This is a genomic window from Komagataeibacter saccharivorans (genome assembly GCF_004348195.1).
Lineage (GTDB): Bacteria > Pseudomonadota > Alphaproteobacteria > Acetobacterales > Acetobacteraceae > Komagataeibacter > Komagataeibacter saccharivorans.
Genome location: NZ_CP036404.1, coordinates 1263319 through 1377772 on the forward strand (window position 1 = coordinate 1263319; position 114454 = coordinate 1377772).

The following is a 114454-nucleotide window of genomic DNA, read 5'->3' on the forward strand; positions in this document are numbered from 1 at the left end:
CGATGGGTGTAGGGAAATGCGCCATGATCTGGCGGGTGGCTTCCAGCCCGTCCATGCCCGGCAGGCAGATATCCATCGAAATCACGTCCGGCCGCAGGAGCGGGACAAGCCGCAGCGCCTCCTCCGCCGTTTCCACAGCTTCGAGCAGTTCAAGCCGGGGATCGCCCGCGACCACGCGCGTCAGCAGGTGGCGCAGCACCGCCGAATCCTCGACAACCAGCACCCGGCGGGGGCGCTGGTCCGTGATGGTGCTCACAACAGGCCCCTGATGGTGTCGATCAGTTCGCCCTGATCGAATTTCTGCTTGGTCAGATAGGCCCGCGCGCCCCCTTCCATGCCACGGCGCACGTCATCGCCATCGTCGCGCGATGTCATCAGCACCACCGGAATGCCCGCCAGATGCGGATCGGCCTGCATGGCCGCCAGTAGCCCAAACCCGTCCATGCGCGGCATTTCAACATCGGTCACCACCACATCGACATGCCGCGAGGACTGCTGGAGCAGGGCAAGCGCCTCCTCCCCGTCGACAGCCAGACAGACATCGTAACCGTGGGACTGAAGGATCGTTTTCTGCAATGTCCGGGTCGTGATCGAATCATCCACCACCATCACCAGCGGCGCATGACGCACGGGCACGATGGGGGCGGCGCTGTCCACATCGCTGAAGCGTACGACACCGGCATTGCCGCGCAGCCGCCAGCGCGCGAAAAGCCGGTCGGGACTGAGGACGAAAACCGGCTGGTCGTCGCGTGCCCACGCAATACCGGGCACCAGTTCACTGTCCAGCCCCACGGCGGTCGCATCGGATACCAGCAGGGTGCGCACATCCAGCATCCGTTCCACCGCGAACCCGCAGCGCACGCCATCGACTTCCATCACCGCCACGCTGACCGCGCCGTCACGGACCGGCAGGGCGGCATCCTCATCCCCACAAAGGCGTGGGGGGGGACCAGCGCCACCAGTTCCTCCTCCGGGGGGGCGATCTCGGGCGGGTTCCATCGGGGATGGGGCACCACGCCGAACGGCATGCCGTTGAGCATGCGGATTTCCTCGCGCCTTATGCGCAGCAGGTGCCGTATGACCCGACCGGGCAGACCCAGCGTCTGGCCCGCGTTTTCCACCAGCAGCACGGTGCGCTGCCGCTGGGATACCGGCACGGTCAGGGTTACGGTCGTGCCCGCGGGCTGGCGCTGTTCCATACGCACGGTGCCGTGCAGCGCGCGCGCCGCCTCGGCCACGACCGACAGGCCGACCCCGCGCCCGGCCAGACTGTCCGCCTGTCCGCGCGTGGAAAATCCCGGCTCGAACACGCGCGCCAGCAACTGCCGCGCATCCAGCGGCGCATCGGCATGGACCAGCCCCTGCCCCGCCGCCCGCGCGGCAATGGCGCGCAGGTCCGGGCCGCGCCCGTCATCACTGACCGCAACCTGCAGCCGCACCCCGGTCAGGGTGACGGAAATGGTGATGTTGAGCCGTTCCGACTTGCCCGCCTTCAGCCGCTGGGCACGGGTTTCATGCCCGTGGACAATGGCGTTGCGCACCAGGTGGATGACCGGATCGCGCAGCGCCTGCATCACCCGGCGTTCGGTCTGCACCCCCATGCCCGACATGTGCACTTCCACACCGGCTTCCGGGCCGCCATGTTCGCGCGCGATACGCCGCGCCATGGCCGCAAGCGAACCGAACACGCTTTCGGCGGGCACGAGGGTTACCGCATGCACTTCCTCCCCCAGCCGCAGCAGCGCGCGGTCGATCTGCCCGGCCATGAGTTCGCGCTCGCGCCCCACCGCCATGAGCCTGCGGGTCATGCGGGCGAATTCGGCCACCGGGTCGGCGCGCATGTGTTCGGGCGCGTGCATCACCGCGCGCTGGTCCGCCAGCAGGTCCATGACCTGCCCCCACAACCGTTCATGCCGGTCCGCCACCGACATGAGATCATGCACGGCAGATGCCAGCGCATCGAGCCGCGCCACCGGCACCTGCACATAGGCCGGATTGTCCACCTGCACGGAAACATCCTCCACCACATCCGTATCCGGCGGGGCGGAGGTCATGAGCAGGTCGATTTCGTCCAGCGTGTCGGTTATGGCCTTCAGGTCGGCAGCATCCGGCAGCGATCCCGCCGCCAGCAATGTTGAAAGACGGTTTTCAAGCGTATGGGCCACGCCTTCGACAACCGGCAGTTCCACCGCGCGGGCCGCCCCCTTGAGGGAGTGGACACGACGGAAGATTTCCGCAACCGCCCGCGCATCTGGGCAGCCCGCCGCCACAATGCCCCGTATGGCGCGGAGGTGGTCGCGGTATTCCGCATCGAATACCGCCAGCAGTTCGTCCCTGAGATTGTCCACGGCCCGGCCGTCAGGTCCGGTAGCGCGCGGAAATGGTCAGGAGCTGCTTGGACAGCTTGCCAAGGTTGCTGGCCGACACTTCCAGATTACGGGTGCCCGCCGATGTCTGCTGGCTGGCCTGACGGATGCTCTGCAGCGCGGTCATGACCTGCTCGATACCGATCTGCTGCTGGTTGGTTGACGCCACGATCTGCTGGAAGGCGTGGACCCCTTCCTCGATCCCGCCGGTCATGCGCTCGATGGTGCGGTAGGCGATGTCGGTCCGCTCCTTGCCCGCCGAGACGCGCTTGACCGCTTCTTCCGTCAGCATGACCGATGTGTTGATGCCGCGCTGGATGTCGCCCAGTATGGCGCGCACGTTCTGCGTTGCATCGCGCGACTGGTCGGCGAGGATCTTCATCTCGGCCGCCACCACGGCGAAGGAGCGGCCATGCTCGCCCGCCGCAGCCGCCTCGATCGCGGCATTGAGTGCGAGCAGGTGCGAACGCTCCGACAGGTCATTGACGGTGGCGATGATCTCACTGATCGCCTCGGTGCGTTCGGACAGCGCCACGATGTTCGACGCCACCGCTTCGGCCCCGTCATGGGTGTGGGCCATGGCGCGGGCGGTTTCCTCCACCGCTTCCAGACCGCTGGCGGAACTGTGGACGATCACCTCCGCCGAGGAAATCACTTCCCGCGCGCGCTTGCTGATCTGGGCGCCGGAATGGGTGATCTCATCCACGGTTGCGGCGGTTTCCTGCACGGCGGCGAACTGTTCTTCCACGCTCGCGGCCTGCTGCTGGGTGGATGCACGGATCTCCGCCACGGCGGCATCAAGGTTCTGGGTGACTTCCCCGCTCTGCCGGGCGATTTCGCGCAGCCCGTCGATCATCCGGTTCAGTCCCGCCGCAAGGCGCGCGACCTCGTCACGTTCCTCGCCCATGCCGCCAACCTTGGCGCGGGTGGCAAGGTCGCCCTGCCCCACACGTTCCATTACATGCATGATGGATGATATCGGCTCCATGATCGACCGGCGGGTCCAGAAGGTGACGATCAGCGCCACCACAACCGCGACCCCCATGCCAATGGCAAGCGAACGGCGGCTGTAATCATAGGATGCCGCCCCCTGCGTTTCCGCCACCTGCACCCCGTGATCCAGCAGGGACGCCGCCCGCCCGACCAGCATGTCGATCGACTGTTCGCGGCTGTCGATGCGCGATGCCTGCTCGCGCACGCTGTCATCATTCGTCGCCCGCATGGCCTGGAACAGCAGCCCCGCGCCATGGGTATCCATCTGGAACTGGCTGGAAATATCACGTAGCTGGCTGGCTACGGTGTTGAACATCTCGCGCTGGTCATCGCTGCGGGCAAGGCGTCCGGCCTCTTCCGCGCGTGACAGCACGCCTGCCAGCAGCCCTTCTTCCTCGCGCGCCTTTTCGTCCCAGCTTGCAATGGCATCTTCCAGCACGGCAGGCGCGGTCTGGAAATCACGCGCGTAATAATGCGCCAGAATGGCGAGACGCCGGGCGACAAGATCGTTTTCGTTCGCACGGATATGGGTCAGTTCACGATAGACCGACAGGTCGCGCGTGACGATGATGGTCATTTCATCGCGCACCTCCCGGATCTGCCCCAGCGCGTAGATACCCAGCGATACCAGCAGCAGGACACCGACCATGAAGCCGAACAGCAGGCGATTGGCGATTGTCACGGGATTTCACACTCCGACATAACGGGAAGAAAACAGGCGCGCGGGGTCGATGACCGTCAGGCTGCGCCCGTCGGGCAGGCCAACCTGCGGAAAGCCGGACGGGGTCAGCGGCGCGGGCGTTCCGGCCACGTCCACCGTACCGGCCGCCGATGTGGCCAGAAGGGCGATGCGACCGAGCGGGATACTGGAAACCGAGCGCAGCAGCAGCATCACGCCCGGCTTTTCCAGCCGCGCCCCACCCAGCAGCACCGACAGGTCGAACACGGTATACAGATCACCCTGATAACCATGCACGCCCCGCACGCCGGGGGGGCAGTCAGGACGGCGGGGCATATCGCTCCATACCGGGTCGGTCACGCGCAGCACGGCATGCAGGTCCACCCCGCACGCCTGCCCCGCCAGATCAAGCATGACAAGCGGTCGGGCCGCCATGGCATGCCGGTCATCCCCGCCCCGCGCCGCCATGCTGCGCGCGCGGGCACGCATGACGCGGCGGGCAAAATCGTCCCGGCCGATGGGCTGCGTCTCCCCGTCATTCCCCATCATGAGGAGACCCGCGCATCCCGCGCCACCGGCATGTCACCGACCTGCTGCGCCAGCCGGAGCAGGCCGCCTGCGGTCAGTCCGCCCCCATCGGGCAGGATCGTGTCGGGCGGGCAGCGGCGCACCAGTGCGATCATCTGCTCGCGCAGCCTGCGCGCCTGCGCCCGCCCACCGGCCTCTTCCAGCAGGCGGGCAAGGTAGCAATGCGCCATGACATGGTTGCGGCACAGATAGATGACCCGGCGGAACGATTCCTCCGCCTGCAGGCAGGAGCCTTCGCCCCATGCCAGCACGGCGAACAGGAAGTGAATGCTGGCATCGACGGGATTGCGCGCCAGATAGTCACGGCACATCTGCATGCCGCGCCGGACATGACCGCTATCGGCCACACGCCTGATCTCGGCGGCGATGCCGGCGCTGTCCACGCTTTGTGCGGGCGGCGCATCATGCACCGGCCTGCGCCGGGGAACGGCGGGAGGCGCTGGCGGCATCGGGGCCGGTTCACACACTGGCGGCACGCGGAAAGCCAGCGTGCCGGGCAGACGCACGGTTTCGAGAAGCGGCGCGAAATCGCATAGCGGTTCGGAATGCCCCTGCAGAAGCCAGCCTTCGGGCGCAAGCCGACCGGCCATGGCTTTTACCAGGGCCGCCACCTGCGCCTGTTCAAAATAGATCAGCACATTGCGGCACAGGATCAGATCGAAGGGACCGGCAGGCCCGCAATCGGGCTGCAGCAGGTCAAGGATGTTGCTGTAGCGGAAGCGGACCATGCGGCGGTAACGCTCATGCAGCCGCCATGTGCGCGGGGTTACGGGGGTAAACCAGCCCTGACGCCGGGCGGGGGGAATGTCGCGCAGGGTCCATGCACTGAATTCCGCCTGCCGGGCCTGTTCCAGCGCACGGCTGCTTATGTCGGTGCCAAGGATCTCGATATGCCAGTCGCATGGCTCCATCCCCGCTTCTTCCAGAAGGCGGGTCAGCAGGATGGCGATGGAATAGGGTTCCGCCCCGTTGGAGCAGCCGACACTCCATATCCGAAGATGGCGGGTTGCGGCAGCCCTGCGGATCAGTTGCGGCAGGATGGTATGTTCAAGCGCCTGAAACTGCTCGGCATAACGGAAGAAGAATGTTTCCCCGATCGTGATGGCGGATTCCAGTTCCTGCCATTCGGCATCCCCGCGCGCACCATCGGACAGGAGCGCGAGATAGTCATGACACGTGGCACAGCCATGCAGAAGCATACGCGCGCCCACCGCCTGTTTCAGCAGGTCGGTCTTGTCCACGTAGTAATGCAGCCCGGTGCGCTGGGTCACAGCACTGACCAGCCGCCGGAAACCCGCAGGCGGAAAGGCCACCGATCCGGTCATGGCCTGCATTCCCCTTCCCCTTCGTCAGCCGCCCATAATGCGGCGCGGGCACGCGTGCGTTCCATCAGGTCATCAAGGCGCATGCGCTCATCCCGGCTCAGGATGTCGGACATATGCAGCATAAATGCAATACTGCCATCCTTCAGTTCCAGTTCCTGCCCCGTGGCATGTGCGCCCTGCGGGCCGCCGTCCAACATGCCAGGCGACACGGTTGCAGGGTGCGCGACCTCGCACGCCATGTCCACCAGCAGCGCCACCTGCCCGCCACCGGGCAGGCTGCACAGAAGCAGCGGGCGGTAGAGCAGGTCCACCGGCTGGCTGAGCGCCTGCGTCCGCTCCCCCAGCAGGACGCACAGATCCAGCACCACGACCATTGCCGCCCCCAGCCGGAACCAGCCCGATACATGCGGCGGCATGACTGCCATGGGCAGCAGTTCGGGCACCGGCATGCATTCACGCACCACCAGCCCCGCAGGCAGCCCATACTGCCGCGCGCCCACCCGAAAGATCATGACGGGCGCTGCATTGGCGCGGGCATGTTCCTGCCCGCTGCCGTTATGTGTTCTGGCGTGATCCATGCCGGTGCCGCAACCTGCTGTTTCCCATATGCACAAGGCAGAAGTTTGCATTTAATACAAGCCGTCGCTACCTCGGTCAGGAATGCGTTTCCTACAATCCGGGGAAGCTGCCCCGTGGCCGGAGTCTTGTTTTGATGGACAGTTCCTTTTCCAACCGTTCCCAGGACCGTGCGCTGCCACCCGAAACCGGTAGCGGAAAAGGGTGGGGCGTGGCGCGTATCGTGCGGGTCGCGGTGTGGTCCGTTTTCTACTTCCTGTTCTATCTGGTGCAGCAGGTATCCGAACTGGTGGCCCCGCTTGTCCTGATCCTTGGCATTGGATGGAGCGCGCTGCCCCATATCGTGAGCATCGTCAGCAGCGCCGCGGGTGGCGACCCGCAGACCCGCGACATGATCGCGCGCGTGGCGCATTCCATTCCCGACCATGTGGAGTTCGGATCGCACCTGCTGACACCGTCATCGCTGGTATTCGACGGGCTGCTGCTCATGGCCGCCGCCGCCCTGTGCGCCACATTGTCGACCATTGCCGCGCGTACCATGTAAGCCCATCAGGGACACATCCCCATGTTCCGCCTGCACGATGTCAGTTACGCCTATGGTGGCAGCCGCACGGCGCAAGCCGCGCTGTCGCATATCAGTCTGGATGTGCCGCAGGGTGAATTCCGCTGGCTGCTGGGGCCATCGGGGGCGGGAAAATCGTCCCTTCTGTCCATTCTGGCGCTGGAGGCGCAGGCCAGTGCGGGCATGGTGGAAATACTGGGCGTGCCCGTCATGCAGGCGCGACGCGGTGCGCTTGCGCGGCTGCGGCGGCGCATTGGCGCCGTGTATCAGGATTTCCGCCTGCTGCCCGACCTGAACGTATTTGACAATGTGGCCCTGCCGCTGCGACTGCAGCACCGCGCGGAAGCCGAAATCAGCCACGAGGTACATGCCATCATGAAATGGGTGGGGCTGGAAACCCGGCTGGACGCCCTGCCGCCGCAGCTTTCGGGCGGGGAGCAGCAGCGCGTGGCGATCGCGCGCGCGGTGATCTACCGCCCTGCCCTGCTGGTGGCGGATGAACCGACCAACGCGCTTGACGACCGTCAGGCCGCGCGCCTGCTTGCGATGTTCCACCGGCTGGCGGAACTGGGCACCACCATCGTGGTTGCGACCCATAACGATTCCATCGTGCGCAAATACCCTGCCCCCGCCATCGAACTGGCGCATGGTCATCTGGTGCGGGATTACCGCTAATGGCCCGGCAGCGCTACCATGACGGACTGGCCCTGCATCAGGCGCTGCCGGGGCGTTTCCTGCCCTTCCTTGTCGGGGCCATGACATTTCTTGCGGCCCTTGCGCTGGCGGGCGGCATCGCGGCCCATGCCCTGTCGCAACGCTGGACGCATGGCGCAGGCGCGGTCACGACCGTACAGGTACCAAACCCCGATGACCCTGCGGCCGCGAATGTCGGGGGCGCTTCCCCCGCCGCGACGCGCATCCACGCCGTGCAGGACATCCTTGCCACCACGCCCGCCATTACCGCCGCCCACCGCCTGACGGATGCGGAACTGCGCGCGCTGCTGGCCCCGTGGATCGAACAGACCGGTGATGGCAGCCTGCCGCTTCCCGCCGTGATCGAGGTCCATATCGCCCCCACTCGCAACCCCGACAATGCCCTGCTGGCGCGGTTGCAGGCCAGCGCGCCGGGAACCATGGTGGAGCATGACAGCGTATGGAGTGACAGGCTTGCAGCCCTGGCGGGCAGTCTTCAGGCCTGTGCGCTGCTGGCGGTGCTGATTGTCATGACGGTTGCGGTATGCGTGGTCATGGCCGCCACCCGCGCGGGGCTTCAGACCCGGCGACAGGCCATTGCGCTGATCCATTCGCTGGGTGCGACCGATGGGTACATATCCGGCCGGTTTTCCAGCCGTGTGGGGCTGCTGGCCCTTGGCGGCGGGTTATGCGGGGGTGTCCTCGCCCTGCCCATGCTGCTGGCCATGTCCCATCTCGCAGCGCCCTTCACCGCCACGGCCGATACCCTGCCCACCATGGGCATGGAGTGGCGCAATCCGCGCATGCTGCTCGATCTGCTGCCGCATGCGCTGTTATGGATGTTGCTGGCCCTGCCCCCCGCAGCCGGGCTTACGGGATGGATCACGACGCAACTGACGGTCCGGGCGTGGCTGCGTCGCCTGCCATGAAATCGCGCCTGCGCGTACGCACCCGGCTTCGTCGCACGGTGATCGGGACCGGCCTGCTGGTGGCCATCATCGCATGGGTCATCGGACTGGGGTGGTTCATCCATGACGCGATGCGCGCCCCTGCCCCGCCACCGCATTCGGACGGGATCGTGGCGCTGACAGGTGGACAGGGCCGGATCGAGGAATCCCTGCGCCTGCTGGCCCGGGGCGATGCCGATAGGCTGCTTATTTCGGGCGTGGACCTGCATGCGACACTGGGGGATTTCCTGCGCCACCAGCCGCAACCCGTGCCGCTGCGGCTGTGGTCACGTACCACGCTGGGCCGCCGCGCCACGTCCACGCTGGGCAATGCGGATGAAACGGCTGCGTGGGTGCGTGACCATGACATTCACAGTCTGATCGTCGTCACGGCGGGCTATCATATCCGCCGCGCCATGCTGGAGATTTCGCGCACCGCGCCCGATGTCCGGCTCCACGCCTACCCGATCCGATCCCCCGCACTGCGTCACCTGCTGCACCCCGCCACGCTGCGGCTTATGGTGCTGGAATATGATAAATGGCTGCTGGCCTGTCTGGACATGGCGCGACTGACCCGTCCGGTGCATACCCTGTTCAACCATGGCGATACCCGCCCCGGCATCGGCCCCCATATGGGCTGACAGGGCGGATGGCTTGTCCTGCGGGCGGTTTTCTGGTGTTAGGGTAGCCGCCTTCCGCACTGATGGACCCGTTTGTGATGACCTTACTGCGCGCGCTTGCATTCAACCTGTATTTCATACTGCTGACCATCGTGATGGGGATCATGGCCTTTCCCATCCGGCTGGTCGCACCGGGACGCGCGCTTGCCTATGCCAAGCTGTGGACGGCGCTGACCCTGCGCGGGCTGTGCCGTATCTGCAATATCGACATACAGGTCAGCGGCAGGGAGAACCTGCCCGCCGGTCCGTGCCTGCTGGCATGCCAGCACCAGTCCATGTTTGACACGCTGGTATGGATGAATCTGGTGCCGCGCCCGACCTATGTGATGAAGCGGGAACTGGAGCGCATTCCACTGGTCGGTCCCATGCTGCGGCTGAGCGGCATGATCCCCGTTGACCGCGATGGCAAGGCCAGGGCCCTGCGCGCCCTGCTGGCCGAGGCCGATCGGGCCGTAAGCGACAATCGCCAGATCATCATCTTCCCCGAAGGCACGCGCAGGCCGCCCGGCGCGCCGATTTCCCTTCAGCCTGGAATCGCCGCCCTGTCCGGCCATACCCGCGTGCCGGTCATTCCCGTCGCTACCGATGCGGGATTGCACTGGGGCCCCAATGCGCTGGTCAAACAGCCGGGCACGATCCACATCGTCATTGGCGCGCCGCTGCCCGATGGCCTGCGTCGTGCGCAGCTTCTGCCCGCCATTGGCGCGGCATGGCGGGAACTGTGCGCGGGCCATGCCCTGCCGCTTCCCGCACCCGATACGACGACCTGATTACACGAACACCTTCCGACAGGGTCAGTCGGATGTGCCCGCGCGATCGGTCCCGTTATCCAGCCTGGTCTGAAGGGTTTCAACCTGCTGGCGCAGGTCCATGATTTCCTGCAGCAGGTTTTCCACCGTGCGGTTACCGGTCCGCTCCACCGCGTAAAGCGATGTAAACAGCGACATCGCCTGTCGCACGACGGCGGCATTTTCCTGTCCCAGCCCATCCACCGTGCCGCCCGGCGGTTGCTGGTCCATGAATTCGCCCATCATGCGTTCCAGATAATCGGAAACCTCGCCCTGCCGGCTATGGCCATAGCAGCGTATGAGCTGCCGCAGGAATGCCACGGGCAGCATGGCGCGACCACGCGTTTCCTCCTCCAGCATGACCTGTGCCAGAACGCCGCGCGTTATGTCATCGCCGGTCCGGGCGTCGAGAATGACAAACCCCCGGTCCTGCTTGACCATATCCATAAGGTTCTCAAGCGTAATATATGCAGAAAGCTCGGTATCGTACAGCCGCCGATTTGCATATTTCTTGATTACGACCGGAGCGGGAGATACCGACAAATGCCTTCCTTTCCGCGTGAAACAGGCGCCTGCCGCCCGATTGGCCGTGACACCGGCTTCATGCAATGGATGCCACAGGGAAACCGGCCTTACTGTATCCCATAATACAGGGGCGGACCATGCGGCCTGAAACACTTTAACAGACGGCCCGCACAGGATTGCAGCGCCCTGCCAACACATGCCACGCGATCCGATACGATCAGCACCGGGCATCATGCTGCCCCCGCCCGCCCGGCAGGGCCATTTTTCCCATCACGACATGACAGGCACGAACAGACCGGCAGGGGACTGTTTCAATGCAAAACCTCATCGTGACATATTATTTCAGAAATTATCCTTCTCTTTTCGCAATCGTGCAAGGGTCGGCGCATCCGCGGCACGCAGGAAGGGGTTGGTCGCCCGTTCCACTCCAAGCCGTACCGGCACGGTCGCAAGCCCCCTGCGGCGCAGGTCGGCCACCTGTTGCGCGCGTGCCTGCACGGCCACGTTGTCGGGATCGACATGCAGGGCGAAACGCGCGTTTGACTGCGTGTATTCGTGGCCACAGCATATCAGCGTATCGTCCGGCAGGGTGGCGATGCGCTGAAGGCTTGTAAACATATCCGCAGGCGTGCCCTCAAACAGTCGCCCACAGCCCATGCTGAACAGCGTATCGCCGCAGAACAGGGCGGGACCGGCGGGAAAGTAATACGATACCTCCCCCGATGTATGGCCAGGCGTCGCGATGACCTGCGCCTGCGCCTGCCCCAGCGTGACGACATCGCCGTCCTTCACCGCGACATCAAGGGCGGGCAGACGGCGGGCATCCGCTGCCGCCCCCACGATCCGCGCGCCATAACGCTGGCGCAGGGCAGCGGCGGCGGCGATATGGTCGGCATGGTGATGGGTCAGGAAAATCATGTCCAGCCTGCCGCCCGCCGCGTCAATGGCAGCGACCAGCGGCGCTTCTTCCGCCGGATCTATCATGCCAGCCGCCCCGGTCGCGCCGTCATGCACGAACCACGCATAATTATCCGACAGGATGGGAATCGCCTTGATGGAAAGGTGCCATGTCATGTCTGTCCTCCACGCCTGCGCTACATGATGGGCCCCGGGCCATGGATGATGGTCCCGACCGCCTTGTGTGCTAGTGTGTACCAATGCCATCCAACATGCACATCGCCGCAAGCTTCTATGCGTCCCGCCGGGGGCGGGTGACCGCACGCCTGCTGGCGCAGCGCATGGCTGCCTTCTGGCCTGAAAAGCCGTTCGGGCATACGCTTGGCCTTGGCTATGCCCTGCCCTTCCTCCCGTTATGGGACGGGGCAGAAACCCCGTGCATTTCCGCCCGACTGGACACGCATGTAACGCGCGATGCGCCACCGTGGCATGGACGGGACTGCATCGCCAATGGCACGCACCTGCCGTTTGATGACCTGAAATTCGACCGTATCGTGCTGATCCACGCGCTGGAAGTCAGCGAGGACAAGGGCAGCCTGCTGCGGCAGGTATGGAAGATACTCAAGGATGACGGCAGGCTGCTGCTGGTTGTCCCCAACCGGGCAGGATTGTGGGCGCATGCGGATAACTCCCCCTTCGGGCAGGGCACGCCGTTTTCGCGCCGCCAGATCAGCCGATGGCTGGGGGACGCCTGCTTCCGTGCGGAGCGTCATGAAGATGCGCTGTATATCCCCCCTGCCGGTCCGTGCCCGGCGGCACCCGCGCGCATGATCGAATGGACGGGCCGCAACCTGTTTCCCCGTCTGGGCGGGGTGTGCATGATAGAAGCTGTAAAGGACATCTACGCAGGTATTCCCGCCCGCCCCTTAAGCCTTGTGCCCGCGGGGCTTATGGGGCGGGCGGCGGGTGTCTTTTCCCGGCTTCCCACATCGCGCGCGCCGCCCGGTGATGCGCAGAATACTTGACCAATTTTACCGGAATCTTCATGAACATGGTCCCATGTCGCTGATTCAATCCCTCAAGCTCGTGATCGCCCCGCCGCACCCGGCCGCGCGTCCCTTCCTTCTCGCCTCCGGGGCGGGGGCTGTCATCGGTCGGCTGCTGCCGTTCCGGGCCACGAAATGGCTGGGCACGGCCAGCGGGCTGTTCTTTGGCTTCTGCCTGTATTTCTTCCGTGACCCCGAGCGCGTCACCCCGGCCGAGCCGAACGTGGCCGTCGCCCCGGCGGACGGGCATATCGTCTCGATCGAAAAAGTGGCCCCGCCGCCGGAACTGGAAATGGGCGACACCCCGGTATGGCGCATTGCCACGTTCCTGTCGGTTCTGGACGTGCATGTGAACCGCATGCCGGTCGCGGGCACGGTCACGCGCATTTCCTACCATGCGGGGCAGTTCCTGAACGCCAGCCTCGACAAGGCATCGGAACTCAATGAACGCAACGCCCTGCGCCTGACGCTCAATGACGGGCGGCAGGTTGCGGTGGTGCAGATCGCGGGGCTGATCGCGCGCCGTATCCTGTGTGATGCGGAAGAAGGCATGCAGTATGAAACCGGTGAGCGGTTCGGCCTGATCCGCTTCGGCTCCCGCACCGACCTGTACCTGCCCGCCGATGTGACCCCGCTTGTGGAAGTCGGGCAGACGATGATTGGTGGCGAAACCGTAATGGCGCGGCTCTGACCCGGCATGGCCGCGCCTTCCAACCAGCCTGCACGCCGCATCCGACGGTTGAAGAAACGCCCCCATCCGCGCCCACGCGTGCGGGGGCTTTCATTCAACCGGATGATCCCCAACCTGCTGACGATGCTGGGCCTGTGTGCGGGCCTGACGGGCATGCGATTCGGGCTTGAAGGCCGTTTCGGCAACGCTGCCGCCGCCCTGCTGATCGCCGCGTGCATCGACGGGCTGGACGGGCGCATCGCCCGCCTGCTGCGGGGAACCAGCCGCTTCGGGGCCGAGTTCGACAGCCTGTCCGATTTCCTGTGTTTTGGCGTGGCCCCCGCGTTCGTGCTCTACCTATGGGCGCTGCATGAAGGGGGGCGGTTTGGCTACATCCCGTGCATCATGTTCACGGTGTGCATGGCGCTGCGGCTGGCACGGTTCAACGCCAGTCTGGATGACGACGCCGACAAGCCGAAATACGCCAGCAATTTCTTTACCGGTGTGCCTGCGCCCGCTGGAGCGGGCCTTGCGCTGTTCCCGCTTTTCCTGGGTCTGGAAGCACAGCACCTGCACTGGGACTGGCTGTACAATTTCACCCGTGATCCGCTGCTGCCTGCGCTGACGTTAAGCGGCACGGCGTTCCTGCTGGTTTCCACCCTGCCGGTATGGTCCTTCAAGAACTTCAAGGTCCCATCGCCCATGATCCTGCCCACCATGCTGGGCACGGGGGCCTATGCCGCCATTCTGGTGGCCGAACCATGGGGCGCGCTGGCTGCGGCGGGCATCATCTACATCCTGCTGCTACCGATGAGCCGCATGAGCTTCCACCGCCTGCGCCGTGAAGCCGATGCCCTGCAGGAAAGCGACGAACCGGCACCATCAACGCCAGCCTGAACAGGGCTGCCGCCCTGCGGATACGATAAAACAGACGGGCCGTAAGAAACCGCTATACGGTCCCCGCCTGTTCTCCTGACGTATGCCAGTCCACAAGAGCACGCAGTATTTCAGCAGGCGATGGCGGACAGCCCGGCAGCAGCAGGCTGGTATGGGCATGCCGCGCCACGCCACCCAATACGGCATAATTCGGCGGAAACAGGCCCCCATCCACCGCACAGTCACCCACGGCGGCAAGGCTGCGGGAACCGGGCATGGCCTGCCATGCCTGCTCCACGACCGGAGCCATACTGACCGTAAGACTGCCCGTTACCAGCAGCAGGGCGGCCTGCCGGGGGGTGGGCACAAAACGGATGGCGGCACGTGCCGCGACCAGCGCCCGCGACAGACTGCGCAGTTCCATCGCGCAACCGGTACAGCCCCCCGTTTCCATATGAAAAATATCCAGCGTCACCAGACGTGGCACCGCCACCCCATCGGGGCCGAACAGATGCAGGTATGCCATTTCCGTCCCCCTACAGATCCGCCCCGGCTGCTGACAGGCCGAGGGAGGTCACGATCAGTCCCACATCATCATATGTGGCACCCCGCAGGATGTCAGGCAGCGCCTGTATCCGCGCCAGCGATGGATCGCCACACCACCATGCGGCAATCCGCCCCCCTTCCAGACGGACCGAGTGCCAGACCGGCCCGCTCGGTCCCTCGGCATGGCCTATGCCTTCGCCCGTTCCATCACTGAATGATGGAATGGATGCGGGCATGACGGTTTCATGGGCTGCGGACAGGCGCTGCACGCCCAACCCGATTTCATGCAGGCGGGTGGCAAGCCGGGCGGTAACATCGCCCCTGCCCTCCCCCACATCACCGACCCGATGTGTCCGATAGCCGGGCAGGGAAGGATGTGGTTCGTATTCGATACCGCTGGCCTGCCCCACGCATCCCATGATCCCCCACCGCCGGGCATGATCGGCTGACAGGATGCCAAGATCACGCCCCTGCATCGCAAGCCCGCGCGGACGGCGGAAAAGCCGCCGCAATTCCGCACAGCCGGTCTGTAACGCCCGTATCATTTCCGCTGCCGGGGACAGATCGTGCGGGGGAACCGCCCCGCCCGGCAGCAGCCGGTCAAGCAGCAGGCGGCGGCCATACTGCGCCCGACAGGTCTCACGCACATATTCCAGCAATTCCCCGGCAAGACTGGCGAAACGCACATCCCCCACCCGCTCGGCCGCCTGAATCAGACAGTCCAGATGGGTAGCGATACGTTCCACTTCCCCCAGCACGACGCCCGCAGCACTGAGCCCGTCCATCGCAGTCCCGGTGGCTGCGGCAAGGGCACGGAAAAAAGCCAGTTGATGGGCCATGGTCGCCGTCGCATCAATCCGGGCGGCCAGTTGCGCCGCCTGTGCTGGCGCAAGTCCCCGCATACGCGCGCACAATCCTCGATGGGCATATCCCATGCGGGTCGTAACCTGCGTGATACGTTCCCCCGGCATGCCGAGGCGGAGGTGAAAGGGCGAATCAAAGCCCCCATCTGCCGGTCCATAGCCCAGCACGACACCCCCGGCCTGTTGCAGGGCAATGTCATCGGTAAACTCCACCCCATCCGGCGCGGCAGAAGCAGGCGGTGGACGATCGCGCAGGGGCCATGTAACGGGCCAGCGTCCCTGATCCAGCCAGGGGGCGTCATCATGGCTGCCCATGGCCGCGATTCCCCACAGATCATGGATAATGCGTTCATGCGCCGCTGCCCCGGCCCGCATGGGAGACAGGGCCTGATAACGTCCATCCGTCACCGCCACGCTCGCGATCAGCGACGCTTCCCCATCCATGAACAGGGCATGCACCTGCACGCCATCCGCCCACAACCCCAGTAGCGGCATGGTTGTGCGGGACAGGGCATGGGCCATATCCAACCACCGGTCGGGCGTCAGCACGAAACGTGCGGCACAGGTAGTGCGCCCCCCCGTACGGATCAGGGCTGCTGCATCATCCCCGTTCAAGGCTGGATCATGCCCTGACGCACCACCATGCCCAGTACCACACACCCCATCAGCAGCAGGAAGGGCACCTCCGCCCGCCGGACCGGAACTGACGATCCCTGCCGCGCAAACATGGGCCATAAAGATAGCCCCGCCAGTACGGCAACCCACACGGCATGACCCATTTCCGCCACCAGTACAAGAACCAGCGCCATACCCGGCAGGAATGGTGGCCAGAACAGCATGGTGCCGCGCCTTTCCGCCTCAATCTGTGGTGACGAATCATCGGGAAGCAGGCAGGCCAGTGCAAGCATGCTGGCTGCAAGGGGAATGGAGGATGCCGCGCCCGGCAAGCCAGCGGCCAGCACCGCCCATGCCGTCCAATCCGGCGTAACTGATGCCCTGCCCGGCTGCGGCAGGCAATTCCGCAGCAGGCCGGTCAGCCCCATGAATGTCAGCACCGGCTGTAATACGGGCCATGAAACGGCTGCCTGCGCCAGCACAGGCAGTACCGCGAGGGCATCCACATTCCACCCTGTTCGCCCTGTCCCCGGCCGAAACAGGAAACCACAGGCCATGAGCAGTCCACCCACCAGCAGAACCGCGCCCGCCTGATCCTGCAGCGGCCCCCATGCCGCCTGCAACACGAACAGGCCCCCCTGCGCCATCATCAGTCCACCCAGCACGTTGCGCAGCAGGTGCTGCCCCTGACGATCCAGCCCCCGGATCCCATGAGCCACGGCCAGTCGCAGAATCAATGAAGCCCCGACAAACACCCACAACAGGTCGCACCGCCCGAAAGCAAGGGCCAGCGCCGCATTGCCCGACGTAACGAAAGGCGTCACGGCACCCGACGCATCATGCCGGAAAACATGAATGCACAATGCCAGCGCCGGACATAACGCCATGATCGCGCGTGACAGATCGGGCGCGATCACGCCGCCCACGCCCGCGCATAACCCAAGAAAAAGCACAGCCAGCAGACGCCGCAGGGGCGGTGAAGCACCCGCCCCCAGCAGGGCCGTCGTGGCCAGCGCCATCCATCCGGCCAGCAGGGCGATGTAAAGCCCCGATGTCATGGCTGCCCCCCACCATCACGGAAAAGATCGGCCATGACCCAGTTCAGGCCGGCAGCGACCACCAATGCCTCAATGATGACCGGGATACTGTCTGCCTGCGCGCCCAGCAGCATCATGCCATCCACGGCACAGGCCAGACCCGCGCACAGGGCCACCACCCCGCGTGTCACACACGCTGCCCAGACCCCGCATACAATGGCGGACAGACCGACCAGTCCCATAAGCCGCGCCATCACGTCCGCGGCCCCTTCGGACACGATCACCTGCGCCAGCACCGCAACACATACAAGCCCACCCGCTAGGCGCATACCGCCCCGTCCATCGGGAACGGCGGGGGCATGCCGCATCTGGATGGCCAGCACGCCAACCAGACCGGCGGCAACCAGCGCCAGCGGCACGACCATGCCGCCCTGCCCCCGCATCCAGCATGAAAAGCAGATGCACGCAGCCGTAAGCGCGGCATGCCACAACAGCGCGCCACCACCACCCGCCCCCCCGGAAACAGACAGGATCACAAGCATGCCCAGCAACAGTACCAGCACGTTCAGCCCATCCCCCGCCCGGCGAAAAGCAGTACCCCCGCCATAAGGGCACATAACAGCGCCAGCCCTCCGCGTCGCGCCGCCTGCCGCCTGCCCGATACGATAAAGACCTGCATGGCCGCCACACAGCCACAGGCCACCAGCATATGCAGCATCCACAGCCCCATCGCCGCAGCGATGGACACCACCAGCCATGAGCGGGGCAGAATGTCCGGCTCCATGACACTTTCAGGCCAGACCAGATCACGCGCAAGCATCATCCATACAACCACCAGCAGATCCCGCGCATATTGGGCAACGGCGCGGTCGGGGCCTGCAAGATCCTCCACCATGATGGTAAACGGGCCGGAATCCAGGCCGCTACTCTCCGTCACCCCCACCAGCAGCAGCGCACCGGCAACCAGCGCCAGCGGCACGCGGATGATGTTCATATCCGCCACATGCGCCTGCCGCACCAGACCGGCCAGCGTGCCATCGGGCAGGCACATGCCCAGCACGGCACAGGCAAGCAGCAGCACGGGCTGGATCATGATCCCTCTTACCGCCGTGCGCAGCCCCGCCTGTCCCGGTCGGGCCAGTCCTGCAGCAAGGGATACGACCACCAGCGCCAGAAACCCCATTTCCAGCAGGCCACCGACAGCCAGCAGATCGGACAGGTCCCCGCCGGGCATGCCAAGGGTAAAGGAAGGCACGAGCAGGGCCGCCCCCAGCCCCGCCGCCAGCGCCACCCACGGCGCAACCGCCGTAATCTGCGCCCCGGCAGCCGAACGCACACCCGGCTGCCGCCATGCCCGGCGTAACAGCCGCCAGTAGGATGCAGGGTCCGGCAGGCTGCGTGCGCCATCCATGGTCGCCATCATCCAGCGCAGCAGGCCGATCCATAACGGCACCGTCACCACGACCAGCACCGTATGACAGGCCAGCAGCAGTAGTGACTGCATCCGTGCCAGCAGAACAAGGGAGAGCGTCACCGCCGCCTATCCATGCCACGCAATAAATATCAGCCCACCCATACACAGGGCGAGCATCATCACCGGCCCATAAACTGCACTTTCACGCCACGGTCCCGACAGACGCCGCGTACCCTCGCACACCGTCTGCCGGATGCGCCGCCGCAATCGCGCGTAATCGTACATATACGCCCGCCGCCGTGTCAGCCCCGTCATCATGTCCAGCACGATACGGGCTGGATTACCCGGCCCTGCCTGTGTCAGCGGATCACCAAAGACCATCCATGGCGGCACGGCGGGAGCGCCCTGCTGCCAGCCCGCCACCTGCCGCGCCGGACGGGGGACGGCAAGACGCCGCAATACCGCTACACACCCGCCCCCAGCAGCCACAAGCAGGCATAACCGCCCCGGATGAAGGATGGCGGCCCCATCTGGCGACAGCAGCCCGACCTCCGCCAGAACGGGCCATCCCGATCCATGCGCCGAATGGCCAGCGCCTTCCATCAGTCCCAGCCAGTATTCGGGCCAGATGGAAACCACAATGACCGGCAGCACCGCCAGCACGACCGGCCACATCTCATGCCCGCGCGGATCACTTGCGCCCGCACAGCGCGGCGTACGGGGACGCCCGCACAGCATGACCGCAACCATACGGACAAGGGCGAGCATGCGGACAGCCCACCCCATCCCGAGTGCCAGAAGGGCCAGCAGCAGCGGTATGGTCCCGGCCAGCCCGCCGCCATGCGGCATGGCTGCCAGCAGGCGCAACAGCATCCAGACAACGGAAAAACCGATAAGGGGCGGCAGGCCGCTTTCCGCCAGCAGGCCGATGGCGCACAGCAGCGAAAGACGGGGCATGAGTACGCCCAGCCCCCCCAGACGGAGCAGTACGAGCGGCCCCGCCTCCCGCTCCATAACAGTGACGACCCGCGCCATGAACGCCCATGTCAGCATCATGCCCGCGACCAGCATGAATGTCCGGCTGGCACAGGCCGTCATGGCAGGCAGGTCATCGGCCTGCGCCAGACGCGTAAGACCCGCAATGACAATGACCAGCGCCCCGGTCCCGCCAAGAAGCCCCGCGAGAACCCTGCGCCCGTCGCCTGCGCACAGCGCCCGCCACGAAGCCGTGCCATACAGCAGGCACCCCGCAACGATCAGCATGCCGCCCCAGCGCGTATCCGCCACCATGCCCCCGGCAGGCAGATGCAGCCACAGCGCCATGCCCGCGATCAGGGCCGCCATGTCCATCATGTGAAAAGGACGTATCGCGCGGGCCGCTACACGCGGGGAAAAAGAAAGGCCAAGCAGTCCCCTCGTGCCGATCCAGCACAGGCCGGGCAGCAGGAAGTCCATTCGACCGGCCCATGCCGTCCCCGCCGCAAGAAGCAGCAGGGCAACCCTGTCGGGTGCATGCTGTACCCGCTGTGGTGGGGCATGCGGGCTGTTATCGCACACCCACAGCACCCATCCCGCCCCGATGCACGACGGCACGGGGCCGCCTGTTATCGCAAGTGCCGCCCCGGCGCAGGCGGCAAGGTCATACCGACCACAGGCCATCATCCCCGCCACGGCCAGCGGCACAAGCAGGGCGACCGATCCGGTGCCTGCGAAAAAGCCCGATCCGGGCGCAACCCCACCCGGCAGCGCCACACCCAGACAGACAAGGAGAGCCAGCAGACAGACTGCCGCCCACCCCGCCCGGATGAAGGGGACCATCCCGTCCGCCTGCCGTGACCAGCAGGCCAGAAGGACCGAAGCCAGCCCGACCGGCAGCAGGAGTGCAACAAGCAGAACAGGAATGGTGGCGTCCCCTTGAAACGCCCCGAAACGGGCGGGTCAGATCATGGCCAGCGGCTCCTTGCGGCGCGGCGGCGCGATGGCTTCATCAATCTCCGCCAGATCATCGCGCGTCAAGATGATCTCCTGCGCCGCGATGTTTTCGTGCTGGTGGCGCAGGCTGCCAGCCTTGGGAATGGCCAGTACGTTTTCATCCCGCAGCACCCAGGCCAGCGCGATCTGCGCGGGGGATGCGGGGCCAAGCGATGTTGCATGGCGCTGCGCCACGCGCCTGAGCACCGGCGCACGCAGCAGATCGCCCCCCTGGCCCAGCGGGGAATAGGCCATGGTCACGATCCCGGCCTTGCGGTCGTATTCCAGCAGATCGAATTCCGGGCCACGGTAATCCAGACTGTAAAGCACCTGATTGGCGGCGCACGGCGTGGCGCTATGGACGCTTTTGACTTCGCGCATGGCGTCCGTATCGAAGTTGGACACGCCCCAACTACGGATCATCCCGGCTTCGACCAGATCGTTGAAACCGGCGATGGTCTCCTCCAGCGGTTCGCTCCCTTCCCAATGCAGCAGGTACAGATCCAGACAGTCCGTGCCCAGCCGCTCAAGGGAGGCGGCACAGGCACGCCGCACCCCCTTGCGCGAGGCATTGGACGGCAGGACCTTGCTGACAAGGAAAACCTCGTCCCGCAGGCCACGGATCGCCTCACCCACCAGTTTTTCGGAACGGCCCGAACCATACATTTCCGCCGTGTCCACCACGCGGATACCGGCTTCCACACCCGCGCGGATGCTGCGTATCTCGTCAGCGCGGCGGCTGTCGCTGTCCCCCATGTTCCATGTGCCCATGCCAAGAGCGGGCACCACGCGACCATCGGGGAAAGTAACCGTCTTCATTACAGAACCTGCCTTTCATCACGTCACCCCGCACCATCGGGCCGTGCGGCAGTGACTATTTACGGCGCGTCCAGCCCCTGGACTGCTGTTGCCAGTAGCTCAGATCATGTCCCCCATCGCGCCCCGCGACCCAGCGGCGCCGCGCGGCGGCGACAGCGGTTTCATCATGGCCGTCGAACAGGTCGAACACCCGCTCGAACGGGGAAAGGTCCGTAACCTCCACCCCGTCCAGCAGGAACAGGAACGTGGCCCCGTTGGGCACATCGGCACCATCAGTCAGCCAGATGGGCTGCCAGGGACCATGGCCCAGCGCCTGCGTGCCATGGGGCAGCCATAGCGGGTCGGTCGCCCGCCACAGGCCATCGTCGAGTTCCTGCACCCGTTCGGCCGAGGCGCAGCGGATCACCGCGCGCCGCCGGGCATCGAGCGTGCGGCCCAGCAACGCGGGCAGCACCTCCACCGCCCTTGAACGCGTCAGGTGATAGAAGCCGATCTGCGCCATGGAGTTCCCTGTTCTGTCCTGTCCTGCCACGCGGGGCAGGCATTACCCCTCGTAATACGTGCTGACCAGACGGTCGAGCAGCCGCACGCCAAAGCCGGACGCGCCCTTGGGCGCCTGCGCCGTGCCCTTGGTGGAAAAAGCAACGCCCGCAATGTCCAGATGCGCCCATGGCACGTCGTTTACGAAGCATTCAAGGAACTTGGCCGCCGTGATCGACCCGCCGGGACGCCCGCCGATGTTCTTGAGATCGGCGATGTCCGAGCGCAGCCGTTCCAGATAGACGGCATCCAGCGGCATGCGCCACAGCTTTTCGGCCGTCTTCTCACCTGTTTCGGACAGGTGGGCCGCCAGTTCGTCATTATTGGAGAACAGGCCCGCACGCTCGTTGCCAAGGCTGACCACGATCGCCCCGGTCAGCGTGGCGAGGTCAACCATGAAGCGCGGATTGAAACGCTGCTGGGTGTACCACAGCACATCGGCCAGAACGAGCCGTCCCTCCGCATCGGTGTTCAGGACTTCCACCGTCTGGCCTGCCGCCGTGCGCACCACGTCACCGGGGCGCTGGGCATTGCCCGACAGCATGTTTTCAACCAGCCCCACGACGCCCACGGCGTTGACCTTCGCCTTGCGCCCCGCCAGCGCGGCCATGGTGCCAACCACGGCGGCAGCACCGGCCATGTCGGTTTTCATTTCCTCCATGCCCGCAGCGGGCTTGATGGAGATGCCACCCGAATCAAAGGTCACGCCCTTGCCGACGAAGGCAACCGGGGCATCCGCCTCAGCCCCCCCGTTCCAGCGCATGATGACGGTGCGCGGCGGGGCGTCGCTGCCCTGCGCCACGCCCAGCAGCGCGCCGAAACCCAGCTCCAGCATCGCGTCACGGTCCAGCACCTCGATCTCGACGCCAAGATCGGCCAGCGCGTTGATACGCTGCTCGAATTCGGGCGGACGCAGCATGTTCGCGGGTTCGGACACCAGATCGCGGCACAGATAAATCCCGCGCGCCACGGCGGAAAGGGGCGTCCACGCGGCCTGCGCCGCAGCCGTATCGGCACAGGCGATGGTCAGCGCGGTCAGTTTCGTAGGTTCGCCCGCGCGCGGACGTGTCCGGTACGAATCGAAACGGTAGCTGCCCATCACCGCACCCAGCGCCACATGGGCGGCCAGTGACGGCGCAAGCCCGTCAGCCACGATCACGCCGGTCGATGCCCCGGCGGCGGATGCCAGCGCACTCGCGGCAGTCGCCCCGGCCTGTTCCGCAACAGTCCCGTCCAGTTCATCCGCGCTGCCCAGCCCGACCAGAACAATACGGTCGTAACCCGCACCCGGCGCCAGCACGACGCAGGTCTTTGATGCCTCGAACCCGAATCTGGCGGCCTTCATGGCGCGTTCCAGCGCGCCACCCACGGCGGCGTCGAGCGTGGCGAAAGCGCCCGCAGGTGTCGCGCCGGATACGGCCAGCAGGGCAATGGCGCCACCGGTGGGCGCGGTCGTGTCGGAAAAGGCAATATCGAGCATATGGATCACATGGCTCCGCTACGAGGGTTTGGGACGGACAGGATAAATTTCCGTAACCCCACGGCATCGCCATGACCGGAATATCCGTATCCGAATCCATCAACACCGATAAAGGCATGACGGCGCGGCATGAGTAAGCTAATGCGAACAGCATGAATACACCATCCATCCCAGCATATGAGGACAGATTCCTTCTGGATCTGGCCCTTCGCCTGGCCGATGAGGCCGCCGACCTGATCCGGGAGATCCGTGCACGCGGCTTCGCCACGCAGGTCAAGTCCGACAGTTCCCCCGTGACGGAAGCCGACCACGCGGCGGAAGCCCATATCCTCAAGGGGCTTCGCGCCCATGCCCCCGCCATCCCCGTGGTGGCGGAAGAGGAAATGGCCGCTGGCATCCGCACCGATACCGGCAGCGAGTTCTGGCTGGTCGACCCGCTGGATGGCACGCGTGAATTCGCGGCGGGACGGGATGATTTCACCGTCAATATCGCGCTGGTGCGTGATGGTCGCCCGGTCATCGGCGCGGTGGCGCTGCCGGCCTATCACCAGCTTTATGGCGCGGGTGCCGGACGTGGGGCCTTCCGCATCGATGCGAACGGGGAACAGGCCATTCACGTCCGCACGCCCCCTGCCGAGGGACTGACCGTGCTGGCGTCGCGCCATTATGCGGATGATCCACGGCTGAAGGACTTTCTGGGCGGCCATACCATCGCGCATCTGGGCAATATCGGTTCGGCGGCCAAGTTCATCCGCGTGGCGGAAGGCATCGCCGACCTGTACCCCCGTCTTGGCACCACCATGGAGTGGGACACCGCCGCGCCACAGGCGATCGTGGAAGCGGCCGGGGGCAGCGTAACCACGCCCGATGGCGCGACTCTGGCCTATGGCAAGCCCGGCTGGCGCAATCCACATTTCATCTGTCGTGGCGCACGGTAGTCGCGCCGTATCGATGGATACACGACTGCTGCATAATGACCCGCAGGGCATTGAGGCCGCCGCCACCATCCTGCGCGCGGGCGGTCTTGTCGCCTTCGGGACGGAAACGGTCTACGGGCTGGGCGCGGATGCGCGCAACGACCGGGCCGTGGCCGCAATTTACACCGCCAAGGGCCGACCCGGCATCAACCCGCTGATAAGCCATTTCGTCAGCGCCGATGCCGCATTTGAACAGGTGGTCGCCAGCCCGCTTGCCCGCAGGCTGGCCACACGGTTCTGGCCCGGACCGCTGACGCTTGTCCTGCCCCGTGCGGAAGGATGCGCCATTTCCACCATCGCGACCGCCGGACTGCCAACGGCAGGCGTGCGCGTGCCCGCCGGGGCGACCACACAGGCCCTGCTGGCGGCATGCGGCTTTCCCGTTGTCGCCCCTTCGGCCAATCCATCGGGCCGGGTCAGCCCATCCGATGCGCAGCATGTGCTGGCGGGGCTGGATGGTCGGATTGACGCCGTGCTGGATTGCGGACCGTGCCGGGTGGGAGTGGAAAGCACCATTGTCGACCTGAGCGGGGAGCGCCCCGTCCTGTTGCGCCCAGGTGGCATCACGCTTGAGGCGCTGGAAGACGCCTGCGGCGCGCCACTTGTCACCCCTGCGGGCAGCAATGACATCAATCCCTCCGCCCCCGGGCAGCTTTCGTCGCATTATGCGCCGGGCCTGCCGGTGCGGCTGGATGCCGATACGGTTGCCGGTGACGAGGCGCTGCTGGCATTCGGCAGCGAACTGCCGGGCAGCCCGCTGGTGTGGAATCTGAGCAGAACCGCCGATTTGCATGAAGCGGCGGCACGCCTCTTCGCGGGGCTGCGGTTTCTTGATATGGAGGGACGCCGCCGTGGGCTGGTCAGGATTGCGGTGCAGCATGTACCCGGACATGGTCTGGGCCGTGCCATCCGTGACCGGCTGATCCGTGCTGCCAGTCCGCGTCCGTAATGGTTTTTAACCGCATGATCCGACCCCGGTGCCCGAAATGAGCGACACATTCGATCCCAAGGAACTGAAAATCCTTTCGGATATCCTTGCACTTGTGCTGGAGGAACATGCAGGTCAGTCGGAAAACGCACTGGCCGCCATCCGGGCACGGGCAAAGAAGAATCAGGTTACGGGCGGCGCACTGAAGAACCTTTTTTCAGCCATTGCCCCCAACCCGCCGCCCAAGGCCCCGCCCAAGCCGCGCGCGCCCCGCGCCACAAAAACCGGCACGGCGGCGGCAAAGGAAATACAGGAGTCGCACGCGCGCATTTCCAAGCTGACGGACAGCATCCGCAAGCTGGATCTGGAACTGCGCGACGCGCGCGCCCACAACGCCGCCCTGCGTTCGGAACTGTACCAGACGCAGCAGGCACGGGCCGAAACGCAGGCCGCCCTGTCCATCGTGCAGACCCGTCAGGCCCCGCGCCGGTCGGGTGGGCTGGTGGTTGCGGTGGCCGTGGGCGTGCTGACCGGCTTTGCCCTGACGGAAATGTGGCACACCCTTGTATCGAGCAGCCCCGCGCAGGCCAGCGCCGCCTACCCCCCGGTCCACCATGACGGGGTGGAGAACGGGCAGGCCTTTCTCATGCCGCTCTCCCATCCCCTCTATTCCGGAAGCATGTTGTCATGACCGCATCTCCCTCCCCCGCACTGGCACGTCATGACCTGATCGCCCGCTTCAGCGAAATACTGGGGCCTGCGGGCGTGCTGACGGATACGACGGATATCGCCCCCTTCTGCACCGACTGGCGCAGCCTGTACCATGGCCGCGCGCTGGCCGTGCTGCGCCCCGCCAGCACGGACGAACTGGCCGCCATCGTACGTCTATGTGTGGCGCATGATGTTCCCATGGTGCCGCAGGGCGGCAATACCAGCATGGTGGGCGGTGCAACGCCTGATGATACGGGGCGCGAGGTTGTCATCTGCCTGTCGCGCATGAACCGTATCCGCGGCATCGACCCGCGCGACCTGACCATGGAAATCGAAGCCGGGGTCACGCTGAAAGCGGCACAGGACGCCGCATGGGAAGCCGGTTTCATGCTGCCGCTGTCCATTTCATCCGAAGGGTCGGCCCAGATCGGCGGCGTGCTGGCCACCAATGCCGGGGGCAACAACACGCTGCGCTACGGCAATGCACGCGAACTGACGCTGGGGCTGGAAGCGGTCATGCCCGATGGCAGCGTATTCAACGGGCTGCGCCGCCTGCGCAAGGACAATACCGGCTATGCCCTGCGGCAGTTGCTGGTGGGATCGGAAGGGACGCTGGGATTCATTACCACCGCCATCCTGCAGCTTCATCCCCAGCCGCGCGAAATCGACGCCGCCCTGTGTGCGGTGGAAGACGCCAGCGCCGCGCTGGACCTGCTGGGGCTGCTGCGTTCGCGCGATCCGTCACTGCTGCAGGCGTTCGAGTTCATGTCGGGCACCGGCATGGAACTGGTTACAGACCTTATCCCCGGCGCAGGCCTGCCGCTGGAGGAAACCGCCCCGGCCTATGTACTGCTTGAACTTGCCACCCCCCGCCCCGATGCCGACCTGCGTGAGTTCACGGAATCCGTTCTGGGGGAAGCGCTGGAAGAAGGCATCATTACCGATGCCGTCATAGCCGAGAGCGAAAGCCAGCGCGCCGGGCTGTGGAAACTGCGCGAGGAACATGCCGAAGCCCAGCGCCGCGCGGGCGCCAGCGTCAAGAACGACGTCTCGGTTCCCGTAACCCATGTGCCCGAACTGATTACACGCGCCACCAGCGCGTGCGAGGCGCTGATACCCGGCATCCGCCCCGCCCCGTTCGGCCACATGGGCGATGGCAACATCCACTTCAACCTTGTCCAGCCCGAAGGCATGGCACCGGAAGCCTTCCTTGCGCGCAGCCACGACATCATGGATACGGTGTCCGCGATCGTGAAGGAACTGGATGGTTCCTTCTCCGCCGAGCATGGGGTGGGCCAGCTCAAGCCCTACATGATGCCGTCGTGGCGCGGGGGCGCGGAACTGACGGCCATGCGCCATATCAAGACAGCGCTTGATCCCCGCAACCTGATGAATCCCGGCAAGGTCCTGCCCCCCGCCACGCAGGGGGCCTGACGGAACGGCCCGCGCGACCGCGCGTAACAGACTGTTCCCACACCCATGCCGCAGGGGATCACCCCTTTTGCCCCGGCGGGAACGGGGCTAGACAGGGGCATGCCTGTCGCCCGCCCCGTTCCCGACCGCCTTGCGCTGCGCCTGTCGATTCTGGACCGCTACGTACTGCGTCAGCTCCTGCTGGCGCTGGTGGCCAGCACGGGCGCGCTGGCGGTGCTGATCTGGCTGACGCAGTCGCTGCATTTCGTATCGCTGGTGGTGGGGCGCGGGCTTTCGCTGCGCGTGTTCCTTGAACTGACCAGCCTGCTTATTCCGTCCTTCGTCGCGGTCATCCTGCCGATCACGACCTTCGTGGTGGTGCAGTTCATCTACCAGCGCCTGGGCACCGACCGGGAACTGACCGTCATGCAGGCGGCGGGGCTGTCCCCCGTCATGATGGCGCGGCCGGGACTGCTGTGCGCCAGCATTGCCACGGGGCTGTGCCTGATCCTGAACATATGGATCGTGCCGGTTTCGTACCATGCCTTCCGCCAGTACGAATTCCAGATACGCAACCGCATGGCCGCCTTCCTGATACAGGATGGGGTATTCACGCAGGTATCGGACAACATGACCGTCTATATACGCGCACGCGACAAGGACGGCACGCTGCATGGCATCATGGTGGAAGATGACCGCACGCCGGGAGCGGAAGCGACGATCCTTGCGGAAGACGGCAACCTGCTCGTCACCGGCGATCAGCCCCGCGTGGTGCTGTTCAACGGATCAAGGCAGGAAATCGACAGCCATACCGGGCGGCTGAACGTGCTGACCTTCGCGCGCAACACCATAGACCTGTCCAGTCCGCACGGGTCGCATACGCGCCAGCCGGACGCCAATGAACTTTCGATTGCGGAACTACTTCATCCCGACATGCGCCTGTATTCCCGACGTGACGAAAGCAAGATGTTCATCGAAGCCTGGCGCAGGCTCAGCACGCCGTTCTGCGCCTTTTCCTTCGCCATGATCGGGCTGGTGGGCGCCATGGGCGGCAATTATTCCCGGCAGGCCAGCATCCTGCGCCCTGTGCTGGCCATCCTCGGGGTCGTGGCGGTGCAGGCGCTGACGCTGCTGGTGCAGAACCTCGCCTCGCGCAACCTGCAGCTCATGCCGCTCATGTGGATCTGCACGCTGGGTCCGGGGCTGGTCTGCGCGGCCATCCTGTTCGTGCCGGAATTCCGTTCGGACCGCCCGACTGCCCGGGCCGTGCGTGGCCCGCGCGCATGAAACCCGCCTTCACCCTCTCGTTCTATATCGCGCGGCAGTTCACTTTCGCCACGCTCGCGGTGATCGCCTTCCTGACCGCGCTGATAACGATGTTCGATTTCATCGACCTGCTGCGCCGGGTTTCGACGCGACCCAACGTGCCCACGTCGCTGGTCAGTGAGATCGCCTTCCTGCATGTGCCTTTCGCCTGCCTTGAAATCCTGCCCTTCGGCGTGCTGCTGGGCGGGATCATCTGCTTCTGGCGGCTGGCGCGCACATCGGAACTGGTCGTGGCGCGGGCGGCGGGGATTTCGGCATGGCAGTTCCTGGCGGGGCCCGTCATCTGCGCGGTCCTGATCGGGGCGACGGCCACCACCTGCATCTCGCCCCTGTCATCCGTCATGTACCGGCGGGCGGAAGCGCTGGACCGGCAGTACCTGCGCGACAATAACGGCAAGTCCCTGAACCTGAGCGGTGGCACGCTATGGCTGCGCCAGGGCGATAACGGGCTGGTGGACCATGGCGTGGACATCATTCACGCCCGACGCGTCAAGCTGCACGGCGGCGTGCTGCACCTTGGCGGCGTCACGGTCTTTCGCATGGGGCCTGATGACAGCCTGCTGACCCGGCTGGAGGCCGAAAGCGGCTATCTGGGCCGCGGCCGGTGGATACTGGATTCCACGCGCCAGCTCCGCCCCGATGAAATGCCGCAGGACATGGGCCACATGACGCTGCCCGCCGACCTGACGCTGGCGGGGGTTGAGGAAAGCTTTGCCTCGCCTGATACACTGTCCGTCTGGGCGCTGCCGGGTTTCATCCGCCAGCTTGAGCGTTCGGGCTTTTCCACCATCCGCCACCGGCTGCATTTCCAGACCCTGCTGACGCTGCCCGTACTGTCGGGTACCATGGCGCTGGTCGCGGCGGGATTTTCCATGCGGCCCGCGCGGCGCGGCGGGGTCGTGCGCATGATAAGCTTTGGCGTGGCGGCCGGTTTCGCGCTGTTCGCCATATCCAAGATCGCGGCGCAGTTTGGTGAAACGGGCGCACTTCCCCCCCTTCTCGCCGCCTGGGCACCAACGGGGGCGGGGCTTTGTCTTGCGGTCACGCTACTTCTTCATCTAGAGGACGGTTAATGTCCCGTCCCGCCCCTTCCCCGCGCGCGCCGTTTACCCGGCGGCCCATCGCCGCCATGCGGCGGTTCCCGCGCGGGTTTTTGCTTGCGGCGACGATGCTGGGCGGGATCGTATCCGGGCTGGCCACGGGCAACCCGGCCCGTGCGGACGCGCCCAAGCGCACCCAGCCCATCCATGCCCCCAAAAGCCAGCCACAGGCCCCGGTCAGTTTTTCCGGCACGGTATCCAATAGCGACCCGATGACCTTTCAGGCCGATCATGTGTCGTATGACAGCCGCAACGGCATCGCCACATGGACCGGCAATGTCCAGATCTGGCAGAACGATCAGATCATGCGGGCGGACAAGGTCATATATGACCGCAATACCGGCGTGGCCTCCGCACGCGGCAACGTGGCGATGGTCGAGCCGGACGGAACCGTGCTGTTCACCGATTACGCGGAACTGAGCAACGGCATGCGCGACGGGATCATGACGCGCATGTATGCCCAGATGTTCGATAACGCCCGGCTGGCGGCCAACGGGGTGCGCCGCACCGGCGGCAAGCTCAGCGACCTGACCCGCGTGGTCTATACCGCATGCGAAGTGTGCGCCCGCCATCCCGAACGCGCGCCGTTCTGGCAGCTACGCGCTTATGACGCCACGCATGACATGCAGCACAAGCGGCTGGAATTCCGCGATGCGTTTGTCGATTTCTTCGGCGTGCCGGTGTTCTACCTGCCCACCTTCTCCATGACCGATCCGTCCGTCCGGCGGCAGAGCGGCTTCCTGACACCGGGATTCACGCCGCATAACCGCTACCTGGGCACGTATGTCACCATTCCCTATTACTGGGTGCTGGACAAACAGTCGGACATCACGCTGGAAGGGCTGTTCTCCACCCGCACGGGGCCTGAACTCAGTTCGGTCTACCGCCGCTATTTCCGCAATGCGCGCGTCAACATCAATGCCGGCATCGCCTATGACACGCATCACGACATTGATTACGTCAACACCTTCGGCCAGACGGTCGACAGCAACGACAACCATGGCGTGCAGGGCTACTTCTTCGGCAGTGGACAGGTATCCATCAACAAGACATGGCGCGCGGGGGCGAACATCCGCTGGGCCAGTTCGCCCAACTACATGCGCGACTACCGCGTAAGCGGCTACGGGCAGGATACGCTCAATTCCAATGTCTATCTTGAAGGCTTCGGCACCGGATCGTATTCCCGCATCGACGCCGAAGGCTATCAGGGCCTGAATCAGGGCATCATCCACAATCAGGACCTGCCATGGGTCCTGCCGCGCTACACCTACAGCTATTTTGGCAGGCCGGACGCATGGGGCGGGCGGTTCAGCCTCGATACGACCGATTTTTATGTCTATCGTGACAATGGCACGTCGGATCAGCGCGGGCAGCTTTCGCTTAACTGGGACCGGCCCTTCCACAACTCGCTGGGGCAGATCTGGAACCTGACGCTGCATGTGGAATCCGCGATCCACCGCGCCACGTCGCTTTACCAGCAGCCCAATTACGCCGCCGCCACCCGCGCGCAGGTCGAAGGACAGGTACTGCCCACGGTCGGGCTGAAAATGAACTGGCCCTTCCTGCGCAGTTTCAACCATAATACCGGCACCCAGATACTGGAGCCGATCGTGCAGATCCTTGCCGCGCCCAATACGGGGAACAGTTCTTCGCGCAATATTCCCAACGAGGACAGCCTGACCTACGAATTCACGGATTCGACCCTGTTCTCCATCAACCGCTATCCGGGCACCGACCGGCTGGACGGGGGGCTGCGCGCCAATATCGGGCTGCACAACAACTGGACATGGAATGGCCACCAGATCGACATGCTGATTGGCGAAAGCTTTCAGGAACATGTCGAACATGACCGCATTCCCTATTCCGGCCTGAGCCATCACCTGTCGGATCTGGTGATGGGCACGCATGTCGTGCCCAACCAGTTTTTCGATTTCGACGGCAAGATGCGGCTTGATCCATACGCCGGGAAGGTGGATTTCGCCGATGCGCTGGGCAGCACGGGTTTCCGCCATTTCCGCGTGACGGGTGGCTATCTGTATGAACCGGTGACGTCCTATTACTATTATGCCCAGCGGTCCTACGCCAACACGCCGCCTGCCGTTTATTACACACCGGTCAGCGAACTGACGGTGGGCGCGGCCTCGAACTGGCAGAACTGGCATCTGGCCGCCTATCTGCGCCGCAGCCTGTCGCGCAAGGAAAGCGTGTCGGTGGGTGGGGACGCCGGGTTCCAGAATGACTGCTTCGGGCTGGATGTCATGTATCTCAAGCAGTACACCACCATTGGTGGCCAACAGAGCAATTCGACCGTAATGTTCTCCCTTACGTTCAAAACCATCGGTACATTTGGTATGAATGGCTGACCTGATGCGTGAAAGACCGAGCCGGATGTCCTTCTTCCCCGCCACCCGTGGCGCCGTACCCTCCCCCGCACCGCGACGCAGGCGTGCAGGCCGCGCGCTGACCGCCGGCCTGCTGGCCTGTCTGGCGCTGGCCGGGCATGAACAGGCCGCGGCAGCACGCAGCGCCCGCTCCATCGCGCAGCAGGCACAGGCGGCGGAAGAACAGGACGCCATCATCGCCACCGTCAACGGATCGGTCCTGACCAAGCGTGACGTCGATACGCGCGGGCGGCTGTTCGCACTTTCCTCCGGCCTTGATGTCAGCGATGACGTGATGGAGCGCCTGCGCCCGCAGATCGTGCGGCAGTTGATTGACGAACGGCTGCGCATGCAGGAAATGCTCGACCGCCACATCAACGTGCCCATCAAGCAGATTGCCGACGCCATCGCCGGGATCGAGCAGCGCAACGGCATGCCGGAAAATGCGCTGCGCAACAAACTGGCGGAAGATGGCGTCTCGCTGACGACACTGATTGACCAGATCCGCGTGCAGCTCGGCTGGTCGCAGGTGCTGCGACAGGAAACGGGCGAACGTGGCCGCATCACCGCAGCCGAGATCGAACAGCGGACCGAGGCGCTGAAGCGTGAGGACGGCAAGCCGGAATACATGATCAGCGAGATATTCATTCCCGTTGACGATCCACGCCACACCGAAAACGAACTGAAATTCACCGAAACCATCATTCAGGAACTGCGTGAAGGCGCGCCGTTCCCCATCGTCGCCGCCCAGTTTTCGCAGGGGCAGAGCGCGCTGGAAGGCGGCATGATGGGCTGGACGCAGGAAGACGGGCTGGACCCGCAGGTCGTGGCCGTGGCACGCCAGATGCCCGATGGCGCGATTTCCAACGCCATCCGCGTGGCGGGCGGCTACGTCATCGCCACCATTGCCGAACGCCGCACGGTGGGTCACCAGATGGCGACAATCCTGTCCATGCGTCAGGCTTTCTTCCCCTTCGAAAGCCCGCTTGACCCGGAAAACCCGACAGACCAGCAGAAAAGCATGCTGGATTCGGCCAACGCCTTTGTGGCCAACGCCAAGAACTGCGATCAGGTGGAAGCCCAGAACAAGAAGCTGGGTGAAAAGCATCCTTCCGATCCGGGGGAACTGCTGCTCAACCGCCTCAATCCACGCATGCGTGAAGTGCTTGAGCCCCTGCCCGTCGGCCAGCCCAGCCAGCCGCTGGTGTCGGAAGATGGCATCGCCGTGCTGATGGTATGCAAACGTGAGGAACGCAACATCGCCATCCAGACCCCCAGCGAAATCGCCGACCACCTGCTGAACGAACGTGTGGAACAGACATCACGCCAGCTCAATCGTGACCTCCAGCGCCGCGCGATCATCGATATGCGCTCCAAGTCCTGAACGCGGACATGACTGTATCGGAAGGGCTGAAGGGCCTTGAGCCGCTGCGCCAGACGATCGCGCGGCACGGACTGGATGCACGCAAGGCGCTGGGCCAGCACTTTCTGCTGGACCCGGCCATTACGGCGCGGATCACGTCCCTGGCGGGGGATCTGGCGGGACAGCATATCGTTGAGGTGGGACCCGGCCCCGGTGGCCTGACCCGCGCGCTGCTGGACTCGGATGCCGCCACCATTACGGCGGTGGAAGTCGATACCCGCGCCGTGGCAATCATTACGGAACTGGCGGCCCTTATGCCGGACCGCCTGCAGGTGGTCGAAGCCGACGCCATGCGCCGTGACCTGACCACGCTATGCCCCGCGCCACGCCAGATCATTGCCAACCTGCCCTATAATGTCGGCACGCCGCTTCTGGTTGGCTGGCTGCGGCAGGCCAGCGCATGGTCGCGCCTGACGCTCATGTTCCAGCAGGAAGTGGCGGAGCGCATCTGCGCAACCCCCGGTTCCGACCATTACGGGCGGCTGGGCGTTCTGGCGCAATGGACCTGCCGTTGCGGGATGCTTATGCATATCCCGCCCGGTGCGTTTTCACCGCCACCCAAGGTCCATTCCGCCGTAGTGGGCCTGATCCCCCATGCACAGCAGCCTGACGCCACCCTGTTCCGCGCGATGGAACAGATTACGGCGGCGGCCTTTGGCCAGCGGCGCAAGATGCTGCGCGGGGCGCTGAAATCAGTCGGGGGCGAAGCCCTGCTGACTGAAGCAGGCATTGATGGCAGCCGCCGGGCGGAAACACTGGATATTACGGAATTTGATAGGCTGGCGCGCCTTCATGCCCGCAGGACTGCCGCCCCGGCATAGGATACCGGCTCCATTACGGGGCAGGAAACCTGCTGCTCCACCGGTTCGTGACCCAGCATGTAATCCCGCGCCAGAGGCACGGCATCAATCTCCCGCGTTAGCTGCAACTGGAAATTGAGATGCCCCTGCACGCGGAAGGCGAGTTCGGATACGCACAGGTAGAATTCGAACATCCGGCAGAACCGTTCATCATACATCTGTGCAATGGCGGCACGCTGCGCGGCGAAACGGCTGCGCCAGTGGGCGATGGTGCGGGCATAATGCAGCCGCCATATCTCACAATCCGTCAGCCATAGCCCCGCGCGTTCAACCGCCCCGACCGCCTCGCTTACCGCAGGGGAATACCCGCCGGGGAAAATGTAGCGATCTATCCATGGGTTGGTCACATTTGGCCCCTCCACCCGCCCGATGGAATGCAGCACCATCACACCACGGGGTTTGAGGGCCTGGCGCATGGTGGAAAAAAATGAACCATAATGCGCGACGCCGACATGCTCGAACATGCCGATGGAAATGATGCGGTCGTACTGACGCCTGACCGCACGATAATCCAGCAGTTCAAAACGCACCCGGTCATCCAGCCCGGCCTCACGCGCGCGGCGGCGTGCAATGTGCAACTGTTCCACCGACAGGGTGATGCCCGTCACCTGCGCGCCATAGTCACGCCCCAGCGTAAGCGCCATTCCACCCCAGCCGCAGCCCACATCCAGTACGCTCATGCCCGGTCGTGTCAGGTGCAGCTTGGCTGCAAGGTGGTGTTTCTTGGCGGCCTGCGCCTGTGCCAGCGTTTCATAGCCGGTGGGAAAATAGCCACAGGAATACTGCATGTCCTCATCAAGGAACAATCGGTACAGCCTGCTGTCCAGATCATAATGGTGGGCGACGTTACGCCGCGCGCGCCGCAGGGTGTTGTTCTGCAGCCATTTGCGCGCCATGTAGCGCAGCGAGGAGAAAAAACGTTCTCCCGCCGGGCTGCGCCGCATCACGTTGAGCATGAGCACATGCAGCAGTTCGTACAGCGAACAGTCCACCGGACGCAGGTGACCGGCCATATAGGCTTCCCCAACCTTCAGCGCGGGGTCCAGCAGCAGGGCGCGGCAGGTAGCGGGATCGGCAATCCACATGGCTGCATGGGGGCCGGGCTGACCCGTATAGACCCGCCTGTCGCCACCGGGATAATACACATCCAGCCGCCCAACCGTGATGAAATGCGCAAAGGCCCGGTCCAGCAATACAGACGCCATCGGCTTTCTCCCCGCCTGTCCGTACGGGCGGACCGCACACGTCCCGAAAACGACAAAAGCCCGGAAGAGTTTCCTCTTCCGGGCTTTCGCAACCAGATCCGACACCCCTTGCAGGGCGCCGGAACGGATCAGTTATTCAGCCGGCGCTTCCTCAACGGCGGTTTCTTCCGAAACCCCGCCTTCGGTCAGCGTGTCTTCTTCGACCAGTGCCGGTTCGTCGTCGCGCTCGACGCCGATTTCCTCACCGCGTGCCTGACGTTCCGCTTCTTCTTCGGAACGCGCGACGTTCACGGTCACCTGCATCGCCACTTCCGGGTGCAGGGCGACGCGCACGTCATACAGGCCAAGCTGCTTGATCGGCTCGGGCAGGATCACCTGGTTACGGGTGATGGTCAGACCAGCCTTCGTCGCGGCTTCTGCGATGTCACGGGTGGTGACGGAGCCATACAGGCTGCCGCTGTCGCCAGCCTGACGGATCAGGATGACGGACAGGCCGTGCATACGCTCGGACAGGCGCTCGGCCTCCTCGCGGTTCTTGAGGTTCTGCGCCTCAAGCTGCACGCGCTCACGCTCGAAACGCTCGCGGTTATGTGCGTTGGCGCGGATCGCCTTGCCCTGGGGCAGGAGGAAGTTACGGGCATAGCCCGGCTTCACCGTTACGATCTCGCCCATCTGGCCCAGCTTCTCGACGCGCTGGAGCAGAATGAGTTCTACTGCGGACATGTTCCTGCCTCCCTCAGCTTACAATGTAGGGCAGCAACGCCAGGAAACGCGCACGCTTGATGGCCTGGGCCAGCTCACGCTGCTTCTTGGCGGATACGGCCGTGATACGGCTGGGAACGATCTTGCCACGCTCGGACAGGAAGCGGCTCAGCAGACGCACGTCCTTGTAGTCGATCTTCGGCGCGTTCGGGCCGGAGAACGGGCAGGACTTGCGACGACGGTAGAACGGACGGCGCGCACCAACCGCAACGCGGCGGGCGGCGGGATTGATCTCGGTAGATTCGGACATCAGCTCTTACTCCGCTTCAGCGCTGGCGCTGGCGCGCTGCTGCTCTTCACGCTCGTTACGGGCGCGGAACTCTTCGCGGTCATCGAAATTGCGGCGCGGACGCCCGCTTTCGAACCGGCCTGCGGGCTTGGGCCCACGGAAGCCACGCTCACGCTCATCGCCCTTGCGCGACAGGATGACGGAGGGAGCTTCGTCAATCTCGTCCACACGCAGGGTGAGCACGCGCAGGACGTCCTCGTTCAGGCCGAGCTGACGCTCGATTTCCTTGATGGCGGCAGGAGACGCGTCAAGACCCAGAAGCATGTAATGCCCCTTGCGGTTCTTCTTGATACGGTAAGCCAGCGTACGCAGGCCCCAGTATTCACGCTTCTTTACGGAACCGGATTCCGCTTCTGCCTGGGTCGCGATGCCATCAGCAATGGCTTCGACCTGCTGCTGCGACACGTCATTACGTGCGATCAGCACGATTTCATACAACGGCATTGGTACTCCCTTCGGATCACTTCAACCCCGCATGGACGGACACGGTCCGCCATTTCGCCCCGAGGGGCACGGGTATAGCCGGACGCGATGCCACGCATCCGGCAGGGAAGGAGCGGTTTGAAACACAAACCCCGCCAATAAACAAGGGAAAAGTGCGCCCGCCCCGTCAGGCCACGCGCAGCCGCCGGGGCAGCGGCAGGCCCAGCGCATCGGGAATGTCCCATATTTCGCGCACGGTCCTGACCTTGAGGAACCCCGCGCGAAGATAATTGGGCAGTGCGCGCGGATGATCGGCCGAACACGTATTGACCCGGACCGCAGCCGGATGCGCCTGCCATGCGCGCGCGATCATCTGGTGCAGGAAAATCCGCCCGACCCCGCGCCCTATCCATGCAGGCAGCAGGCCGAAATAGGCGATGTTCACATCGGGGCTGTAGCGGGCGTCCAGTTCGCAAAAACCGGCAACCCTGTCGCCCTCATACAGCACATGCACGCCAATACCCGGATCGGCCAGCAGGTTCGCAAGCTGCGCATCCGACATGAGGCGACGCAGCCACCAGCAGTAATCGCGACCCACCGCGTCGTACATTTCGCGGTACCACCCCACGGTGGGATGCGTGACCGGACGGATCGTATAGCCATCCGGCAGGGCTGGCGGCGATCCCGGCGGCTGCCTGTCCATGCACAGGAAGGTTACATCCACACCGATCCGCGTTCCATCGCCGCCCGGTTCATCACGGGCGGCAGGACATGGAACCTCAGTTATCATCAAGGAAGGACCGCAGCTTGCGGCTGCGGCTGGGGTGCTTGAGCTTGCGCAGCGCCTTCGCCTCGATCTGGCGGATACGTTCACGGGTCACGTTGAACTGCTGGCCGACTTCCTCAAGCGTATGGTCGGTGTTCATGCCGATGCCGAAACGCATGCGCAGCACACGTTCCTCACGCGGGGTGAGCGAGGACAGCACCCGCGTCGTGGCTTCGCGCAGGTTGGTCTGGATCGCGGCGTCAAGCGGGATGACCGCCGTCTTGTCCTCGATGAAGTCACCAAGATGGCTGTCTTCCTCATCCCCGATCGGGGTTTCGAGGGAAATCGGCTCCTTGGCGATCTTGAGGACCTTGCGCACCTTTTCCAGCGGCATGCCCAGCTTTTCAGCCAGTTCTTCCGGCGCCGGCTCGCGCCCGATCTCATGCAGCATCTGGCGCGAGGTACGGACCAGCTTGTTGATCGTCTCGATCATATGGACTGGGATACGGATGGTCCGCGCCTGATCCGCGATCGAACGCGTGATCGCCTGCCTGATCCACCATGTTGCATAGGTGGAGAACTTGTAGCCACGACGGTATTCGAATTTGTCCACCGCCTTCATCAGGCCGATATTGCCTTCCTGAATCAGGTCAAGGAACTGAAGACCGCGATTGGTGTATTTCTTGGCGATCGAGATCACCAGCCGCAGGTTGGCCTCGATCATTTCCTTCTTGGCGCGCGCCGAATCCCGCTCCCCGCGCGACACGGTGGCGTAGACGCGACGGAACTCACCCACCGGCAGGCCGGTTTCCTGTGTCAGTTCGGCCACCTGGTTACGCAGGCGGACCACCGTCTCGCCATGCTTGGCGATGAAGTTCTTCCACGACTTGCCCGGCAGGGCGGACGCCATGTCCATCCAGCCGGGGTCCAGTTCGCGGCCACGATATTTCAGCAGGAAGTCATCGCGCGATACGCGGGTGCTTTCAGCCAGACGCAGCATGCGCCCTTCCAGACCGTTGAGGCGCTGGAAGATTTCCTTGAGGTGTTCGACCAGCACCTCGATCCGCGCATTGTGCAGGTGGACCTGCTGCACCTTGCCCACCAGTTCCATACGAAGCTGTTCGTAGCGGCTTTCGTCCTCGGCGGAGATTTCGCTACCACCTGTGAATTTTTCCAGCCGTTCGGCCTGCACCTTGTGCAGGGCTTCGTACAGCGCCTCGATTTCCTTGAACTGCTCAAGGATTTCGGGCTTCAGCTTTTCTTCCAGCGCGGACAGCGACAGGCCGGCACCTTCGCCCTCACCTTCGCCCTCGGTTTCCTCGGCCTCGTCGTTCTCGCTGCCTTCGTTTTCGGCAAAGGCGTCCTCGCCTTCGGCGGACTCGGCGGGATCGTTGCCGCCGGACTGCATGGCTTCAAGGTCCACGATGTCGCGCAGCAGCATCTCACCGGCCTTGAGCCGTTCATGCCACGAAATGATGGCGCGGAAGGTCAGCGGGCTTTCGCACAGCCCGCCGATCATTTCGTCACGACCGGCCTCGATGCGCTTGGCGATCGCGATTTCGCCTTCACGCGACAGCAGTTCGACCGAACCCATTTCACGCAGGTACATGCGCACGGGATCGTCCGTGCGGCCAAGGCTTTCGGTATCGACGTTGCCGGCAGCGGTTTCCCCGCTTTCGCTTTCCTCTTCCTCGGCGGTGTCGTCGCTCTTGGTTTCGGCGGGGGCGGCGGCTTCACTCTCGTCGCTGTCGTTGTCTTCGTTCTCGACAACCTGCATGCCCATTTCCGACAGGGCAGCCATCACGTCCTCGATCTGTTCGGAGGACATCTGATCCTGCGGCAGGACGGCGTTCAGTTCATCAAACGTGATGTAACCGCGTTCCTTGCCGCGGGCGATCAGTTTCTTGACGGCGCCGGACCGGGTGTCCAGCAGGGTCGTATCGTTGTCCTGATCCCCCGAAGCCGTGTCCGTACCCGTGGCTGTCTTTGTCGCCATGCCCGATCAATCCCCACCCAGCAAATCCGTTTACGCGCGCGCCAACCCAGCCTGCGCGAGGTTGGCCGCTCCTTTCCCGCCCACCGCATATGCCGGAGGACAGGACAGGGCCAATTATACCGTTTTCATCTGCATTTGTCTGGTGCAGGTGGTCGATAACATGGCCGAAGTCAAGGGCACGCCCGGTGCATTTGATGCAAACGGGCAATTTTCCATTCTACTCATCCGCCTCGTTCCCACCGCGACGCAGGCTGTCCAGCGCCAGCAGGCGGGTGCGCAGGCTCTGCCACGCGGCTTCATCCAGATTGCCCGCGCACATGCGTTCGGTATCGGCGCGGACTTCGGCGGCAAAGCGTTCGACGTTGAGCAGCGCGTAGAAATGCCACCATTCACGCCGCGGGTCGGATGCAAAAATATCGCCATCATCCTGTCCGCGCGTACGCCGCCCGCGTGTTGTATGGACACGCGCGCAGACTTCATCCAGCCCGGTGCGCGAAAGGCAGGCGGCCAGTTCATCGGGGGATGGCAGTTCGCCCCGGGCATCATACATATCCAGCAGTTCCTCGCGCAGCGCGGCCAGATCGGCGGGCAGTTCAAGGCGGCAGTAGGCGTCCTGTACCTCATCCAGTATGGCAGGCTGCTCAAGGATGATCGCACTGAGGATGCACTGGCGCTGCAGGTCGGCATCCACCGCAGCCACAGGCGCGGTCGCCACCGGCGCCGGCCTGCCCCCGCCACGCGCCCCGGAGCGGCGGAAGGTCTCGAAAAAACTGTCCAGCAGGGTGGAGCGGTATTCCGATGCCAGCGCCTTGTCAGGAATCAGTGCCGCGACTTCCACCAGCCTGCGCCGCAATGCCGCGCGCTGTTCGGGACCGGGATTGCGCACGCCCTCGCTCAGCAGGCCGAACAGCACCTGTCCCATCGGGCGCGCACCGTCGACAAGGGCGGCCATCGCGGCGGGGCCGTGGCGGCGGACAAGGCTGTCCGGGTCTTCCTTTTCAGGCAGGACGCAGAAGCGCAGCGTGCGATCCACGTTCAGCAGGGGCAGCGCCGTTTCCGCAGCCTTCACCGCCGCGCGCTGGCCTGCCGCGTCACCATCGAAACACAGCACCGGCGCCGGTGCGACCTGCCACAGCGCCTCAAGCTGTTCCGCCGTCAGGGCTGTGCCCAGCGAGGCGACCGCACCGCCGAATCCGGCCTGATGCAGCGCGATGACATCCATGTAGCCCTCAACCACCAGCAGGTCGGCCTGCGCGCCGGTACCCCGCACGGCGCCGCGAGCACGATCCAGGCCGAACAGTACCCGCCGCTTGGAAAAAATCGCCGTTTCGGGACCATTGAGGTATTTGGGCTGCCCGTCGCCCAGAATGCGCCCACCGAAGGAAACCAGCCTGCCGCGCCGGTCGCGGATGGGAAAGGTGACGCGGTTGAAGAACAGTTCACGCTGTGGCGTGCCGCTTTCATCGGCCCGCATCACACCGGCATCGCGCAGCATGGCGGGCGTTATGTCCAGCGCCGCCATTTCCGCCACCAGCGCGCCGCGCCCTTCCCCCGACCAGCCCAGTCCGAAGGCGGCGATGGTTTCATCGCTCAGCCCGCGATCATGCAGATAGGCCAGCCCTTCCCGCCCTTCGGCCAGGTACAGCCTGCGCTGCCATGACTGCTGCACGGCTTCAAGCACATCGCCCAGCGTGCGGGCACGTTCGGCCTGCTGCTGCCGGGCGCGGTCGGGCTGGGGCATTTCCATGCCCGCCGCCGTGGCCAGTTCTTCCACCGCCTCGGGGAAGGAGCGGCCTTCGCTCTGCATGACGAAGGTGATGACATCACCATGCGCCTGACAGCCGAAGCAGTGGTAATGGTCATCATAGATATAGAATGATGGCGTCTTTTCCCCATGGAAGGGGCAGCATGCCTTCCAGTATTTCCCCGAACGCACCAGCTTCGTCCGTCGTCCGATAACCGGGGCGATGGGCGTGCGGGCACGCAGTTCATCAAGGAATGCGGGGTCAAGCGCCATCCGGCTTACCTTTCGCCGTCGATCAGGCCGAAAGCTGCGCGCGCACGACAGCACTTGCGCGCGACGGATCAAGGGCCGCGCCAAACTGTTCCTTCAGCGCCGCCATGACCTTGCCCATATCCTTCATGGAGGTGGCGTCCGTGCGACCGATGGCCTCACGCACCGCGGCCTCGATCGTGGCGTCATCCAGATCGGCGGGCAGGTATTCACGGATGATGGCGATTTCCGCCTCTTCCTTTTCCGCCAGTTCGGGGCGGCCACCCTTGATGTACAGCGCCGCCGACTCCGTCCGCGACTTGACCATGCCACGCAGCATGGAAATCACGGCGTCGTCGCTGACCTCGTCATCCCCCTTGGCGCGTCCCGCGATATCGACATCCTTCAGCTTCGCGGTGATCATGCGGATCGTGCCGACCTTTCCGCTCTGGCCTGCCTTCATGGCTGTTTTCAGGTCATCCTTGAAACGTGCGCGCAGGGACATGACTGTCAACTCCTCTGCCCGGCGGAAGGGCGAAATGCCCCCTCTGGCGCCGGGAATAATTTTCCCACCGTCCTGTTGCGGCGATATGTGGGAATTTTCTTCCCAATCGCGCAGGACGCTGTTAGGCAATACTCCCGGAAGGGACATCATCCAATGCCGATGACGATAGAAAGTATTATCGAACGCCTTGGCGGCGCCGAACAGGCGGCAAAGCTGACCGGCGTCAGCACCGAGGCCATTCGCAAATGGCGACAGGCCCGCGCCATACCGCCCAAGCACTGGACAACCGTGCTGCGCGCGACGGGCCTGTCACTGTCCGACCTGCAACCCGATACAGAATCCGACCGACCGGAGCCCCCGATGAGCACGCCAAACCCGCCCGCACCGGCCGACAGGCCCAAAGCCGCGACAGCAGCCCTGATTCTGGCCGATGGCACCGTCCTGTGGGGGCGTGGTTTCGGTGCGCATGGCACGGATGCCGCCATTGGCGAGATCTGCTTTTCCACCGGTATGACCGGCTATCAGGAAACCCTGACCGATCCGTCCTTCGCAGGGCAGATCATCACCTTCACCTTCCCCCATATCGGCAACACCGGCGCCACCGCCGAAGATGATGAAGCCGATGTCGTGCGTGCCCGCGCGCTGGTGGTGAAGGAGGACCTGACCGCCCCGGCCAACTGGCGCGCGACCGAGTCGCTGGATGCGTGGCTCAGGACACGCGGCATTCCGGGCATCTGCGGTGTCGATACCCGCGCGATCACCCGCCGCATCCGTGAAGGTGGACCGCAGACGGCGGTTGTCGCCTACCCCGCCGATGGAAAGTTCGACCTGCCAGCCCTGCAGGCCCGCGCCCGCCAGTGGCCGGGGCTGGAAGGCATGGACCTTGCACGCGAAGTCACCTGCGCCAGCCCCTATGCTTGGAGCGAGGGCGTATGGCACTGGCCCCACGGCACCGATCCCCTGCCCGAAAAGCGCCGCAAGGTGGTGGCGGTCGATTATGGCGCCAAGCGCAACATCCTGCGCTGCCTTGCATCCGCCGGGTGTGACGTGACCGTCGTACCCGCCACCGCCACGGCGGAAGAAATCCTTGCCCTCAACCCCGATGGGGTTTTCCTGTCCAACGGACCGGGTGACCCGGCGGCGACGGCGGCCTATGCGGTTCCGGCCATCCGGGGCGTGCTGGAGGCGGGCAAGCCGCTGTTCGGCATCTGCCTTGGCCACCAGCTTCTGGCCCTGACCCTTGGGGCCAGCACATACAAGCTGGCGCGCGGCCACCGTGGTGCCAACCAGCCGGTCAAGGATCTGGCGACGGGGCGCGTGGAAATCACCAGCCAGAACCACGGTTTCGCAGTGGATGAAAAATCCCTGCCAGCCGATGTGCGGGCCACCCATGTCAGCCTGTTCGACGGATCGAATGAAGGGATCGCCACCAGCCGCTATCCCGCCTTCTCGGTGCAGTATCACCCCGAAGCCAGCCCCGGCCCGTCCGACAGCCATTACCTGTTCCGTCGTTTTGTCGATCTGATCGACACCACAACCAAGACCGCGTGAAAGCCGACCCGACATGCCAAAACGGACAGACATCAGCTCCATCCTGATTATCGGCGCCGGCCCGATCGTTATCGGTCAGGCGTGCGAATTCGACTATTCCGGCGCACAGGCCTGCAAGGCGCTGCGTGAGGAAGGGTACCGCGTCATTCTGGTCAACTCCAATCCCGCCACGATCATGACCGATCCGGGGCTGGCGGATGCGACCTATATCGAACCGATCACCCCGGAATTCGTCGAACGCATCATCCTGCGTGAAAAACCCGACGCCATCCTGCCCACCATGGGCGGCCAGACCGCGCTGAACACGGCGATGGCGCTGGACAAGTCGGGCTTCCTCAAAAAGCACAATGTCGAACTGATTGGCGCCAATGCCGAAGTGATCGACCGTGCCGAGGACCGGCAGAAATTCCGCGAGGCGATGGACGAAATCGGCATCGAAAGCCCGCGCAGCCTGATCGCCCACACGCTGGACGAAGCGCGTTCGGCGCTGGAAAGCGTGGGCCTGCCCGCCGTCATCCGGCCGTCCTTCACCATGGGCGGTTCCGGCGGCGGCATCGCCTACAACAAGGAGGAGTTCGACCGCATCGTCTCCTCCGGTCTCGACGCCTCGCCCACCACGGAAGTCCTGATCGAGGAATCCGTGCTGGGCTGGAAAGAGTACGAGATGGAAGTCGTGCGCGACACGGCGGATAACTGCATCATCATCTGCTCGATCGAAAACATCGACCCGATGGGCGTGCATACCGGCGACTCCATCACCGTAGCCCCTGCCCTGACGCTGACGGACAAGGAATACCAGCGTCTGCGCGATGCGTCGCTTGCCTGCCTGCGCAAGATCGGCGTGGAAACCGGCGGGTCGAACGTGCAGTTCGGCATCAATCCCGTCGATGGCCGCGTGGTGGTGATCGAGATGAACCCGCGCGTATCGCGTTCGTCCGCCCTTGCATCCAAGGCGACGGGCTTCCCCATCGCCAAGGTCGCAGCCAAGCTTGCGGTCGGCTACACGCTGGATGAACTGACCAACGACATCACCGGCAGCACGCCCGCATCGTTCGAGCCGACGATTGACTACGTCGTGGTCAAGATCCCCCGCTTCACGTTCGAGAAGTTCCCCGGCACCCCTGCCCTGCTGTCCACCAGCATGAAGTCGGTTGGCGAGGCGATGGCCATTGGCCGCTCCTTCCCCGAGGCCCTGCAGAAGGGCCTGCGTTCGATGGAAATCGGGCTGGCGGGTCTGGACCCGGTCGAAGTGCCGGGTGATGGCGGTGCCGATGCATTCCGTGCCGCGCTGTCACAGCCCCGGCCGGAGCGTATCCTGATGACGGCGCAGGCGCTGCGCGCCGGGCTGAGTGTCGAGGACATTCACGACGCCTGCCGCTTCGAGCCGTGGTTCCTGCGCGAAATCGCGAAAATCGTCGAAGCCGAGCACCGGGTGGTGCGCGACGGCCTGCCCGAAGATGCGGACAGCCTGCGCGCGCTCAAGGCGATGGGCTTCTCCGACATCCAGCTTGCCCGCCTGTCCGGCACGCAGGAAACGGAAGTGGCGAAGCTGCGCGAAAGCCGTGGCGTGACCCCGGTCTACAAGCGCATCGACACCTGCGCGGGTGAGTTCGCATCGCCCACGCCGTATATGTATTCCTCCTACGAAGGTGGATACGGCGTGCCGGAATGTGAAAGCCGCCCCACGGACCGCAAGAAGATCGTCATCCTTGGTGGCGGCCCGAACCGGATCGGACAGGGGATCGAGTTCGACTACTGCTGCGTCCATGCCGCCTACGCCCTGCGCGAAGCCGGTTTCGAGACCATCATGGTCAACTGCAACCCGGAAACCGTCTCGACCGATTACGATACCTCCGACCGGCTGTATTTCGAACCGCTGACGGCGGAAGACGTCATCGCCCTGATCCGGCGCGAACAGGAAAACGGCACCGTTCTGGGCTGCATCGTGCAGTATGGCGGCCAGACGCCGCTCAAGCTGTCGCGCGCGCTGGAAGCCGCAGGCATCCCGCTGCTGGGCACGCCCGCGGACGCGATCGACCGTGCGGAAGACCGTGAACGCTTCCAGGCCATGCTGCACAGGCTGGGCCTGCGCCAGCCTGCCAACGGCATCGCGCGCAGCCCGGCGGAAGCCGAAGCGGTGGCCGAGAAGATCGGCTACCCCGTAGTGGTCCGCCCGTCCTACGTTCTGGGCGGGCGCGCGATGGAAATCGTGCATGACCGCGCGAGCCTGCAGCGTTACATGCGCGTGGCGCTACAGCTTGCCGGTGCGGAAGTGGCCAATGGCCCCGTGCTGATCGACCATTACCTGAACGATGCGATCGAGGCGGATGTGGACTGCATCGCCGATGGCAACGAGGTCTACGTCGCGGGCGTCATGGAACATATCGAGGAAGCCGGCATCCATTCCGGTGACAGCGCATGCTCGCTCCCGCCCTATACCCTGTCGCCCGCCATCGTGACCGAACTGAAAAGCCAGACCGAAGCCATGGCCCGCGAGCTTGGCATTGTTGGCCTCATGAACGTTCAGTACGCAATCAAGGGACAGGAAATCTTCGTGCTGGAAGTCAACCCGCGCGCCTCGCGCACCGTGCCGTTCGTGGCCAAGGCCACCGGAGTTCCGGTCGCCAAGATCGGCGCGCGTGTCATGGCGGGTGCGAAGCTGGGTGAATTCCGCCTTGATGACCGTGCCGTCGCCCCGCATGTGGCGGTGAAGGAAGCGGTATTCCCCTTCAACCGCTTCCCGGACGTGGATACGATCCTTGGCCCGGAAATGCGCTCCACGGGTGAAGTGATGGGCCTCGACGCATCGTTCGAGCGCGCATTCGCCAAGTCACAGCTTGCCGCTGGCGTGAAGCTGCCCCTGTCGGGTGCGGTGTTCCTGTCGGTGCGCGACAGTGACAAGGCTGCGGTGAAATCCATCGGCCGCCTGCTGTCGGACATGGGCTTCCGCATCGTGGCGACACGCGGCACGGCAAAGTGCCTGCGTGAAGCGGGCGTAAGCGTGGATGTGGTGAACAAGGTGCTTGAGGGCCGTCCGAACTGTGTGGACGCCATCCGTTCGGGTGATATCCAGATGGTCATCAACACGGCGCAGGGCGCGCAGGCGGTGACCGACAGTTTCGACATCCGCCGTTCCGCGCTGACGCATGGCGTTCCCCACTACACCACCATCGCGGGCGCACGGGCGGCAACGCATGCGATTTCTGCGATGCGTGAGGGGGTTCTTGAAGTCGCGCCCCTTCAATCCTATTTTAAAGGATCATTCTGAGCGTATCGCACCAACGCGGACGTCCTGCCGGTCACCAACAGTGGTCCGGCGGGGTGTCCGCGTGGCCTTGCGTGCGATATGCCCGGTTACGGCAACCAACAGTCAGTTGCGGAAACTGACCTTCACCTCGGGGACAAATCTTGCAGAAATTTCCGATGACAGGCCCCGGCCTGCAACGGCTTGAAGACGAACTGCGCAAGCTCAAGAGTGAAGAACGCCCCGCGATCATACGCGCGATTGCCGAGGCACGCAGCCACGGCGACCTGTCGGAAAACGCGGAATACCACGCCGCGCGTGAACGCCAGTCCTTTACCGAAGGCCGCATTCAGGAACTTGAGGAAATCGTCTCCTCCGCCGAAGTGATCGACCCGGCCAGCCTGTCGGGCGATCAGGTCAAGTTCGGCGCGCGCGTCAAGCTGGTGGATGAGGAAACGGACAAGGAAGTTTCCTACCAGATCGTGGGCGTGTACGAAGCCGACATCAAGCAGGGACTGCTGTCCATTTCCTCGCCGCTGGCCAAATCGCTGATCGGCAAGAGCGTTGGTGACAGCGTGTCCGTTCCCGCCCCCGGTGGCGACCGGACCTATGAAATCCTAGAAGTCATCTACGGCTAGGCGCAAAACCTTGATCACCTTTGAAGATATCCGCGCCGCCGCACAGCGGATCAAGGGGCGCGTGCTGCACACGCCCACCGTCCCGTGCCAGACACTCTCACGGGTTACGGGTGCGGATATCGTCCTCAAGCTCGACAACCTGCAGGCGGTCGGCTCGTTCAAGGAACGCGGGGCCGCCAACAAGCTGGCCCTGCTGACCGAACGCGAACGCGAACGCGGCGTCATTACCGTATCCGCTGGCAATCATGCGCAGGGCGTGGCCCGCCATGCCGCGATGCTGGGCATTGATGCAGTGATCGTCATGCCGCGCTTCACCCCTGTCGCCAAGGTGACGCGCACTGCCGCATGGGGCGCGCGCGTCATTCTGGAAGGCGACAACTTTGCCGAAGCCACGGCACACGCCAACGCCCTGTGCCAGCGTGAAGGCCGCGTTTTCGTCCATCCCTATGACGATCCCGAAGTCATGGCCGGTCAGGGCACGTTCGCGCTGGAACTGCTTGAGGACGCCGGGCCGCTGGACACCTTCGTCTGCCCCATCGGCGGTGGCGGCCTGCTGTCGGGCTGCGCCGTTGCCGCGCGCGCCATGCGCCCGGAGATGGACATCATCGGGGTGCAGGTGGAAAATTTCTCCTCCCTCGCCGGTTTTCCGGGCGATGAGGTCATGCCTTCGGGTGGCGCCACCATTGCCGAGGGCATTGCCGTGCTCCAGATCGGTCGCCAGCCGCTGGAAGTGATCCGCGAACACGTCTCCAACGTGCTGGTCGTACCCGAAAGTGCCATCGAAACCGCGATCACCATGCTGGCCGAAGGGGCAAAGCAGGTCAGTGAAGGGGCCGGGGCCACAGCCCTTGCCGCCGTTCTGACCTATCCCGAACTGTTCCGTGACAGGCGCGTGGCGCTCCCCATCACGGGCGGCAATATCGACAGCCGCATTCTGGCCAATACGCTGCTGCGTTCGCTGCTGCGCGATGGGCGGCTTCTGTGCCTGAAAATGGAAATACCGGACCGTCCCGGCGTGCTGGCCGATATTTCGCGCAAGATCGGCGATGCCGGTGGCAACATCATCGAAGTCTCGCACCAGCGCCTGTTCACCACCCCCAGCGTGCAGGCGGCGGAACTGGAAGTCATGATCGAGGCTCGCGACCCCGAACATGCCCGCATGCTGGAAGCGGAACTGGCCAAGACCTACATCGTGCGCCGCGCCTGACCCCCGGCGGGTTAGGCAGCAACACGGACCACACAGAAAAAACCCGCGAGGTGGCCTGCGCCGCTTCGCGGGTTTTTTTATCCTATTCCGCCTGAGCGCCCATAACCACGCATCTGGTCAAGGGTTCCCTTCGGGTTACATCCCGGCGGCCCCGGGATGCTTTCATGCGTGCTGCGCGTTCATTTCGTACCGAACAGGCGGTCACCCGCATCGCCCAGACCGGGACGGATATAGCCATGTTCGTCCAGCCCCCGGTCGATCGCACAGGTGACGATCCGCACATCGGGATGGGCCTTGCGCAGGCAGGCGATCCCTTCGGACGATGCAAGCAGGCATACGAAAACCATGCGCGTGCAACCCGCCTGCTTCAGCCGGTCGATGGCGGCAACGGCGCTGTGGCCGGTGGCCAGCATGGGGTCCACCACCAGACAGATGCGGTTGCCGACATCATCGGGCAGCTTCAGGTAATATTCGACCGGCTCCAGCGTTTCGGGATCACGGTACAGACCGACATGACCGATCCGTGCGGAAGGGACCAGATCAAGCAGCCCGTCCAGAATGCCATTACCCGCGCGCAGGATGGAAATCAGGCACAGTTTCTTGCCCGCAAGGCGCCTGGCCTGCATGGTTTCGAGCGGGGTTTCGATTTCCACCGCTTCAAGCGGCAGGTCGCGCATGGCTTCGTAGCCGATCAGCAGGCTGAGTTCGCGCGCCAGATGGCGAAAGGCACCGGTTGACGTATCGCGCTCACGCATGAGGGTCAGCTTGTGCTGGACCAGCGGGTGGTTGACGACAATCACGTCTTCATCATGCGGGGCGGCAGGCTCGGTCATATTCACTCCTTCAGGATCGTTGGTTTGCGCTATCAGCTTGCGCCATCACGCGGCACGAATGTCAGGGCCAGCCCATTCATGCAATAGCGCAGGCCGGTCGGCGGTGGCCCATCAGGGAATACATGGCCCAGATGGCCATGGCAGTGCGCGCAGTGGACCTCCGTCCTAGTCATGCCGTGGCTGGTGTCGGTCGTGGTGCCGACCGCGCCGGGAATGGCATCGAAAAAGGAAGGCCATCCGCTGCCGCTCTCATACTTCGTGCCCGAACGGAACAGCGGTGTCCCGCAGCCCGCGCAACGATATTCCCCGGCCCGCTTTTCATTGTTGAGCGGGCTTGAACCGGGGCGTTCGGTACCGTGTTCACGCAGGATGCGCAACTGTTCGGGTGACAGGCAGCCACACTGCTGCGCATTTGTGTTCGGAGTATCGGACATGGCTGTTTTTTCCTCCAGCAGACGGGCATTTCACGCTGACTGCTTTTAGGGCATGATGCCACATAAAATAAAACAGGGAGATAATACCCCATGAGCGACCATGAAGCAGCAAACAGGGTGCCGCGTCCGGTCATGCTTGCCGTTCTGGACGGCTTTGGCTGGCGCGAGGACCCGTCGAACAACGCGGTAAGTGCCGCGCATACCCCGGCCTTCGACCGGCTGTGGCAGGCGGGACCGCGCGCCTTCCTCAAGACCTGTGGGGAGGATGTCGGCCTGCCGCAAGGGCAGATGGGCAATTCGGAGGTCGGGCACCTCAATATCGGTGCCGGGCGCGTCGTGATGCAGGAACTGCCGCGCATCTCCACCGGACTGGCGGACGGATCGGTCGCACAGGGCGCGGTCATGCAGGATTTCATCGCCGCGCTGAAAGCCAGCGGGGGCACGTGTCACCTGCTTGGCCTCGTCTCCCCCGGCGGGGTGCATGCCCATCAGGACCATGCCGTGGCCCTGGCCCGCATCGTGCGCGCGGCAGGCGTGCCTGTCACCTTCCACATCTTTACCGATGGACGGGATACCGCGCCGCAATCGGGGCATGGTTATGTCAGCCAGCTTCTGTCCCAGCTTCCGGCGGGTGTGCGGGTTGGCACGGTCTCGGGCCGCTATTACGCCATGGACCGCGACCGGCGGTGGGACCGGGTGGAAAAAACCTACAACGCCATTGTTGCCGGTCAGGGCGAGCGGGCGGGCGACGCGCTGGAAGTGCTGGACCGGGCCTATGCCGCGGGCACGACGGATGAGTTCGTGCTGCCCACGGTAATCGGGGAATATGGCGGCATGCGCGACGGGGACGGCGTGCTGAGCTTCAATTTCCGCGCCGACCGTATCCGCCAGTTGCTCGATGCGCTGCTGGAGGCGAATTTCGATGGCTTCAAACGAAGCCGTCTGGTCAACCTCGCCGCCGTTACCGGCATGACGCGCTATAGCGACCGGCTGGCTGAACTGATTACCGTGCTGTTCCCGCCGCAGGAACTGCATGACCTGCTGGGGGATGTGGTCTCGGCCGCCGGACGCAGGCAGATCCGCATGGCGGAAACCGAAAAATATCCCCACGTCACCTACTTCCTCAACGGTGGGCGCGAAGGGGAACTGCCGGGGGAAGACCGGATCATGGTCCCGTCGCCCAAGGTCGCGACCTATGACCTCCAGCCGGAAATGTCGGCGCCCGAACTGACCGACCGCGCGGTGGAAGCCATCGACAGCGGCAAATACGACCTGATCGTGCTCAACTTCGCCAATGCGGACATGGTCGGCCATACCGGCGTGCTGTCCGCTGCCATCAAGGCGGTCGAAGCCGTGGATCAGGGGCTGGGCCGGATCGTCGACGCCATTCACCGCGCGGGTGGCGCGCTGCTGGTCACGGCGGATCATGGCAATGCGGAAACCATGTTTGATCCGCAGACCAATGGCCCGCACACGGCCCATACCCTCAATGTGGTGCCGGTGGTGCTGACGGGTGCGGACGGGGTCAGCCTGCATGATGGCCGTCTGGCCGATATCGCGCCCACGCTGCTGCAACTCATGGGCCTGCCCCAGCCCGCCGCCATGACCGGCCATTCCCTGATCGACGGGTCCACGCCATCCTGACATCACGCCAGAACCCGCTGTCCCGCTGGCCCGGCCATCTGGCCGGCGGGCTTATGCTTTTATGGGGCACAATAACATACGCATGGTGCGCGCCCGCGCCCCATGCCACTACTGCGACGGGAGACAGCCACACCCACCATCTGGTGGCTGGCGTGGTCACGAATGATGCCAATGCGCGTAGAATCCGCCAGCAACTGGATGCCGCCCGCACCGCGCATGAAAACCTGCTCGCCCGCGAACAGCAGCAGGCTCATGATCTGGAAGAACGCCGCAAGGTGCAGCAGGCCGCCCGCGAACAGGCCCATATGGACGCGGAAAAAGCGGCCAGCCTGTCCGCCGCCATGGTGGATGCAAGCGCCCGCCTGCAACATACGGAACAGCAGGCAGCCGATCTGGACAGCCGCATTGCCGACCTGCACACCGAACAGGCGACGCTGCGCCAGCAGCTTGACCGGGAAGTCGCGCGCCTGTCCCCCCTGCTGCCACTGGCCGAACGGCTGTCCCTTTACCCGGCAGATACGCTGCTGGCCGTGCCCCTGCCCGCCGACCGGGCCGTAACCGGGCTGCTTGTGGTCCATGGCATGATGGCCGACATCGCCCGCCAGACCCGCGCCATTCACGACCGCCGCACCCGCCTGCTCCAGCTTGACAGCGAACTGGCCCAGCAGCAGCAGCAGATGCGCCTTGTGGTCAGCGCGCGCGAAAGCCAGCGCGATACGGTCAATCGCGCGGCGCGGGCGGCACTTGAGGCCCAGCAGCGCTCCAACGCCGCAGCCGCAAGCGCCACGCAGGCGGTGGAGGAAGCAGCCCGCCGGGCATCAAGCGTGCAGGATGCGATTGCCCGCATCGAAGAAACCGAACAGCAGGCGGAAAAGAACCTTGAACAGGCCGCCCGCGCTGCCGAACGCGCCCATAACATGCAGGAAGCCACCGCCGCCCGCAGGCAGGCGCATGAAATGGCGGCAGGCGCCGGACCCGGCATCACCCCCGCTACCAGCAGTAGCGCGGGCGCGCCCGTGGCGGGCACGGTGCTGACCGCATGGGGCCAGTCGACCGAAACCGGACCGGCGACAGGCGTGACCTACGCCCCCCCGTCGCGCGCGACCGTGCGCGCACCGTGCACCGGACGTATTGATTTTGCCGGCCCGTTCCGCACATACGGACAGATGATGATCCTTGATTGCGGGAAACACTACCGCTTCGTACTGGCGGGACTGGGCGATATCGCGGTCACGGCGGGCCAGCAGGTCAGCCATGGGGCCGCGGTGGGACAGATGCCCCAATGGAATGGAGGCGGCAGCAGGCCCACCCTGTTCGTGCAGTTGCGCCAGGGGGGTAATACCGTCAATCCGGCCCCATATCTGTGATATGGTGCGAGACGGTTTTGCCCGCATGCAAGTTCGGTATATGCTGCCACCCGTGACGGATGGGCAGGATCACGTTACAACGCAACGCGAAGAATACATGCAGGCCAGCCGGGACAAGGCGGCGGGCATCCAGGAGACAACGACGCATGAAGTTCCGTAATGGCTTGCTGATCGGTTGCGCCTTTCTTGCAGGGATCGCAGCAGCCCCGCAGATCGCCCACTATTCAGCCAGCAGGTGGGGCAACCTTGCCCCCATGGCCCATGCGGCTGACATTGTCTCCAAGGATGACAACTCTCCGCGTGAAATCGAACAGCTCATGTTCCTGTTCGGTTACGTTCTGGAAAAGGTGAAGGCCAATTATGTCGAACCCGTTTCCACCCGCGACCTGATCACCAATGCACTGAACGGCATGCTGAGCGGACTGGACCCGCACAGCTCCTACATGACGGAAAAGCAGTTCTCCGACCTGCAGGTCCAGACCAAGGGCACGTTTGGCGGACTGGGACTGGAAGTTCAGGGTGAGGACGGGCATGTCCGCGTGGTCTCCCCCATTGACGATACCCCCGCCGCGCGCGCGGGCATCAAGCCCGGCGATTTCATTGTCGCCATCGACGGCAAGAATATCGACGGCCAGCCGCTGGATCAGGTGGTCACCCGCATGCGCGGCAAGCCCGATACCCGCATCACGCTGACGCTGATCCGCGAAAAGGCGCCCAAGCCCCTTATCCTGACCCTGACGCGCGCGGTCATTCCGCTGCTGGTCATCAAATCCTCGCTGTATGACACGATCGGCTATATCCGAATCGCGCAGTTCAATGAGGAAACGCAGTCCGGCCTGCTCGCGGCCTACAAGAAGCTGCAGGCCCAGACCCATAACAAGATGGCGGGGCTTATCATCGACCTGCGTTCCGATCCGGGCGGGCTGCTGACGCAGGCCATTGATGTGGGTTCGGACTTCATCCGCAATGGCGAGATCGTGTCCACCCGCGCCCGCCACCCGCAGGACAGCCAGCGCTGGGATGCGCATAATACCGACATTACCAACGGCCTGCCGATCGTGGTTCTGATCAATGGCGGCTCCGCCTCCGCCAGCGAGATCGTGGCCGGTGCACTTCAGGATCACCAGCGCGCCGTGCTGCTGGGTGAAAAGACCTTTGGCAAGGGATCGGTGCAGACCATCCTGCCCATTCCGGGCGAAGGGGCGATCCGCCTGACCACGGCGCGCTACTACACGCCGTCCGGCCGTTCGATTCAGGGTCTGGGGATCATACCCGACATTACCGTGCGTGAAGCACATGATGATGCGGGCTACAGCATCCATGAAGCGGATCTGGCGCATATCATCAAGAACCGCGGCGGCAATACGGCGCAGCCCCCTTCGCGCACCGACCTGCCCGCCATTGCCAGGACCATCCCCGCCCAGCCCCCGGCGAACTGGCCGGAATTCGACCCGCTGAAGCCCACGACGGACTTCCAGTTGCAGGAAGGGCTGAAGGTCGTACGGTCCATGGCGGGCCTGCCGGTTGCAGCCGATGCGCCGGTGCATGACGACAAATCCCACAATAATGACAAATCCCAGCCGACACCGCCTGCCACTACATCGGCACCGGCAGACGGGGAACCGAAGGCTCCCGTGCCGACGACGACACCCTCACCCACATCCACCCCGGCGGAAAAGCAAGCACCTGCCACGGCTCCATCGACACCGGCAGCGCCTGCGGCACCCGCTGCGCCTGCCACACCTGCCCATCCCTGATCGTGCCGGAAGCCTGACCCCATGACCGATCCCGCCACCCTGCCCTACCGCCCGAATGTGGGTGCGCTTGTATTCAACCGACAGGGCATGGTGCTGGTCGCACGCCGGACGGACATGCCCGGCGCGGGCGGCCCGCCCGATGAAGGCGTATGGCAGTGCCCGCAGGGCGGCATTGATGAAGGCGAAGCGCCCGAAGCCGCCGTACTGCGTGAAGTGCGCGAAGAAATCGGGACCAGCGCCGTGCAGGTCATCGGCACCTATCCCGAATGGCTCAGTTACGACCTGCCCGCGCACCTGATCGGTCGGGCGCTGGGCGGCCGTTACCGTGGACAGACCCAGCGCTGGTTCGCCCTGCGCTTTACCGGACAGGATGCGGATATCAGGCTGGATACGCACCTGCCTGCGGAATTCGACCTGTGGAAATGGGTCAGGCTGGAGCAGCTTCCCCATCTCAATGTCGGCATCAAAAAAGAAATCTATACCAAACTGGCGGATTATTTCGCCCGCTACGCCGTCGCGGCCTGAGGCATAAGACCACCGTGCACAAGCGCGGTCATGACCTTGCCGCGCAGTAGCGGGGCAAGCGGCAGGGTCATCATATCATCGACCGTAACCCAGCGCAGTTCTGCAATCTCGGCAGCAGCTACGGGCACGCCGTCCAGAAGGGCAAGCCATATGCGTGCCTGGACGATATGACCGGGTTCATTGGCCGCCGCATCAGAAAAATCACCTGTCAGTTCCCTGCCCGGTGTCAGGCCACATCCCAGTTCTTCGCGTATTTCACGCTGTAACGCCTGTTGCGGGCTTTCACCCGCATTGGGCTTGCCGCCGGGCAGCATGAAGGCGGTCGTGCCCTGCTTGCGCACGACCAGCAACCGTTCGCGCACGATGACCGCCGCACATACAACCCGGATAATCCCCGCCATACACCTAAGCCCTTATTACTTGTCGCCCCCCTTGAGTGGCGCCATGAGGAAACAGAACGGCACGACCAGCATTGCGCCGATGCCCAGAATCATGAACACCTCATTATAGGCCAGAATGGCGACCTGTCGCTGGAACTCCTTATACAACCGCCCCATCGCCACATTATTGATGGCGCTCTGCGCATAGCCACGGGCAAGGGCCACTGCCCGGCTCTGTGCCAGGTATTCATTGAATGGCTGGTGGTAGGGCGTCATCCAGTGGACCATCTGGTTCTGGTGGGCCTGCCGCAGTTCCGTCACCAATGCGGTGGCCCCGGAAATGCTCAGCGACCCCAGAACGTTACGCGACATGCTGAACAGGGCCGATCCATCAGCATTCAGTTCGCGTGGCAGGGTGGCATAGGTGATGGTCGAAATCGGCACGAACAGGAAGGCCAGCGTGGCCGTCTGGCTCATGCGGAACATGACCAGATGCCGGAAATCCAGTGATGGCACCAGTTGCGCCGACCACAACATTGATGCGCCCATAAGAAAGAAGCCACAGGCGATGATGTAACGAAGCTGGACGTGCTTCATCGCAATACCGACCATCGGGATCAGGATGATGACCGCCACACCGCCCGGTGAAAGGATCAGCCCCGACAGGGTGGCCGTATACCCCATGATCTGCTGGGAAAACTGCGGCACGATAATGGCCGAGGAATAGAGCAGCGCCCCAACCGCCCCCATGAGGCCGGTCCCCACGGCAAAATTCCTGTCCTTGAACACCCGCAGGTCCACCGCCGGATGCTTGACCCGCAGCAGCCACACGATCGCACCGCCGATACCCAGCACGGCGAGGATGCTCATGATCACGATGATGCGCGAGCCGAACCAGTCCTCATCCTCACCCCGGTCAACCGCCACTTCCAGACAGCCGAAGCCAATGGTGATCAGACCGATCCCCACGAAATCGAGCGGCGCGCTCTGCTTGCGGGCCCATGGCGGGTCATCAATCATGATCGAAACCGCAATGGTGGCAAGGATGCCCACCGGCACGTTGATGAAAAACACCCACCGCCACGAATAGTTATCGGTGATCCACCCGCCAAGGGACGGGCCGAGGACCGGGGCCACCACTGTGGCAATGGCGGTCAGCCCGAAGGCCGCCGCACGCTTGTTGGGCGGGAAGGTGTCCAGAATGATGGACTGCTGGTTGGGTTGCAGTCCGCCACCGAAAAAGCCCTGCATCAGACGGAACAAAATCAGTTCGGGCAGGCTGGTCGCGATGCCGCACAGAAAGGACGACAGCGAGAACATGGCGATACAGATAAGGAAATAGCGCTTGCGCCCGAGCAGCTTGCCCAGCCAGCCCGAGATGGTCAGCACGATCCCGTTCGCCACCAGATAGGAGGTCAGCGTCCACGTCGCATCATCATAGGTTGATGACAGGCTGCCCGCGATATGCGGCAGGGCCACGTTGACGATGGTGGTGTCGAGAATCTCCATGAAGGCGGCGACGGTCACCACCACGGCGATCAGCCATGGGTTATGCTTCGGCTTCCAGCCCCCGCCATCCGCCGCGCCAGCGGGGCCTGCCGCCTGCGCGCTCATTCCGTGTGGACCGTCGGCTCGACCGACAGGCCAAGCGACAGCGGCACGTCCTGGCGCAGTCCTTCGTCAATCAGGATCTTGACCGGCACGCGCTGGACAATCTTCACGTAGTTGCCCGTCGCATTCTCCGGCGGGAAGGCGCTGAAGGTGGCACCCGTGCCGAGCTGGAGCGAATCTACATGTCCGCGCAGCTTCAGAAAGGGATAGGCGTCAACGGCAATATCCACCTTCTGGCCCGGACGCATGCGGGTAAGCTGCGTTTCCTTGTAGTTGGCCACGACCCACACCTCCGGCTCGACCACGGACATGACCGTCTGGCCTGCGTTGACATAGGTGCCGCGTTCGATATTGCGCTGCGAGATCCAGCCATCATGCGGGGCGCGGATGGTGGTCCATTCCACATTCAGTTCCGCTTCGCGCAGTTTGGCCTCGGCCTGCGCAAGCTGGGCTTCCTGCTCGGTCACGCGGGCTTCGGTGCTGGAAATATTGGGAATGACAGGCAGCGCAGTTTCAAGATTGCCCTGCGCCTCAAGCACCTGCGCCTTCGCCGCGTTCAGGGCGGCGGTGGCGTAGTCGATATTCTGCTGCGATGTCGCCTCACGCGTGACACCATGCTGGCGGCGGTAATCGGTTTCCGCGCGGAACTGCTGCGCCTGCGCCGCGGCAAGCTGGCCCTGCGCCACCATCAGGTGGCCGGGGAAATTCTTTTTCGCCACTTCCGACAGCAGGCTGTAGTTGCGGACCTGCGCACGCGCGATATCCACCGCAGCCTGAGCCTGATCGCGCTGGGCGCGCCAGTTACGGTCATCGATACGGGCCAGCACGTCGCCCTGATGAACATACTGGTTATCGTTCACCGCCAGTTCGGTCACATAGCCGGAAACATGCGGGGCCACCGCCACGGCGCGACCGGCAGTAAAGGCGTCGTCCGTTTCCACCTCATGACGGTGCAGGAACCAGTAGAGACCACCCAGAAGCAGCACCACCACCACAACGCCAATCAGGATCAGCTTGCGGCGCGATGATTCCTCTTTCGTCTGATTATCCCCGTCATCCTGTGCGACGACATGTCCGTCTTCAGCTGCCTTGCCTTCGTCCGCGGCCATCTGGTTCCCTCATCACTTTGATTGCAGCCCCTGATCCTGTCATTCCACGCATTGACCGAACGGGTCGGTCAATCCATGACACGAAGCTTGCCACACTTCAACCGCCATCACCGCTCCGGATGAATATTCCGCCACGTCGGATCGATGTTTTTGCGGCTACCTGCCCCCGGCTACGGACATTTCAGTCAGCCGGAATCCGGGTTGGGGAACAGTCCCTAAAGGGTGAAAGCCTGATTGCGCACCATGCGCGCATACAGTCCGTCATGCTGGATCAGGGCATCATGCGTACCGCATTCCACCGCCCTGCCCGCCGCCATCACCACCACAAGGTCGGCAGACCGGACGGTGGACAGCCGATGCGCGACGACGATGGTTGTCCGCCCATGGCGCAGGTGGGCAAGGGCCTGCTGGACAATGGCCTCGCTCTCGCTGTCCAGCGCGCTGGTGGCTTCATCAAGCAGCAGCACGCGGGGATTGCGCAGCAGGGCGCGTGCAAGTGCCACACGCTGCCGCTGGCCGCCGGACAGGCGCTGCCCCCCCGGACCGACCCGCGTATGGTAGCCCTGCGGCAGGGCCTGAATGAATTCATCTGCCGCCGCCGCACGCGCGGCGTCGCGCACCTGCGCATCCGTCGCCTGCGGGTTGCCCATGCGGATGTTGTCCACGACCGGCAGGTCAAACAGCAGCGTATCCTGACTGACATAGGCAATCGCATCGCGCAGTTCAGGCAGGATCAGGCGCCGCAGATCAACGCCATCAAGCGTGATGCGACCGCCCGATACGTCATGCAGGCGCGGGATCAGGGACAGCGCCGTCGACTTGCCTGCACCCGATGGCCCGACCAGCGCCACGGTCAGGCCCGGTCGGGCGATGAAATCCAGCCCGTCCAGCCCCATGCGCCCATCAGGATACTGAAAGGAAACCTGCTCGAAACACAGTTCGCCATGACCTGCAGGCAGCCCGACCGCATCCGGCGCCTGCGCCACCGCCACGGGTTCGTCAATCACGTCAAAGACCCGTTGCAGGCCGCCAAGCCCTTCCTGCAGGGCGATGTTGAGGGTACCCAGCGCACGCAGCGGACGGGCAGCCAGAAGCAGGGCCGCGACAAAACCGGAAAAATCGCCAAGCGTCGCGCCGCCCTGCGTCGCCCGCCAGCCCGCGAAGCCCAGAACGGCGGCCACGGCGATACCGCCCAGTACCTCCAGCATCGGATCAACACGGGCGCGTCCCCGCGCAATGCGCAGCAGGCGGTCATGCAGCACGTCCAGAACGTTATCCGCACGCGCCTGCTCGGCCTGTTCCAGACGATAGACACGGATGGTGCGCGACTGGTTGAAGCTTTCCGCCAGCATGGCGCTGGTCTCGCCTATCTGCTCATGCACCCCGCCGGATTCCCGTCGCAGCCGTTTGCCCAGCTTACGCACCGGCATGGCGGCGATCGGATACAGCACGGCGGCGATCAGGCTCAGTTCCCAGTCCATATACAGCATGGAGGCAATCAGCCCCACCACCGTAACACCGTCGCCCAGGGCGTTGGTGGCACGGATCATCGCCTCCCGAATCGAGACGGCATCGGTGGTGAACCGCGCGGCGATCTGGGCCGGGGCCTCGGTTTCGATACGGGAAATATCGGCATGGACCAGATGATGGAACATCCGCCCCTGCAGGCCACGAATGACGATCAGCACCAGCGACTGCACCGCGATGGACTGCCCGTACTGGGAGATGGCCTTCGCCACCGTAATCACCACGACCAGAAGCGGCACCTGATAAAGTATGCGCGGATCATGGGCTGCGAACATGTCCAGCGCGCGCTGGATCACCAGCGGATAAAGCGCGCTGAATATGGCCATGAGCGCAGTCATGACCATAACCCCCAGTATGCGCAGCTTGTGACCGGCCAGTTCATCGCGCCACAGCCGCCGCATGAGGCGACGCGACGGCACCGTCTCGGCCTGCGGGGCCTGTCGGTCTGGTCCGGGCGTTGGAATTACGTTCATTCGTCGGCCTATAACGGCAAGCCTGTGCAAAACAAAGTGCCGCGACATACGGTTACAAATTATGTCCGACCTGCCGCAGGACGTCATGCATATGCCGCAGGCAGGCGGCATGATCCGCAACGCACCCTTTATCCAGCCACCACTGGCGCATTTCCGCCAGCGCCTGCCCCACTCCCACGCCGGGCGCGCAGCCTGCCGCCACAAGATCACGTCCGGTCAGGGGAAAGACCGGACGTGGCATTTTTTCCAGCCGGTGGCGCAGCGCATCCCACTGCATGTCGGGCTGCCCGATCCGGTCGGCCTGACACAGCCATGTGCGCCACAGCAGGTCACGCAGGGCATGGTCGGCCAGCAGGCGGGCAAGCGTGCCCGCATCCATGCCGGGCAATGGCACGGCATCCCCGCGTGTCTGCGCCAGCGCCGTCCCATCGGCACGTGACAGTTTCAGCCGCCGGGCCACGGCGCGCACATCGCCTGCTACAAGGGCCGCAAGACGCAGCACCGCATCCGCTGGCGCGCCACAGGCCAGCAGCCTGCCCACGCGCACCATGTCGCAGCCTTCTGGCAGGACATGGTCCAGCACGCCGCTGGCCTGCATCTGTTCCAGCGTTTCCATGACATTGGGGCCGACAAGGATACGCCGCAGTTCCGACCAGACGCGCTCGACCGAAAGACGGTCGATCAGGGCAGCCAGATCGGTGATGGCCGCCATGGCCGCCGCATCCGGCCTGCCCCGGCCATAACGGGCCTGAAAGCGGAAAAAGCGCAGGATACGCAGGGCATCCTCGATAATGCGCTGGCGGGCATCGCCTACAAACCGCACACATCCCGCCGCAAGGTCGGCCTGACCATTGAAAGCATCATGCACCACGCCTGCCCGGTCGCATGACATGGCGTTGATGGTGAAATCGCGTCGTGCCGCGTCCTCGCGCCAGTCATGGGTCCATGCGACGGTGGCGTGGCGACCGTCGGTTTCCTCATCGCGGCGCAGGGTCGTGATCTCGAACGGACGGCCATCCAGAACCGCCGTCACCGTTCCGTGGGCAAGGCCCGTCGGCACCACCTTGATCCCGGCATGGCCAAGGCGTTCCATCACCTCCTCCGGCGCGTGGGGGGAAGCCAGATCCATGTCCGTCGCCGTCCGCCCGCACAGAAGATCGCGCACAGCCCCACCCACCAGCCGCGCATCGGGCACGATGGCCCATAGCGTATCCAGTTGCCGCGCCACATCGGGCATGTCACGACGCAGGCGGACAAGCGGGCTATCTACCGTCATGAACAGCCTTCAGCCGGCATGGCCGACAGGGGGAAGAAGACATTCTGGCTCCATACCCCCAGACAGGGCACGCCCCGGTGATGTCCTGCCACCGCCAGCGCCGCCAGTTCGTAATAGACGGGACGGGCGATGCGGGCTTCGACAGGCAATGCCCCGTCCCCGTCACGCACATGGATGTAGGGTACCGGCCCGGTGCCGCAGCTTTCGCACGGCACGTCCCAGTCGCAGCGAATCGGATGTGACGGCCCGGCACAGATCACCTGATCGACATTGGTGCGAAACGACAGCACCTGCCCGCGCCCGCAGCCATGCCATTCCAGTTCGGTTGCGACGAAGGGTGCGTCCTCCACCTCTATCGTGCCCTGTTCCACCGGTGTCTGTAACCGGTAGCCGCCCTGCGCATCGCGGCGCAGGGTGGATGCGAACAGGCACACCATCGGTTTGCGGCGGATCGGGCTGCCCCGGTACAGCCATGTCCCGTCCCGCTGGATCAGAAAAGGCAGCGCGCCACATGTGGTCGCCGACTGCAGGTTTGGATGCGGCTGGATCTCTCCAGCCTCGAAATCGTCCATCAATTGCGTTAACCCGACACTATGGAAGCTGCTTGACTTGATATAGGGATCAACACCGGCTTGATGAAACCCCCGGACCTGTCAGACTGTTGGAATGATGACCATGGATGATAATTCGCCCCTCCATGCAGCGCCGCAGGCGGGCATGACATTTTCCACTGCCCTGACCGGCGAACAGATCGCCGCGCAGGCCGAAGCCATGGCCGGCCGCCTCAAGCAGGCGCGTACGGAACTGGGCCGTGTCATCCTTGGTCAGGACCGGGTGATCGAGCTTGTGCTGACCAGCATCCTGGCGGGTGGCCATGCGCTGCTGGTCGGTGCGCCGGGACTGGGCAAGACGCTGCTGGTCACGACGCTGGGCCGTGTGATGGGCATGGATGCGCGACGCGTGCAGTTCACGCCCGACCTCATGCCGTCGGATATTCTGGGTAGCGAAATCCTTGATGAGGATGAAAGTGGCCGCCGCAGCTTCCGTTTCGTGGCGGGGCCGGTGTTCTGCCAGTTGCTCATGGCCGATGAAATCAACCGCGCCAGCCCCCGCACCCAGTCCGCCCTGCTGCAGGCGATGCAGGAGCGCGAGGTCGCGATTGCCGGGACCAACCACCTGCTGCCGCGTCCCTTCCATGTGCTGGCGACCCAGAACCCGATCGAGCAGGAAGGCACCTACCCCCTGCCCGAAGCCCAGCTTGACCGTTTCATGATGCAGGTCACGCTCGATTTCCCGGACATTCAGGCCGAACGCGCCATGCTGCTGGCCACCACGGGCACCACCACCGCCACCGCCAGTCCGGTGCTGGGTGCAGCCGACGTGCTGCACGCGCAGGGGCTGGTCCGCGCCCTGCCGGTGGGCGAACAGGTCGTGGATGCGATCGTGCGCCTTGTCCGCTCCGCCCGCCCCGAAACCACCGATGATCCCGTGATACGCGAAGCCGTGGCATGGGGTCCCGGCCCCCGCGCCGCACAGGCCCTGATGCTGGCCACCCGTGCGCGCGCCCTGCTGGACGGGCGGCTTTCCCCCACCATTGCGGATGTGGCGGCGCTGGCGCATCCCATCCTTGTCCACCGCATGGCCCTGTCCTTTACCGCGCGGGCGGAAAATACCAGCCTGTCGGGACTGGTCGATACGCTGGTCGGGCGGATCGGCTGACCTTGCCTGCTCCCCTGTCCTTCCTCTCACGCCTGTCACGTCGCGCCCGGCAGGCTACCGGACGGCCCGCGCCAGCGCCGGATGCGACGGGCGGGACGTTCCTGCCCCGCAATGCGGTGTCCGCCACGGCGCTGGCCGATTCACTGGCCAGCAGGCTGCCCGCGCTGATCGTGACCGCCCGCCGCATTGCGGAAAATACCGGTCAGGGCGCCCATCCGCGCCGCAAGGCCGGACAGGGGGACGAATTCTGGCAGTACCGGCCCGCAGCACCCGGTGAACCCAGCACCCATATCGACTGGCGGCAGTCCGCGCGGGGCGACAGGGCTTTCGTGCGTGAGCGTGAGGCCCAGACCCCGCACACCATCTGCCTGTGGTGCGATAACAGCGCCTCCATGCGGTGGCATTCGGATGACGCGCTGCCACTCAAGGCCGAAAGCGCCTTCGTTCTGGCGCTGGCCGGCGCCGCCATGCTGCTGCGACGGGGCGAACATATCCGGCTGCTCGATACGGGTGGCGGCCCGCCCCTGCGGCTGCAGGGACGGCATGCACTGGAACAGATGGCGCATGGCCTGATCGCATCCCTCCGCCGGGCGGCGGATGAGGCCACCCTGCCGCAGCCTGCCGCAATCCCCCCCCGCAGCCGCGTGCTGCTGTTTGGCGACGGGCTGTATCCCCCAGCCCTGTTCACGACATTCCTGCGCGCGCTGACCGCCCGGCAGGCAATTGGCACGCTGGTGGAAATCATCGACCCGGCGGAGACGACCCTGCCCTATGAAGGCCATGTCCGCTTTACCGGACTGGAGGAGGAATCGGCCCTGCTGCTGACCGGCGGCCCGGAACTGCGCCAGGGTTATGCAGCGGTATGGAAACGTCATCAGGAACGGCTGCGCGGCCTGTGTCAGGCGGCGGGCAGCCTGCCGGTGCCCTATATGACCGACCAGCCGCCTGAAAAGGCGCTGCTGGCGCTGCACGCGCTGCTGGGCATGGGGGGCAACAGGCCATGATCCTGCTTGCGCCGTGGATGTTGCTGGGCCTTGTCGCCCTGCCTGTAGTGTGGTGGCTGCTGCATGCGCTGCCACCCGCGCCCAGATCCCAGTCCTTTCCGCCCGTCCGGCTGCTGGCGCAGCTTGATTCATCGCCGCCGGATGCGACCTCCGCCCCGTTATGGCGGCTTCTGTTGCGCTGTCTTGCGGTGCTGCTGCTGGTTCTTGGGCTGGCTCAGCCCATCTTTCCGCGCGGACAGACCGGCATGGCAGATGCAGACTGCCTGATCGTGCTCGATAACGGCTGGGCTGCAGCCTCCACATGGCCGCAGCGTCTCCGCGCGCTGGATGGCATGCTCGATCATCTGGCCCGTACCAGGCATACCGTTCGCCTGCTGCTGACCGCGCGCAGCGATGCGCTTGATACGCCCGCCGTGCAACCCGCCCGGCAGGCCGCCGTGCTGCGGGGGATCATTGATCCCATGCTGCCACGTTCATGGCCAGTAGACCGCGTGGCCGCGATACACGCACTGGAACAGCTTGCACAGCAGAACTGGCATGGTCCCGTCCTGTATATCGCCGATGGACTGGCGACTTCCGCCGATGCCGGTTTCGCCACCGCACTTTCGCGGATCGGTCCGGTGCATGAAATACAGCTACCGAATTCGGACATCACGCTGCTGGCGCCATCCGGCGGGGACAGCAGCCTTGCCACCCGCATCCGCGCCGTGCCGCGCGCCTTCCCGCGCAACTGGCAGCTTCGCCTTGAAACCCCGACCGGCGGCACGCTCGGGCTGCTACCCGTCAGCATGCCAGCGGGCGCGGACCATGTGGATGTAAAGCCCGACCTGCCCGCCGAAATGCGCGGCAAGATCGATCATCTTTCGCTGGACGGCGTGGCGGGGCCTGCGGGCATCCGCCTGCTGGATGAGCGCGAACGCCAGCGCCCGGTGGGGCTGATCGCCAGTTCCGCTTCGGATACGCCGCTCATGGGCAGCCTGTTCTATCTTCGCCGCGCATTGCAGCCGAGTGCCGAACTGCGTGAAGGCGATCTGGATACCCTGCTTTCACGCCCGTTATCGGTCATCATCGCGCCCGATGGCACGCTGGGCAATCCCGACAGCCGCAGGAAAGTTGAAGCATGGGTGCGCGCGGGTGGCACGCTGATCCGCTTTGCCGGACCGCTGCTGATTCAGGGAACGGATACGCCCGACCACGCCCCTTCAGGCCCGGATGCGCTGCTGCCGGTGCCGCTTATGGGCGGCGAACGCGTGCTGGGCGGCACCATGTCATGGAGCAGACCGGAAGCCCTTGCGCCCTTCCCGGCGTCGTCCCCGTTTCATGACCTTGATATTCCCGCCGATGTCACCGTCTCGCGTCAGGTTCTGGCACAGCCTTCCACCGATCTGGACAACCATAGCTGGGCGCGGCTGACGGATGGCACGCCACTCGTTACCCATGCCGCGCTGGGGGCGGGACAGGTCGTGCTGTTCCACGTCACCAGCACGGCGGAATGGTCGAACCTGCCGCTGTCGGGCCTGTTCGTTGGCATGCTGCAACACCTGATCGATCAGGCTTCAGGTATCGAAACCCCGGCAGGGGCAACGCTGCTTGCCCCCTATATGGTGCTGGATGGTGATGGTGCGCTGGTTTCCCCGCCCGCGGGCGTACAGGCGGTGCGGGCCGACGCATTTGGCCGGACCGTACCCTCCCCCGAGCATCCGCCCGGACTTTACGGGCCGCGCAACAGCCGCCGCGCGCTCAACCCCGGCGACATGGCCCCACCCATGGTGGCCGAAGGACCCATCGGAACCGTATCCGACCTGCGCGGACAGGTGCCCGACATCGCCATCGGGCCGCTACTTATGGTGCTGGCGACCGTGCTGCTGCTGATTGACGGGGCCATCACGATACACCAGCGCGGGCGCAGGCTGGCACGGCGGTCCATGGCGGCATTGCTGCTGGGGGGCTGCATGCTGCATGGACCGGCCCATGCGGCGGACATTCCGCCCGATGTGCCCGCCGCCGCGCTGGAAACCCGGCTGGCCTATATCACGACAGGCGACAGCGAGATCGATACCGTGTCCAGAGAGGGGCTGCAGGGCCTGTCCGACTACGTCAACGCCCGCACTTCCGCCGTGCTGGGCCACCCGGACGGCGTGGTGCCGGAACATGATGACCTGTCTTACTATCCGCTGATCTACTGGCCCGTCACGGCCAGTGCCAGCACCACGCCCGCGCGCACGGCAGCACTGAATACCTACATGCGCCATGGCGGCATCCTGATGATCGATACGCAGGGTCAGGACCCGGCCACGGCACCGGACAACGCCAGCGGCTTTACCGGTTCGGCCCCCGGCACGGCGGCAGCACTGCGCCGGATGACGGCGGGTCTGGACGTGCCGCCGCTCATGCGCCTCGACAGTCATCATGTGCTGGCCCACACCTTCTACCTGCTGCACGACTTCCCCGGGCGCTACGATGGCATGCCCGTATGGGTGGCGCAGGAAGGCGACAGCACCAATGATGGCGTCAGTCCCGTCATTATCGGTAGCAATGACTGGGCGCATGCCTGGGCCGTGGATGAAGGTGGCAACAACCCCTACGCCCCGGTGCCAGATGGGGCCAGCCAGCGGGTCATGGCCTACCGGTTCGGGGTCAATGCCGTCATTTACGCGCTGACGGGTAACTACAAGGCCGATCAGGTGCATGTGCCCGCGCTGCTGAAACGGCTGGGGGAATGATGGGAATGCCCGATCTGTCCCGCCATATGATGACTTTCAGCCCGCTGGTGGCGCCGTGGTGTCTTGATCTGCTGCTGGTGGGGGTCATGCTGCTGGCCGCTGCCGGCATGATACGCCGCGTGCGCGGCAGTATATGGCGGTTGCTGGCGGCCATTGCCGTCATCACGTGGCTGTATAATCCCCAGCGCATCACGGAAACATGGCATCCGCTGCCGGAAACCGCACTGATCGTCGTGGACCAGTCGGCATCCATGTCCGAACGCGGGCGTGGCGACATGGCCCGCAACGCGGCCGAGCGCGTGCAGGCCGAAATGAACCGCGTGCCGGGACTGGTGCCCCGTATCGTAACCCTGCGGGAAGCACAGCATGGCGGCACGCGCCTGTTCGGGGCATTGCAGCAGGCGGCGGCGGACATCCCGCCCTCCCGCCTTGCGGGTGCCGTGCTGATTACGGATGGCGAGGATCATGATGTCCCTGCCAGCCTGCCCGACATGCTCAACCCCGATGACGGGCATGGCCACCGCACGGTCCTGCCGCTGCATGTGCTGCTGACCGCGAAGGGCGAGGAAACCGACCGTCACCTGCGCGTGCTGCAGGCCCCGCCTTTCGCCATTGTAGGCAAGGACGTGACCATCCGCGTCGAGATTGACGATCAGGGCGCCAGTCCCACCCCCGGCGCGACCACGCAGCTTACGCTGACGCAGGGGGACGGCACGACATTCTCCCGCCCCGTACGGATCGGCCAGCCGCAGGACATCACCCTGCCTGTTACCCATCCGGGTGAAATGCTGGTGGGCCTGTCCGCCCCCGAACTGCCCGGCGAGGTCTCGACACGCAACAACCATGATGTCATCCGCATCAATGGCGTGCGCGACCGGCTGCGCGTCCTGCTGGTATCGGGCACCCCGAATCAGGGGGAACGGGTATGGCGGCGACTGCTGAAGGCCGATCCTTCGGTCGATCTGGTGCATTTCACCATCCTGCGGCCGCCTGACCGCGATGACGGGACGCCGCTGTCCGATCTGGCGCTGATCGCCTTCCCGGTGGAAGAACTGTTCCAGCAGAAGATCGACCAGTTTGACCTCATCATTCTTGACGGGTTTGAAAACCGGGGCATCCTGCCCGAAGCCTATCTGCGCAATATCGTCCGGCACATCCGCGCCGGTGGCGGGCTGCTGCTGATTGGCGGGCCGGAATTCCTGACCCCCGGTTCGCTACAGAACACCCCCCTGTCCGATATCCTGCCCGCCCATGTCGCACCCGACGAGGGCATGACCGTACGCCGTTTCCGGCCCGACCTGACCGAAACCGGCATGCGCCATCCCGTAACATCCGGCCTGCCCGGCGCCCCCGAACATGCCGAGACGCAGCCGGGATGGGGACCATGGTACCGCAGCCTGCGCACGGATTCCGCCAGTGGCGAAGTCCTTATGACCGGGCCGGACCGGCAGCCCCTGCTGGTGCTGGATCATGCGGGCAAGGGACGTGTCGCGTTCCTGCTGTCCGATCAGGCATGGCTGTGGTCGCATGGCGAAGGGGGTGGCGGCCCGCAGTCGGAACTGCTGCGCCGGATTTCCCACTGGCTGATGAAGGAACCGGAGCTGGAGGAAAACCAGCTTGAAGCTGGCATATCCGCAGGCCAGATGACCATTACCCGGCGTTCGATCACCTCCGGCCCGCCGCCGGTCGTCCATGTCACGGCCCCCGATGGCAGGACACAGTCCATCACACTGGAACCTGCGGGCACCACGGGTCTGGCGCGTGCCCGCCTGCCCGCGCAGCAGGACGGGATCTGGACCGTTCGTGATGATGCGGGCCATGAGGCTTTCGCCGCGCCACGCGCGGAAGACCCGGTCGAATTCGCCGACCTGCGGGCCACGGCCTCCATCCTTGCCCCCATGGCGGCGGCAACGGGCGGGGGTGTACACTGGCTGGGCGATAATGCGGATCAGACGTCGCTACCACAGATGGTAATGGTCGGCGGGAAAGTTACATCAAGCGCCGATCGCTTCGCCTTTCCCGCGCGCAATGCGCACAGCATATCGGGCCAGCAGGCCCGTACCATCCTGCCCGCATGGGCCGTGGGGCTGTTCGTTATCGCCATGCTGCTTATGGCATGGTGGCGGGAAAGCCGTTCATGACGGAAAGATGATTACATATCGCATCCGCCATCATTTTGCGCTAATGAGCAATTCTGTCTGGTTCCGTGCGGGAACACCGCGCGGCGGCCCAGACGCTCACTCTCGGGACAGGACATGATTTCCAGATCCGGTATATATCTTCTTGTCGCCGCCCTGTTTGCGGGCCTGCCCGTGCTGCACATGCCGCTTCACGCCGCTTACGCACAGGATGCCGACGACGCGGAAGCCGAGGCCGAAGCCGCTGACGCGGCCAAGAAATCCGAAGCCCGACGCGCCGCAAAAGCCGCCGCCCCGCCGGCGGCGCTGCCCGGTGCTGAATCGCGTGAGGAAGAACACGGCCACGCCAATTCGGACATGAACCCGACGGATGCGCTGTTCGACGCCATCAACCGTGGCAGTCTGGGTGCTGCCAAGGAAGCCCTGAACCGGGGCGCGGACATGACCGGCCATAACGTGCTGGGACAGACGCCGCTGGATATGTCGATCGATCTGAACCGCAATGACATCACCTTCCTGCTGCTGTCCATGCGCACCTTCTCGGATTCCGACCCCCGTTTCACGGACAGCAATGATGCAGGTGGGGAAGACGATGGGCCGCCCCTGACCATGCCCCGCCATGCGCCCACCACGGTAGACCGTCGTTACGATGCGTCAGGCGGGCATGCCCAGCCTTCCATCGGATTCTTGGGTTTTGGTGGCAGCTAGTACGTCTGCCCCTCCGTTCAGGGTATAACGTAACGGGCGCATGTGGCGCGCCACATGGCAGGGCACAGCGGTCTTGTGGGCATAAAGCCCGGTCCGCCAGGAAAAGGTTTGCCCGATACGGCGGCTCCCTGCCCCTTATCAGGCCGAAGGGTTATCCAGACTGGCCTCAATCCTGGTGATTTCGTGCATGATTTCGTCAGGCGTGCGCGTGGCGTTACGCCGGGTATGGGTCAGAAGGATGAATTCGACTGTCATCGGACGCGGTGACTGGCGCTGGCTGCTGACCCGGTAACGCTTGTAGCTACGGGTAAACACCTGAACATCACCCCGCTCACAATTGGCGCGGAGCATGTCGGTCAGGGGAATGAAGCCGTCCGTGCTGTAACTGGTGGCAATCCAGCGGGTATCGAGTGTGCGCAGAAGCTGTCGATACGCATCCAGCGCCTGCCCCCGGTAGTTGTAGGGACTGCGCCGTGCCGTGCGCCAGTCCTGCCTGATCCCTGCCTTGTTCCGTCCCGTGATCTTGGGGGCAAGTTCCGGCTGGTCCCATAAGGCTATGGTATTGAGCACATGGTAATTCGCGCCATAAGGGTGCTGGTTATAGGGCGGGTCCACATACGCGATCGCCGCATCCGCCACCTGCCCGCGCAGTTCTGCGGCCAGCGCCTGCGCATCCATGCGCAGCACGCGGTTATCGCGCCCGTTATCCATGAAACAGGCCGGGCGCAGGCACAGATCAGCAGCGATACGATACAGTGCGGTACCCGTCCGGCCACCCCAGCCATGGTGGAATCCCTTGAACAGTCCGCTGGTATTACTGTTGTAACTGGCACTGTACAATAACGGAGCCAGCAGGCAGGCTTTCTGCCCGGCATCCAGCAGTCCCGCATGGTCCCATTGCGCGATCTGGTTACGGATCGCGTCAATGCGCATGCCGTTCTTGCGCATGTAGAACATCCTGTCGCGCGCCGTATCGTAATGCACGTCGTCATCAGGACATAAATGCCGTGTTACCCACCCTTCCGTTGCAGGCAGGGCATTAAGTCCGGCAATAACATCAGCATAATCGCGGCCACCATGAAAGCGGGGGGCTGACTGCATGCCGATATGGCAGAGATTCAGGTATTCGCTATAGGGTTCCCAGTCATTGGTCAGGACACGGAACCCAAGGCTTTTGGCCAGACGGGAGACAACACCCGTACCCGCAAACAGGTCCACAAAATCCGCCTGCTGCGGTATTTCCCCGGTTGCGGCGATGGCCTGCGCGATCAGACCCAGCAGTTTACGCTTGTTGCCGATATAGGGGATGATCTGGCTGAACAGGTAATCATCCGTCACAAGGGCGGAATGCCGCGCCGCGTTCCATTCGGCGGGCGACGCATCACGCGGCCCGGCGGCGCCGGGCGACACGGTCATGCCATGTTCCCCTGTAACATCGTGGCCACAGGTCGCCACCCCTGTTCAGGATGCGACGGCTGCCTGCTCCGCCCGGATTTCGCCCCGCAATTCGTCAAGCTGTACCAGTTCGCCTTCACGCTCAAAATACCAGAAGGTCCATCCATTGCATGACGGCGCATTCGTCAACGTCGCACCCATTTTATGGATCGAACCCCGGTTATGCCCGCTGACCAGCGTGCCATCGGGCGAGACCGTGGCCCGCACCCGCTTCTGCCGGTCCATAAGCACGGTACCCGCCGGCACCATACCGCGTTCAACCAGCAGGCCAAAGGGCACGCGCGGACTTTCACGCCGCGCAGGCGTGGTCAGGACACTGTCCAGCGGCACGGGTTTTTCACGCCGCGCACGACCGATTGCGGCTTCAGCATAGTCGGGATGCCGTTCGATCCCGATAAAGCGCCGCCGCAGCCTGCGCGCCATGGCCGTGGTGGTGCCCGTGCCGGTAAAGGGGTCAAGCACCACATCATCCACATTGGTCGAGGCGACCAGCACGCGATGCAGCAGGCTTTCGGGCTTCTGGGTCGGATGCAGCTTCAGCCCATGTTCATTACGCAGCCGTTCCCCACCCGTGCACAGCGGCAGGTACCAGTCCGAACGCATCTGCACATCATCATTCAGCGCCTTCATGGCCTGATAATTGAATCGGTAACGGCTGTCGGGACCACGCGCGGCCCAGATCAGCGTTTCATGCGCATTGGTAAAGCGCCGGCCACGGAAATTGGGCATGGGATTGGATTTACGCCAGATCACGTCATTGAGGATCCAGAATCCCAGATCCTGCAAAATCGCGCCGATGCGGAAAATGTTATGGTACGACCCGATCACCCATATCGTGCCATCCTTGCGCAGCACGCGCCGGGCTTCGGTCAGCCACGCGCGGGTGAAGGCATCATACGCCTGCAGGTCGGTAAACTTGTCCCAGTCGTCATCCACGCCATCGACCACGCTATCGTCGGGACGGCGCAGTTCGCCACGCAACTGAAGGTTATAGGGCGGATCAGCGAACACGCAGTCGATCGAACCGGCCGGAAGCGTCTGCATCATCTCGACACAGTCCCCCCGCAGCACCTGATCCAGGGGCAATTCCATCATAACCGCACCGCTCATGAATTGTTCAGCATGATGGCTGCTCCGCGCTAGGGTGTGAAAAAGGGGAAACGGATGCCTGCACAATGCGGCGCACCGTACCGAACGCCGCACGGTGATGCGGGCTGACGCCATCGGCCATCAGGGCCGCGCGGTGGATGGCCGTGCCATAGCCCGCGTTGCAGTCCCAGCCATAGCTGGGCCAGCGCCGTGCAAGCCGTGTCATCAACCGGTCACGAACAACCTTGGCCACGACGGACGCGGCCGAGATGGACAGGCTGATCGCATCCCCGCCCACGACGCATTGCGCCGGACACCCGAAGGCGGGTGCGGCGTTTCCATCGACCAGCACCAGTTCGGGCTGGCGCGGCAGGCGCATGACGGCACGCTGCATGGCGATCCATGAAGCGCGCAGGATGTTATGCTGTTCGATTTCGGCGACAGAGGCGGCCCCCACTCCGATCAGGGCGTCGGGCGTGGCATGGAGGATATCGTATAGCTTCTGCCGCATGGCGGGCCGGAGCTTTTTTGAATCGTCAAGCCGCTCGGCCAGCACGTCGGGAACACCGGAGGAGAATATTACCGCCGCCGCGACAACGGGGCCGGCCAGCGGGCCGCGACCGACCTCGTCCACCCCGGCGACCAGCCCCCCATGCGCATCCTCAAGCGTGTAATCCGGCATCCATTCCTTCCCGCCCGAATGCGAATCGGACTGTAAGTGCCCGATTCGCATCCGATTTCCGTTCTGAAAGGATGGAAACCATTTTTATGTGGGGTTGCGCAAGATGCTGTGGACTCATCGAGTCCCTTAAAATGAAAAAAAACGACTCGGGGCGGTTTCAGCCCTTGCGACGGGGGAAGAAAAGAAAGCCCAGAACGGTACCGACAGCCGCCGCGATACCCAGCGAAAACAGCGGACGCTCCCGCACGAAGGTCACGGCGCGCTCCACGCGGCCTTCATTTTCTTCGTACAGGTCGGCAAATTCCTGCCGGGCCATGCCCGCGAGCTGATCGACCTTGCCTTCGGCCTGAAGCCCCATATCGCCCGTCAGGCCGCCCGCGGCATCCTTCAGCCGACCGACACCTTCTTCCACAACGCCCGACGCCTTGGTTTCGACAGTATTCGGTTTGTCTTCCGACATAATTTACACTCCAATAAATGGCCCGGCCCAATAACAGCACAGGTGGGCAACATCGACGTATAACGCAGCAATGGCGCATACGGTTCCGTACCGGCTATCATGCATCATCATGCCCCCCTTGACGACCGCCTCCTCCACATTCCCCCACCGCCCCCCAGAACATGGCGCCGCCGCTGTCCACTACCCGCAAGCGCCTCATGGCGCTGATCGTGGCCAGCCTCATGATGATGGAACAGCTTGACGGCACGGCCCTGATCACCGCGCTGCCTGCCATGGCGGGCGACTTCCACGTCGATATTCCCCAGACCAGCATCGCGCTGACGCTGTACATGCTTGGCCTTGCAGCCCTCATTCCCGCATCGGGCCATATGGCGGAACGCTTTGGCAGCCGGGCCACGCTACGCTGCGCCATCATGCTGTTCCTGTCCGGATCGCTGCTGTGCGCATGGGCGTCCAGCCTGCCGGTACTGGCGCTGGCGCGGCTGGTGCAGGGGGCGGGTGGTGCGATGATGGTGCCGGTGGGGCGACTTGTGATCCTGCGCAGCGTGCCGAAATCGGAACTGCTGTCGGTCATGGCATGGGTCATGCTGCCCGCGACCATCGGCCCCATGTCCGGCCCCGTTCTGGGCGGTTTCCTGACCACTTACCTGTCATGGCGATGGATCTTCTACATCAACATTCCACTGGGGCTGGTGGCGATCGCCCTTACGGGACGGTTCATTCCCCATTTTCGCGCCAGTGCGCCACCGCCCTTTGACCTGCGGGGAAATATCCTGTCCAGCACCGCGCTGGCGGGGCTGATATTTGGCATGGAAATGCTGACCCGCCCGGGCTTTCCGCGCCCGCTGGCCGTTGGCCTGCTGCTGCTGGCGCCTCTTGGCGGGGTGGCGTATGTGCGCCATGCGCGGGGCATGACCCATCCGGTGCTTGACCTGACCCTGCTGCGGGTTTCCACTTTCCGCGTTTCGGTCATTGCGGGGGGACTGACGCGCATCGCGACGGCAGGGGTCATCTTCCTTATCCCTTCCCTGCTCCAGACACGTTTTGGCATCAGCGCAGCGCAAAGCGGGCTGATCACCTTCATCGCGCCGGTTGGCGCGCTGGCCATGCGCTTTGCCGCGCCGGGCATCTATCGGGGGCGCGGGTTCCGCACGGTCATGTGCGCGACCAGCCTTGTACTACCGTGCATCTGCCTGCTGCTTGCCCTGTTCCGGCCCGGTGCGCCACTGGTCTGGCTGCTGGTCCTGCTGGGCCTGAACGGCGTGGGGCAGACCCTTCTTTACACGGGTTACAACACCGTGGCCTATGCCGACATGGCGCCCGCGCGGATGAGTGCCGCGACCAGCCTGTATGCCACCTGCCAGCAGGTGATGCTGACGCTGGGCATATGCGTCGCCGCGGGCTGCCTGGCCTTCGGTCAGGTGGCGCTGCCGGTGCGGTGGCAGGCAGCGGATTACAGCCTTACATTCGTGGTGTGTGGCGTGATTGCGATAATGGCGCTGCCCGTCCTGCTGCGGCTTTCAGCCAATGCGGGGGCTGCCGTAAGCGGTCATGACGGAACGGACGGAAAAAAGGACCGGCCTTGAAACATTAGGTGGTTTTTACATTCCGCCATGTCTTTATGATGTTACATTCAATAACTTCGTACACCTCACCCCCATGTTAACCTTCTGACAAAGTCGATCTGAAACCACAGTCCTCCACATGGCCCGGTTTGTTCAGACTGGACGCCCCCACGATAGCAGGCAGAAAACCGACCGCATGGCTACATCTTCCTCCTCGACCACTCCGCCGACGAACAGTACGCCCCCTGCGGACAGCACGCCCCCCGCGCCCCGGCCACGCCATGGCCGCCGGCTGATCTATCTGGCCGGCGGGGCGCTGGCGGTCGTCCTTGCCGTCGCATTCCTGCGCCCCCACACCACCACGACCAAACACGCACGCACGAGCGACCAGCCGGTTGCGGTCGCAACCGTGGGCAAGGGCGACATGCCCGTGATCCTGACGGAACTGGGCACGGTGGTGCCGATCACCAACGTGACGGTGCAGTCGCGTATTGATGGCTATCTCATGCAGGTCCTGTTCACCGAAGGGCAGCATGTGCACAAGGGCGACCTTCTGGCCCTGATCGATACCCGCCCGTATGAAGTCCTGCTGGCGCAGTATCAGGGCCAGCTTGAGCAGGATCAGGCCCAGCTTGCCGCTGCCCGCGTGGACAATGCCCGCTATCAGCGCCTGATCCGCCAGAACAGCGTCGCCGCGATGACGGCGAAAGACCAGCAGTACAAGGTCGAACAGCTTGAAGGCACCGTAAAGGCCGATCAGGCGCTGGTGGACAACGAAAAGCTGCAGATCACCTACTGCCACATCCTGGCCCCGGTGGATGGCCGTGTGGGCATCCGTCAGGTGGACATGGGCAATTACATCACGGCCGGCCAGACCAACGGGCTGGTGATCCTGACGCAGATGCAGCCGATATCGGTCATCTTCACCCTGCCGGAAAATGATATCGGGCCGGTGGCCGCCCGCCTGCGCACGGGCACGCCGCTGCCCGTCGATGCGTGGGACAGCAGCAACCTTACCCATATCGCGACCGGGCAGGTCAGCGTGCTGGACAGCCAAATCGACACATCGACCGGTACGGTGCGCATGCGCGCCATCTTCCCCAATTCGCAGGAAGAGCTGTTCCCCAACCAGTTCGTCAATGCGCGCCTGCTGGTCAATACAGATCATGATGTGCTGCTGGTGCCGACCAATGCGTTGCAGACCGGCCCGAACGGCCAGTTCGTATATGTCGTGCGCGCCGACAGCACTGTGGAGGTCCGCAACGTCAAGGTCGGCCATGCCAGTGATTCCATGACCGTGGTGACGGACGGCGTGAAGGAAGGCGAGCGCGTCGTGACCGACGGGGTCGACCACCTGCGCGATGGCGTAAAAGTTTCCATCCCGCAGCCGGGCGATGCCACAGCCACACCGGCCACCGGCGCCCCGCAGGGGCAGAAGGGCTAGACGTGCGCGTATCCACGCCCATCCTCCCCCCGACTGAACGACTGCCCTGCCTGCCGCCGGAGATTGCCGCGTGAATCCGTCCCGCCTGTTTATCCGCCGCCCGGTCGCCACCACGCTGCTCATGCTGGCCATCCTGCTGGCGGGGCTGCTGGGTTACCATTTCCTGCCGGTTTCCGCGCTGCCGGAAGTTGAATACCCCACCATCACGGTCCAGACCTTCTATCCCGGCGCCAGCCCGGACGTGATGGCGACATCCGTTACCGCGCCGCTGGAAACGCAACTGGGCGAAATGTCGGGGCTTGAGCAGATGACCTCACGCTCCTCCGGCGGGGCGTCGGTCATTACGCTGCGCTTCGGTCTGGACATGACCATGGACATCGCGGAGCAGGAAGTGCAGGCCGCGATAAACGAGGCCAATTCCCTGCTGCCGACCGATCTGCCCGCGCCGCCGGTCTATGCCAAGGTCAATCCTGCCGATACGCCGGTCATGACGCTGGGCATTTCATCGCAGACCATGCCGCTGACCGAGGTCGAGGATTACGTCGATACGCGGCTTGCGGAAAAGATCAGCCAGATTTCGGGCGTGGGGCTGGTCACGCTGTCGGGCGGGAACCGCAAGGCGCTGCGCGTGCGGGTCAACATTCCCAAGCTGACATCCTTCGGCGTCGATCTTGATACGCTGCGCACGACCATCGGCAACGTGAACGTCAATTCCCCCACCGGCACGTTCGACGGCCCCAGGCGTGCGACGACGCTGCGTATCGACGGGCAGATTTCGGGCGCGGAGCAGTTGCTCAATCAGGTCATCGCCTACCAGAACAACGGGCCGGTGCGCATCCGTGACGTGGCGAGCGTGGTGGTCGGGCCGGAGAATACCGAACTGGCCGCATGGGCGAACCGCACCCCCGCCCTCATCATGAACGTACAGCGCCAGCCGGGCGCCAACGTGATCTCGGTGGTGGACAACATCAAATACGCCCTGCCGCGCCTGCAGCAGTCGCTGCCGCCGGGCATCACCATCACGCCGCTTACGGACCGGACCACGACCATCCGCGCATCGGTGGCGGATGTCGAATTCGAACTGGGGCTGGCGCTTGTGCTGGTGGTGGGCGTGATTTTCGTCTTCCTGCGCAACGTGCCCGCGACACTCATTCCCAGCCTGTCGGTGCCGCTGTCGCTGGTGGGCACGCTGGCGGTGATGTACCTGTTCGGCTTCTCCCTCGATAATCTCTCGCTCATGGCGCTCACCATTTCCACCGGCTTCGTGGTGGATGACGCCATCGTCATGATCGAGAACATCGCCCGCTACATCGAAATGGGTGACAGCCGCATGGAAGCGGCCCTGAAGGGGGCCGGCGAAATCGGGTTCACCATCATCTCGCTTACCGTCTCGCTCATCGCGGTGCTGATCCCGCTCCTGTTCATGGGCGATGTGGTGGGACGCCTGTTCCACGAATTCGCCATGACGCTGGCCGTCACCATCATCCTGTCCGCCGTGGTCTCGCTTACGCTGGTGCCCATGATGTGCGCGCGCCTGCTGCATGAACGCGCTGACAGACGGACCGAACCCGCATGGTCACAGGCGGTGGAACGCTGGACCACCAGCACCATCGCCGCCTACGGGCGGGCGCTGGACGTGGTGCTGCGCCACCAGCGGCTGACGCTGGCGGTATTTGCCGCGACACTGGCGCTGACCGGCGTGCTGGCGGTGGTCATACCCAAGGGCTTCTTTCCCGTGCAGGATACGGGCGTGATCCAGGGCATTTCGGTCATGGCGCAGTCCACGTCCTTCACCGCGATGAAACGCCACCAGCAGGAACTGGCCGAACGTATCCTCAGCGATCCCGATGTCAGCAGCCTGTCGTCCTTCGTTGGGGTGGACGGGCAGAACGTCACCCTCAATCAGGGGCGTTTCCTCATCAACCTCAAGCCCGAGGCCAGCCGCAGCGCCACCGCGCAGGAAGTCGCCACCCGCCTGCGCGCCGAAACGGCAGACATAGCCGGGGCTGAACTGTTCGTGCAGCCGGTGCAGGATCTCTCCCTTGATACGTCGGTCGCGGCGACCCAGTACCAGTTCCTGCTGGAAAACCCCGATTACAACCAGTTCACGACATGGGTGCCCAAATTCATCGCCCGCCTTCAGCAGGAAAAGGCCCTGTCGGACGTCACCTCCGACCTGCAGGCCGAAGGGCTGGTGGCGCATGTCGATCTGGACCGGACCACGGGGGCGCGGTACTCCATCACGCCCCAGACCATCGACAACGTGCTGTATGACAGTTTTGGCCAGCGCCAGATCTCGACCATCTTCACGCAGTCCAATCAGTACCGCGTGATTCTGGAGGCAGATCCTGCCTTCCAGCAGAACATGGCGTCTCTGGCGCAGATCTACCTGCCGGGCATCAGTGGCAATGCGGGGGAGAGCACCTCCGGCCCGACGCGCTCGCCCACATCGGGGCTGGTGCCGCTGGCGACCGTTACCCACGTAACGCAGGACACGGCCCCGCTGCTGATTACCCATGTGGGACAGTTCCCGGCCACTACGGTCTCGTTCAACGTGCGGCCGGGCTATGCGCTGGGTGATGCGACGGATGCGATCGAACGCGCGGCGAAGGACATCCACCTGCCATCAAGCTTCCAGACCTCGTTCCAGGGCACGGCGGCGGCATTCCGCAGTTCGCTTTCCAACGAGGCATGGCTGGTTCTGGCGGCACTGGTGGCGGTCTATATCGTTCTGGGCATCCTGTATGAAAGCTTCGTCCACCCCATCACCATCCTGTCCACCCTGCCCTCCGCCGGGATCGGGGCGCTGCTGGCGCTATGGATTACGGGTTCGGGGCTGGATGTCATGGGCATCATCGGGCTTGTGCTGCTGATCGGCATTGTCAAGAAAAACGCCATCATGATGATCGACTTCGCGCTGGAGGCCGAACGGGTTGAAGGCATGTCGTCCATCAATTCCATCCGTCATGCCGCCATGCTGCGTTTCCGTCCCATCCTCATGACCACGCTGGCCGCCATGCTGGGTGCGGTGCCGATGATGCTGGGCACCGGCACCGGGTCGGAACTGCGCCGCCCGCTGGGTATCGCCATTGTGGGCGGGCTGCTGGTCAGCCAGTTGCTGACGCTGTTCACGACGCCGGTGATCTACCTGCTTATGGACGGGATCAGCCAGAAACTGACGCGGCGCTTCGGCGGGGCCGGTAGCAATGACACTGATGGCCTGCCCGGACCGCAGGCCTCCGCATGAACCCCCTCTCCTTTTTCGTACGAAGGCCGGTTGCCACTGTCCTGCTGACGGTGGCGCTGCTGCTGGGGGGGGTGATCGGCTATCTTACGCTGCCGGTGGCGGACCTGCCCAATGTCGACTTCCCGGTCATACAGGTGCAGGCCCGGCAGGCTGGCGGCTCGCCGGAGGAAATCGCCAGTTCCGTCGCTGCCCCCCTGGAGCGACATCTGGGTGCGATTGCCGACCTGACGGAAATGACATCGCAGTCATCGGCCAATCAGGCACGCATCACCCTGCAGTTCGCCCTGACCCGCGACATCAACGGCGCCGCGCGCGATGTGGAAGCCGCCCTTCAGGCCGCGCATGCCGACCTGCCGTCCTCGCTGCGGCAGAACCCGAGTTACTTCAAGGCCAACCCCAATGGCGCGCCGGTGATGATCCTGGCGCTGACATCACGCACGCGCACCGCCCCCCAGCTTTACGATCTGGCGTCCAATGTCCTGCAGCAGCATCTTTCGCAGATACAGGGCGTGGGCGAGGTCGAGATCGGGGGCAGTTCACTGCCTGCGGTGCGGGTGGAGATGAACCCGCTGGCACTGTATAAATTCGGCATCGGGTTCGAGGATATCCGCGCGGCCCTCGCCTCGGCCAACGCGCATACGCCGAAAGGTTTTGTCGATCAGGGCGACAGCCGCTTCGTGCTGGCCACCAACGATCAGGTCCATAACGCGCAGGCCTATCGTGACCTGATCGTGGCCTATCATGACAGCCGCCCCGTGCGGCTGGCGGACGTGGCCTATGTGCGCGACAGCGTGGAAGACGTGCGCAATGCCGGTTACGTGGATGGCGGCCCGGCGGTTCTGGCCGTCATCTTCGCGCAGGCTGGCGCCAATATCATCAACACCAACGACCAGATCCGCGCCAAGCTGCCCATCCTGCGCGCCGCCCTGCCCCGTGATGTGGACCTGAGTGACCTTATGGACCGGTCCATCACCATCCGCGCCGCGCTGGCGGACACGCAGTTCACGCTGTTCCTGTCCGTGGCGCTTGTGGTGCTGGTTGTGCTGCTGTTCCTGCGCTCGCCACGCATCACCATCATTCCCGCAATCGTTGTGCCGACGTCCATCATCACCACCTTCGGCGCGATGAAGCTCATGGGCTACTCGCTCGATAACCTGTCGCTCATGGCGCTGACGGTCTCGACCGGCTTCGTGGTGGATGATGCGATCGTGGTGGTGGAAAACATAAGCCGCCACATGGAAGCGGGCATGGACCGCCTGCAGGCAACACTGCTGGGCACACGCGAAGTAGCGTTTACGGTGCTGTCCATCACGGTATCGCTGATTGCGGTGTTCCTGCCGATCCTGCTGCTGAGCGGCGTGGCGGGACGCCTGTTCCATGAATTCGCCATGACGATGTCGATCACCATCGTCATTTCCATGCTGCTGTCGCTTTCGCTTACCCCCATGATGACGGCCCGCCTGCTGCGCCAGCACGAAGCGGCCCCCAGCCCTACCGGCTTCGGGCGCATCTGGCTGTGGCTGGAACAGGCGCTGGCGCATGCCCAGCAGGGCTATGCCCGGTCGCTGGAATGGGCGATCACGCACCGGCGGCTGACCATCCTGTCCCTGCCGCTGACCATCGCCATCATGGTCGGGCTGTTCATCAAGATGCCCAAGGGCCTGTTCCCGGATTCCGATACCGGCATGCTGATGGGACATCTGCAGGGCGACCAGTCCATTTCGTTCCAGGCCATGCAGGGCAAGATCCAGACGGTTCAGCAGGCGATCATGGCGGACAGGGACGTATCGCGCGTCATGGGCTTCATGGGCGGTCGCGGCACGTCGAATCAGGCCAACCTGTTCGTGGTGCTGAAGGACAAATCCGAACGCTCCGACCCACCGGCGGTGACGATCGCCCGTATTTCCCGGCGGCTGCGCCATATGGTGGGGGCGCAGTTCTATGCCTCCGCCCCCGGACAGCTACGCATGGGCGGACGGCAGAGCAACGCGGCATACCAGTATTCGCTCCAGTCCGATTCCGCGCGCGACCTGTATGAATGGACACCACAACTGGTCACGATGCTGCAGAAGCATCATGAACTGACCGATATCTCATCGGATGTATTGCAGGGCGGTTCGGCGCTGGATGTGATGGTGGACCGCGATACGTCCAGCCGCCTCAACATCACGCCTCAGCTTGTTTCCAATACCCTGTATGATGCCTATGGCCAGCGTTCGGCCTCGGTCATCTACAATGCGCTGAACCAGTATCGTGTGGTGATGGAAGTCGAACCGCGCTTCTGGCAGGATCCGACCACGCTCAAGCAGGTCTGGGTCAGTGTCGCGGGCGGTTCGGCGGGCGGTGGCACGCAGTCGAACACCATCCGGGTGCGCACCGACACCGGCACCACGGCATCGCAGCTAAGCGCCCAGTCCTTCCGCAATCAGGTCGCCAATACGCTGGCGGGTGGCAACAGCGCGTCCACGGGTTCCGCCGTCTCGACCAATTCCGAGGAAATGGTGCCGCTTACGCTGGTTTCCGTCATCAAGCCCACGCTGACCGCACTGAGCGTCAACCATTCGGGGCAGTCCGTCTCCAGCACGATCTCGTTCAATCTGGCCAATGGCGTATCACTCAGTCAGGCAGTGCAGATCATCAATGAGGAGACGGTGCGCCTGCACATGCCCGCCAACATTCAGGGCAGTTTCGCGGGGAATGCCGCCCAGTTCCAGAAATCGGTCAATAACGAACCGTTGCTGATCCTGGCGGCGCTGGCGGCGGTGTACATGACGCTGGGCATCCTGTATGAAAGCTATGTCCACCCGCTGACCATCCTGTCCACCCTGCCTTCGGCCGGGGTTGGCGCGCTGCTCGCACTTCAGGTCTTTGGGGAGGAATTTTCCCTTATCGCCATGATCGGGGTGATCCTGCTGATCGGCATCGTCAAGAAAAACGCGATCATGCTGGTGGACTTCGCCCTGACCGTCGAACGTGATGAGGGACATACCCCGCTGGACGCCATCCGCACCGCCTGCATGCTACGCTTCCGCCCGATCATGATGACCACCTTTGCCGCCGCCCTTGGGGCGCTGCCGCTGATTTTCGGCCACGGCTACGGTTCCGAACTGCGTCGTCCGCTGGGTATTGCGATTGTGGGCGGGCTGCTCGTCAGTCAGGCGCTGACACTTTATACAACGCCGGTTGTCTATCTCTACCTCGACCATCTGGGGATAGTGTGCCGCACGCGTTTCAACCGGCTGTATGGGCGGCTGTCCCGACGCCATCGTCTTTCCCCCCAGCAGGATTCCTGAACCGGATGACTTTCTTTCCGCCATCCCCCGCGCAAGCCGGTATCCGTCCCTCCCGCACCCGCCGCGGGGCACGTCGTCTGGCGCTGGCCGCCTTGCCGCTGGTCGTGCTGACCGGCTGCATGGTGGGGCCGAAATACCATCGTCCCGCCGCGATCGTTTCCCCCCGTTTCAAGGAACTGCGCCCCGAAGCGGGATGGGAAATGGCACAGCCGCAGATGGCGGCGCTGCCCAAGCATGACTGGTGGACCATCTATAACGACCCGGTGCTGAACGGGCTGGAATCGCAGGTTGCGATTTCCAACCAGAACATCAAGCAGTACGAAGCCAGCTACCGTAACGCCCGCGCGATGATCGACAGTGTCCGCGCCCAGCTTTTCCCCACCATAAGCGGCAGTCTGGGCTTCAACCGCAACGGGCATGGCGCCGGATCGCTGTCATCATCGGGCAGCAATTACGCCAAGGCCGGCAGCACGTACAACACCTACGACATCGGACCCAGCGCAAGCTGGGATCTGGACCTGTGGGGCAAGATCCGCCGGCAGGTGCAGGAACAGGTTACGGCGGCACAGGCCAGCGCAGCCGATCTGGCCAATGCAACCCTGTCCTATCAGGCACAACTGGCCACGGCCTATTTCAACCTGCGCTATCAGGACAGCCTGACCGACCTGTTGCAACGTTATGTCCGTTTTAATGAACAGGCTCTCGAAATAACGCAGAACCAGTTCGATGCGGGTACGGCGGACCCGACGGCGGTGCTGCAGGCGCGCACCACGCTGGAACAGAACCGGGCATCGCTGGTGCAGGCTGGCATCAACCGCGCGCAGTACGAACATGCGATTGCGGTGCTGATCGGCAAGCCGCCTGCCGATGTCTCGATCGCGCCCGCCGAACTGTCGCGCACGGTGCCGCCCATCCCTGTCACGGTTCCCGCCGACCTGCTGCAACGCCGCCCGGACATAGCGTCCGCCGAACGCACCATGGAAGAATACAACGCCATGATTGGCGCGGACATGGCCGCATTCTTTCCCGACGTCACCATCAATGCCAGCTATTCACAAAGTGGCGGCGATCCCGTGACCTCCCTCATGCAGGCCATGAACCGTGTCTGGTCACTTGGCGCATCGGCGACGGAAGTGCTGTTTGAAGGCGGATCACGTACCGCCGCCGTGCATGAAGCCAACGCCCAGTACGACAGCGCGGTGGCCACATATCGCCAGACCGTGCTGACGGCGCTGCAGAATACGGAAGACCAGCTTTCCAACCTGCGCATCCTGTCGCAGCAGGCCATACAGCAGCAGAAGGCGCTGGATTTCGCCAACCGCACGGTCGAAGTCTCGCTTAACCAGTACCAGGCTGGCACCGAAATCTATACGACCGTCATCACCAACGAAAACTCGGCCCTGAGCGATGCCGAAACCCTGCTGGGTATCCAGCAGCAGCGCATGGTGGACAGTGTCAGTCTTGTGCAGGCCCTTGGCGGCGGCTGGGATGCGTCACGCCTGCCGAGCAAGAAATCGCTCCAGAAGGATAATCCCTTCCTCCCGGCCTTCATCCAGAAAGACACCAACCAGTAGGCATGAAAAAACCCCCTGCACCGGATGATGCAGGGGGTTTTCCGTTTCGGGCCAGCGGCTAGTTGTTGAATAGCGACTTGGCTGAAAACAGGATGATGAGCGCCACGATCACAAATGCCAGAATGGCGATAAAGAACAGAATTTTTGCCATTCCTGCCGAAACGGCGGAAATGCCACTAAAGCCGAACAGACCGGCAACCAATGAAACAATCAAAAAAAACAGCGCCAGTTTCAGCATGGCTTTCTTCCCCGCAAATCAGTCATGGGGTTACAACGCCCCGGTAGCCGGTCCGTTGCGTTTTAACGCCGGCGCCGGATGAACAGGCTGGCCACAAAGCCCAGAAAGGATGCGCCCAGCAGCGCCACCAGCGGGCGGTCCGCCGTGAAATCGCGCACGGTATCGCAGATTTCGCCCAGCCCCTGCTGCGCCATGCCACCGGCATTATGCATGCGCCCTGACAGCGGGGTGCCGGAATCCCCGATAAAGCCATCCAGACCGTCCTGAAGGCGACCGACGCCTTCTTCCAGGTGCGCTTCGAGATTGGAGGGATTCGTCATGCTCTGTATTCCCTTTTGCCACTGCGCGGGGGCAGCGCGTGTCTCCCCGCTCCCGCTACCAATGCCTGTCAGGCCCGCACGCGGCGGGCCAGGCGATCAGGCAGACTTATCATATCTCGGATGCCTGCCAATAGGCCGCAACCTCGCCGGGATCATCTTCCCCCGCGATAAGCTGGCGCATCCGCTCCGCCATGGCGCGCATGCCGGGCGCAGAATTGTCGCGCGGGCGGGGACCAACGCGGAAATCCCCACGCAGGCCCGCCGGATGTCCCTCAAGGATAATGATCCGGTCAGCAAGGATAAGCGCCTCATCCAGATCGTGGGTCACGAACAGTACGGTGCCATGGGTGCGGGCATGAATACGCAGCAGTTCTTCCTGCAATCCGGTGCGGGTAATCGCATCCAGCGCGCCAAAGGGTTCATCCATCAGCAGCAGGTCCGGTTCGACCGTCAGCGCACGGGCGACACCAACGCGCTGCCGCTGGCCGCCTGAAAGCTGGCGGGGCCATCTGTCCGCCTTGTCGCCCAGCCCCACGAGTTCCAGCGCCGCCATGGCGCGCTCACGCCGCCGGGCCGCATTCAGCCCCAGCCCCTCAAGCCCCAGTTCCACATTGCGCCGTACGCTACGCCACGGCATGAGCTTGGCATCCTGAAACACCATGGCCGCCGGTCTGTGCGCCGCAACGGGGGTGGAGTGTAAATGGACCTGTCCCTCGGTCGGGCGCACCAGTCCCATTATCACCCGCAGCAGGGTGGACTTGCCCACGCCGGATGGCCCGAGCAGGGCCACGAATTCCCCACGCCGGATTTCAAGATCCACATGCCGCAGGATAAAGCTGCGTCCATGGTCATGCGACAGCCCGATATTCTCCAGCCTTACTACGCTGTCCGTCACGTTGCCTGCTTCCGCCCTGTTCCCTGTTTCCCCGCCACTCATCCCTGCCAGCCCAGCAACCGCCTGCGCACCAGCATGAACAGCGTATCGGTCACGGCGTAAAGCAGCGCCATGGTCAGCATATAGACCACCACCAGATCGGTCGCCAGCAGGCTGGATGCCTGCATCATCCGCGCGCCGATACCCGGCACACCAAACAGTTCGGCCGCCACGACGGACATCCATGCCTGCCCCAGCCCCGTGCGCAGCCCCGCCAGCAGGCCGGGGGCGGAAGCGGGGATCACCACCGTCCGCAGCCGTCCCCAGAAGCCGCCATGACCGAAGGAAGCAGCCACTTCATACAGATCGGGATCAATTGCCTGCACCGCCCCGTAGGCTGCATAAAAATTGATCCAGAATACCGAAATGGCGATAACAAATGTCGCCCCCGCCGTATTGAGACCGAACCACAGGATGGCGAACGGCACCCATGCCAGCCCCGGGATCGGCCGCAATACGCGCACTACGCCCGACAGCAGCCCATCCAGTAGCGGCACCGCACCACAGAGCAGCCCCAGCACCGCCCCCGTTACAGACCCGATCAGCAGGCCACTGAGGTAATGCGTCAGGCTGTCCCTGATGGCCTGTATCCACGCCCCGCTACGCAGTTCGTCCAGCCATGCCGGCCCAAGACTGGAAGGTGCCGGCAGCAGGCCGAAGGGAACCCAGCCCAGACGGATCGCGGCCTCCCAGCCACCAAACAGCACGACAAGACCCACGGCCCCCAGCAGGGGCCGTAGCAGAACGGAACGGCGCAGGGTCACTGTGCGATCTGCCTGTAACTTTCCAGATCAAACAGCGCATCAACTGGTTCGGCCTTGCGTAGCAGTCCGGCCTGCACCTCGAAATCCTGCAACTGGCTGACCGCATCCACGATACGGGCCGGATCGGACACGTAACCGGCTGCCGATGCCTTCAGCGCCTCGATAATGATTTCCTTGGGCAGCATCCCGCCCCCCAGTGCCTGCTGCACATAGGGTTCAACCTGTTCGGGGTCTGTAGCCAGCAGATGCGTGGCCTTGACGAAGCTGGTGATGAACGCGGTTTTCCATGCCGCACGGTCCGGCGCGTTTTCATTCAGGATCGCCAGTACGGACCCCGGCTGGCCGGGCATCAGGTCATGTCCGGACGCCAGAACACGCATGCCGGGCATACGATGGCGGATAATGGTCAGGGCAGGTTCACGCAGGATCGCGCCATCCACCGCCCCCGCAAGAAACGCCTGCTGTGCGGCGTCAATATCAATACCGATGATGTCAGCCGCCTGCGCTGGTTCCAGTCCGTTGCGGACCTTCAGCCAGTACCGCAGCAATGTATCCGGCACCGAGCCGAGCGGCTGGGCGGCAAGTTTTGGGGGGTGGCCAGCCTTGGCGGCGAAATCGGCAAAGCGCTGACGGACAGCTTCCGCGGTCAGGGCCTGCGGCTGCTCAGGCAGTCCGGCCGCCAGCGCACCGCGCGAGACGACTTCCAGTTCCTCAATCGCGGCACTGGCCACCACCTTCACATCTGCGCCATGGGCACGCGCCTGAAGTAGCGGCAGGACCCCTGCCACATACGCATCGATCTTTCCCGACACCAGTGCCTGAATGGCCTGCGGGCCTGACTGGAAACGCACAAGCTGCATGTCTATGCCCGCATCACGCGTCCAGTTCTTGCCCTGCATGACAAAAAGCGGTGCCGACCCGATAACGGGAATATAGCCCACCCGCACGGTCGCGGCCTGCGCCGCACTGCACAGACCAACCACGGCGGTGAAAGCGTAAAAGCTGCGGCGCAACACACGCCCTAAAAATCCTGTCATGGCGGAAGCCCTGTCTGCAATGCTGGTTAAATCCTGCATCTCGGTATTCTTTTAAAATATACACAAATACGATTGAATATCTATATCACGATAAAAAAATGTTAGATTGAAAAAGGGCACAAAAAAACCCGACCGAAGCCGGGCTTTTTTGGAAAGGATCAGATCCTTCACGCAGCAAGGTCTGCTTCCTGCGCCGTTTCCGGACGCGGGCCGCTGTCCTGGCCTTTGGCGGACACGTCGCGGTCAACCAGTTCGATCACGGCCATGTCGGCCGCATCGCCGTGGCGCATGCCGGCACGCAGCACGCGGGTATAACCACCCTGCCGCGTCTTGTAGCGCTCGGCCACCGTCGCGAACAGCTTGGACACGATCTTGTCGTCACGCAGCTGGGCGAAAGCCAGGCGGCGGGCGTGCAGATCGCCACGCTTGCCAAGGGTGATCAGCTTTTCCACAACCGGACGCAGCTCTTTCGCCTTCGGCAGCGTGGTGGTGATCTGTTCGTGCTTGATCAGGGCGACAGCCATGTTGCGAAACATGGCCAGTCGATGGGACGAGGTAACGCCGAGCTTACGGCCGGCAACACCGTGACGCATGATGTAATTTCCTGTTTTATCCGGTTCGGAGGATCAGAACGGCTCGTCGAGCCTCTTTGCCAGATCTTCGATATTTTCCGGCGGCCAGGCCGGGACATTCATACCCAGTGAAAGTCCCATGGCGGTCAGGACTTCCTTGATCTCGTTCAGCGACTTGCGGCCGAAGTTCGGGGTGCGCAGCATCTCCTGCTCGGTCTTCTGAACCAGATCACCGATATAGACGATGTTGTCGTTCTTCAGGCAGTTCGCGCTACGGACCGACAGCTCAAGCTCGTCAACCTTACGCAGCAGGTTGCGGTTGAACGGCAGGTCATCCTGCGGCTCTTCCGTACGCACCGTGCGGGGTTCGTCGAAGTTGATGAACAGCTGAAGCTGATCCTGCAGGATACGCGCGGCAAGTGCCACGGCATCTTCAGGCGTCACCGCGCCATTCGTCTCGACCGTCAGCAGCAGGCGGTCATAGTCGGTGACCTGACCCACGCGGGTCTGCTCCACCTTGTAGGACACGCGACGCACGGGGGAATAGATGGCATCGACCGGGATCAGGCCAATCGGCGCATCTTCCGGGCGGTTCGCCGCTGCCGGAACATAGCCCTTGCCCATGTTCACGGTGAATTCCATCCCGAACTTCACCCCTTCATCAAGGGTGCAGATAACCAGGTCGGGGTTCATGACTTCGATGTCATGGCCCGTCTGGATCTGGCCGGCACGCACTTCACCCGGCCCCGTGGCCGTCAGCACCATGCGCTTCGGACCCTCACCATGCATCCGCAGGGCAAGCTGCTTGATGTTGAGGACGATATCGGTCACGTCTTCACGAACACCCGCCACCGACGAGAATTCATGCAGCACGCCGTCAATCTGGATTGCCGTAACCGCAGCCCCCTGCAGGGACGACAGCAGAACCCGACGAATCGCATTGCCCAGCGTCATGCCAAAACCGCGTTCCAGCGGCTCCGCAACAACTGTTGCAATACGTGAAGGTTCCGCCCCCGGTTCGACTTCCAGCTTTTCCGGCTTGATCAGGGATTGCCAGTTTTTCTGGAGGACCAAGGTAATGGCCTTTCAAGACTGATCTGCCGCCTGTTACAGCGACAGATGGTATCCCGCATGGAGATACCGGAATGACAATCTTCCCCCGGGCATGCGGGGGAATACGACTCAACTGATGCGGATCAGACGCGACGGCGCTTGCGCGGGCGGCAGCCGTTATGCGGCACCGGCGTCATGTCGCGGATGGCCGTGATCGAGAACCCGACGGCCTGCAGGGCACGCAGCGCGCTTTCACGCCCCGAACCCGGACCGGAGACCTCGATTTCCAGCGTCTCCATGCCGTGTTCGCGTGCCTTGCGGCCAGCGTCCTCAGCCGCAACCTGCGCCGCATACGGCGTGGACTTGCGCGATCCCTTGAAGCCCTGAGCACCAGCGGAAGACCAGGCAATCGCATTGCCCTGCGCATCCGAGATGGTGATCATGGTGTTGTTGAATGTGGACAGCACATGCGCCACACCGGAAATGATGTTTTTCCGCTCTTTCTTGCGAATACGCGGAGCCGCAGCTTTCGCCATAGTTTTCTCGATCCTGTCAGTTCAAACGGTGCATGGGGCGGATAATGCCCCATGCCTACATACCGGGCAGTCCGCTGATTAGCGGGTTGCCTTCTTCTTGCCCGCAATAGCCACGGCCTTACCCTTGCGGGTACGGGCGTTGGTATGAGTCCGCTGACCATGGACAGGCAGCCCACGCCGGTGACGCAGACCACGATAGCAACCAAGGTCCATCAGGCGCTTGATGTTCATCGCGACTTCACGACGAAGATCACCTTCAACGCGGTACTCGCTGTCGATCAGTTCACGGATCTTGCCGATCTCGTCATCCGACAGTTCGTTCACGCGCCGCTCGGCCGGAATGGCCAGCTGATCGCAGATCGACTGGGCCTTGGTAGCCCCGATACCATAGATATAACGCAGGCCAATTGTTACCCGCTTGTTGGTTGGGATGTTCACGCCCGCAATACGCGCCACGCCACTTACTCCTCGTCCGCCCCTTCGGGGCACTAACATTCAGGCAGGGCTGCTTCACACCACCTGCCCTTGTGGCAGGAGCGCCGTGAACATACCGGTTCAGAACCGGCCAACCCCATCATCATTCATTCAGGCCGTACCCGTCATGTCATCGTGACCGACTCATACGACACTCATACCTTGAGGGCGCGCAATATACCGGCGCCCCCATCCGAGTCAATTATTTCACATCACTTTTTCGTGATGCTATCGATGACAGCGAAGACTTCCTTGGTCACTGCATCAATATCGGCCATGCCATCCACACGGTACAGGCGCCTCTCCCCCTCGTAATAAGGCAGGATCGGCGCGGTCTGCTCCCGATAGGTTTTCAGGCGTGCCGCCACGGTTTCGCGCCGGTCATCTTCCCGGCGGATGAACTCGTGGCCACCACACACATCGCATGTCCCTTCGACCTTCGGTCGCTTGAACAGGTCATTATATCCTGCACCGCACCTGGCACAGGTGTAACGACCGGCAATGCGGTCGGCCAGAGCATCCTCATCCACGTCCAGCAGCAGCACGGCGTCGATATGCCGCCCGCTACGCGCCAGCATGGTGTCCAGTGCCTCCGCCTGCGCACGGGTGCGCGGGAAGCCATCCAGAATAAAGCCCCTGGCGCAGTCGGGCTGCTGGATGCGGCTTTCAATCATGGCGATGATCAGGTCATCGGGCACCAGCCCGCCTTCCGCCATGATGGTCTTGACCTTCTGCCCCAGCGGGCTTCCGGCCGCGACTTCCGCACGCAGCATGTCACCTGTCGAAATCTGGGCGATTCCGTACCGTTCTTCCAGCCGCTTGGACTGGGTGCCCTTTCCGGCACCCGGCGGCCCAAGAAAAATAATATTCAACGCATTCTGCCCTTTCTGCCCCGTCCCCGGCGCATAAGCCCCTGATACTGATGCGCGACCAGATGGGACTGGACCTGCGTCACCGTATCGATCGTCACCGTCACGATGATGATCAGGCTGGTGCCACCAAAGTAGAATGGCACGTTGTAATGGCTGATCAGGATCTGCGGCAACAGGCAGACGGCGACAAGATACAGTGCACCGATCGTCGTGATGCGCGTCAGGATCCGGTCAAAGAATGTGGCCGTATTCGCCCCCGGACGAATACCAGGCACGAAGCCGCCCTGCTTGCGCAGGTTTTCCGCCGTTTCCTGCGGGTTGAAAGTGACCGCCGCATAGAAATACGAGAAGAACACGATCATCGCCGCATAGAACAGCATGTAAAGCGGCTGTCCCTGCCCCAGTTCCTGCCCAAGGAAGGAAAGCCAGCCTGGCATGGAACTGTTATTGACGAATCCCGCGATGGTCACGGGAATCAGCAGCACCGAGGACGCAAAAATCGGGGGAATCGATCCTGCCGTATTCACCTTCAGCGGCATATGGGTCGAATCGCCACCGAACATCCGCTGACCGACCTGACGCTTGGGGTACTGGATGATCACCCGCCGCTGCGCGAGTTCCATGAACACGATGAAGGCAATGGTGATCGCCGCCAGTACCAGGAACACCAGCACGAAGAACGGCGAAAGCGCGCCCGTATAACCAAGCTGGAACAGGCTTGCCAACGCATTGGGCAGATTGGCCACGATACCGGCAAAGATGATCAGCGAGATCCCGTTACCCACCCCGCGGGAGGTAATCTGTTCACCCAGCCACATCAGGAACATGGTCCCGCCCACAAGGGTCAGCACGCACGACACGATGAAGAAAAGCCCGGGGGAGACAACGGCGGAACCAGCCTCCGTATGCATGTTCTCCAGCCCGATCGCGATGCCATAGGCCTGGAACAGCGCAATCACCACCGTCAGGTAACGGGTGTATTCGTTCAGCTTGCGTCGACCACCCTCACCTTCCTTTTTCAGCGCTTCAAGGGAAGGGATTGCCGCCGACATGAGCTGGACGATGATCGAGGCACTGATATAGGGCATGATATTCAATGCAAACACGGTCATGCGCCCCAGCGCACCACCGGTAAACATATCGAACATACCCAGAATACCGCCCTGATGCCGGGCCAGAAGCTGCCCCATAACCGTCGCATCGACGCCAGGAACGGGGATATAGGTGCCAATCCGGTATACGATCAGCGCGCCCAGTGTGAACCAGATACGCTTCTTCAGTTCCGTCGCGTTGGCGAAGGAACTGAAATTCAGATTGGCAGCCAACTGTTCGGCCGCGGAGGCCATGCGCCCATCCTTTCACAAGAACAGCGCCGCCGCCGGAAGCGGGACGCTGTCATGATAAAAAAAACCGCAAAAAGTAATAAAGCGATGCGCCCGCCGAGTGCAAGCAGCATCGCTTTTATTATGCTTCGGGAACAGAACGGGCCTGTACCCCGAACCGGTCATTCCGCGGCAGGAGCCTGCTGCTTCTGCGCCTTGACCTGCACCTTGCCGCCAGCCTTCTCGACTGCGGCGACGGCAGCAGCCGAAGCCCCGGCAACTTCGATCGTCACGGCATGGTTCAGTTCACCATCCGCCAGAAGGCGGATACCGGCGAAACGTCCGGAGCCGATCAGGCCGGCACCGGCCAGAACTTCTTCCGTCACGACCGACTTGGCATCAAGCTTGCCAGCCGTGATGGCCTTGTCCAGCACGCCCAGATTCACGACAGCATATTCCTTGCGGAAGATGTTCTTGAATCCACGCTTGGGCAGACGACGGTAGATCGGCAGCTGACCACCTTCAAAACCGTTCAGCGACACGCCGGAACGCGCCTTCTGACCCTTGACACCCTTACCGGATGTCTTGCCCTTTCCAGAGCCGATGCCGCGACCAAGGCGCTTCTTGCGATAACGCGCGCCTTCGTTGTCACGTAATTCGTTCAGGTTCATCTCAATCCTCCACCTTCACCAGGTGGGACACCTTGCGGATCATACCGCGAACCGAAGGGGTATCCTCCAGTTCACGTGTACGACCGATCTTGTTCAGACCCAGACCGACCAGCGTAGCCTGCTGGCCCGGCTTGCGACCGTTCCCGGAATGCACCTGGGTGACGCGGACTGTAGCCTTCGTATCAGACATCGGCCGTGGCCTCCGTCGCTACAGCGGCCTCACGACGCCCCAGAATGTCCGAAACCTTCTTGCCACGGCGGTTGGCAACCGAACGCGGGCTGGCGCAACGCTCCAGCGCGGCGAAAGTCGCCTTCACCATGTTATGCGGGTTCCGGGTTCCAAGCGACTTGGCCACCACGTCATTGATGCCCAGGCTTTCGAACACGGCGCGCATCGGACCACCGGCAATGATGCCCGTGCCTGCATCAGCAGAGCGCAGGACAACCTTGCCCGCCCCGAAGTGACCGGCCACATCATGATGCAGCGTGCGGCCTTCCTTCATCGGAACGCGGATCATCGAACGCTTCGCGCGGTCGGTTGCCTTACGGATCGCTTCGGGAACCTCACGGGCCTTGCCCGCGCCAAACCCTACACGACCCTTCTGGTCACCCACCACAACCAGAGCTGCGAATGCAAAGCGGCGACCGCCCTTTACAACCTTCGCAACGCGGTTGATCGTAACCAGCTTGTCGACCAGATCGTCACCTTCGCGGTCACGATCGCGACCACCCCGGCCGCCGTCTCTCGGTTCACGTGCCATTATGCGTGACCCTTTCGTCAGAACGAGAGACCGCCCTCACGGGCAGCCTCCGCCAGGGCCTTGATACGCCCATGATAGAGATAAGCGCCGCGGTCGAAAACGACCTTCGACACACCAGCAGCCACCGCGCGTTCCGCCAGAAGCTTGCCAACCGCACCCGCTGCCTTGACGTCCGTGCCACCTTCGATGGTGGAACGCAGCCCCTTGTCCAGCGTCGATGCGGCTGCCAGCGTACGGCCGGCAGCATCGTCGATCACCTGCGCATAGATGTTCTTGCCTGAACGGAACACCGACAGACGCGGACGCCCGCCGCTCTTCAGGCGAAGCTGGAAACGGAGACGCTGGCGCCGCCGTTCCCGCAGATCCTTCTGCGTGCTCATTATTTCTTCTTGCCTTCCTTGCGACGGATGGTTTCCGTTTCATAACGGACACCCTTGCCCTTGTAGGGCTCAGGCTTGCGGAAGCTGCGGATATCAAGCGCCACCTGACCAACACGCTGCTTGTCGATACCTTCGACAGTTACAGCAGTCGGACGCGGGGTCGTGATCTTGATGCCTGCGGGAATCGCATAGACGATGTCATGCGAATAACCGAGGTTCATGACCAGATTGCTACCCTGCACCGCCGCACGATAACCCGTTCCGGAGATTTCCAGCGTCTTGGAAAACCCTTCGGACACGCCCTTGACCATACCCGCGATCAGGGAGCGTGTGGTGCCCCACATCATGCGGGCCGGTGCTGCCGTATCATTCGGCTTAACCGCAACCTTGCCATCCGCGATATCAACCGCAACGTGATGAGACAGCGGCAGCTTGAGTTCACCCAGCTTGCCTTTTGCCGTCAGCACACCATCAGCAATGGAAACCTGAACGCCCGACGGAACTTCGACGGGATATTTGCCCACTCGCGACATTTATCCCTCCTCAGAACACACGGCAGAGGACTTCACCGCCAACATTGGCAGCGCGGGCCTCCGCATCGGACAGAACACCGCGCGGCGTCGACAGGATCGACACGCCCAGCCCGGCATAGACACGCGGCAGTTCCTTGATCTTGGAATAGACGCGGCGCCCCGGCTTGGACACACGGTGGATTTCTTTGATGACCGGCTCACCATCGAGATACTTCAGCTCGATGCGCAGCTGGGCCACACCCTTGCGCAGTTCCTCACGCGAGAAACCACGGATATATCCTTCGCGGCGCAGGGCCTCGAGGACACTGGCGCGCAGCTTGGAAGCCGGCGCCACGCATGCAGCATGCCGTGCACGCTGCGCATTGCGGATCCGGGTGAGCAGATCACCCAAAGGATCAGAAAGTGACATCGTTCCCTGCCCTTACCAGCTCGATTTGACCATGCCCGGGATCTGACCATTAGAGGCCAGGTCGCGCAGGGCGATACGGCAGAGTTCGAACTTTCTGTAATTGGCGCGCGGACGCCCCGTCAACTTGCAGCGCAGGCGCACGCGGACGCGCGATCCATTGCGAGGAAGTTCAGCAAGCTTAAGCGAAGCATCGAAGCGATCTTCAACCGGCAGAGACCGGTCCATGATGATGTTCTTCAGTGCTGTCCGCTTAGCCCGGTCCCGGGTTGCCATGCGCTCGCGCTTGACATTCCGGTTAACGGCGGAAATTTTGGCCATGCCTTGTTTTACCCTCCGGAACCTGTCGGGCCATTCCCAACGGTTTTCCAAACAACGTGTGTATTAGGTCTTCTGGACTTCAGACGGAAGCCCTTTCGCAACATTTTATGCAGCGAAGGGCAGATCAAACGCCTTGAGCAGAGCCTTTGCTTCCGCATCCGTCTTCGCGGTGGTCACGAAGATGATGTCCATGCCACGGATCTCGTCTACCTTGTCGTATTCGATTTCCGGGAAGACGATCTGTTCCTTCAGGCCCATGGCGAAGTTGCCACGACCATCAAAACCCTTGTTCGCGGGCAGGCCGCGGAAGTCGCGCACGCGCGGCAGGGCGATCGTCACAAACCGGTCCAGGAATTCGAACATCTGGGCACGACGCAGCGTGACCTTGCACCCGATAGGCAGACCTTCGCGGATCTTGAAGCCCGCGATTGCCTTCTTGGCAACCGTCTTGACCGGCTTCTGACCTGCGATCAGGGTCATTTCCTTGACTGCGGCGTCCAGCTTCTTCTGGTCGCCAGCAGCTTCACCCACACCCATGTTCAGGACGATTTTCTCGAGACGCGGAACCTGCATCTCGTTCTCGTACCCGAATTCCTCGCGCAGCTTCGCGCGCAGCTCGCTCTGGTAGCGCTGCTGCATGCGCGGCACAGGACGGGCTTCTTTCACTTCAGACATTCCCGCCCCCTCAGCCTTCGATAACTTCGCCGGTCGCCTTGGCGACACGGACCTTGCGACCATCTTCCAGAATACGGAAGCCAACTTTCGTCGGGTCCCCGCTCTTGGGATCGATCAGCTTCAGGTTCGACAGGTGAACCGGCATTTCCTTCTGGATAATACCGCCCTGCTCACCCATGCGGGATGCGCGGGTGTGCCGCTTGGCGATCGCTACGCCACGGACGACAGCCTTGTTGACAGCCGGAAGGACCGTAACAACCTCGCCACGAGTTCCCTTGGAACCGCCGGTGATGACCAGAACCTGGTCACCCTTCTTGATACGAGCAGCCATTACAGCACCTCCGGTGCCAGCGAGATGATCTTCATGAACTTGCGCGCACGCAGTTCGCGCACGACCGGGCCAAAGATACGGGTACCAATCGGCTCCTGCTGCTTGTTGATCAGCACGGCCGCATTGCGGTCAAACCGGATAGCGCTGCCGTCGGCGCGACGCACGGGATAGGAAGTGCGCACGATCACGGCCTGGTGAACGTCACCCTTCTTCACCTTCCCACGGGGGATGGCCTCCTTGACGGACACGACAATCACGTCGCCGACCGAGGCAGTCTTCCGCTTGGAACCGCCCAGCACCTTGATGCACTGCACCTGACGGGCACCGGAATTGTCGGCCACGTCAAGGTTGGTCTCGGGATGGATCATGGTCTATGCCCTTCTTTACGCCTGCGCACCAGACGCGGCACCGGCGGCAGCCGCTACGGGCTGACCATTCCGGACAACGACAGTCCAGGTCTTGCGGCGGGAAATTGGCTTGCATTCTTCAATGCGCACCATGTCCCCCACCTTGCATTCATTCAATCCGTCATGCGCCGCGTACTTTTTCGAGCGGCGAATGAACTTCTTATACAACGGATGGATAATGCGACGATCGACAAGAACCGTTACGGTCTTGTCCATCTTGTCGCTTGTTACCCGCCCGGTCAGGACGCGCCTTGGCATCGCCCGTCTCCCTTCAGGACTTTACTGCCGGCGCCTGGCCAGCGGAACTCTTCTTCACAACCTGGGCCGCAATCGTCTTCACACGCGCGATGTCACGACGGACCTCGCGCATGCGGGACTGACCCTCGGTCTGGCCGGTCGCGTGCTGGAACCGAAGATTGAACTGCTCGCGCTTCAGATCAACGAGAAGCGTGTCCAGTTCTTCAACAGTTTTGGCACGCAGATCGGCCGGCTTTGTTGCCTTTGCCATCTCACGCCTCTCCGATACGGGTCACGAACTTGGTCTTGATCGGCAGCTTCGCAGCCCCCAGAGCCAGCGCTTCACGCGCGACTTCCGGTGACACACCTTCGATCTCAAACAGAATCCGACCCGGCTTCACACGAGCCACCCAATATTCAGGCGACCCCTTGCCGGACCCCATACGCACTTCTGCGGGCTTTGTCGAGACCGGAAGATCAGGGAAGATCCGAATCCAGACACGACCGGCACGCTTCATGGCGCGGGTAATGGCACGACGGGCGGCTTCGATCTGGCGGGCCGTGATCCGTTCAGGCTGGAGAGCCTTCAGGCCGAACGCCCCGAAATTCAGGGTTGTGCCACCCTTGGCCAACCCATGAATGCGGCCCTTGTGGGCCTTGCGGTACTTTGTCCGCTTGGGAGAAAGCATTTTCTAAATCCTCACGCGCCGCCTGGCGCATCTAGGTCCATTTGACCGCGCAGATCAGCGCTGCGGGGCCTGCTCGGCGGCGCGACGGTCCTGCGCCAGCGGATCATGGGCAAGAATCTCGCCCTTGAAGATCCAGACCTTCACACCACAGGTGCCGTAGGTCGTCTTGGCGGTCGCCACACCGTAATCGATGTCCGCACGCAGCGTGTGCAGCGGCACCCGGCCTTCACGATACCACTCGATACGCGCGATTTCCGCGCCACCGAGACGGCCCGAGCAGTTGATCCGGATACCCTGCGCACCCAGACGCATGGCGGACTGCACGGCGCGCTTCATCGCCCGGCGGAACGCAACGCGGCGCTCCAGCTGCTGGGCAATGTTTTCGGCCACCAGGGTCGCATCGATTTCCGGCTTGCGGATCTCGACGATGTTCAGCGCCACATCGGTCTTGGCCATACGGGCCAGATCCTTGCGCAGCACATCGATATCCTGCCCCTTCTTGCCGATGACCACACCCGGACGTGCCGCGTAGATGGTCACGCGCGGCTTCTTGGCCGGACGTTCGATCACCACGCGGGACACACCCGCGCCGGACAGCTTGCGACGCAGGTAGGCGCGCAGCTTCAGGTCATCATGCAGCAACCGTGCATAATCGGCATCGGCGTACCAGCGGCTGTCCCATGTCCGGTTAATACCGAGCCGCAGCCCGATCGGATTAACTTTGTGTCCCATGGATCAGGCTGCCTTTTTTTCGGTTTCAGCTTCGGACTTCTTTTCGGCCACCACAATGGTCAGGTGGCTGAAAAACTTCTCGATGCGGGCCGAACGGCCACGACCACGTGCGTGGAAACGACGCATCACGATCGACTTGCCCACCTCTGCACGGGCAACGACCAGCTGGTCAACGTCCAGCTGATGGTTGTTCTCGGCATTGGCGATCGCGCTTTCCAGGGTCTTCTTAACCTGCTGGGCGATGCGCCGCTTGGAGAATGTGAGGGTGGCGATCGCCTGCCCGGCCGGCTTGTTGCGGATGAGACCCGCAACAAGGTTCAGCTTGCGCGGGCTGATGCGGATGTTCCGCGTCATGGCCTGCGCTTCGGTTTCCGCGAGCGTGCGCGGATGCTTAGGCTTGCTCATGATCAGCCCCGCTTCGCTTTCTTGTCCGAAGAATGACCCGTGAAGGTACGGGTCGGCGAAAATTCACCGAACTTGTGCCCCACCATATTCTCGGAGACCTGCACGGGCAGGAACTTATGCCCGTTATAGACGCCGAACGTCAGTCCGACGAACTGCGGCAGGATGGTGGATCGACGCGACCAGATCTTGATCACTTCGTTACGGCCCGACGCGCGCGACGCATCGGCTTTGTTCAGCAGATACCCGTCCACGAACGGGCCCTTCCAGACGGAACGTGCCATCTTAAATGCCCCTTACTTGCCGGTCTTCCGGCGACGGATAATCAGACTGTCCGTACGCTTGTTGACCCTGGTCTTGTAACCCTTAGTCGGCTTGCCCCATGGCGTAACCGGATGACGTCCACCGGACGTGCGCCCTTCACCACCACCATGCGGGTGGTCAACCGGGTTCATGACGACACCACGGTTGTGCGGACGGCGGCCCAGCCAGCGATTGCGGCCGGCCTTGCCCAGATGCTGGTTCATGTTGTCCGGGTTGGACACGGCACCGATGGTGGCCATGCATTCCGCGCGGACAACACGCAGTTCACCGGACTGCAGCTTGATCTGGGCATAGCCCATATCCTTGCCGACCAGCTGTGCATAGGTGCCAGCGGAACGTGCGATCTTCCCGCCACCACCGGCCTTAAGCTCGATGTTGTGGATGATCGTTCCCACCGGAACCGCAGACAGGGGCATGGCGTTGCCCGGCTTGATGTCGGCGCGGGCGCCGGCAACAACCTGATCGCCAGCCTTCAGGCGCTGCGGTGCGATGATGTAGGCCAGTTCGCCGTCATCGTACTTGATCAGCGCAATGAACGCGGTGCGGTTGGGATCGTATTCAAGACGCTCCACCGTGCCGACCACGTCGAACTTGCGACGCTTGAAGTCAACATAACGGTAGGACTGCTTGTGTCCGCCACCGATGAAACGCGAGGTGGTGCGACCGTGGTTGTTACGGCCGCCGCTCTTGTTCTTCCCCTCGGTCAGGCCCTTGACGGGCTTGCCTTTCCACAGCTCCTTGCGGTCGATAAGAACCGTTCCGCGCAGGCTGGGGGTAACTGGATTAAAGTGCTTCAATGCCATTTCTTGTCACCCCGCGTCAGACCAGCTTCGCGGTCAGGTCAATGGACTGACCTTCTGCAAGCTGAACAAACGCTTTCTTCACATCCGAACGCTGGCCGGGACGTCCCTTGAAGCGCTTGGCCTTCCCCTTCTGGATGAGTGTGTTCACACCCAGAACCTTCACACCAAACAGCGTCTCGACCGCTACCTTGATCTCCGGCTTCGTCGCGCTGATCGCAACCTTGAAACCGACCTGATTCTTCTCGGACAGGGCTGTCGCCTTTTCCGTGATCAGGGGGGAGCGGATGATGTCATACATCGCTTCCCGAGACATACGTTCCGCCTTCTTGCGGATTGCCAGGATGTTGGTCATGCCAGACGCTCCTTCAGTCCTTCAACCCCGGCGCGGGTGATGGCCAGCACCTCATGGTTCAGGATGTCGTAGACATTCGCGCCAACCGTCGGAAGAATATCGATCTTCGGCAGGTTGCGCGCGGCGCGGCCGAAGTTCTCTTCAACCGTGGCATCCACGATCAGGGCGGATGTCCAGCCCAAGACCTTCAGCTTCTTCGCCAGCTCAGCGGACTTGCCCGAAGCCGTCGCCGCATCAAGCACGACCAGCTTGCCTTCGGCAGCCTTCTGTGACAGCGCGGAAATCAGGCCCAGACGACGCACCTTCTTGGGCAGGTCATAGCCATGGTCACGCACGACCGGACCATGCACCACACCACCGGTACGGTACTGCGGCGAACGCAGCGAACCCTGACGGGCGCTACCTGTTCCCTTCTGGCGGTAGGGCTTCTTGGTCGTGCCGGAGACTTCCCCCATGCCCTTGACCTTGTGCGTCCCTGCGCGGCGCTTTGCCAGCTGCCAGTGCACCACACGCGCCAGAATGTCGCTGCGCGGGGTTGCGGCGAAAATCTCGTCCGGAAGGCTGGCGGTACCTGCGCTCCCGTTATCGAGGGTTTTGATCTCGTAATCCATTGCCCTCTATCCTCAGCCCGCAGCCTCAACCAGGGCCGCCGGATACGGCGCCTCGGCATGACGGGCCTTCTTGATCGCATCACGAATCAGAACCACCTCGTTCTTCCCGCCCGGCACGGAGCCGCGGATCATGAGGAGGTTCTTTTCGGCGTCGACAGCCGCTACCTCAAGGTTCAGCGTGGTGATACGCTCGGAACCGAGATGGCCAGCCATCTTCTTGTTCTTGAAAACCTTGCCCGGGTCCTGACGGTTACCCGTCGAACCGTGCGAACGGTGACTGATCGAGACACCATGGGAGGCTTCGAGACCGGCAAAGTTCCAGCGCTTCATGGCGCCGGCAAAACCCTTACCCTTGCTGGTGCCGGTAACGTCCACCTTCTGTCCCGCCACGAAATGGGCGGCGGACAGAGAAGCCCCGACTTCCAGGACGGCATCATCCGCAACGCGGAATTCAGCCAGCTTCTTCTTGGGCTCGACCTTGGCCTTGGCAAAATGGCCGCGGTTCGGCTTCGACACATTTTTGACCTTGGCCTTGCCCGCGCCAAGCTGGACGGCCGTGTAGCCATCACGCTCGGTATTACGGACATCAACCACCTGCAGATCATCAATCTGCAGGACAGTCACCGGCACATGTGTGCCGTCTTCCTTGAACAGCCGGGTCATACCCAGCTTTTTTGCGATCAATCCGGTGCGCATCGTCTGGACCTTAGAGTTTAATCTCGACATCCACGCCAGCGGCGAGGTCGAGTTTCATGAGAGCGTCCACGGTCTGCGGGGTCGGCTCGACAATGTCGAGCAGCCGGCGATGGGTCCGAATTTCGAACTGCTCGCGGCTTTTCTTATCCACGTGGGGGGAGCGGTTTACAGTAAACCGTTCAATATGCGTCGGCAGCGGGATAGGACCCCGAACCCGCGCACCCGTACGCTTCGCCGTATTGACGATCTCTTTCGTGCTGTTGTCCAGCACCCGATGATCGTACGCCTTCAGGCGAATGCGGATGTTCTGGTTGTCCATCTTTCTGTTTCAGTCCAACTTTACCTGATTCGGGGGAACCCGATCCGCAATGGAAACCCGGTCGGATCGCTCCGACCGGGATACCACAGTTCAGTTACTGTCCAATCACGCCGTGATGGAAGCAACAACACCTGCACCAACGGTGCGGCCACCTTCGCGGATAGCGAAGCGCAGGCCTTCATCCATGGCGATCGGAGCGATCAGCTCGACATCCATGGCGACGTTATCGCCAGGCATGACCATTTCCGTGCCTTCCGGCAGGTGAACAACGCCGGTGACGTCGGTCGTGCGGAAATAGAACTGCGGACGATAGTTGGTGAAGAACGGCGTGTGACGGCCACCCTCTTCCTTCGTCAGGATGTAGGCTTCCGCCTTGAACTTGGTGTGCGGGGTGATGGAACCCGGCTTTGCCAGCACCTGGCCACGCTCAACGTCTTCACGCTTCGTGCCACGCACCAGCGCGCCGATGTTGTCACCTGCTTCACCACGATCGAGCAGCTTGCGGAACATTTCAACGCCGGTCACGGTCGTCTTCTGCGTCGGGCGCAGGCCAACGATCTCGATTTCGTCGCCGACGTTCACAACGCCACGCTCGACACGGCCCGTAACCACGGTGCCACGACCGGAGATGGAGAACACGTCTTCGATCGGCATCAGGAACGGACGGTCAACCGGACGCTCCGGCTGCGGGATGTATTCGTCAACAGCGTTCATCAGATCCAGAACGCGGTTTTCACCGATTTCCGCATCGCCGTCTTCCAGCGTCACCAGGGCCGAACCCTTGATGATGGGGATATCGTCGCCGGGGAACTGGTAAGCGGAAAGCAGCTCGCGCACTTCCATCTCAACGAGTTCCAGCAGTTCCGGATCGTCAACCTGGTCAACCTTGTTCAGGAAGACGACCAGTGCCGGCACGCCGACCTGACGGGCAAGCAGGATGTGCTCGCGGGTCTGGGGCATCGGGCCGTCAGCAGCGGACACAACCAGGATCGCGCCGTCCATCTGCGCGGCACCCGTGATCATGTTCTTCACATAGTCAGCATGGCCGGGGCAGTCGACGTGAGCGTAGTGACGCTTCGCGGTCTCGTACTCGACGTGAGCGGTCGAGATCGTGATGCCACGGGCGCGTTCTTCCGGCGCCGCGTCGATCATGTCGTACGCCTTGAACTCGGCGCCGCCGGCCTTCGCCAGCGTCTTCGTGATAGCAGCGGTCAGCGATGTCTTGCCATGATCGACGTGACCGATCGTGCCAATGTTACAATGCGGCTTGTTCCGCTCAAATTTAGCCTTTGCCATCGTTTTCTCCGTTAACTCGGCCTCGTGCCGAGAGTCGGGTTGGAAAGTTCCGTTTCGGAAGTCGAGCCGGTAGATAGACCGGCCAGACCGCCTTTACCAGCGGTAATGACTGAATGCCTTGTTGGCTTCCGCCATACGGTGCGTGTCTTCGCGCTTCTTGACTGCCGAACCACGGTTGTTCACGGCGTCGAGAAGTTCGTTGGACAGACGCTCCTGCATGGTGTTCTCGCCACGCTTGCGCGAGGCGTCGATCAGCCAGCGGATGGCCAGCGCCTGACGACGCTCAGCCCGGACTTCGACCGGAACCTGGTAGGTCGCGCCACCAACACGGCGGGAACGCACCTCGACGGCCGGCTTGACGTTGTCCAGCGCGCTGTGGAACATCACCACAGGGTCCGCAGCAGCGCCACCACGGCGACGCAGCACCTCAAGGGCGCCATAGACGATCCCTTCGGCGGTGGACTTCTTGCCGTCGTACATCAGGGCGTTCATGAAACGCGTAATGACGACATCACCAAATTTCGGATCGGGAAGAATCTCGCGCTTTACTGCGCGATGACGGCGACTCATGCCTCGTTATTCCTTTTACTTAGGACGCTTCGCGCCATAGAGCGAGCGACGCTGACGACGCTTGGCGATACCCTGGGTGTCCAGAACGCCGCGCAGGATGTGATAACGCACGCCAGGAAGATCCTTGACGCGACCACCACGGATCAGGACGACACTATGTTCCTGGAGGTTATGCCCCTCACCCGGAATATAGCTCACAACCTCATAACCGTTTGTCAGGCGCACCTTTGCCACCTTACGCAGAGCCGAGTTCGGCTTCTTCGGTGTGGTTGTGTAAACACGAGTACAAACGCCACGCTTCTGCGGACAGCCCTGCAGAGCAGGAACCTTGTTGCGTTTGGCTGCGGGCTCGCGACCTTTCGCGATCAACTGGTTGATGGTCGGCATACGCCTTTCCCGATCCTTACAAAATTCGGCCGGCCAACCTCATGTCCGGTTGCCGACTGTCGTTCACAACAAAACCCCAACGAATGACAACCATCCGTTCGGGCATCATATTTACATCCGGCCTTGGCAGCCCGATTCCCGAGCTGCGGCGCCGCATGTCTGCATGCTGCATTCGACGGCCAACAACGTCTTTCAGACAGGGCTAGCCGAGGGCGCGGAACCTACGGGCATAATGACTTCAAGTCAAGCCTTACGCAGGATTCGCGCGGGTCAGGGAGAACGAATCCGTTTCACCAACCCGCAAACACCGTTCCGCCCGGCAGCTGATACTGCCTGAAGCGGATGGTGACAATAGTGCAGCACCGAATCATTCCGGATACCAGCTTCCCGGTATCCGGATATGGTATGCGCCTGAGCTTACTCGGCCGCCTTGGTTGGCGGGACGGCAGCACGGGCCTGCGCCAGACGCTGCTTGTCCTCACCTGCGGCAACCGCGCGGAGCTTGTTCATGACGCTGCCTGTCCCAGCAGGGATCAGGCGACCGACAATCACGTTCTCCTTCAGGCCGTTCAGGGTATCCTTCTTCCCTGCCGTAGCAGCCTCTGTCAGGACACGTGTGGTCTCCTGGAAGGATGCGGCGGAGATGAAGGACTGGGTCTGCAGCGACGCCTTGGTGATGCCCTGCAGCACCGGCATGGCCACTGCGGGACGCTCACCCATGTTCAGGCGCTTGGTGTTCTCTTCCTCGTACTCGATACGATCCACCGTCTCACCGATCAGGTAGGTCGTGTCACCGGGTTCAAGGATTTCCACCTTCTGCAGCATCTGCCGGACGATGACCTCAATGTGCTTGTCATTGATCTTCACGCCCTGCAGTCGATACACGTCCTGGATCTCGTTCACGAGATAGTCGGACAGTGCCTCGACGCCCAGCACCTTCAGGATGTCATGCGGCACGCGGGGACCGTCGACCAGCGGATCGCCAACCTGGACAAAGTCGCCTTCCTGAACGGAAACGTGCTTGCCCTTGGGGATCAGGTAATCCGTCTCCTCGCCCGTCTCGTCATTTTTCACGATGACGCGACGCTTGGACTTGTAATCCTTGCCGAACTCGACGCGCCCCTCGGTTTCCGAGATAATGGCGTGATCCTTCGGCTTACGGGCCTCGAACAGTTCCGCCACACGCGGCAGACCACCGGTAATGTCACGCGTCTTGGAACCTTCACGCGGGATACGGGCCAGCACGTCACCGGCGTTGACCTGCGCACCGTTTTCAACCGACAGCAGCGAATCCGGGGACAGGAAGTAGCGGGCGTCGTTGCCGTTGGCCAGCTTCACCACATCGCCCTTCGCATCCTTCAGCTGCAGGCGCGGACGCAGGTCGATTCCCTTGGAAGCCTGCTTGTAGTCCACGACCACCTTGGATGTCAGGCCGGTGACTTCATCCATCCGCTCAACCAGCGTGATGGAGTCAATCAGGTCGAGATATTCAACCTTGCCGGGCTGCTCGGTGATGATCGGCAGGGTGTACGGATCCCACTCGGCCATCTTCTGGCCACGCGTCACATCGGCACCGTCCTCGACCAGCAGGCGCGCACCATACGGCACACGGTAGCGGGCACGCTCGGTTCCGCGGTCATCCGTCAGCAGGATTTCGCAGTTACGCGACATGACGATGGGCACGTTCTGGCTGTTCTGCACAACGTTCTTGTTGCGGATCGTCACCTTGCCATCGCGCGAGGCTTCCACCATCGACTGCTCGGCACCACGCTGGGCCGCGCCACCAATATGGAAGGTACGCATGGTAAGCTGGGTGCCCGGCTCACCAATGGACTGGGCTGCGATCACGCCCACGGCCTCACCGATATTGACCGGCGTGCCACGTGCAAGGTCACGGCCATAGCAGTGACCGCATACGCCAACCCGGCTGTCACAGGTGAGCACCGAGCGGATCAGCAGGCTTTCGACGCCAGCCTTCTCGATCAGTTCGGCCTGAGCTTCCTCGATCAGCGTATTGCGCGGGAACAGGACCTTGCCGGTGGCCGGATCAAGCACATCAGCCGCCAGCGTGCGGCCCAGCATACGCTCGGACAGGGAGGCGATCACCTCACCGCCATCCATGACCGCACGCACGGTCAGGCCGCGTTCGGTGCCGCAATCTTCCTCGACGATGATGCTGTCCTGCGCCACGTCAACCAGACGGCGGGTCAGGTAACCCGAGTTCGCCGTCTTGAGCGCGGTATCGGCCAGACCCTTACGGGCACCATGACTGGAGGTGAAGTAATCGAGAACCGACAGGCCTTCCTTGAAGTTGGCGATAATCGGCTGTTCGATAATCTCACCGGACGGCTTGGCCATCAGGCCACGCATGCCGGCAAGCTGCTTCATCTGCGCTGGCGACCCACGGGCACCGGAGTGGCTCATCATCCACACCGAGTTGGTGGGCTTGCCGATCTCCTGCTTGGAGATCTCCTTCATCATCGCGGCCTGCACTTCGTCCGTGCAGCGCGACCATGCGTCCACCACCTTGTTGTAGCGTTCGCCCGCAGTGATCAGACCATCCTGATACTGCTGTTCGAACTCCTTCACCTCGGCGGCGGTGCGGTCGACCAGGCCCTTCTTTTCGGCGGGAACGATCATGTCGTCCTTACCGAAGGAAATACCCGAACGCGCGGCGTGACGGAAACCAAGGCCCATCAGGCGGTCACAGAAGATCACGCATTCCTTCTGGCCGCAGTGACGGTAGACCGCATCGATGACGTCCGACACGATCTTCTTGGTCAGCTGACGGTTGATCAGCGAGAACGGCAGCGCGGCGTTACGCGGCAGGATCTGGCCCACCAGCATACGACCCGGTGTCGTCACCACGGTCTCACGCGACAGCCTGCCTTCCGCATCGACATTCTCGATCCGCGCACGGATCTTGTCATGCAGCTTCACGGCGCCGGTGCTGAGTGCATATTCGACTTCACCAACGCTGGAGAAGGACGGCGCACCCGTGACCGTGACCTGACCCTTGTCGTCATAGCTGTTCTGGTCGGGCGTCGCACGGAACTCGGGCGTTTCCAGGCTGAGATAGTACAGCCCCAGCACGATATCCTGCGACGGCACGATGATGGGCTTGCCGTTGGCCGGGCTGAGGATGTTGTTTGTCGACATCATCAGCACGCGGGCTTCAAGCTGCGCCTCAAGGCTCAGCGGCACGTGCACGGCCATCTGGTCACCGTCGAAGTCCGCGTTGAAGGCGGTGCAGACCAGCGGATGAAGCTGGATCGCCTTGCCTTCAATCAGGACCGGCTCGAACGCCTGAATGCCCAGACGGTGCAGCGTGGGCGCGCGGTTGAGCATGACGGGATGCTCACGGATCACCTCTTCAAGGATATCCCAGACTTCGGGACGTTCCTTTTCCACCATCCGCTTGGCGGCCTTGATGGTGGTGGCGTGACCGTATTTTTCCAGCTTGGAATAGATGAACGGCTTGAACAGTTCCAGCGCCATCTTCTTGGGCAGGCCGCACTGGTGCAGCTTCAGTTCGGGGCCGACCACGATGACCGAACGGCCAGAGTAATCGACGCGCTTGCCCAGCAGGTTCTGACGGAAACGACCCTGCTTGCCCTTGAGCATATCGGACAGCGACTTCAGCGGGCGCTTGTTCGCACCGGTGATTGCACGGCCACGACGACCGTTATCAAACAGCGCATCGACCGATTCCTGCAGCATGCGCTTTTCGTTACGGACAATAATGTCCGGCGCGCGCAGTTCGATCAGCCGCTTGAGACGGTTGTTACGGTTGATGACACGACGGTACAGGTCGTTCAGGTCGGATGTGGCGAAACGGCCACCATCGAGCGGCACCAGCGGGCGCAGTTCGGGCGGGATCACCGGCACCAGATCCAGAATCATCCATTCCGGGCGTGATTCGCTGTCGGCAAAGGCTTCGACCAGCTTCAGGCGCTTGACCAGCTTCTTGCGCTTGGCCTCGGACGTGGAATCCTTCAGTTCCTGCCGCAGTTCTTCCTTTTCCTGCTTGCAGTCGATGCGTTCGAGGATCTTTTTGATCGCCTCGGCACCGATCCCGACCTCAATCCCCTCGTCGCCATGCTCGTCCATGACATCAAGGTACTGGTCTTCCGTCAGCAGGCTGTACTGCTTGAGCGGCGACGTGCCGGGTTCCAGAACCACATAGCTTTCGAAATACAGGATCTTTTCCAGATCCTTCAGCGTCATGTCGACCATCAGGCCGATACGGCTGGGCAGCGACTTGAGGAACCAGATATGGGCTACCGGGCTGGCAAGTTCGATATGGCCCATCCGCTCGCGACGGACCTTGGCCAGCGTGACTTCAACGCCGCACTTTTCACAGATGATACCGCGGAATTTCATCCGCTTGTATTTGCCGCACAGGCATTCGTAATCCTTGATCGGACCGAATATCCGCGCGCAGAACAGGCCATCACGTTCCGGCTTGAATGTCCGGTAGTTGATGGTCTCGGGCTTCTTGATCTCGCCGTACGACCACGAACGGATCTGCTCGGCCGAGGCCAGCTGGATCTTGATCTGGTCGAAGGTCATGGCCTGGCCGCCCTGACCAAGGATCTTCATGAGTTCATTCATGCGCCGCAAACCCCCTGAGGGAATGAAGCGGAAGCAGGCGCGTTACCTGCCTCCACTCCTGAAATAAAAACGTATGGACTGACGTGGACCGTAAAGGCCGGATCAGGAGCCGCTCTGTTCAAGGTCAACATTCAGGCCAAGGGACTTCAGTTCCTTGATCAGGACGTTAAAGCTTTCCGGGATGCCGGCTTCGAAGTCGTCCTGCTCACGCACGATCGCCTCATACACCTTGGTACGACCCGACACGTCATCCGATTTGACCGTCAGCATTTCCTGCAGTGTGTAGGCGGCGCCGTAAGCTTCCAGCGCCCACACTTCCATTTCACCGAAGCGCTGCCCACCGAACTGCGCCTTACCGCCCAGCGGCTGCTGGGTGACCAGCGAATACGGACCGATAGAGCGTGCATGGATCTTGTCATCAACAAGGTGATGCAGCTTCAGCATGTAGATGTAACCGACCGTGGTCTTGCGCTCGAACGGTTCGCCCGTGCGACCATCGATCAACTGCGACTGGCCGGACTTGTCCACACCCGCCTTGGTCAGCATCGCTTCGATATCCGGAATGGACGCACCATCGAATACCGGGGTTGCGATCGGCACGCCCTTGCGCAGGTTACCGCACAGTTCCAGCAACTGGGCATCCGTCATGTCGCCGATCTGGTCATCATAGACCTTGTCGCCATAGACAGACTTCAGTTCTTCCAGCAGTTCCTGCCGCTTTTCACCCTTGCGCTGGTAATCATCGGCAAGCTGGCCGATCTGACGACCGATATTGGCGCAGGCCCAGCCCAGATGCGTTTCCAGAATCTGCCCGACATTCATACGCGAAGGCACGCCCAGCGGGTTCAGCACCAGATCGACCGAAGTGCCATCCTCAAGGAACGGCATGTCCTCGACCGGGACCACACGGGAGACAACACCCTTGTTGCCGTGACGACCGGCCATCTTGTCACCCGGCTGAAGCTTGCGCTTCACCGCAACGAAGACCTTGACCATCTTCATCACGCCCGGCGGCAGTTCATCACCGCGCTGGAGCTTTTCGACCTTGTTGTCAAAACGCGCCTGGATCTTGGCCACCGCCGCGTCAAATTCACGCCGCAGGGTTTCCAGCTCCGCCATGACCTCGTCGGACATGACGGTCACGTTGCGCCATGCACCGCGCGGATGTTCGGACAGGACTTCATCCGTGATGACCGTGCCCGAACGGATACCCTTGAAACCGGTGCCCGCCGTCTGGCCGATCAGGTGCTCGCGCAGACGGTTATAGAAGGAACGTTCCTGAATCGCGCGTTCGTCGTCACGGTCCTTGGCGAGGCGTTCGATCTCGGCGCGCTCGATGGCCATCGCGCGCTCGTCCTTGTCCACGCCACGACGCGAGAACACGCGCACATCGACAATGGTGCCCGACGTGCCCGGCGGCAGCTTGAGCGAGGTATCACGAACGTCGGAAGCCTTTTCACCAAAGATGGCGCGCAGGAGCTTTTCTTCCGGCGTCATCGGGCTTTCGCCCTTCGGCGTGACCTTGCCGATCAGGATATCGCCCGGATTCACTTCCGCGCCCACATAGACGATACCGGCTTCGTCGAGGTTGCGCAGCGCTTCCTCGCCGACATTCGGAATGTCGCGGGTGATTTCTTCCTGACCCAGCTTCGTGTCACGGGCCATGACTTCGAATTCCTCGATATGGATCGAGGTAAACACGTCATCACGCGCGATCCGTTCGGAAATCAGGATCGAATCTTCGAAGTTGTAACCGTTCCAGGGCATGAACGCGACAAGCACGTTACGGCCCAGCGCCAGTTCACCCAGTTCCGTGGACGGACCGTCGGCGATGATCTCGCCCGCACGCACCTGATCGCCAACCCGGACCAGCGGACGCTGGTTGATGCAGGTCGACTGGTTGGAGCGCATGTATTTGCGCAGGCGATAGATGTCGACGCCCTGCGTTGCACCGGCATCGTCAGTGGCGCGCACAACGATACGCGCACCGTCGATCTGATCCACCACACCATGACGGCGCGCCACGATCGCGGCACCCGAGTCATGGGCCACGGCCGCTTCCATGCCCGTGCCGACCAGCGGCGCGTCGGAACGCACCAGCGGCACAGCCTGACGCTGCATGTTCGAGCCCATCAGTGCGCGGTTGGCGTCATCGTTCTCAAGGAACGGAATGAGCGCGGCAGCGACAGAGACGAGCTGGCGGGGGGACACGTCACAGGCAGTGACATCGGTCGGCGGTACCTGGCGGAAGTCACCGCCACGACGCACCGAAACCAGATCGTCCGTCAGGTTGCCCTGCGCGTCCTGCTTCGCATCGGCCTGAGCCACGACAAGCTTTTCTTCTTCCATGGCGGAAAGATATTTCCAGCCATCCTGAAGAACGCCGTTTTCGACCATGCGGTACGGGGTTTCGATGAACCCGTACTTGTTAACCTTCGCGTATGTGGCCAGCGAGTTGATCAGACCGATGTTCGGGCCTTCCGGCGTCTCGATCGGGCAGATACGGCCGTAATGGGTCGGATGCACATCACGGACTTCGAACCCTGCACGTTCACGTGTCAGACCGCCCGGGCCAAGTGCCGAAAGACGGCGCTTATGGGTCACTTCCGACAGCGGGTTGGTCTGGTCCATGAACTGGCTGAGCTGCGAGGAACCGAAGAATTCACGCACCGCAGCAGCAGCCGGCTTGGCGTTGATCAGGTCATGCGGCATGACCGTATCGATATCGACCGAACCCATACGTTCGCGGATGGCGCGCTCCATGCGCAGCAGGCCAACGCGGTACTGATTTTCCATCAGTTCGCCGACGGAGCGGACACGACGGTTACCGAGATTGTCGATATCGTCGATCGCGCCGCGACCATCTTTCAGTTCGCACATGATCTTGACGGTGCGCAGGATGTCTTCCTTGCGCAGCACGCGCACCGTATCGGGCACGTCAACGCCAAGGCGCATGTTCATCTTCACGCGACCGACGGCGGACAGGTCATAACGGTCAGGATCGAAGAACAGGCCGGAGAACATGGCTTCCGCCGTTTCGGGCGTGGGCGGCTCACCGGGGCGCATGACGCGATAGATGTCGGTCAGCGCTTCCTCACGCGAGGCGTTCTTGTCCACGGCCAGCGTGTTACGGATCCACGGACCATTCGTGGCATCGATCGCCAGCGTGGTCAGGGTGGTCAGGCCCTCTGCATCGAGTTCCTCAAGCTTCTGCTCGGTCAGTTCCTCACCGGCTTCAGCATAGATCTCGCCCGTGTTCTCGTTGACCATGTCGGACGCGATGAAGCGACCGATCAGGCCAGCGGGACCAACCAGCACTTCCTTGGTGGTTTCCGCGATCTTGCGCACCATGCGGGCCGTCAGCTTCGCATCGGCGGGGGCGACTTCCTCACCCGTCTGGGCGTCGATCAGCGGCTCAAGCAGCTTCTGCCCACGGAAGGCTTCCGCGTCAAAACGACGGGCCCAGCCCTTCGGGGTCTTGTTGAACTCGACCTTGCCATAGAAGTAGCCAAGGATTTCGTCAGGGTCCATGCCCTGGATTTCCATGGCTTCCACGTCACCGCCCTCAGCGGCCTTCGCCGCGCGTGCGGCAGCGGATGTGGCACCTTCCAGCGCGTACAGCAGCGTGGTGACCGGCAGCTTGCGCTTGCGGTCGATGCGGACGTAGATCAGGTCCTTGCTGTCGAATTCGAAATCGAGCCACGATCCGCGATAGGGGATGACACGGGCGGCGAACAGGAACTTGCCCGACGAATGGGTCTTGCCCTTGTCGTGATCAAAGAACACGCCGGGGCTGCGGTGCATCTGGCTGACGATGACGCGCTCGGTCCCGTTGATGACGAAGGTGCCGTTGTCGGTCATGAGCGGCATGTCGCCCATATAGACCGGCTGCTCCTTGATATCGCGGATCGAACGCGACCCGGTATCCTCATCCACGTCCCATACGATCAGGCGCAGGATAACCTTCAGCGGTGCAGCGAAGGTCAGGCCACGCTGGATGCATTCCTCAACGTCGTATTTCGGCTCTTCCAGTTCGTAGCTGACAAATTCCAGCCGCCCGCGCCCAGCGAAATCATTGATCGGAAAGACGGAACGGAACACTTCCTGCAGGCCCGTCGATGTCCGGCTGTCGGGCGCCACGTTCATCTGGAGGAACGTCTCGTAGCTAGCCCGCTGCACGTCGATCAGATTGGGCATCGGAGCCACCTCGGGTATATGCCCGAAGCTCTTGCGGATGCGTTTGCGTCCCGTGAACGATTTTGTAATCGCGTTCATCGCCTATCCAGCCCCCATCCACACAGGTCCGCACGGTGGTGACACGAATGTCACGCGGACTGCGCGGCCCTTGAAAATCTTTGGCGGATCAGCCGGACCTGCGCCCGGACCAACCCTATCTACCACCAAAGGCGCCCGAAGCCTTGCGGCCAGGGCGCCTGTAACGGCCAAGGGGGCGGAAACCAGCCGGTTTCCACCCTCACCTGAATAACTCAGCCCGGTTGCGCCGCGAACGACGCGTCCAGATAGGCCAACTTATTTAATTTCGACGGAAGCGCCGTTGTCTTCAAGGGTCTTCTTGATCTTTTC

109 protein-coding genes and 1 pseudogene (2 of these 110 running past the window's edge) are annotated in these 114454 nt (G+C 63.2%); 35 read left to right on the top strand and 75 right to left on the bottom strand.

Features of this window, described 5'->3' with window-relative positions; genetic code table 11:
• The 6 genes and pseudogenes from cheB to KSAC_RS05790 all read right to left on the bottom strand — a co-directional run.
• A protein-coding gene (gene cheB / locus KSAC_RS05765; protein ID WP_102323248.1) for a chemotaxis-specific protein-glutamate methyltransferase CheB crosses the window boundary here: on the bottom strand, positions 1-256 show its start. 836 nt of this gene lie to the left of the window's left edge; the window shows 256 of its 1092 coding nt (coding positions 1-256); its start codon is at positions 254-256; its stop codon lies off the left edge, out of view.
• Positions 253-2348 (bottom strand): annotated as a pseudogene (locus KSAC_RS05770) (hybrid sensor histidine kinase/response regulator). Before KSAC_RS05770 ends, cheB begins: the two are co-directional and overlap by 4 nt.
• Positions 2349-2358: 10 nt before the next feature.
• Positions 2359-4041: a methyl-accepting chemotaxis protein gene (locus tag KSAC_RS05775; RefSeq protein ID WP_102323246.1), complete on the bottom strand. Its 1683-nt coding sequence runs from the start codon at positions 4039-4041 to the stop codon at positions 2359-2361.
• Between the two features lie 6 nt (positions 4042-4047).
• Positions 4048-4587: a chemotaxis protein CheW gene (locus tag KSAC_RS05780; RefSeq protein WP_408884746.1), complete on the bottom strand. Its 540-nt coding sequence runs from the start codon at positions 4585-4587 to the stop codon at positions 4048-4050.
• Entirely contained in the window at positions 4584-5951 is a 1368-nt protein-coding gene (locus KSAC_RS05785) for a CheR family methyltransferase (protein ID WP_132304667.1), read from the bottom strand. Before KSAC_RS05785 ends, KSAC_RS05780 begins: the two co-directional genes overlap by 4 nt.
• Positions 5948-6529 carry a chemotaxis protein CheW gene (locus KSAC_RS05790; protein WP_132304669.1) on the bottom strand — a complete coding sequence of 194 codons (582 nt, stop codon included), beginning with the start codon at positions 6527-6529 and terminating at the stop codon, positions 5948-5950. Before KSAC_RS05790 ends, KSAC_RS05785 begins: the two co-directional genes overlap by 4 nt.
• 134 nt (positions 6530-6663) lie before the next feature.
• Here KSAC_RS05790 and KSAC_RS05795 point away from each other — a divergent pair, with 134 nt between their 5' ends.
• The 5 genes from KSAC_RS05795 (at position 6664) to KSAC_RS05815 (ending at position 10179) form a co-directional block, all read left to right on the top strand.
• On the top strand, positions 6664-7071 hold the full coding sequence (locus KSAC_RS05795; RefSeq protein WP_132304671.1) for a hypothetical protein: 408 nt from the start codon (positions 6664-6666) through the stop codon (positions 7069-7071).
• A gap of 21 nt (positions 7072-7092) precedes the next feature.
• Entirely contained in the window at positions 7093-7764 is a 672-nt protein-coding gene (locus KSAC_RS05800; protein WP_110546456.1) for a cell division ATP-binding protein FtsE, read from the top strand.
• Positions 7764-8711, top strand: coding sequence for a cell division protein FtsX (locus tag KSAC_RS05805; protein ID WP_132304673.1), 948 nt, complete (start codon positions 7764-7766; stop codon positions 8709-8711). The genes KSAC_RS05800 and KSAC_RS05805 overlap by 1 nt, the downstream gene beginning before the upstream one ends.
• Positions 8690-9370: a YdcF family protein gene (locus KSAC_RS05810; RefSeq protein ID WP_408884747.1), complete on the top strand. Its 681-nt coding sequence runs from the start codon at positions 8690-8692 to the stop codon at positions 9368-9370. The genes KSAC_RS05805 and KSAC_RS05810 overlap by 22 nt, the downstream gene beginning before the upstream one ends.
• Before the next feature lie 77 nt (positions 9371-9447).
• Entirely contained in the window at positions 9448-10179 is a 732-nt protein-coding gene (locus tag KSAC_RS05815) for a lysophospholipid acyltransferase family protein (protein WP_165927290.1), read from the top strand.
• Between the two features lie 24 nt (positions 10180-10203).
• On the opposite strand, the gene phaR is transcribed toward KSAC_RS05815, so the two are convergent.
• Positions 10204-10740, bottom strand: coding sequence for a polyhydroxyalkanoate synthesis repressor PhaR (phaR, locus tag KSAC_RS05820; protein ID WP_102323239.1), 537 nt, complete (start codon positions 10738-10740; stop codon positions 10204-10206).
• 324 nt (positions 10741-11064) lie between these two features.
• Complete coding sequence (gene gloB / locus KSAC_RS05825) at positions 11065-11796, bottom strand: hydroxyacylglutathione hydrolase (RefSeq protein ID WP_132304677.1); 732 nt, start codon at positions 11794-11796, stop codon at positions 11065-11067.
• A 95-nt stretch (positions 11797-11891) separates the two neighbouring features.
• Between gloB and KSAC_RS05830 the strand changes: the two genes are divergently transcribed.
• Genes KSAC_RS05830 through KSAC_RS05840 form a run of 3 tightly spaced genes read left to right on the top strand, consistent with a single transcriptional unit; the run spans position 11892 to position 14232 of the window.
• Positions 11892-12644, top strand: a complete 753-nt coding sequence (locus KSAC_RS05830; protein ID WP_118963629.1) for a methyltransferase domain-containing protein — start codon at positions 11892-11894, stop codon at positions 12642-12644.
• On the top strand, positions 12628-13356 hold the full coding sequence (locus KSAC_RS05835) for a phosphatidylserine decarboxylase (RefSeq protein WP_257997491.1): 729 nt from the start codon (positions 12628-12630) through the stop codon (positions 13354-13356). The genes KSAC_RS05830 and KSAC_RS05835 overlap by 17 nt, the downstream gene beginning before the upstream one ends.
• Positions 13357-13362: 6 nt before the next feature.
• Entirely contained in the window at positions 13363-14232 is an 870-nt protein-coding gene (locus tag KSAC_RS05840; protein WP_174234105.1) for a CDP-alcohol phosphatidyltransferase family protein, read from the top strand.
• A gap of 52 nt (positions 14233-14284) precedes the next feature.
• Here KSAC_RS05840 and KSAC_RS05845 read toward each other — a convergent pair whose 3' ends face one another.
• The 9 genes from KSAC_RS05845 to KSAC_RS05885 all read right to left on the bottom strand — a co-directional run bounded on the left by KSAC_RS05845 (position 14285) and on the right by KSAC_RS05885 (position 23496).
• Positions 14285-14737, bottom strand: coding sequence for an NADH-quinone oxidoreductase subunit B family protein (locus KSAC_RS05845; RefSeq protein ID WP_118962972.1), 453 nt, complete (start codon positions 14735-14737; stop codon positions 14285-14287).
• A 10-nt stretch (positions 14738-14747) separates the two neighbouring features.
• Positions 14748-16235, bottom strand: a complete 1488-nt coding sequence (locus KSAC_RS05850; protein ID WP_243705324.1) for an NADH-quinone oxidoreductase subunit D-related protein — start codon at positions 16233-16235, stop codon at positions 14748-14750.
• Entirely contained in the window at positions 16232-17293 is a 1062-nt protein-coding gene (locus KSAC_RS05855) for a hypothetical protein (RefSeq protein WP_132304681.1), read from the bottom strand. Before KSAC_RS05855 ends, KSAC_RS05850 begins: the two co-directional genes overlap by 4 nt.
• Complete coding sequence (locus KSAC_RS05860) at positions 17290-17835, bottom strand: hypothetical protein (RefSeq protein ID WP_132304683.1); 546 nt, start codon at positions 17833-17835, stop codon at positions 17290-17292. Before KSAC_RS05860 ends, KSAC_RS05855 begins: the two co-directional genes overlap by 4 nt.
• Before the next feature lie 2 nt (positions 17836-17837).
• Positions 17838-18806, bottom strand: coding sequence for a hypothetical protein (locus KSAC_RS05865; RefSeq protein ID WP_243705325.1), 969 nt, complete (start codon positions 18804-18806; stop codon positions 17838-17840).
• A gap of 6 nt (positions 18807-18812) precedes the next feature.
• Positions 18813-20504, bottom strand: coding sequence for a hypothetical protein (locus KSAC_RS05870; protein ID WP_132304685.1), 1692 nt, complete (start codon positions 20502-20504; stop codon positions 18813-18815).
• Between the two features lie 120 nt (positions 20505-20624).
• Positions 20625-21476 carry an aldo/keto reductase gene (locus KSAC_RS05875; RefSeq protein ID WP_132304687.1) on the bottom strand — a complete coding sequence of 284 codons (852 nt, stop codon included), beginning with the start codon at positions 21474-21476 and terminating at the stop codon, positions 20625-20627.
• Positions 21477-21531: 55 nt separating this feature from the next.
• A complete protein-coding gene (locus KSAC_RS05880; RefSeq protein WP_132304689.1) occupies positions 21532-21978 on the bottom strand; it encodes a DNA polymerase III subunit chi in 447 nt (148 codons plus the stop codon).
• Positions 21979-22020: 42 nt separating this feature from the next.
• Positions 22021-23496: a leucyl aminopeptidase gene (locus KSAC_RS05885; protein ID WP_207918775.1), complete on the bottom strand. Its 1476-nt coding sequence runs from the start codon at positions 23494-23496 to the stop codon at positions 22021-22023.
• Between the two features lie 152 nt (positions 23497-23648).
• Between KSAC_RS05885 and cysQ the strand changes: the two genes are divergently transcribed.
• The 9 genes from cysQ (at position 23649) to rsmA (ending at position 34576) form a co-directional block, all read left to right on the top strand.
• Positions 23649-24434, top strand: a complete 786-nt coding sequence (gene cysQ, locus KSAC_RS05890; RefSeq protein ID WP_132304693.1) for a 3'(2'),5'-bisphosphate nucleotidase CysQ — start codon at positions 23649-23651, stop codon at positions 24432-24434.
• A 13-nt stretch (positions 24435-24447) separates the two neighbouring features.
• Positions 24448-25422 (top strand): L-threonylcarbamoyladenylate synthase, encoded by a 975-nt coding sequence (locus KSAC_RS05895; protein ID WP_132304695.1) that lies wholly within the window; start codon positions 24448-24450, stop codon positions 25420-25422.
• A gap of 37 nt (positions 25423-25459) precedes the next feature.
• Positions 25460-26092, top strand: coding sequence for a hypothetical protein (locus tag KSAC_RS05900; RefSeq protein ID WP_132304697.1), 633 nt, complete (start codon positions 25460-25462; stop codon positions 26090-26092).
• Positions 26089-27546 (top strand): FAD-binding oxidoreductase, encoded by a 1458-nt coding sequence (locus KSAC_RS05905; RefSeq protein ID WP_132304699.1) that lies wholly within the window; start codon positions 26089-26091, stop codon positions 27544-27546. The genes KSAC_RS05900 and KSAC_RS05905 overlap by 4 nt, the downstream gene beginning before the upstream one ends.
• A 99-nt stretch (positions 27547-27645) precedes the next feature.
• Positions 27646-28812, top strand: coding sequence for an LPS export ABC transporter permease LptF (gene lptF, locus KSAC_RS05910; protein ID WP_102323225.1), 1167 nt, complete (start codon positions 27646-27648; stop codon positions 28810-28812).
• Positions 28809-29924 carry an LPS export ABC transporter permease LptG gene (gene lptG, locus KSAC_RS05915; RefSeq protein ID WP_102323224.1) on the top strand — a complete coding sequence of 372 codons (1116 nt, stop codon included), beginning with the start codon at positions 28809-28811 and terminating at the stop codon, positions 29922-29924. The genes lptF and lptG overlap by 4 nt, the downstream gene beginning before the upstream one ends.
• Entirely contained in the window at positions 29924-32314 is a 2391-nt protein-coding gene (locus KSAC_RS05920; RefSeq protein ID WP_132304701.1) for an LPS-assembly protein LptD, read from the top strand. The genes lptG and KSAC_RS05920 overlap by 1 nt, the downstream gene beginning before the upstream one ends.
• A 4-nt stretch (positions 32315-32318) precedes the next feature.
• Positions 32319-33716, top strand: a complete 1398-nt coding sequence (locus KSAC_RS05925; protein WP_371207249.1) for a peptidylprolyl isomerase — start codon at positions 32319-32321, stop codon at positions 33714-33716.
• An 8-nt stretch (positions 33717-33724) separates the two neighbouring features.
• Positions 33725-34576, top strand: a complete 852-nt coding sequence (gene rsmA, locus KSAC_RS05930) for a 16S rRNA (adenine(1518)-N(6)/adenine(1519)-N(6))-dimethyltransferase RsmA (protein WP_132304703.1) — start codon at positions 33725-33727, stop codon at positions 34574-34576.
• On the opposite strand, the gene KSAC_RS05935 is transcribed toward rsmA, so the two are convergent.
• The 8 genes from KSAC_RS05935 to KSAC_RS05970 form a co-directional block, all read right to left on the bottom strand.
• On the bottom strand, positions 34546-35820 hold the full coding sequence (locus tag KSAC_RS05935; RefSeq protein ID WP_132304705.1) for an SAM-dependent methyltransferase: 1275 nt from the start codon (positions 35818-35820) through the stop codon (positions 34546-34548). The two genes, rsmA and KSAC_RS05935, sit on opposite strands and share 31 nt — an antisense overlap.
• A gap of 132 nt (positions 35821-35952) precedes the next feature.
• Positions 35953-36543, bottom strand: coding sequence for a 50S ribosomal protein L9 (rplI, locus tag KSAC_RS05940; RefSeq protein ID WP_102323219.1), 591 nt, complete (start codon positions 36541-36543; stop codon positions 35953-35955).
• Between the two features lie 13 nt (positions 36544-36556).
• A complete protein-coding gene (gene rpsR / locus KSAC_RS05945; protein WP_007399693.1) occupies positions 36557-36832 on the bottom strand; it encodes a 30S ribosomal protein S18 in 276 nt (91 codons plus the stop codon).
• 6 nt (positions 36833-36838) lie between these two features.
• Positions 36839-37315 carry a 30S ribosomal protein S6 gene (gene rpsF, locus KSAC_RS05950; protein ID WP_102323218.1) on the bottom strand — a complete coding sequence of 159 codons (477 nt, stop codon included), beginning with the start codon at positions 37313-37315 and terminating at the stop codon, positions 36839-36841.
• Between the two features lie 166 nt (positions 37316-37481).
• A complete protein-coding gene (locus KSAC_RS05955) occupies positions 37482-38084 on the bottom strand; it encodes a GNAT family N-acetyltransferase (protein WP_102323217.1) in 603 nt (200 codons plus the stop codon).
• Positions 38074-40056 carry an RNA polymerase sigma factor RpoD gene (gene rpoD, locus KSAC_RS05960; RefSeq protein ID WP_132304707.1) on the bottom strand — a complete coding sequence of 661 codons (1983 nt, stop codon included), beginning with the start codon at positions 40054-40056 and terminating at the stop codon, positions 38074-38076. Before rpoD ends, KSAC_RS05955 begins: the two co-directional genes overlap by 11 nt.
• A gap of 217 nt (positions 40057-40273) precedes the next feature.
• Positions 40274-42073 (bottom strand): DNA primase, encoded by a 1800-nt coding sequence (dnaG, locus tag KSAC_RS05965; protein WP_132304709.1) that lies wholly within the window; start codon positions 42071-42073, stop codon positions 40274-40276.
• A gap of 22 nt (positions 42074-42095) precedes the next feature.
• Positions 42096-42554, bottom strand: coding sequence for a GatB/YqeY domain-containing protein (locus KSAC_RS05970; protein ID WP_102323214.1), 459 nt, complete (start codon positions 42552-42554; stop codon positions 42096-42098).
• Positions 42555-42707: 153 nt separating this feature from the next.
• Between KSAC_RS05970 and carA the strand changes: the two genes are divergently transcribed.
• The 4 genes from carA (at position 42708) to KSAC_RS05990 (ending at position 49194) form a co-directional block, all read left to right on the top strand.
• Positions 42708-44105 carry a glutamine-hydrolyzing carbamoyl-phosphate synthase small subunit gene (gene carA, locus KSAC_RS05975; RefSeq protein ID WP_102323213.1) on the top strand — a complete coding sequence of 466 codons (1398 nt, stop codon included), beginning with the start codon at positions 42708-42710 and terminating at the stop codon, positions 44103-44105.
• A gap of 13 nt (positions 44106-44118) precedes the next feature.
• Positions 44119-47373 carry a carbamoyl-phosphate synthase large subunit gene (carB, locus tag KSAC_RS05980; protein WP_132304711.1) on the top strand — a complete coding sequence of 1085 codons (3255 nt, stop codon included), beginning with the start codon at positions 44119-44121 and terminating at the stop codon, positions 47371-47373.
• A 140-nt stretch (positions 47374-47513) separates the two neighbouring features.
• Positions 47514-47987 carry a transcription elongation factor GreA gene (gene greA, locus KSAC_RS05985; RefSeq protein ID WP_102323211.1) on the top strand — a complete coding sequence of 158 codons (474 nt, stop codon included), beginning with the start codon at positions 47514-47516 and terminating at the stop codon, positions 47985-47987.
• Positions 47988-47997: 10 nt separating this feature from the next.
• The gene (locus tag KSAC_RS05990; protein WP_102323210.1) at positions 47998-49194 is read left to right on the top strand and encodes a threonine ammonia-lyase; all 1197 of its coding nucleotides are present in this window, start codon (positions 47998-48000) and stop codon (positions 49192-49194) included.
• Positions 49195-49373: 179 nt separating this feature from the next.
• On the opposite strand, the gene upp is transcribed toward KSAC_RS05990, so the two are convergent.
• Together upp and msrB are read right to left on the bottom strand one after the other, a co-directional pair.
• Positions 49374-50027 (bottom strand): uracil phosphoribosyltransferase, encoded by a 654-nt coding sequence (gene upp / locus KSAC_RS05995; RefSeq protein ID WP_102323209.1) that lies wholly within the window; start codon positions 50025-50027, stop codon positions 49374-49376.
• A gap of 32 nt (positions 50028-50059) precedes the next feature.
• A complete protein-coding gene (msrB, locus tag KSAC_RS06000; protein ID WP_102323208.1) occupies positions 50060-50461 on the bottom strand; it encodes a peptide-methionine (R)-S-oxide reductase MsrB in 402 nt (133 codons plus the stop codon).
• Positions 50462-50551: 90 nt separating this feature from the next.
• On the opposite strand from msrB, the gene gpmI reads away from it, so the two are divergent.
• The 4 genes from gpmI (at position 50552) to KSAC_RS06020 (ending at position 55754) form a co-directional block, all read left to right on the top strand.
• Positions 50552-52105 carry a 2,3-bisphosphoglycerate-independent phosphoglycerate mutase gene (gene gpmI, locus KSAC_RS06005; protein ID WP_132304713.1) on the top strand — a complete coding sequence of 518 codons (1554 nt, stop codon included), beginning with the start codon at positions 50552-50554 and terminating at the stop codon, positions 52103-52105.
• Positions 52106-52158: 53 nt separating this feature from the next.
• Positions 52159-53472 (top strand): murein hydrolase activator EnvC family protein, encoded by a 1314-nt coding sequence (locus tag KSAC_RS06010; RefSeq protein ID WP_132304715.1) that lies wholly within the window; start codon positions 52159-52161, stop codon positions 53470-53472.
• A 146-nt stretch (positions 53473-53618) separates the two neighbouring features.
• On the top strand, positions 53619-55229 hold the full coding sequence (locus KSAC_RS06015) for a S41 family peptidase (RefSeq protein WP_132304717.1): 1611 nt from the start codon (positions 53619-53621) through the stop codon (positions 55227-55229).
• Between the two features lie 21 nt (positions 55230-55250).
• Positions 55251-55754: an RNA pyrophosphohydrolase gene (locus KSAC_RS06020; RefSeq protein ID WP_102323204.1), complete on the top strand. Its 504-nt coding sequence runs from the start codon at positions 55251-55253 to the stop codon at positions 55752-55754.
• Here the strand turns inward: KSAC_RS06020 and KSAC_RS06025 are convergent.
• From KSAC_RS06025 to KSAC_RS06050, 6 genes are all read right to left on the bottom strand, one after another.
• Positions 55736-56155, bottom strand: coding sequence for an NUDIX hydrolase (locus KSAC_RS06025; RefSeq protein WP_132304719.1), 420 nt, complete (start codon positions 56153-56155; stop codon positions 55736-55738). The two genes, KSAC_RS06020 and KSAC_RS06025, sit on opposite strands and share 19 nt — an antisense overlap.
• A 15-nt stretch (positions 56156-56170) precedes the next feature.
• Positions 56171-57748 carry a DHA2 family efflux MFS transporter permease subunit gene (locus tag KSAC_RS06030; RefSeq protein ID WP_102323202.1) on the bottom strand — a complete coding sequence of 526 codons (1578 nt, stop codon included), beginning with the start codon at positions 57746-57748 and terminating at the stop codon, positions 56171-56173.
• Positions 57745-58854, bottom strand: coding sequence for an HlyD family secretion protein (locus tag KSAC_RS06035; RefSeq protein ID WP_132304721.1), 1110 nt, complete (start codon positions 58852-58854; stop codon positions 57745-57747). The genes KSAC_RS06030 and KSAC_RS06035 overlap by 4 nt, the downstream gene beginning before the upstream one ends.
• A 215-nt stretch (positions 58855-59069) precedes the next feature.
• Positions 59070-60854: an ABC transporter ATP-binding protein gene (locus tag KSAC_RS06040; protein WP_118962953.1), complete on the bottom strand. Its 1785-nt coding sequence runs from the start codon at positions 60852-60854 to the stop codon at positions 59070-59072.
• Positions 60855-60906: 52 nt separating this feature from the next.
• Positions 60907-62130: a CCA tRNA nucleotidyltransferase gene (locus KSAC_RS06045; RefSeq protein WP_132304723.1), complete on the bottom strand. Its 1224-nt coding sequence runs from the start codon at positions 62128-62130 to the stop codon at positions 60907-60909.
• On the bottom strand, positions 62127-62702 hold the full coding sequence (locus KSAC_RS06050) for a DUF1285 domain-containing protein (RefSeq protein ID WP_102323198.1): 576 nt from the start codon (positions 62700-62702) through the stop codon (positions 62127-62129). The genes KSAC_RS06045 and KSAC_RS06050 overlap by 4 nt, the downstream gene beginning before the upstream one ends.
• A 94-nt stretch (positions 62703-62796) precedes the next feature.
• Here KSAC_RS06050 and KSAC_RS06055 point away from each other — a divergent pair, with 94 nt between their 5' ends.
• The 5 genes from KSAC_RS06055 to KSAC_RS06075 all read left to right on the top strand — a co-directional run bounded on the left by KSAC_RS06055 (position 62797) and on the right by KSAC_RS06075 (position 70422).
• Positions 62797-63849, top strand: coding sequence for an AAA family ATPase (locus KSAC_RS06055; protein ID WP_110546533.1), 1053 nt, complete (start codon positions 62797-62799; stop codon positions 63847-63849).
• 2 nt (positions 63850-63851) lie between these two features.
• Positions 63852-64853, top strand: a complete 1002-nt coding sequence (locus KSAC_RS06060) for a DUF58 domain-containing protein (protein ID WP_132304725.1) — start codon at positions 63852-63854, stop codon at positions 64851-64853.
• Entirely contained in the window at positions 64850-67576 is a 2727-nt protein-coding gene (locus KSAC_RS06065; RefSeq protein ID WP_132304727.1) for a DUF4159 domain-containing protein, read from the top strand. The genes KSAC_RS06060 and KSAC_RS06065 overlap by 4 nt, the downstream gene beginning before the upstream one ends.
• Entirely contained in the window at positions 67573-69717 is a 2145-nt protein-coding gene (locus tag KSAC_RS06070; protein ID WP_132304729.1) for a VWA domain-containing protein, read from the top strand. Before KSAC_RS06065 ends, KSAC_RS06070 begins: the two co-directional genes overlap by 4 nt.
• A 114-nt stretch (positions 69718-69831) precedes the next feature.
• Positions 69832-70422: a hypothetical protein gene (locus tag KSAC_RS06075; RefSeq protein WP_102323193.1), complete on the top strand. Its 591-nt coding sequence runs from the start codon at positions 69832-69834 to the stop codon at positions 70420-70422.
• Positions 70423-70560: 138 nt separating this feature from the next.
• On the opposite strand, the gene KSAC_RS06080 is transcribed toward KSAC_RS06075, so the two are convergent.
• The 4 genes from KSAC_RS06080 to KSAC_RS06095 all read right to left on the bottom strand — a co-directional run bounded on the left by KSAC_RS06080 (position 70561) and on the right by KSAC_RS06095 (position 74108).
• Entirely contained in the window at positions 70561-71838 is a 1278-nt protein-coding gene (locus KSAC_RS06080; protein ID WP_132304731.1) for a DNA adenine methylase, read from the bottom strand.
• Positions 71839-71883: 45 nt separating this feature from the next.
• Positions 71884-72987 carry a site-specific DNA-methyltransferase gene (locus tag KSAC_RS06085; RefSeq protein WP_110546546.1) on the bottom strand — a complete coding sequence of 368 codons (1104 nt, stop codon included), beginning with the start codon at positions 72985-72987 and terminating at the stop codon, positions 71884-71886.
• A 7-nt stretch (positions 72988-72994) separates the two neighbouring features.
• A complete protein-coding gene (locus KSAC_RS06090) occupies positions 72995-73648 on the bottom strand; it encodes a ribonuclease HII (RefSeq protein ID WP_165927291.1) in 654 nt (217 codons plus the stop codon).
• Between the two features lie 157 nt (positions 73649-73805).
• Positions 73806-74108 (bottom strand): CsbD family protein, encoded by a 303-nt coding sequence (locus KSAC_RS06095; protein WP_102323190.1) that lies wholly within the window; start codon positions 74106-74108, stop codon positions 73806-73808.
• Between the two features lie 161 nt (positions 74109-74269).
• On the opposite strand from KSAC_RS06095, the gene KSAC_RS06100 reads away from it, so the two are divergent.
• The 5 genes from KSAC_RS06100 (at position 74270) to KSAC_RS06120 (ending at position 85231) form a co-directional block, all read left to right on the top strand.
• On the top strand, positions 74270-75694 hold the full coding sequence (locus KSAC_RS06100; RefSeq protein WP_243705326.1) for an MFS transporter: 1425 nt from the start codon (positions 74270-74272) through the stop codon (positions 75692-75694).
• 175 nt (positions 75695-75869) lie between these two features.
• The gene (locus KSAC_RS06105; RefSeq protein WP_132304733.1) at positions 75870-77117 is read left to right on the top strand and encodes an MdtA/MuxA family multidrug efflux RND transporter periplasmic adaptor subunit; all 1248 of its coding nucleotides are present in this window, start codon (positions 75870-75872) and stop codon (positions 77115-77117) included.
• Between the two features lie 70 nt (positions 77118-77187).
• Positions 77188-80364, top strand: coding sequence for an efflux RND transporter permease subunit (locus KSAC_RS06110; RefSeq protein ID WP_132304735.1), 3177 nt, complete (start codon positions 77188-77190; stop codon positions 80362-80364).
• The gene (locus KSAC_RS06115) at positions 80361-83657 is read left to right on the top strand and encodes an efflux RND transporter permease subunit (protein ID WP_102323185.1); all 3297 of its coding nucleotides are present in this window, start codon (positions 80361-80363) and stop codon (positions 83655-83657) included. The genes KSAC_RS06110 and KSAC_RS06115 overlap by 4 nt, the downstream gene beginning before the upstream one ends.
• A gap of 5 nt (positions 83658-83662) precedes the next feature.
• Entirely contained in the window at positions 83663-85231 is a 1569-nt protein-coding gene (locus KSAC_RS06120; RefSeq protein WP_102323184.1) for an efflux transporter outer membrane subunit, read from the top strand.
• 58 nt (positions 85232-85289) lie between these two features.
• Here KSAC_RS06120 and KSAC_RS06125 read toward each other — a convergent pair whose 3' ends face one another.
• The 38 genes from KSAC_RS06125 to rplL form a co-directional block, all read right to left on the bottom strand.
• A complete protein-coding gene (locus KSAC_RS06125; RefSeq protein WP_102323183.1) occupies positions 85290-85469 on the bottom strand; it encodes a DUF1328 domain-containing protein in 180 nt (59 codons plus the stop codon).
• A gap of 62 nt (positions 85470-85531) precedes the next feature.
• The gene (locus KSAC_RS06130) at positions 85532-85789 is read right to left on the bottom strand and encodes a CsbD family protein (protein ID WP_102323182.1); all 258 of its coding nucleotides are present in this window, start codon (positions 85787-85789) and stop codon (positions 85532-85534) included.
• A 109-nt stretch (positions 85790-85898) separates the two neighbouring features.
• Positions 85899-86726 (bottom strand): ABC transporter ATP-binding protein, encoded by an 828-nt coding sequence (locus KSAC_RS06135; RefSeq protein ID WP_110546557.1) that lies wholly within the window; start codon positions 86724-86726, stop codon positions 85899-85901.
• Complete coding sequence (locus tag KSAC_RS06140; RefSeq protein WP_110546559.1) at positions 86723-87487, bottom strand: ABC transporter permease; 765 nt, start codon at positions 87485-87487, stop codon at positions 86723-86725. The genes KSAC_RS06135 and KSAC_RS06140 overlap by 4 nt, the downstream gene beginning before the upstream one ends.
• Complete coding sequence (locus tag KSAC_RS06145; RefSeq protein ID WP_102324142.1) at positions 87484-88524, bottom strand: ABC transporter substrate-binding protein; 1041 nt, start codon at positions 88522-88524, stop codon at positions 87484-87486. The genes KSAC_RS06140 and KSAC_RS06145 overlap by 4 nt, the downstream gene beginning before the upstream one ends.
• Before the next feature lie 167 nt (positions 88525-88691).
• Positions 88692-89117 (bottom strand): 50S ribosomal protein L17, encoded by a 426-nt coding sequence (rplQ, locus tag KSAC_RS06150; protein ID WP_102323179.1) that lies wholly within the window; start codon positions 89115-89117, stop codon positions 88692-88694.
• Between the two features lie 33 nt (positions 89118-89150).
• Positions 89151-90170 (bottom strand): DNA-directed RNA polymerase subunit alpha, encoded by a 1020-nt coding sequence (locus KSAC_RS06155; protein WP_007399646.1) that lies wholly within the window; start codon positions 90168-90170, stop codon positions 89151-89153.
• A gap of 122 nt (positions 90171-90292) precedes the next feature.
• Positions 90293-90685, bottom strand: a complete 393-nt coding sequence (gene rpsK, locus KSAC_RS06160; RefSeq protein ID WP_003621069.1) for a 30S ribosomal protein S11 — start codon at positions 90683-90685, stop codon at positions 90293-90295.
• A gap of 78 nt (positions 90686-90763) precedes the next feature.
• Positions 90764-91141 carry a 30S ribosomal protein S13 gene (gene rpsM, locus KSAC_RS06165; RefSeq protein ID WP_102323178.1) on the bottom strand — a complete coding sequence of 126 codons (378 nt, stop codon included), beginning with the start codon at positions 91139-91141 and terminating at the stop codon, positions 90764-90766.
• 230 nt (positions 91142-91371) lie between these two features.
• On the bottom strand, positions 91372-92031 hold the full coding sequence (locus KSAC_RS06170) for an adenylate kinase (protein WP_110546562.1): 660 nt from the start codon (positions 92029-92031) through the stop codon (positions 91372-91374).
• Positions 92028-93377 (bottom strand): preprotein translocase subunit SecY, encoded by a 1350-nt coding sequence (gene secY / locus KSAC_RS06175; RefSeq protein ID WP_102323176.1) that lies wholly within the window; start codon positions 93375-93377, stop codon positions 92028-92030. Before secY ends, KSAC_RS06170 begins: the two co-directional genes overlap by 4 nt.
• Positions 93378-93535: 158 nt before the next feature.
• Positions 93536-94024, bottom strand: a complete 489-nt coding sequence (gene rplO / locus KSAC_RS06180; RefSeq protein WP_110546565.1) for a 50S ribosomal protein L15 — start codon at positions 94022-94024, stop codon at positions 93536-93538.
• A 1-nt stretch (position 94025) separates the two neighbouring features.
• Positions 94026-94214, bottom strand: coding sequence for a 50S ribosomal protein L30 (rpmD, locus tag KSAC_RS06185; RefSeq protein WP_102323174.1), 189 nt, complete (start codon positions 94212-94214; stop codon positions 94026-94028).
• Positions 94207-94785 (bottom strand): 30S ribosomal protein S5, encoded by a 579-nt coding sequence (rpsE, locus tag KSAC_RS06190; protein WP_102323173.1) that lies wholly within the window; start codon positions 94783-94785, stop codon positions 94207-94209. The genes rpmD and rpsE overlap by 8 nt, the downstream gene beginning before the upstream one ends.
• 17 nt (positions 94786-94802) lie before the next feature.
• Positions 94803-95165 (bottom strand): 50S ribosomal protein L18, encoded by a 363-nt coding sequence (rplR, locus tag KSAC_RS06195; protein ID WP_102323172.1) that lies wholly within the window; start codon positions 95163-95165, stop codon positions 94803-94805.
• Positions 95165-95698, bottom strand: coding sequence for a 50S ribosomal protein L6 (gene rplF, locus KSAC_RS06200; protein ID WP_102323171.1), 534 nt, complete (start codon positions 95696-95698; stop codon positions 95165-95167). The genes rplR and rplF overlap by 1 nt, the downstream gene beginning before the upstream one ends.
• 10 nt (positions 95699-95708) lie before the next feature.
• Positions 95709-96107, bottom strand: a complete 399-nt coding sequence (rpsH, locus tag KSAC_RS06205; RefSeq protein WP_010506719.1) for a 30S ribosomal protein S8 — start codon at positions 96105-96107, stop codon at positions 95709-95711.
• 12 nt (positions 96108-96119) lie between these two features.
• Positions 96120-96425, bottom strand: a complete 306-nt coding sequence (gene rpsN, locus KSAC_RS06210; protein WP_007399632.1) for a 30S ribosomal protein S14 — start codon at positions 96423-96425, stop codon at positions 96120-96122.
• A 105-nt stretch (positions 96426-96530) separates the two neighbouring features.
• Positions 96531-97100 (bottom strand): 50S ribosomal protein L5, encoded by a 570-nt coding sequence (rplE, locus tag KSAC_RS06215; RefSeq protein WP_102323170.1) that lies wholly within the window; start codon positions 97098-97100, stop codon positions 96531-96533.
• Positions 97101-97110: 10 nt separating this feature from the next.
• A complete protein-coding gene (gene rplX / locus KSAC_RS06220; RefSeq protein ID WP_102323169.1) occupies positions 97111-97431 on the bottom strand; it encodes a 50S ribosomal protein L24 in 321 nt (106 codons plus the stop codon).
• The gene (rplN, locus tag KSAC_RS06225) at positions 97431-97799 is read right to left on the bottom strand and encodes a 50S ribosomal protein L14 (RefSeq protein ID WP_007399629.1); all 369 of its coding nucleotides are present in this window, start codon (positions 97797-97799) and stop codon (positions 97431-97433) included. The genes rplX and rplN overlap by 1 nt, the downstream gene beginning before the upstream one ends.
• A 15-nt stretch (positions 97800-97814) precedes the next feature.
• Positions 97815-98096, bottom strand: coding sequence for a 30S ribosomal protein S17 (gene rpsQ, locus KSAC_RS06230; protein WP_102323168.1), 282 nt, complete (start codon positions 98094-98096; stop codon positions 97815-97817).
• 13 nt (positions 98097-98109) lie between these two features.
• Positions 98110-98346: a 50S ribosomal protein L29 gene (gene rpmC / locus KSAC_RS06235; RefSeq protein ID WP_102323167.1), complete on the bottom strand. Its 237-nt coding sequence runs from the start codon at positions 98344-98346 to the stop codon at positions 98110-98112.
• 1 nt (position 98347) lies between these two features.
• A complete protein-coding gene (rplP, locus tag KSAC_RS06240) occupies positions 98348-98764 on the bottom strand; it encodes a 50S ribosomal protein L16 (protein WP_014105026.1) in 417 nt (138 codons plus the stop codon).
• A 54-nt stretch (positions 98765-98818) separates the two neighbouring features.
• Positions 98819-99496, bottom strand: a complete 678-nt coding sequence (gene rpsC / locus KSAC_RS06245) for a 30S ribosomal protein S3 (RefSeq protein WP_007399625.1) — start codon at positions 99494-99496, stop codon at positions 98819-98821.
• 3 nt (positions 99497-99499) lie between these two features.
• On the bottom strand, positions 99500-99901 hold the full coding sequence (rplV, locus tag KSAC_RS06250; protein ID WP_025811622.1) for a 50S ribosomal protein L22: 402 nt from the start codon (positions 99899-99901) through the stop codon (positions 99500-99502).
• A 2-nt stretch (positions 99902-99903) separates the two neighbouring features.
• Positions 99904-100182, bottom strand: coding sequence for a 30S ribosomal protein S19 (gene rpsS, locus KSAC_RS06255; protein ID WP_007399623.1), 279 nt, complete (start codon positions 100180-100182; stop codon positions 99904-99906).
• 12 nt (positions 100183-100194) lie between these two features.
• Positions 100195-101025: a 50S ribosomal protein L2 gene (gene rplB, locus KSAC_RS06260; protein WP_102323166.1), complete on the bottom strand. Its 831-nt coding sequence runs from the start codon at positions 101023-101025 to the stop codon at positions 100195-100197.
• A 16-nt stretch (positions 101026-101041) separates the two neighbouring features.
• Positions 101042-101338: a 50S ribosomal protein L23 gene (locus KSAC_RS06265; protein WP_172157796.1), complete on the bottom strand. Its 297-nt coding sequence runs from the start codon at positions 101336-101338 to the stop codon at positions 101042-101044.
• Between the two features lie 35 nt (positions 101339-101373).
• Complete coding sequence (gene rplD, locus KSAC_RS06270) at positions 101374-101988, bottom strand: 50S ribosomal protein L4 (RefSeq protein ID WP_102323165.1); 615 nt, start codon at positions 101986-101988, stop codon at positions 101374-101376.
• A 12-nt stretch (positions 101989-102000) separates the two neighbouring features.
• A complete protein-coding gene (rplC, locus tag KSAC_RS06275; RefSeq protein WP_102323164.1) occupies positions 102001-102684 on the bottom strand; it encodes a 50S ribosomal protein L3 in 684 nt (227 codons plus the stop codon).
• A gap of 10 nt (positions 102685-102694) precedes the next feature.
• Positions 102695-103003 (bottom strand): 30S ribosomal protein S10, encoded by a 309-nt coding sequence (gene rpsJ, locus KSAC_RS06280; RefSeq protein WP_007282720.1) that lies wholly within the window; start codon positions 103001-103003, stop codon positions 102695-102697.
• A 105-nt stretch (positions 103004-103108) separates the two neighbouring features.
• Entirely contained in the window at positions 103109-104299 is a 1191-nt protein-coding gene (gene tuf / locus KSAC_RS06285) for an elongation factor Tu (RefSeq protein WP_102323163.1), read from the bottom strand.
• Between the two features lie 93 nt (positions 104300-104392).
• Entirely contained in the window at positions 104393-104869 is a 477-nt protein-coding gene (rpsG, locus tag KSAC_RS06290; protein WP_102323162.1) for a 30S ribosomal protein S7, read from the bottom strand.
• Between the two features lie 15 nt (positions 104870-104884).
• Complete coding sequence (rpsL, locus tag KSAC_RS06295) at positions 104885-105256, bottom strand: 30S ribosomal protein S12 (protein ID WP_003621118.1); 372 nt, start codon at positions 105254-105256, stop codon at positions 104885-104887.
• 417 nt (positions 105257-105673) lie between these two features.
• Positions 105674-109870: a DNA-directed RNA polymerase subunit beta' gene (rpoC, locus tag KSAC_RS06300; RefSeq protein WP_102323161.1), complete on the bottom strand. Its 4197-nt coding sequence runs from the start codon at positions 109868-109870 to the stop codon at positions 105674-105676.
• A gap of 102 nt (positions 109871-109972) precedes the next feature.
• Complete coding sequence (gene rpoB / locus KSAC_RS06305; RefSeq protein ID WP_102323160.1) at positions 109973-114145, bottom strand: DNA-directed RNA polymerase subunit beta; 4173 nt, start codon at positions 114143-114145, stop codon at positions 109973-109975.
• Positions 114146-114400: 255 nt separating this feature from the next.
• Positions 114401-114454: the final stretch of a 50S ribosomal protein L7/L12 gene (gene rplL / locus KSAC_RS06310; protein ID WP_102323159.1), read on the bottom strand. Its footprint extends 321 nt past the window's final position; only the last 54 of its 375 coding nucleotides appear in the window; its start codon lies off the right edge, out of view — the gene reads right to left on this strand; it ends in the stop codon at positions 114401-114403.

What these genes read in the sequence shown, in the direction of transcription:
- KSAC_RS05905 (WP_132304699.1), top strand. Translation starts at nt 26,089, where the DNA reads ATGACCGCATCTCCCTCCCCCGCACTGGCACGTCATGACCTGATCGCC.
- KSAC_RS05920 (WP_132304701.1), top strand. Translation starts at nt 29,924, where the DNA reads ATGTCCCGTCCCGCCCCTTCCCCGCGCGCGCCGTTTACCCGGCGGCCC.
- rpsC (WP_007399625.1), bottom strand. Translation starts at nt 99,496, where the DNA reads ATGGGACACAAAGTTAATCCGATCGGGCTGCGGCTCGGTATTAACCGG.
- KSAC_RS06100 (WP_243705326.1), top strand. Translation starts at nt 74,270, where the DNA reads ATGGCGCCGCCGCTGTCCACTACCCGCAAGCGCCTCATGGCGCTGATC.
- upp (WP_102323209.1), bottom strand. Translation starts at nt 50,027, where the DNA reads ATGACCGAGCCTGCCGCCCCGCATGATGAAGACGTGATTGTCGTCAAC.
- rplX (WP_102323169.1), bottom strand. Translation starts at nt 97,431, where the DNA reads ATGGCTGCTCGTATCAAGAAGGGTGACCAGGTTCTGGTCATCACCGGC.
- carA (WP_102323213.1), top strand. Translation starts at nt 42,708, where the DNA reads ATGCCGATGACGATAGAAAGTATTATCGAACGCCTTGGCGGCGCCGAA.
- KSAC_RS05845 (WP_118962972.1), bottom strand. Translation starts at nt 14,737, where the DNA reads ATGGCATACCTGCATCTGTTCGGCCCCGATGGGGTGGCGGTGCCACGT.
- rpoC (WP_102323161.1), bottom strand. Translation starts at nt 109,870, where the DNA reads ATGAATGAACTCATGAAGATCCTTGGTCAGGGCGGCCAGGCCATGACC.
- secY (WP_102323176.1), bottom strand. Translation starts at nt 93,377, where the DNA reads ATGGCCTCCGCGGCCGAACAGTTGGCTGCCAATCTGAATTTCAGTTCC.
- KSAC_RS06020 (WP_102323204.1), top strand. Translation starts at nt 55,251, where the DNA reads ATGACCGATCCCGCCACCCTGCCCTACCGCCCGAATGTGGGTGCGCTT.
- tuf (WP_102323163.1), bottom strand. Translation starts at nt 104,299, where the DNA reads ATGGCAAAGGCTAAATTTGAGCGGAACAAGCCGCATTGTAACATTGGC.
- KSAC_RS05955 (WP_102323217.1), bottom strand. Translation starts at nt 38,084, where the DNA reads ATGATAACTGAGGTTCCATGTCCTGCCGCCCGTGATGAACCGGGCGGC.
- rplO (WP_110546565.1), bottom strand. Translation starts at nt 94,024, where the DNA reads ATGAACCTGAACGAATTACGTGACAACGAAGGCGCGCGTTATCGCAAG.
- KSAC_RS05840 (WP_174234105.1), top strand. Translation starts at nt 13,363, where the DNA reads ATGGCCGCGCCTTCCAACCAGCCTGCACGCCGCATCCGACGGTTGAAG.
- KSAC_RS06145 (WP_102324142.1), bottom strand. Translation starts at nt 88,524, where the DNA reads ATGACAGGATTTTTAGGGCGTGTGTTGCGCCGCAGCTTTTACGCTTTC.
- KSAC_RS06095 (WP_102323190.1), bottom strand. Translation starts at nt 74,108, where the DNA reads ATGTCGGAAGACAAACCGAATACTGTCGAAACCAAGGCGTCGGGCGTT.
- carB (WP_132304711.1), top strand. Translation starts at nt 44,119, where the DNA reads ATGCCAAAACGGACAGACATCAGCTCCATCCTGATTATCGGCGCCGGC.
- KSAC_RS06125 (WP_102323183.1), bottom strand. Translation starts at nt 85,469, where the DNA reads ATGCTGAAACTGGCGCTGTTTTTTTTGATTGTTTCATTGGTTGCCGGT.
- rpsG (WP_102323162.1), bottom strand. Translation starts at nt 104,869, where the DNA reads ATGAGTCGCCGTCATCGCGCAGTAAAGCGCGAGATTCTTCCCGATCCG.
- KSAC_RS06015 (WP_132304717.1), top strand. Translation starts at nt 53,619, where the DNA reads ATGAAGTTCCGTAATGGCTTGCTGATCGGTTGCGCCTTTCTTGCAGGG.
- KSAC_RS06105 (WP_132304733.1), top strand. Translation starts at nt 75,870, where the DNA reads ATGGCTACATCTTCCTCCTCGACCACTCCGCCGACGAACAGTACGCCC.
- KSAC_RS06040 (WP_118962953.1), bottom strand. Translation starts at nt 60,854, where the DNA reads ATGAACGTAATTCCAACGCCCGGACCAGACCGACAGGCCCCGCAGGCC.
- KSAC_RS05815 (WP_165927290.1), top strand. Translation starts at nt 9,448, where the DNA reads ATGACCTTACTGCGCGCGCTTGCATTCAACCTGTATTTCATACTGCTG.
- KSAC_RS05805 (WP_132304673.1), top strand. Translation starts at nt 7,764, where the DNA reads ATGGCCCGGCAGCGCTACCATGACGGACTGGCCCTGCATCAGGCGCTG.
- KSAC_RS06025 (WP_132304719.1), bottom strand. Translation starts at nt 56,155, where the DNA reads ATGGCGGGGATTATCCGGGTTGTATGTGCGGCGGTCATCGTGCGCGAA.
- gpmI (WP_132304713.1), top strand. Translation starts at nt 50,552, where the DNA reads ATGAGCGACCATGAAGCAGCAAACAGGGTGCCGCGTCCGGTCATGCTT.
- KSAC_RS05885 (WP_207918775.1), bottom strand. Translation starts at nt 23,496, where the DNA reads ATGCTCGATATTGCCTTTTCCGACACGACCGCGCCCACCGGTGGCGCC.
- rpsJ (WP_007282720.1), bottom strand. Translation starts at nt 103,003, where the DNA reads ATGGACAACCAGAACATCCGCATTCGCCTGAAGGCGTACGATCATCGG.
- KSAC_RS06045 (WP_132304723.1), bottom strand. Translation starts at nt 62,130, where the DNA reads ATGACGGTAGATAGCCCGCTTGTCCGCCTGCGTCGTGACATGCCCGAT.
- KSAC_RS06070 (WP_132304729.1), top strand. Translation starts at nt 67,573, where the DNA reads ATGATGGGAATGCCCGATCTGTCCCGCCATATGATGACTTTCAGCCCG.
- rplN (WP_007399629.1), bottom strand. Translation starts at nt 97,799, where the DNA reads ATGATCCATCCCGAGACCAACCTTGACGTGGCCGACAATTCCGGTGCC.
- KSAC_RS06085 (WP_110546546.1), bottom strand. Translation starts at nt 72,987, where the DNA reads ATGAGCGGTGCGGTTATGATGGAATTGCCCCTGGATCAGGTGCTGCGG.
- KSAC_RS05970 (WP_102323214.1), bottom strand. Translation starts at nt 42,554, where the DNA reads ATGTCCCTGCGCGCACGTTTCAAGGATGACCTGAAAACAGCCATGAAG.
- rpsF (WP_102323218.1), bottom strand. Translation starts at nt 37,315, where the DNA reads ATGCCGTTGTATGAAATCGTGCTGATCGCACGTAATGACGTGTCGCAG.
- rpmD (WP_102323174.1), bottom strand. Translation starts at nt 94,214, where the DNA reads ATGTCTGATACGAAGGCTACAGTCCGCGTCACCCAGGTGCATTCCGGG.
- KSAC_RS06080 (WP_132304731.1), bottom strand. Translation starts at nt 71,838, where the DNA reads ATGACCGTGTCGCCCGGCGCCGCCGGGCCGCGTGATGCGTCGCCCGCC.
- rplD (WP_102323165.1), bottom strand. Translation starts at nt 101,988, where the DNA reads ATGGATTACGAGATCAAAACCCTCGATAACGGGAGCGCAGGTACCGCC.
- rpsK (WP_003621069.1), bottom strand. Translation starts at nt 90,685, where the DNA reads ATGGCGAAAGCTGCGGCTCCGCGTATTCGCAAGAAAGAGCGGAAAAAC.
- rpmC (WP_102323167.1), bottom strand. Translation starts at nt 98,346, where the DNA reads ATGGCAAAGGCAACAAAGCCGGCCGATCTGCGTGCCAAAACTGTTGAA.
- KSAC_RS06050 (WP_102323198.1), bottom strand. Translation starts at nt 62,702, where the DNA reads ATGGACGATTTCGAGGCTGGAGAGATCCAGCCGCATCCAAACCTGCAG.
- rpoD (WP_132304707.1), bottom strand. Translation starts at nt 40,056, where the DNA reads ATGGCGACAAAGACAGCCACGGGTACGGACACGGCTTCGGGGGATCAG.
- KSAC_RS05895 (WP_132304695.1), top strand. Translation starts at nt 24,448, where the DNA reads ATGGATACACGACTGCTGCATAATGACCCGCAGGGCATTGAGGCCGCC.
- rplE (WP_102323170.1), bottom strand. Translation starts at nt 97,100, where the DNA reads ATGTCTGAAGTGAAAGAAGCCCGTCCTGTGCCGCGCATGCAGCAGCGC.
- KSAC_RS05855 (WP_132304681.1), bottom strand. Translation starts at nt 17,293, where the DNA reads ATGACATCGGGGCTTTACATCGCCCTGCTGGCCGGATGGATGGCGCTG.
- KSAC_RS06075 (WP_102323193.1), top strand. Translation starts at nt 69,832, where the DNA reads ATGATTTCCAGATCCGGTATATATCTTCTTGTCGCCGCCCTGTTTGCG.
- rplP (WP_014105026.1), bottom strand. Translation starts at nt 98,764, where the DNA reads ATGCTTTCTCCCAAGCGGACAAAGTACCGCAAGGCCCACAAGGGCCGC.
- KSAC_RS05870 (WP_132304685.1), bottom strand. Translation starts at nt 20,504, where the DNA reads ATGGTCCCCTTCATCCGGGCGGGGTGGGCGGCAGTCTGTCTGCTGGCT.
- KSAC_RS05880 (WP_132304689.1), bottom strand. Translation starts at nt 21,978, where the DNA reads ATGGCGCAGATCGGCTTCTATCACCTGACGCGTTCAAGGGCGGTGGAG.
- rplR (WP_102323172.1), bottom strand. Translation starts at nt 95,165, where the DNA reads ATGAGCACGCAGAAGGATCTGCGGGAACGGCGGCGCCAGCGTCTCCGT.
- rplQ (WP_102323179.1), bottom strand. Translation starts at nt 89,117, where the DNA reads ATGCGTCACGGTGTTGCCGGCCGTAAGCTCGGCGTTACCTCGTCCCAT.
- KSAC_RS06130 (WP_102323182.1), bottom strand. Translation starts at nt 85,789, where the DNA reads ATGACGAATCCCTCCAATCTCGAAGCGCACCTGGAAGAAGGCGTCGGT.
- rpsH (WP_010506719.1), bottom strand. Translation starts at nt 96,107, where the DNA reads ATGTCACTTTCTGATCCTTTGGGTGATCTGCTCACCCGGATCCGCAAT.
- rpsS (WP_007399623.1), bottom strand. Translation starts at nt 100,182, where the DNA reads ATGGCACGTTCCGTCTGGAAGGGCCCGTTCGTGGACGGGTATCTGCTG.
- KSAC_RS06120 (WP_102323184.1), top strand. Translation starts at nt 83,663, where the DNA reads ATGACTTTCTTTCCGCCATCCCCCGCGCAAGCCGGTATCCGTCCCTCC.
- KSAC_RS05835 (WP_257997491.1), top strand. Translation starts at nt 12,628, where the DNA reads ATGCGCAGAATACTTGACCAATTTTACCGGAATCTTCATGAACATGGT.
- msrB (WP_102323208.1), bottom strand. Translation starts at nt 50,461, where the DNA reads ATGTCCGATACTCCGAACACAAATGCGCAGCAGTGTGGCTGCCTGTCA.
- KSAC_RS06055 (WP_110546533.1), top strand. Translation starts at nt 62,797, where the DNA reads ATGATGACCATGGATGATAATTCGCCCCTCCATGCAGCGCCGCAGGCG.
- cysQ (WP_132304693.1), top strand. Translation starts at nt 23,649, where the DNA reads ATGAATACACCATCCATCCCAGCATATGAGGACAGATTCCTTCTGGAT.
- KSAC_RS05790 (WP_132304669.1), bottom strand. Translation starts at nt 6,529, where the DNA reads ATGGATCACGCCAGAACACATAACGGCAGCGGGCAGGAACATGCCCGC.
- rplV (WP_025811622.1), bottom strand. Translation starts at nt 99,901, where the DNA reads ATGAGCAAGCCTAAGCATCCGCGCACGCTCGCGGAAACCGAAGCGCAG.
- lptF (WP_102323225.1), top strand. Translation starts at nt 27,646, where the DNA reads ATGCCTGTCGCCCGCCCCGTTCCCGACCGCCTTGCGCTGCGCCTGTCG.
- rsmA (WP_132304703.1), top strand. Translation starts at nt 33,725, where the DNA reads ATGACTGTATCGGAAGGGCTGAAGGGCCTTGAGCCGCTGCGCCAGACG.
- KSAC_RS05875 (WP_132304687.1), bottom strand. Translation starts at nt 21,476, where the DNA reads ATGAAGACGGTTACTTTCCCCGATGGTCGCGTGGTGCCCGCTCTTGGC.
- rplF (WP_102323171.1), bottom strand. Translation starts at nt 95,698, where the DNA reads ATGTCGCGAGTGGGCAAATATCCCGTCGAAGTTCCGTCGGGCGTTCAG.
- rplI (WP_102323219.1), bottom strand. Translation starts at nt 36,543, where the DNA reads ATGTCCGCAGTAGAACTCATTCTGCTCCAGCGCGTCGAGAAGCTGGGC.
- KSAC_RS05800 (WP_110546456.1), top strand. Translation starts at nt 7,093, where the DNA reads ATGTTCCGCCTGCACGATGTCAGTTACGCCTATGGTGGCAGCCGCACG.
- KSAC_RS06035 (WP_132304721.1), bottom strand. Translation starts at nt 58,854, where the DNA reads ATGGCCGCGGACGAAGGCAAGGCAGCTGAAGACGGACATGTCGTCGCA.
- rpsN (WP_007399632.1), bottom strand. Translation starts at nt 96,425, where the DNA reads ATGGCCAAAATTTCCGCCGTTAACCGGAATGTCAAGCGCGAGCGCATG.
- rplB (WP_102323166.1), bottom strand. Translation starts at nt 101,025, where the DNA reads ATGGCATTGAAGCACTTTAATCCAGTTACCCCCAGCCTGCGCGGAACG.
- rpoB (WP_102323160.1), bottom strand. Translation starts at nt 114,145, where the DNA reads ATGAACGCGATTACAAAATCGTTCACGGGACGCAAACGCATCCGCAAG.
- rpsR (WP_007399693.1), bottom strand. Translation starts at nt 36,832, where the DNA reads ATGTCCGAATCTACCGAGATCAATCCCGCCGCCCGCCGCGTTGCGGTT.
- KSAC_RS06030 (WP_102323202.1), bottom strand. Translation starts at nt 57,748, where the DNA reads ATGAGCGCGCAGGCGGCAGGCCCCGCTGGCGCGGCGGATGGCGGGGGC.
- KSAC_RS05795 (WP_132304671.1), top strand. Translation starts at nt 6,664, where the DNA reads ATGGACAGTTCCTTTTCCAACCGTTCCCAGGACCGTGCGCTGCCACCC.
- KSAC_RS06010 (WP_132304715.1), top strand. Translation starts at nt 52,159, where the DNA reads ATGCTTTTATGGGGCACAATAACATACGCATGGTGCGCGCCCGCGCCC.
- KSAC_RS05925 (WP_371207249.1), top strand. Translation starts at nt 32,319, where the DNA reads ATGCGTGAAAGACCGAGCCGGATGTCCTTCTTCCCCGCCACCCGTGGC.
- KSAC_RS05900 (WP_132304697.1), top strand. Translation starts at nt 25,460, where the DNA reads ATGAGCGACACATTCGATCCCAAGGAACTGAAAATCCTTTCGGATATC.
- gloB (WP_132304677.1), bottom strand. Translation starts at nt 11,796, where the DNA reads ATGACATGGCACCTTTCCATCAAGGCGATTCCCATCCTGTCGGATAAT.
- KSAC_RS06065 (WP_132304727.1), top strand. Translation starts at nt 64,850, where the DNA reads ATGATCCTGCTTGCGCCGTGGATGTTGCTGGGCCTTGTCGCCCTGCCT.
- rpsQ (WP_102323168.1), bottom strand. Translation starts at nt 98,096, where the DNA reads ATGCCAAGGCGCGTCCTGACCGGGCGGGTAACAAGCGACAAGATGGAC.
- lptG (WP_102323224.1), top strand. Translation starts at nt 28,809, where the DNA reads ATGAAACCCGCCTTCACCCTCTCGTTCTATATCGCGCGGCAGTTCACT.
- rplC (WP_102323164.1), bottom strand. Translation starts at nt 102,684, where the DNA reads ATGCGCACCGGATTGATCGCAAAAAAGCTGGGTATGACCCGGCTGTTC.
- KSAC_RS05935 (WP_132304705.1), bottom strand. Translation starts at nt 35,820, where the DNA reads ATGGCGTCTGTATTGCTGGACCGGGCCTTTGCGCATTTCATCACGGTT.
- rpsL (WP_003621118.1), bottom strand. Translation starts at nt 105,256, where the DNA reads ATGCCGACCATCAACCAGTTGATCGCGAAAGGTCGCGAGCCCGCAGCC.
- KSAC_RS05780 (WP_408884746.1), bottom strand. Translation starts at nt 4,587, where the DNA reads ATGATGGGGAATGACGGGGAGACGCAGCCCATCGGCCGGGACGATTTT.
- KSAC_RS05830 (WP_118963629.1), top strand. Translation starts at nt 11,892, where the DNA reads ATGCACATCGCCGCAAGCTTCTATGCGTCCCGCCGGGGGCGGGTGACC.
- dnaG (WP_132304709.1), bottom strand. Translation starts at nt 42,073, where the DNA reads ATGGCGCTTGACCCCGCATTCCTTGATGAACTGCGTGCCCGCACGCCC.
- KSAC_RS06115 (WP_102323185.1), top strand. Translation starts at nt 80,361, where the DNA reads ATGAACCCCCTCTCCTTTTTCGTACGAAGGCCGGTTGCCACTGTCCTG.
- KSAC_RS06135 (WP_110546557.1), bottom strand. Translation starts at nt 86,726, where the DNA reads ATGAGTGGCGGGGAAACAGGGAACAGGGCGGAAGCAGGCAACGTGACG.
- KSAC_RS06090 (WP_165927291.1), bottom strand. Translation starts at nt 73,648, where the DNA reads ATGCCGGATTACACGCTTGAGGATGCGCATGGGGGGCTGGTCGCCGGG.
- KSAC_RS06265 (WP_172157796.1), bottom strand. Translation starts at nt 101,338, where the DNA reads ATGTCTCGGGAAGCGATGTATGACATCATCCGCTCCCCCCTGATCACG.
- rpsE (WP_102323173.1), bottom strand. Translation starts at nt 94,785, where the DNA reads ATGGCACGTGAACCGAGAGACGGCGGCCGGGGTGGTCGCGATCGTGAC.
- KSAC_RS05785 (WP_132304667.1), bottom strand. Translation starts at nt 5,951, where the DNA reads ATGACCGGATCGGTGGCCTTTCCGCCTGCGGGTTTCCGGCGGCTGGTC.